The sequence below is a fragment of the Pseudomonas sp. G5001 genome, from assembly GCF_013385475.1.
Taxonomy (GTDB): Bacteria; Pseudomonadota; Gammaproteobacteria; order Pseudomonadales; family Pseudomonadaceae; genus Aquipseudomonas.
This window is the reverse complement of sequence record NZ_JACAPZ010000017.1, coordinates 103,062-210,626: the sequence shown is the minus strand read 5'-3', so window position 1 is coordinate 210,626 and position 107,565 is coordinate 103,062. Positions and strand designations below refer to the sequence as shown.

Genomic DNA, 107,565 nt, shown 5'->3' with positions numbered 1-107,565 from the left:
AAGCGGATCTTCGTCGGGCTGTTCCTGGCATTGCTGATTGGTGTACCGCTGGGCTTGCTGGTGGGCAGTTCGCGCAAGCTGGAGGCGGCGACCACGCCGGCGTTCCAGTTTCTGCGGATGATCTCGCCGCTGTCGTGGATGCCCATCGTGGTGATGTTGATGGGCGTGGGCGACCAGCCGATCTACTTCCTGCTGGCGTTCGCAGCGGTGTGGCCGATTCTGCTGAATACGGCGGCGGGTGTGCGTCAGCTCGATCCGCGCTGGTTGCAACTGAGCAAGAGCCTGAGCGCCACGCGCTGGGAAACCTTGCGCCGGGTGATTATTCCCGGGGTGATGGGGCACGTGCTGACCGGCGTGCGCCTGGCCATCGGGATCCTGTGGATCGTGCTGGTGCCGTGCGAGATGCTCGGGGTCAGTGCCGGGCTGGGTTATTACATCCTCGACACTCGCGACCGGCTGGCCTACTCGGAGCTGATGGCGATGGTGCTGCTGATCGGCTTGTTGGGGTTTGCCCTGGATGCGTTTGCGCGCTGGTTGCATCAGCGCTGGGTGCATGGAGGGTGAACACCTCATGCAAAGGCTCGGAGGCTTTCCGGGCCTTTGCGATGTGCTCAGGGTTTCACGTAGATGCGCAGGTCGCCTGGAATATCGTTGGGCTGTAATGGCCGGTTCGGGTCTGGCGCAGGGTTTTTTGCTTTAAGCCCGATGCTGCTGTGGGTCATGTTCCTGTTGTCAAAAACCCCGATGCCGATGCTTTCCGTCAGTTCCGCCAGGCCCGGAACACCTTCGGAGGTGTTCATGTGCGCGCTCCCCACTAACGCGACCCACTTTTCGGTGCCGGAGTTTGCCTGGATGGTTTCCGCAGCGTAGTAGTTGAACTCCTTGAGCCGCTTTTCAGAGTTGACGCCAGTGCGGGTGCGATCACGGGATTTGTCGTGTCTATGTCGCGTCAGATAATAGTGATCAAGGGGTAAAAGCTCTATTCCATTGTCTTCAAATTTTTTCTTGAGTTGCTCCAGTGTTGGATTCGTGCGGCGAGTGTTGCTGTTTCCGAGCATTCCGATTCCATCATCAACGGGGCCACCGATGTAGTCGATATACCCTTCGAAATAGACTTTTTTGACACCCTGGCTTTTTAGCGTATCGACGTTGTCGAACAGCATTTTAAAGCTGGCCATCTGCGAGTGAGACTCTCCAAACACCACGCCGTTTGATGCTTTCAATGCCTCCGTGATCAGATCGGCTGCGGGGATCGGTACGGGGATATCGGGGATTGTAGGGCGCGGCGGAAGGCCTCCATCCTTGATCGCCTCATAATAGTCCTCCATTTCCACCCGAAACTTATCCAGCGTTGCCTGGCGGGTGTCGAGCTTGAAATGGTCGACTTCGAGCCTTCCTTTCAAACTTTCCACGTATTGGCCCTCGGGTAACGGCTTCCTGATTCGAGGTGGGCGGTTGACGGTGTTTGTCGGGTTAAACCGGTGAGTGCTCTTGCTCGAAGCGGCATAGGCGTTGGGGGAGGGCTCCAGCGTATCAGCGCTACTGAACGCTTGCAGGGGGCTGCCGTACGGCTGGTGCGTTTGTGCGTCGAAAGCGTACCACTTGCCCTTGATCTGCACCGCGCTGCCCTCGACCGTCTGCTCGCCCATCTGGAATGAGCCGGTAGCGGCTGCGTCATATCGAGTGCCGGCGGCGGCAAGCTCGCTGTTGCTCGCTGTACCCTTGAGCGTTTTCAAGCCCTGGGTGGCTGCGTTTGCGCCGTCGATGGCGAGTTTTCCCGCGCCGACTACCAGGTCGCCAAGTCCGCTCAGCGGATTGAGTTCCGAGAGTGCGGTAACCCCGAAAATCTTGCTCAGCTTGAGGGCTTTGCTGGCCGCGCTGCTGGCAGTGCTCAGGGTTTTTCCGACCTTCGCGGCGACGCCTGCACCTGCCGTGAGAAAGCCGAACGCATCAAATGCCAGGTCGGAGAACCCATCTTTATAGTTGCCATTACTGAAGTTGACGATGGCCGACCTGAGCGGAACAAGGTCGAGAAAAAAGTTGCCGATGGTGCTGGCGACCGTCCTTCTATGCTCATCCGGCGTACTTCCGGCCGCTTGTTGCCTGACGGTTTCCAGATCGAGCCCCTCGACGATTGAATCCGCAAGGTACTCCGCCCGGAAATTCCTGAACAGGTTGGGATTGGATCCCTCGAGCGGGTTCTCTTGCTTTATATAGTCGCGCTTGGCATCGAAGGTGGAGAACTCTTCTATTCGGGTTACTTCGTTGGCGATCTTCTGGTCCTGGCGAGTGATAATTGCGTTGCTGACTTTCCTGATGCTGCCTTTTTCGGTATCGAACTCATAGGTGGACGGCTTGTTCTGGTGTTTTGTGGTGACCAGTATTTTTTTGCTTGTATGGAAGAGGGTTTCTCCCGCGAATGGTGTCCAGCTGACTCTGTAGGATTTTTCTTTGTAAAAGTTCAGCTTTCCTAACCGCAAGTTTTCTTTGTCCTCCGGTGGAAGGTTGGCGAGGGCATTCAAGATGGAATATTTCTTGACGGTTTTATAGTCGCTTATGGTCTGGCTAATGGCTTTGTCAAAGGTGTCGGGGACTTTAAAGCCGGGGCCATGGGTAAAGGCGGCGAAGGCATCAAGGTCGACGCCATGCGTTCCAGGTTTGAGCTCCCAGTCTGATGCCGTTATTTTCTCGCCTTGCATGGTCAGGTCCATCATGGAATAAGGGCCGCGAGTGGGGATCGTCTTGTTGGCGGTTTTGTTGGGCTTGAGCAACACCTTCTCTTCAAAGGGGACGCCTTCGCCAAATTTTTCCTTGAGCAGGTCCAGCGCCATCTGCTTGCGGCTGGGCATCGGGGTGTCAAGCAAGCCGGAGGCGTGTTTCAGCTTGCCCAATTGATAGTTGAACGCGTCCATGGCGGTATCAATGTCTGGTTTTTCGTAAAGCGTGTCGTCTTTCGCCTCAAGCACCCCATTGACCACGGCCCAGTCCAACAATGCCGCAGTTTGGGCAGCTTCGGGCGCGGGCCCACTTGAGTCGGCGGCGATCATCACTTCGGCAAAACTCATGTTCGCTACGCTGCCAGGGGACCTGGCTTCGATGGCGGCCGCCGCGATGCATAGGTTGGCCCAGGCCAGGCTGCCGTAGACCACGCTGTCGGGAATATCCTTGATCAGCAACTGCGGTGCCGCCCGCATCAACAGCAGATGCGTACCCAGCGAGGCGTTGGCAGGTGAGGTTTTGCCGGTATCACTCAAGTGCTCGCGCAGGCCGGCGACGATCGCCGAGGTGGGTTTGCCCCAATATTGTTTATGTGACAGGTCGAATCCGGCCACTTTGTTGCGATGCGGTTGGGTGATGGATTCCTGATCCAGATCGAGGTTGATGGCCGCCAGTACGTGATCATTCACGCTGCTATCAGTCGGAATGCTCTCCAGTTTGGTCTGCAAGGCCTCTCCCAGCGCCTGGCCTCGGGGGGAACGGATGAGGGCTTCCAGCGTTTTGGCCGGATCGCTCGAGGCGTCGCTGGAGAGCGGCAGGTTACCGTTCAGAAACTCCAGGAGCCCCCGCTGCTGGCTTGCTTGCTGAACATCCGGAGGGCCAGCGGCATGTTCTCTGGCGGCGGTGAGCAGTTCGTTCTGCTGAGGTGTGCTCAAGGGCAGGGGCCAGGACAAGGCGCCGCCCAGATTTCCCCATGGATGGGGGTGGGAACGTGTCAGCGATGTGCGCGCCAGGGTCATCAGCTCATCATGGGTGGTTGGCTCGGGCAGGCCCATAGCCTTGAGAAAGTTTGCAAGACTCACGGCGTTAGCACTATTTGGGGGGTAAGAAGAGTTGGGCGCGAGGTCCATCAGCGTGCTTCCCAGCGCAGATCGCACCACCAGAAACGGCGCGTTCGGTCCTGCCAACGTGGCGACATGAGTGAGCTGCTGCGCCAGTGCCTGCCAGTTTTTTCGGTCAGCCAGCGCGGTCTCCAAGGCTTTCGGGCCATTGGGGGGCGGTGTGTCAGCCGCGGGGTCCGGAATGTCCGTTGCGCTTTGCAATATTTCATCGGGGTATGACGGTATATCGGGGAGTGGTATCGGAGGAGGGGGCGGTGGTGGGTATGCAGTGGAGGAAGGAACCGAGTTGCTGACTATCATCGTGAACACCTTTAGGCACGCTCATTCAGGAATGCGCCTTTCAGGAAAACCTCCCTGCTTCCTGGACGCTCTTGCTGAGTGTCGGAAGCAGGGGCAATGGCTCCGCCTGTAAAGTGTTCAAGATGTCAGAAAATGTACGGATGACCGATCAGCGATGGTAATACCCCGGTCCGCCTTCGCTGTAGCGATGGTCATGCCAACCGCCGCCGCCGTGGGGGAAAATAATGCAGCCGCTCATGCTCAACATGATCAGCAAGGGAATCAGCAGTGTGATTCGACGAAGCATTTCAAAATCCTCTAGGGTGCTCTCAGGTTCAATCAGGCGTTGGGCAAGCCAAAGTTTTTCATCGCCTGTAACATGAGACCCCGCCGACCCCAATCCATCCCCGCTAACAGGTATGTGCTTGGTGTGGTAGTCGATACAAAGTGGACACAATTTTTCAGCTTCAGGAACCCGTCATGACCCAAAAGCAACGTTTGAAATACTCGATTCTGATCTCCCTGCTGGTGCTGGGGACGATGTTTGGCCTGTCCTACTTGCAGAACAACGGGGTCATCAGCGAAAAGACGTTCCAGTACATCGCGATTGCGGTAGCGGTAACCGTGGTGGTGATCAACGGTGTGATGCGTCGCAAGGTCAAGCCTAACCTTTGAGTCAGGCCCGGCCTTCCAGGACTTTGGCAGCCTGCTCGTGCAGGCTGTAGCTCTTGTCGGCGTTCAGGGTGATCACGCCTTCGGTGCACAGGCGCTTGAGCACCTCGCGCACGCTGAGAAACGACAACGGGATGCCCAGCTCCAGCAAATGGCTGTGCACGCCGCGCACGCCGAGTGTGCGCTGGTTGTCGGCGGCGGTCAGCAGGGCGTCGATGACCTTCAGCCGGATCAGGCTGGTGCGCAGGCCAAAGCATTTGAGCAAATGACGAATACGCTGGTTGCCATGTTCCGGCGCCTTGCCGAACGCCTGGTTGCCGGTGGCAAAACCTCCGTCATGCATGGGTGAGTGTCCTTCCGTGGGCAGTTGCGAGTTGTACATGCAGAAACTCCTTATCAGAGCCTGATCAGGAAAATGATGGCGCTCTTAGTTAATAAGACGTACGAGCTGCACAAATCATGAAGCGGGGGATGTAGAAATTTTGTCGGTAACATCCTGGAGACATACCGACCTGTCCGAATAAACGCCTGCGGCTGCTAAAATTATTCCCGGTATTTACGTCTTAACTGAGGTGTTGGCGAAGCTGTCCCTCGTCGCGGTGTTTAATTTGGCTGTGGAGTCTGCGTGATTATTTCCAACGGGTTGTTCAGGGTGTGTGTGGCAGGGGCGTTGCTGGGGCTGAGTCTTTCGGCCACGGCGCGGGTGCAGGAGCAACAGGCCACCGCCGAGATCCGTCGCACCAGCTTTGGTGTCCCGCATATCCGGGCCAACGATGAGCGTGGGCTGGGGTTCGGCATCGGTTATGCCTATGCCCAGGACAACCTGTGCCTGCTGGCCAATGAGGTGGTAACGGTCAATGGCGAGCGTGCCAGGTACTTTGGTCCCGAGCAGGCGACCCTGGAAGGGCGTAACAACCTTGCCAACGACGTGTTCTTCACCTGGCTGAACACTCCCCAGGCCGTTGCGGCATTCTGGAAGGCCCAGCCCCCGGCGATGCAGCAGCGCATTGAAGGGTATGTTGCCGGTTACAACCACTACCTCAAGGAGCGCACTGCCCAGGGTTTGCCGGCGCAGTGCCAGGCGGCCTGGGTACGGCCGATCACGGCCGAAGACCTGGTCAAGCTGACCCGCCGGCTGCTGGTGGAAGGTGGCGTCGGGCAATTTGCCGAGGCCCTGGTGGGGGCCACGCCGCCCAACACCGTCGCCCAGGTGGACAGCAAGGCGTTTGATGTCGCGGCGGCCAACCAGCAACGTTTCGCCCTGGACCGTGGTAGCAACGCGGTGGCGGTGGGGCGTGACCGTTCGTTCAACGGCCGCGGCATGCTGCTGGCCAACCCGCATTTTCCGTGGGTGGGCGGCATGCGTTTCTACGAGATGCACCTGACCATCCCCGGCCAGCTGGATGTGATGGGCGCTGCGTTGCCGGGCCTGCCGGTGATCAATATCGGCTTCAACCAGCACGTTGCGTGGACGCACACCGTTGATACGTCCAAGCACTTCACCCTGTATCGCCTGACTCTGGACCCCAAGGACTCGACTCGCTATTTGCTGGACGGCAAGTCCGTGCCCATGGATAAAACCACGATCAAGGTAGCGGTAAAAACTGCCGACGGCGGTACCCGGGAACAGTCCCGCACGGTCTACAGCTCGCAGTTCGGCCCCATCGTGCAATGGCCGGGCAAACTCGACTGGGACGCCAAATATGCCTTCAGCCTGCGGGATGCCAACCTGGGCAACGACCGTGTGCTGCAACAGTGGTACGCGATGAACCGCGCAGCGAACCTCAAGGAACTGCAAACCTCGGTACACACCCTGCAAGGTATCCCGTGGGTCAACACGGTGGCAGCGGATGACCAGGGTCAAAGCCTGTACATGAACCTGTCGGTGGTGCCGAACGTCAGCGCGAAAAAGCTCGCACAGTGCAGTGACCCACGGGTCGGGCTGCAATTCATCATGCTCGACGGCTCTCGCAGCGCCTGCGCCTGGGACGTGGACCCGCGTGCCGCCCAGGCCGGGATCTTCCCCGCCGAGCAACTGCCGCAACTGGAGCGCACCGACTACGTGCAGCACTCCAATGACTCGGCCTGGCTGGTCAACCCCAAGGCACCCTTGACCGGGTTCTCGCCCGTTATCAGCCAGGACAAGATCGGCTTGGGCCCGCGTGCGCGCTTTGCCTTGCAACGCTTGCAGGAGCTCGACAAGCAACCGATCAAGGTCGCCGACCTGCAGAATATGGTCATGGACAACCAGGTGTATCTTGCCAGCCAGGTGATGCCGGACTTGCTGAAGTTCTGCGCGGGTGCCGACGCCAGCGTGAAATCGGTGTGCGACAGCCTGAAAAACTGGGACCAGCGCGCCAACCTCGACAGCGGCCTGGGCCTGGTGCACTTCATCAACCTGGCGGAGCAACTGGCGCAAGCGCCGGACGCGTGGAAGGTGGGTTTCGATCCGGCACAACCCCTGACCACACCACGTGGGCTGGCGGTCGATCGGGCAAACGTGGCCAAGGCACTGCATGAAGCGATGCTCGCGTCAGCCGCCGACGTGGCCAAGCGCGGGCTGACGGCCGACAGCCGCTGGGGTGATATTCAGGTCTCGGGCCAGACACCGATCCACGGCGGCCCGCAAGAGCTAGGCGTTTATAACGCCATGCAAAGCGTGCCTCGGGCCGATGGCAAGCGAGAGGTAGTCAGCGGCAGCAGCTACTTGCAGATCGTGACGTTCGACGAGAAGGGGCCCAATGCCGAAGGTGTGCTGGCATTCTCCTTGTCCAGCGACCCCGCGTCGAAATACTTCAAGGACCAGACCCAGGCGTTTTCCGAGAAAAAACTCAGCCCGCTGCCGTTTACCGAGCAGCAGATCAAGGCGGACCCGCAGTATCAATTGCAGGTTATCCGTGACAAGGAAGAAGCCGGGCGGTAGGGTAGCCCACCAGGAATGCCTGCCCCTTGAGAGAATATTTTTTGAAATCAAGGGGTTGCAAGCCCTGGCAAATGAGTACATAATTGCGCCCATCGAACGCACTGAAGCATTAAAAACTTCAATGTTTTCAATGAGATAGAGTAGAGGCAAGCTTCACATAGCCCACTCAAGTTTGTATGCGGTGAATGTCGGTTGTAAGGCATTGATCGTTTGAGGCCGAGTAGCAAAATGGTTATGCAGCGGATTGCAAATCCGCCTACGCCGGTTCGATTCCGACCTCGGCCTCCACTCTTAAAAACCCCGTAGATTAACGTCTACGGGGTTTTTTATTGAGCTCGAAAAAAAGAACCGCCACCCGGATCTTTTCCATTTTGTCGTTTAGCGATAGCTCCAACGCAGGCATCAATCTTCTTTGCGGTCTTCGGCCGGAGTTCATGAATTGACCCCGGCGATTCCTTCCACGACTACGGTACTAGCGCCCTGGCTCCCCAGCCAATCTCAGTCAGACGCTGTTCCTGAACCTTCTTTCTGAGGCATGTGAATACCCTTGTGCCCATAAAAAGGAGTGTGCGGATGGGTTCTTACTGGAGTGAGGTTGCTGACAGGCCTTCGCGCTTCATCAGCTTCAGCTCCCGACGAATCTACTGGGTAGTACATGGCTCGATGTGGAGTCGGAGCCACTCGGTGCAGAATCAGTCGCCCTCATTCAATCTCGCGGCCTGAGCCGCGGCCGAAACCTCCTCAAGGGCGAATCTTCAGTGTTCCGCACCTCCTCATTTTGAAACGCCAAAATGTAGCCAAATGTACCCGACGGTAAATGTTTCGAAATGTGAAAAAAATGTCCGACATAACTTGGTAATTGAGTTAGATTCCTATTAGCATTCTCGAAATGTTAACGCGCTCGACCCACTCGTCGTAGGAATCCTCGTTTTGAAACATCACTTTTCTGCCAGTCTGTTGCTTGCTGGCGCTTGCAGCGCTGCGTCCCTCGTTCACGCCACCGAAGACTTGACGTTGCCGACTACCCAGATCGAAGCGAGTAGTGAACCTATTGACGGTCCAACCGTGGGCTACAAAAGCAACCCGTCGTCCAGCACTACCCGTCTGGGCTTGACGGACAAGGAAACCCCGCAGGCCGTGACCACCATCACTCGGCAAGCCCTGGATGACTTCAAGATTACGGGCATCAAGGATGCGCTGCGTGCTGCGCCCTCGGTGACCGTGGAGCAAACCGAAACCGATCGTACGGAATTCACCTCGCGCGGCTTCGATATCAACAACTTTGAATACGATGGCGTGGGCATGCCCTTCGTGGGAACCGTATTGGTCGGTGATCAGGACTTGGCCGAGTTCGAGCAGATCGACATCCTGCATGGCGCCAATGGTTTGATGAGCGGGGCTGGCAACCCGTCGGCCACGGTCAATTTCGTACGCAAACGTCCGACCGAGACCTTCCAGGCGCAAATCGATACCAGCGTCAGCTCATGGGATGGCCGTCGTGTGGACGTGGACGTTTCCGGGCCGTTGACGGATACCGGCAACGTACGCGGCCGCTTCATTTACTCCCACGACAAGGGCAACTCGTGGATGGATCGATACAGCCATGAGCGCAACGTCGCTGCCGGGTTGTTGGCGTTCGATGTGTCCGATGCCGACACCGTAACCGTGGGTTTCTCCCAGCACGACAGCAATTCAAACGGCAGCACCTGGGGTAACTTGCCGTTGGTGGATAACGATGGCAACGCCATTCACTATGGCAGCCGCAGCTCCAGCATCGGCCAGCCGTGGACCTATTGGAACCTGCGTACCCAGCGCACATTCGCTGAGCTCAAGCATGATTTTGGCAACGGCTGGAACGCTACGGTCACCGCTACGGGCATCACCGAAAAGCAAGACACCAACATGATGTATGTCGCCGGGGTCAGCGGTGATGACGCCTCAGTGTTTGCCGCCAATACCACCAGCGAGGCTCATCAGTTGCTGGGCGAGGCCAAGGTCTCCGGCCCGTTCAGCCTGTTTGGCCGAGAGCATGAGTTGACCCTCGGTGCCGCCTATGGCCGCACCCATCAGAAGGCCCGGGAATACGATGCGGCTGCAGATGGCTACTACGACGTTTCATTCTCGGATGTGCTGGCGGGCAATCTGGCGCATCCGTCGTTCCTGTTTACCAGCGACGCCAATACGCAGAATTTCACGGACACTCAGAAAAGCGTGTACGCCGGTGCCCGATTCAGTCTGGCCGATGATCTTCACTGGATCGCCGGCGCGCGGATGATCAGCCTGGACGCTTCCGGCGACAGCTATGGTTCCGACTACTACACCCGCGCACATGGCAAGGTGACGCCTTACACCGGCCTGGTCTACGACCTGGACAAGCAGTGGAGCGTGTATGGCAGCTGGACGAAAATCTACAGCGCTCAGTACAACCTGGGCAGGGACGGCAAACTGCTTGCTCCGCTTGAAGGCAAAAGCATGGAAGCCGGTGTGAAGGGCAGCTTGCTGGATGACCGCCTCAACGTCACCGCCGCGGCGTTCAAGACCGAACAGCAGAATGTCGCGGAGTATGTCGGCCTGGTGGGTGGCCGGTCCGTTTACGACCCCATGGATTACAAGAGTCACGGAGTAGAGCTGCAAGCCTCTGGCGAAGCGCTACCCGGCCTGGACGTGCTCGCCGGGTATACCTACGTGCGCATCGACAACGACGATGGCGACAAGGCCCGTAAGTATGTGCCAACTCATAGCGTGCGCGGCATGCTCACCTATCGCTTGCCAAGTTTGCCCCAAGCCAAGATCGGTACACGGGTAAGCTGGCAGAGTGCAGTGGAAAACGACACGAACAGTGCCATCCACCAGAACGCCTACGCGTTGCTCGATTTCATGGCCAGCTATGACATCGACAGCAACTGGAGCACGTCGCTGAACCTGAACAACGTCACCGATCGCAAATACCTGCTATCGCTGTACAACAGTGCCACGACCGCCAGCTACGGCGCCCCGCGTAACCTGGTAGCTTCCGTTACCTGGAAATACTGATACCGCCTGGGGGCTCGCTGTGCCCCGTGACGCGCGGCGAGCCTGGCGCTTTAAGGAAAAACACCGAGCATGACTGCACGCACCTTGCGTATCTGGTTTCTGGTCCACAAATGGACCAGCCTGATCGCTACCGTTTTCCTGTTGTTGCTGTGCCTGACGGGGCTGCCACTGATCTTTCATGAAGAGATTGAGCACTACTTCGAGCCGCCGCCGCCCCTGCGCCCGCTGACCGCCGATACACCACCAATCGACTACGACACCGTCATTGCCAGTGCATTGGTGGCGCAGCCGGGGGAGGTCGTGCGTTTTGTCGGTTTCGATCCGGAAAGTCCGCTCGGTACGGTGTACACGGCAACGAGCATTATGCCGCCACCGATCGAGGGGCATTCGCAGTCGTTCGATACACGCACTGGCGAGTTATTTCCTGCGGTGCCGCCAGACGAAGGGTTCATGAACCTGATGTTGCGCCTGCATACCGATTTATTCATGGGGTTGCCCGGTTATCTGTTCCTCGGTTTCATGGGGCTGCTGTTGGTCGCGGCGCTGGTGTCCGGCGTGGTGGTGTACACACCGTTCATGCGCAAGCTGGACTTCGCCACCGTGCGCAACGGGCGCAGTTCACGCTTGAAGTGGCTGGACCTGCATAACGTGCTCGGCATCGTCACCCTCGCCTGGGTGTTGGTGGTGGGGCTGACAGGCGTGATCAATACGCTGGCATTGCCCATTTTCGACTTTTGGCAGAGTGACCAGTTGGCGCAGATGACCGCGCCCTACAAGGATGCGCCGCCGCTGGAGCGCCTCGGGTCGTTGCAAAAAGCGCTGGATACCGCGCGTAAGGCGGCGCCAGGCATGGAGCCCAGCTTCATCGCCTTTCCCGGTACTCAGTTCAGCAGCCAGCACCATTACGCAGTGTTCATGCGCGGCACCACGCCGCTCACTGCGCGATTGCTCAAGCCGGCCCTGGTGGATGCGAGTACCGGCGAGCTGACCGACATGCGTGAGATGCCGTTGTACGTGAAAACCTTGCTGGTTTCGCAGCCGCTGCATTTTGGTGATTACGGTGGTGTGCCGCTGAAGATCATCTGGACGCTGCTCGATCTCATCAGCATCGTCATCCTCGGCAGTGGGCTCTACCTGTGGCTGAGCCGTCGCAAGGTACCGTTGCAAAAACGCTTGGATGAATTGCATGCCAGCGGGCCGGAAATGGGGGGCCGATCATGAGGCGCGGACTGTGGATGATCTTTCGCTGGCCGCTGTTGCTCTTTGTTCTAAGCCTGTTCGGATTGCTCTCGGCGCTGATCGGTGACGGCGTCTATGACCTGCTTTCATGGCTCAGCCTGGGGGTGCCGTTGGGGCTGGTCGGGGTGGTTTGGCTGCGTTTGCGTTCAGCCAAACGATGATTGGCGCGATCCTCCGCGCCGTCATCAACAGCGTCAGCTTCCACTCGGTTGCAGGTCGATTTTCTCCCAGCGGCAACTCACCCACGGAGTTCGCCAGGGCATTGGGCATGCTCAGCGCCGCGACGAAGTCGTGAATGCCGCTGTACTGGGAAAGTCTTCCGCACATGGCCAAGCCCTCAACCTGAAACCTGAGCTTAGACAATGGTTTTCGGGTGAGACATCAGTTCGTTCAGCACACTGCGCAGCCTCTCGGCCTCGCGCGTGCTGAGTCGATCTGAAGTGGTGAGGTTGGCGATCTGCTTCCTCATCGCTGCAGCTTCGGCACCGCGCAGCCTCAGGTATCCGGCAAACTCTTCGTTCTTTGCCTGTGCTTCTGTCAGCATCGCGACCAGGCCGAAGATATCCGCCCGGGCCTTGCGCAGTTGCAGGTTCAGTTCCTGGATCTCGTTCTCGAGCAGCCGGGCATGTTGTTTGTGCATTTCGAGAGGCGTGGGGATACCAAGCCACCCGCAGGTGTCTTCGTCGATATTCATAGGAGGTATTTCGAGTGCTGTATGTGTATACAGTATTCGAGATTGGGTGAAGTGGAATGCTTGAGGCGACGAACTGCAGGGTTACCCGACGATCAGTCGGGCGCGGGCCTCCCACTCTTTACTATTTACCGGCGGTGATACGCGCCATGAACTGACGCGTCAGGCTGGCAATCTGTTCGGTCTTTTCATCCAGTGCGAAATGCCCCGCGTCCATAATATGAACCTCGGCCCCCGGCACATCATCCTTGTAGCGCATGGCTCCCGGCACAATGAACGACGGGTCGTATTTTCCCCACATGACCAACATCGGCGGTTGGTTGTCTTTCAACCATTGCTGCCATTTAGGGTAAGAGGCGACGTTGTTTCGGTAGTCCAGCAACAACGCCGACTGTATCGCCCGCTGGCCCGGGCGGGATAAGGCGGCAAACTCGTCTTCCCAGGCATCAGGGTTGTAACGCTCGGGATGAGGGCTGGTGCCCAGGTGGCGCTGCTTCGTGCCTTCGTACCCCGTGAACCCATCGACTTGTTCGGGATGCTCGGCGGGAGCCTTCCAGTACTTGGCGATGTTCGCCCACTTGGCACCCAGGCCTTCGTCATAGGCATTGGCGTTCTGGATGATGATGCCGTGCAGTTTTTGCGGCGCGTTGAGGATCATCCGAAAGCCTACCGGGCCGCCGTAGTCCTGCATAAACAGGGTGTATTCATGGATCTGCAATTGCGTGAGCAGCTTGCTCATGGTGTCGGCCAGATGGTCAAACGTGTAGGTGTAGGTCGCGGGCGAGGGCGCGTCGCTTCTGCCGAACCCGGGGTAGTCGGGTGCGATCACGTGATACCGGTCAGCAAGCAGCGGGATCAGCGAATCCCACATGCGCGAGGACGAAGGGTAGCCATGGAGCAGCACCAGGGTCGGCGCGTCCCTGGGGCCGGCCTCGCGATAGAAAACCCTCACGCCGTCCACACTGGACCAATGATAGCCAGTGGACTCGGTGGTATAGGGGACGGACGGCACCGGTTCGCTGGCGTGTGCCGGTGCGGTCATCGAAAGAGTGGTCATAAGTGCTCCCAGCGTGCAAAAGGTGGCGATGTTCATTGAGGCCCTGAGCTCTGATTTGCGCATTTCCCGGTGAAATGCAGCTGCGATCAGAGTGAACGCATCCGGGAACTCACACCATTGGCCCAATGACCATTTTTCATTAGAATCGGGCCAATCTCGATCAGACCCGCCCTATGAAAAAAAGTGTGAAAGTTGCAGTCATCGCTTTTAACGGCATCAGCCCCTTTCACCTTTCTGTGCCGTGCCTCGTATTTGGTAAAGATCGCCGAGTGGGGGATTCGCCCTGGTTTGAATTGGTGGTCTGCGCGGGCGAAGAGGGGGCGCTGGTTACCAACGCCGGTTTCGCGATCCACTGTGACCATGGTTTGGACCAGGTTGCAGGAGCTGACATCGTCATCATTCCCAGCTGGCGGGACGTCACCGAAAGGCCGCCGAGCGCACTCCTCGAAACGCTTCAGGCAGCCCATGAACGGGGCGCGCTGGTGGTCGGCCTGTGCCTGGGGGCGTTCGTGCTTGCCCATGCGGGCCTGCTGTGCGACAAGCGGGCAACCACGCACTGGGCGTGGGCGGCGCATCTGGCGCGAGATTTCCCACGCATTGAAGTGGACCCCAAAGTGCTCTATGTCGAGGCGCAGCAAATCCTGACCTCTGCAGGCGTGGCCGCAGGGCTCGATTGCTGTATTCATATCGTCAGGCGGATCTACGGGCGGGGGGTTGCCAACGCGTTGGCGCGTCAACTGCTGGTTTCCCCCCATCGCGACGGAGGCCAGGCCCAGTTCATCAGCCAGCCTGTTCCTCAAGGCGCAAGCGACCAGCGTCTCGGCCAGTTGCTGGACTGGCTTCGGGCAAACCTGGAACAACCGTTGTCAATCGATCAGGTGGCGACGAGGCTGGCGATGAGTCGACGCAGTTTCACCCGGCACTTCAAGCAACTGACCGGCTCGACGTTTGGCAAGTGGCTCACGAATGAGCGAATCAAGGCCGTCCAACTGCAACTTGAAACAACCGACCATAGCGTCGAGTCGATCGCTGACGCTTGCGGGTTTGGTACAAGCCTGTCGTTACGTCAGCACTTTTTCTCGATCGTGGGCGTGAGCCCCACAACCTACCGGAAGGCTTATCATCGATAGGGAGGTACCTGTAATTTCCGGGTTCCGATACCCGTTCGCTGACGTGCAGCGACGGAGCGAAAACTGGCCAGTGACTCCTGCGGGTACAAGGCCGAAAAGCTCTCCAGGCAACCGCCTGCAAGTGAAAGCGATTTGGCCTCGGGCTGGCAGTTTCCTCCTGACTGACTAACCTTCTACGCAACGGCCATCCTTGTACAAGTGTCAAGGGTCTACCTCAGGGACCTGAACCGGCGCGCTGGGTTGGCAAGTCATAAGGAGAGCTTCATGAATGGACTTATCTCAAGAGTCTTACTGGCGTTGACGACACTGGCCTGGATGTCCGGCTCCCAGGCCGCGACCACTGTCACCGGTCAAATCAGTGCGTCGCTGATATTGATCAACAGTTGCCTGGTCAACGGCGTGGGAGGTACCACAGGCTTGAATTTCGGTGCGTTGAACTTTGGTACCGCCAACACCCTGTATACCGAGGCTGATGGGCAAGTGCTGGGCGGCGGCGGGGCGCCTTTGTCTATTCAATGCTCGGCGGGTACTTCGCCGGTATTGACCATCACGTCCGGCGCCAATGATGGCAAATCCACCGGTGGAACGCGTGCCCTGGCAGACGGTGCCGGCCACTTTGCGCCCTATGACATCTACACCGACGCCGCCCACACGCAAATTCTTGCCAACAACGGCACTATCAATCTCACGGCCAGCACCGGGGTTGCGCAAACCGTGAATATTTACGGTAAATCCCCAGGCAAGGTGGGTTTGCCGGCCGGCACTTATACCGACACGATTGCGGTCACGCTGACGTTTTGAATATGAGGTATATCGCTTGCGGCAATCTTCGGATGCCAAGGGAAATAATTTATTTGCTGTTCCATTTTGAACTCCGTCTTCCATTTTTGAGCGGGAGACGGCATAGATTTATTGATTTTTAAATTGATCTCTACCTGTATCGCATTCACACCCCTAAAGCCATCTACGGGATGACAGGAGTTGGATGATCAGGTGCATGCATCATGTTAATATCGCCACCCCTCGTGACCGAGGGGCCTCTGGCGGGCAGGCTGGTCGAGAGAAAATCCACTTGTTTCCTGAGATTTATAGCTTGATGTGCCATTTTTAACGTCCATGGCATGATTTCATGGGCGTTAATCAGCCGATATTCATTTTTCCATTTAAAGCTGCGCTTGCTATGGCAGCAGTTCAGAAACTATACGCCTCAAAAGGAAGAGTCATGGCCGTACCACGCATTATTTTCCCAATAGCCATTGCTGTTGTCGTGCTCGGAGCCGGCACGCTGATCTATCAGGGCCTCAACGGCACAAGCAGCTCGCTGAGCTGCGCAGATGATTTCTCGCAAGCCACGGTTATCGAGGGTGTTAAAGGTACAGTTGCCGGCGACACTACACTAGCCACCAGCCAGGCTGGTGAGTCTGGACATATTCCTTTTGCCAAGCCTTACCATTCGGTCTGGTGCAAATGGACTTCGCCAGAAGATGCAAGCTTCACATTTGATACCACAGGCTCAAAATTCGACACCGTGCTTGCCGTTTATAAAAGCACGAGCCTGAATTCGATGCCGGTGGCCGGCACGAACAATAACCAGTCGGAAAATGATGTAACCAGTGCTGTGACTTTTTCAGCCAAGAAGGGTGAAACCTATTCGATTGCCGTCGATGGGTTTGAAGGTGCTTACGGTAAGTACATCCTCAACTGGGCCAAGAAATAAGCGAACATGGCAGCTGTCGGCGGCCATTGGCTAAGGTGAAGGGGGACGACAATCCTCCACACCAGAAAACCCCGTAGATTAACGTCTACGGGGTTTTTTATTGTCTGCCGGTAAGTACGATGGGCGAAAAAACCGCAATCGCGGGCCTTCTCGCAGGGCAGCCCGACTTACTTGAACAAGCCGCCAATTGCGTTGATCGCATCCGCAGCCTTGTTCACGTTTTGCTGGCGCTGAGGGTTAGTGTCCACTTGTGCCTGGGTGTTGTAGGTGCTGTTGCTGCAGCTCTTGTTGGTTTGTGTCAGTGCTGCCTGGAACGCGGTCGCGCGCAAGGTATCGCCCTTGGCATTGGCCGCATTGATATTGGTCTGCAGGTCGCGGATCTGTTGCTGGCAGGAGGCACTGTTGGCGTTGACGGTGTTGTTGCTGTTGCCGGCACCCCCCAAGGCAGATGACAGGGCGCCGGTGAGGGCAGACAGGTCGGCGGCGTGGGCGGTCAAAGTGAACAGGCTGAACAGGGCGGCGGCTGGGGCGAGTTTGGAAAGACGCATGGCAAACCTCAATGTTTTATTGCCTGCGCATCTCCGGGGGCCCGAGCAGGCGCAGAACAATATCCGTATAGAGGTGAGCGCTCGGGTGGGGCGAAATATATTTGGTCAAATTTTGACCTTCAACCGTGAAACTCCATAAATGTGAGTTGTTTCACGTTGTTTGTCTGGCATTGACGACGTATCAAGGTGCGGGCACGAGCCCGAGTGATTCGCGATGCAAGCTGAAACGCCTGGGTGCTTCACTTGGCGCAACAAATACCCGATAGCTTCACCAGCAGTGTCAGCGCGACGATTGCCCAGCCAAAGTTGAGTGCGACAAACATCCATTCCGGCGGATTTGTACCCAGGGAAATCGTCGAGGTAACCGTCAAGAAAACCATCAAAAGACCAATTGGGAGCCAGAACCAGAGGTGTTTCTGGCGCTGGCACACCTCTATGTGCAGCGGGCTATCTTCATGGAGCGTCATGTGTTGTCGGCCTCGGTAACCTGCTGCTTCCCTGCCGATGTTCAGCTCAAGAGCGCTATCCTGAGCAATGAGTCCAGGTGATGCAAGGTGCATTCGCCGTTAGTGTCAATATGAATGGACTCCGGTCCTGCGTATAAGCGTATGGTGGATGTTAAACACGGTTTGAGGTACCCACCATGGACGACAAGCTCGGCGCCCGCCTGAAAGAAGAACGCAAGGTCCTTGGGCTTTCCCAGCAGGAGTTTGGTGCGATTGGCGGTGTCGCCGCCAATGCCCAGGTGCATTACGAAAGTGGAGTGCGGCTGCCCAAGTCCGATTACCTGATTGCCCTTCGGCGCAAGGGGGTAGACGTGATTTACGTGCTGACGGGGGAGAGGGCGGCGATCAACCAGGACGACCTGAGTGAAAAGGAGACATCGATTATCAACCAATACCGCACGCTGGACTGCCTGGATCAGGAGGCGATTGCGCAAATCACTTCGTCGCTGTCCGCTGATTAATGGCACAGGGCAAGGAACCGCTTGGTGTATAGCTGGCAGTGCATGTGCGCTATTACTGTTTGTTGAATGCCCGGGCCTGATGAAGTGTATGCCCGTATCTCCCGGTAGCTGTACGGGGCGAATACCGACGCAACGTTCTACTGTCTTGGCCACAGTACTTCGTTCGGATGTTGCCCATGTTCATGTCTTCAAGCCTGTTGTCAGCCTTTGCGCTGTTCGCCTTTGTCTCCTCGATTACGCCCGGCCCCAATAACACCATGTTGCTGGCGTCCGGGGTGAACTTCGGTTTTATTCGCTCGATCCCCCATGCACTGGGGATCAGCATTGGCTTCATGTTGTTGGTGATCGCCGTGGGCCTGGGCCTGGGCGAAGTGTTCAAGGCGTTGCCGTGGGCCTACACCGTATTGCGTTATGTGGGGGCGGCGTATTTGCTGTACCTCGCCTGGAAAATCGCAACGTCCAGCGCGATGTCCGATGACACCGATAACAAGCGCAAACCCATGACGTTTCTCGGCGCGGCGGCCTTCCAGTGGGTCAACCCCAAGGCCTGGGTCATGGCGCTGGGCGCGATCACCACCTACACGCCTGCCGAGGGTTATGTCACCAACGTGCTGTTGATTGCTGCGGTGTTTGCCTTGGTAAACCTGCCCAGCGTTTGCGTATGGGCCGGCTGCGGCAGCGGCTTGCGCAATGTACTGCGCGAGCCACGCTGGTTGCGGGTGTTCAACTGGTCGATGGCGGCGCTGTTAGTGCTGTCGTTGTATCCGATGTTTTTTGCCGGCTGACACGCCCTCTGACCTCCAGCGGGTTGCGTCAGCAGGCCATGGATCCTAGACCGGTGAGATGGTGGCCAGCAGACCAATTGCGATGGTCAGCGCAAGAAAACCGAACAGGAAAAATGCCATCTTAGCCATAAGGCCTCCGAAATGAACGGGCCGGCAGGACGGTTCCTGCCGGGCTCCACGGGCGTGTCGGGAGTGGGTGTATTGTCAGGGCAGGGCGGTTTTCGATACAGGGGCAGATGCAGAAGAAAAAAGCGTATCAGATGGGCCGGGGCGCCGCAGGAGCAGGAAAGCCGGGGATGATCATTTTGGGGTATCAGGGAATAAACCGCGGCTCAGTAACTTGTGGGCGGGACTGCTGAAGGAACTAACCTTTTGCGGGGAGTATCGTATCCACGATTTTCGTGGGAGGTTGAAGGCGAACTGCGTCGTGCGTGGCTATTCTCAAGCGGCGCTGGGAGGGTTCCTTGAAGTGATTTCATCGGGGCGAGTAGGCAAATGGGCAAGACATTGGCTGCGCTGTCGTTTTTGATGACCCTGGTTTGGGTTTCAGTGGTTATTGCGGTAATGACTTATTTTTCCTGATGCACGTGGGGCACGGGTGCGGCACCTGGTGAAGCGGTCGGTATCGCCATTGCCCACTCCCGCCTGCAAAATCTGTAGATGACTGATCTGGCGAGCTTTTTTGTTTGCCAGGGCGCCGCTTGATTGTTTGAAAAAGCCCGCACCCGACCTTGCATCGAGGGGGCTGGATCTATATATTCCCTAGCCTGCTGCAACGCTCAAGGGCTTTTAACGCTGCTTGGCCTGCTGCATAGCGCTACCGCCCGAATGGCGAAACTGGTAGACGCATGGGACTTAAAATCCCCCGCTCGTAAGGGCGTGCCGGTTCGATTCCGGCTTCGGGCACCATCATATTCAAGGGTTTGCTGGGTTTTAGGGCTTGGCTGGCTCTTAGTTTTTTTCCGCAATATTCTTCTCCTTTCCGCAATTCACTTCGTCGGCGTAACTTTTTTGCCGATGCGTTTGCGGATGTAGTTCTCTGTCATCACCACGGTTGTGTGCCCAAGCTGATCTCTGGCTTGCAGAATATCTCCGCTTGATTCCGCTTTATCGGTACCAGCTTTTGCGCGCAGGTCCCTCATTTGAAAGTCTGCCTTTTTTACGCCGGCAGCTTCTCTCGCAGCATCAAATCTCCCCCGTAACATACTGCTGGTCATGGGCTGCCCGTTGTCCATTACGATGAGTTTGCTGGACCGGATTTTATGACTGTCTTTCCTGGCCAGTATTCGGTCGATCACAACCTTCAACTCCCCAACGATCTCAATTCGTCGCTTGGCTTTGGTTTTTCCTTGCTGCACAGCCAGGCGATCTTCCCTGATATCGCGCTCATCCATTTTGAGGGTGTCAGCGATACGCTGACCTGTCAGGTAGAACAGATCGAGCGCGTCTTTTAGCGGCTGGTCTGCGTGCAAATACACCATCGCGAGCATTTCATCTTCGACGTAGATGTCACGTCCGCTTTCCTTATTGCCTTTAACACCGGCGCAGGGATTGGCCAAGGACGTGTAGCCGCTGGTCCTGGCGAAGTTCCAGATCGAGCTGAGCAACGCTTTCTCGCGATTTGCACGAACAGGTGCGGTCTTTCCTCGATGTCTCAAGTACTGGGCAACGTGCTGGGGCTCAATAGCTTCCAGCGGGGCAGGTGGGTCATTGAAAAAGGCAAGTAACTGCTTCAGCTCCCTGGCGTTGTCTTTCTGCGTCGCCGGCGCTTTTGTTGGAACAACTTCCAGCATGTATTTTTCAGCGACATAGGCGAAAGTCAGTACGTCCTGCGCCATGGCCTGGGATACGCGGCTCTTTTCAAGCTTTGCATACTCCAAAATTGCCAGCCCATAGTCCTTGCCCAATGGTATTTCTTTGCGTGGCGTCCCGCCTGTGTCGTAAAGGTAATACGTCGTGTCGCCGCGCTTCCTTTCGCGTAGCCGGGGAATACTCCCCGGCCGGGTTGGTTTGCGTCCCATTTACCCCACCAGCCGCGGTTGCCATTTCGGCTTTTCTATTACACCGGTAGCTTCACCAGTGAGTGCCGATGCGATGACGCAAGGCCACCCGCTGCGTTTGATGGTGTGGCGAATGCCGTTTCTTTTGAGAACTTGCACTTGGCCAGCTTTCGTTTTCGCGCCGGTGAGCGTGCAAACCTCTTCATGCGACAGGAAGTGAATTCCGTCCATAACTACCTCCCGCCGGCCGCCGTGGGCCGCGCTGTCTTGATGATGTGAATGACCAGGCTGAAGGTGATCAGCATCCAGCCGCAGGTGCCGGCGAAGGCGTAGAGGATGTCTGCTGTTTCGCCGTCCGCCAGAAGGCGTGGGGCGAGCCAAAAGAACCAGCAGCCGCTGCCGACCAGGTACAGCAAAGCGCCCAGCAGGATCAGGGTGAGTTTGATTGCGAACATGTGGTGTCCTTGCCGCGCTGGGCGGCAGAAGTCGGCGCACCGCTCTGCGATGGCCATAGGGGAATGGAGTAATGGCGTTTTGCTCGGGTTTCTCAACCCTTTGGATGGGTGTACAACAGGTGTTCGATTCGTTGCGCCTGTGGGAGGACGCGTGTCACATAATCTGGATGTGCCGATCGCTCATGAGTACCGAGGTCACACGGTATTCCTGAAGTTCGTCTGGGAAAGGCCGAACGACCCGGTGCCTGCATCAGCGACAATCATCGAACCCGTGGACATACACGGAATGGGTGAAGTCGCTGCTGAGCTTTCAGGGCCGTGGGCCGATTACCCAGCCGCATTGGACGAAGCAATGTCAGCTGCAGAGCGCTGGGTTGATAGTCAGCTTCCGTGATCCCGCCCGCCGGTAACCGGCAGGCATTAAGTGGGAAGGTGGTTAGAGCAGTGCGCCTTGTTTCGGCGCCGGGTCTGGGGTTTGGTAGGTCCAGCGGGGCGGCGAATTGTGCGACTCGATGCGGCTGCGCATTACAGATGCGCGGGCCTCCTTAGTTGGCGGGGAGTACGTGCCGCGCCAGGCTTGGTCGATTCCGATGTTACGGCCGATGTTCGTGCTGTCAGCGCTGGAAAGAGGCAGGTGGCCGAAGATTGCCGGGTCAAGCATGCGCAAGCCGTGAAGCTTGCACATCGGCCTGCCATCATCGTCGCAAACAACCCGCATTGCCTTTGCCATCTGCGTCCACCACGCAGCGCTGCCCGGCTGCGAATAATCGCCCGAACTGCCGATACACACCCTTGGCCAGCTGCTCGCCAGGCGCTCCAGTCGCTCAAGGCTTTCGTGCATGTGCCAGACCGGCGCACCGAACCACCGTGGCAGCGGCCATTCCTCGACAAGCGCGTCGTTTGCGGCTTCGTCCCCATCGATCACGTCGGGTATTACGGCGAAGTCGCACGCAGGTATCAGCTTCGCGTCGGCCGCCCAGCGATAGAACGGCTGCCAATCGGTAACCGGCTTGCCCTGCTTCCAAGCGGAAAACGCTCCGTTGTCGACGGCAAACGACTGGCAAACTTGCGCCGCCAGTGCGAGTTGCCGGGGATCGCTGAAGCTCACGAAGGCGTGACCACCACCAATCGCCGCAGCCGCGGCCGTCTCCGGTGTTATCGGCAAGCCGTGGTAATGGATCATCCGCTAAGCCTCACTGTTTCGATCTCAACGCCCTGGTGCGTGGCGATGATGGTTTGATCGCCGCCAAGGGACTCGGCCAGGCTGTCGGCAATCTGTTCATGCCAGCCTTTGGTGATCAGCGCTGTCGTCGCCTTGATGTGCTCGACGCGAATCATGGCGCTCGAGCGCAATTCCAGTCTGTAGAGGATCGTTTCGCCGTCGGAAGGGCAGACGGCTGCGAAGGTGTGTCGATAGGTATTCATGGCCTAGGCCCCTTGTAGATGAAGACGTCGGCGAACCAGAGGGTGGCGATCATGGCGTCACCCGCTTGAACTCGACCACCCAGACCCACGGGTTGGCGTCCCAGTCGCCGCCGACGGAGTTCCAGAGGTTGCGGAACGCGGATACGGCATCAACTCCAGAAATCCCGAACTGCTGATGAGCGCCAGGCGGATACTTCCTTTCAGCATGGGAGTAAAACGTCTTGCCGTTTTCCTGGCCCTGCCATATCAACCCCTCGGCCACGGCCTGCTCTTCGCTGATGTCCTGCAACCGCTCGACGCGCACGTCGGTGATCTCCAGCAGGATGCGGCTGGAGTGCCGTGGCATATGGATGCTTGGCTTCCACTTGACGGGGTACTCCTGGCCCTCTGCCGACTTGCAGTAAATGGCGTCAGGGTTGGTGGCGCGATAAACGATGTGTTCGCCGGCGCCGCCGCCGTATTGTCGGACCTGCAGACCGAACGTCTCACGCACCCACAGCCGGTCGCCGGGTTGGCCGAACGGGCAGAAGTCCGTGTAGTACCCAATGCTGTTCGGGTGCAGCGGGCCTTCGCTAGGCAGTTCGTGGCACTCGCCGAGCTGAACGCCATAGCCGATGTTTTTCAGCGCTTGCACGTTGAGTGCCCGCCGGGTGACAGTCTTCCGGCCTTCCAGGATGGCGCGCACCATCGGCGCCGAGAACAGGATGGGGCGTTCCTTTATTTCAGGCATGACTTCGTCCTTGCCGCTATAGCGGCTGACTTTGAAGGGGGAGGGGTTACAGGTTTTTTCCGATAACTAAAAAATCTAGTTACCTGCGTATTTACAGAGGTATTCTTGCCGGACAATTTTGGTCGTTTGGAACGTCGTAGATTGAGTAATCATTTTTCAGGAACAGTAGCCCGTTACGCGGTGACATTGATTTGGGCCCTTATATTTCTTAGCTCAAGCAGCTGGGTTCTTGTCGGCTCTGTTGCCTACTGGGTTAAGAATGGGTGGTTGCCGCCAGACAGTGCGGGATGGGCCCAGGCAATCGGTGGGTTGTTAGCGGTGATCGTGGCAATATCTGTGCCTGCTTATCAAGGCTACCAACAGCAGAAACAACTTCAAGATAAAGATTTGAAGGTCCGATCTGATGGGTTGCAAGCGACGAGGGCTCTCATGGAACATTTGCTGGGTGTTCAGAAGCGATTGCGTAAGGGACTTAAGGATTTTCAAGTTCGTAGAGGCTCATTTGCCCCACTCGACGGCGCTAGGGCTTCTGCTCACGATGCCAAGCAGGCTGCTGCAATGCTTAGAGAACTTTCAGTGGTGGCGCTAAGTGTTGAAATGGTTCATTTCGTCGTGGGGATGCGAGAAGTTGCCAATTATGGAGAGTTTTCAGCTGCAATAATGGACAGCACCCATTCGGTTCTCACGTCTGGCATGCTCCAACAGCTAGATGCAAACATAATTTCTTTGCAGAAATGGATTTTTGAGCTGGATGATTTAGAGCAGCATTAATTATCCACCGATTTTCTTTTTCGATAGTTACTTAATTACTTTCGGTATATAAGTTAGCGTGCTGTTAAGGATCACCATCCTTGATGGCTTCGAACTCCCAGGCGTAATACTGGGATTCCACGTAGACGCGCATCTCGCCGTAGTCGTGCTGCTTGCGGCGGATGAATGCCTCGGCCGCGTCTTTGGTGAAGTGACTGTTCACTATCTCCCAGCGCTTGTTCCAGCCAGTGACGGTGTGATCGTCAAGCTCTCCGAGCAGCTCCCGCTGATCGTCGACGCTGAGCTCCAGGAAGTCGCATTCGCTGTCTGCCTGGACCCTGGTGTTCAATTCGGCCTGATCTTCCTCGTCGCAGTCCTGCCATTATTCTTCAGGGCTGAACCACGAGCAGTCCTCACGGCATACCACTAGGCCTTCCGCGTAGTCCGGATCAAATCCGTAATCAATGCGTTTGGTCTGCACAGTGAACAGCGCTGCCGCGGTGTGGTGCCATTTAACGCCGGCGCCGTTGCAGTCATACCGAAGGCGGATCACGAAGTCAGCCCAGGTCGTGGCTGTGAGGTCGTGGCCGGTGGCCAGGCTCGGTGTGGGCTGGGCGATTTGGTTTTCTGTAGGCATTGGGAGTCCTTACCGGTATAAACTTTCGGCTTTCAGGGAGGATTGAATATGTCTTTAGAAATCGTACTAACTTGGCTTGAGGCGCATCCGGGCTTGGCAGCTTGGATGACGATCTTCGGAGGAGCGGTGGTATGGGTAGCCAGTTTGTTTTTTAGAGGTCTTTCTCGCGAAGTAGCTAAGCGAAAGGCGGCCAAGAGCAGCGCTGCCAAGGCCAAAGAGGAGGCTTTCAGCGGTGCTATAGCACTTGAAGATGCTGCCTCTGAATTCGTGCTGCTAGCAGAGGCCGCCAACAACGCAGGAAAAAAAGAGAGGCAAGATCTAGCGAGTAGAGTAAAAGGTCATTATGAGGTAGTTAAATCGATTGAGCAGCAGGCTACAACTTCAGAGATGAAAGGCGAGCTGGCGAGAGCGTGCCGCGACATCAAGGATTTTCAGCGCAACATCTCTAATTGGCACGGTGAAGATGATTGTGATACCTCTCAGCAAGAGGCAGGAAAGGGAGCGATAGACCGAATTCAGCGTTCCGCCGCGAAGCTAAAGCAATACGTTTGAGGCGGGGATATGTTTCGTCGCTCAAGCGGCCTCCATCAGCGCTTGAATGATGCGTTGACCGGCCAGCGGCGGCACCGCATTGCCCGTCATGTGCATGGTCAGCCGATGGTTGTCCGGGCGCTGCGTGTCTTTCGGGAAGGATTGCGCGGCCATGGCCTCATCGGCAGTGATCATGCGCATCCGGTCACCGTCGACCACGGCCCATCGGTCCAGGGTGGTGATGGTGCCGATCGGGCGGTCCAGGCTGCGGCCGGTGAGCCCTGACCCGGAACCGTAGTAGGGCATCACGAATCGTTCGCCGAACCGTTCCCGTCCATTCTTCACGCGGGTCAGCGTCGATTCGGCACGGCCTGGCTTGATGATCGGCGACCACTTGCCTGCGTTGAAGTCGATAATCTCGCTGGCCGGCACATGCTGGTGTTGCTGGAGCTGCAGGTGGAGCGGAGCCTTGCTGCGTGAGCAGACCATGAATAGCCGCACCCGGTGCTGAGGCACGCCGAGGTCTGCACAGTCCACGATGTGCGGTGCCAGCGAGTAACCCAGGCGCTGCATCGCGTCGGCCCAGGCTGGGTAGAGAATCCAGTCCATGAACTCCGGCACGTTCTCGATGATGGCGAAGTCGGGCCGGTTCACTTCAGCATTCGCCACCGGCGCCCAGGCCGTCGAGCGCGAGTTGTCGTGCTGCGGGTTGCCAGATGCCTTGCCGCGCGCCTTGGTGTGGCCCTGGCAGCACGGAGAGGCCAGCATCACTTCATGCTTTGGCACCTGAGACCAATCAGCCTGGTGCAGGTCCTGGCACACATGTTGGGTTTCTGGGTTGTTCTTGGTGTGCCACTCCACGGCGGCGGGCCAGTGGTTGGCGGCCCACAGGACGTTGAGCCCGGCGTCTTTCCCGCCACGGGTCCATCCGCCGAAGCCAGAAAACAAATCAATTGCTGTGAGCATGGGGAGTCCTTGCCGAGCCATGCCCGGGCGGTGGAGTGGGGGAGTTACGCAGCGTTGTGCTGTCTTACTGGAGGCGCGTATGGTGGCTATTTGAATGCAAATGAGGTATTTAGCTTGTCGCGCAAAAAAAACTTAATGGCGAATAGATGATGGAACATAATAATATTAGTTGGTTTGATTTAAGTACCGAAGGCCTTGGTTATACAAATATTTTGGGTGCTGCTCGAGCGGGTGAGGTAGTCTTAAACGGTTTTTATGCTAGTACGTTTTCAAGTTTAAGCTGGATGTGCTACGTTCTCGCATTAATAGGCGCATTAGTTTCTGGATGGGCTCTATTTAAGATTGTAAAGCGTTGGGGTTCTAATTTTGGTAGTTTCGCCAAGGTTGCTACTGTCTTATCTTTGGTGCTGTTTGCTTATTGCGCATTTTTTATCATTCTGCTTTGGGATGAGCCCTTTGGAGGTATTCCGGCCAAGCTTCGAGAAGGCACTTTTGGTGATAGCTTCGGAACTTTAAATGCTCTGTTCTCTGGACTGGCCTTTTCTGGTGTTTTAATTACCATGTTGTTGCAAAGGAAGGATTTGTTAGAGGCTCGAGCGCAAGTTTCTAATCAGCAAATTGAATCTCAATTTTATAATATGTTGGCGCTACAGCAGAATATTGTCGCTGGATTTGATTTTAAGGAAAAAGGTGTATTGCTTTCTTCTGGCCGAGACTGCTTCAAATCTTGGTATACGTTTTTCGATTCTGAATGCCGTGGACTCAAACCTGGTGGAAGCAGGACGGTTGATGATGTGTATGAGCTCATGTGGTTTACGTATCAGGGTTACTTAAGCTTATATTTTAGAAGCTTGTATTCTGTTTTTAAGTTTGTATCCGAATGCGGTCATCCGGAATCGAGCAAGTTTGGCGGCGTAGTCCGATCTTTTCTGTCGGATTTCGAGCTGGTTATTCTCTATTATAATTGCTTGAGTCCACAAGGGCATGGCTTCAAAAAATACATACAAGAGTTTAAGGTCTTTGATAATTTGGATGTCGATATGTTGGTTGACGTACGTAGGTTGGCGGAACTTCACGTTCAGTCTTATGGCGATAATCAGACGGCGCTAAATGTGTATGCAGTACTTTTCGGCAAATAATATTTCTTTCCAAATCACTGTTTTTTTCGCCGTGAACGGTTGTCAGTGGTGGTGATTCGGTTTGTGTTTGGGTATTACGGGTGACCGGCATGGAGCCGGATCAAGGAGAATTGATATGGCTTATTGGGACTCTTACGGCTACCCAGAGAATGAACCGAAAGTCTGGATCACGTTCGGCACGCAAAAGGACGGTCCGCCACAAGTAGCATTCCTCGGGCCGATTCGTCAGCCGGAGGGCGATAGCACGAAGTCTGTCGAGTACTATCAGGAAGTTGCAGGCCGCTGGACTGATGAGCGTGCCGCACATGACGATCTAAATAAAATCGCTCAAGATCTCATCGAGCATAAGCGTCTTTAGCGTAAGCTTCCTACAGTATCAGGCGGCGGCGCTGAGGTTTCTTTGATCGTCATGATGGCGTTTGCGGCGTGGCGCACGTAGTACAGGCGAGCCATCAGGCTTGGGCATGGCTTGCTGATCGTCGACTCCCAGAGGTCGCTGCCACCAATCAGTTCTTCGTGTTCGCGCAGGAAGTCATAGGCCAGCACCACCTCGCTGTCGCGGCCATCGGCGAAGGTCTCGACTTCCTCAACTACGTCGGCCAGGTCAGCGAAAGGAAGGCGCTCGTCTTCTACCTCATCGCGCTCTCGCAGCCATTCAACGAGTTGTTCAGCCTGCTCCAGGGTGGCGCCCTTATTCGGGATATCAGCGATCCATTCAGGCACTTCATCGCTCGGCAATTCGTAATCGATCCGGCCGGCGACGCACTCGCACACGGTGTCGCGTATCGCGTCGAAGTCGATCACCACACGCTTGATGTCACCATCCAACTTCTCATGCAGATAGCCATCGCTCTGATGACGCAAGAAGTTGATGCCGTAGCTGGCGCCGACGTGGAAAACGAGCGGGCCGATATCGCCCATCATGCTCATGCCGAAGCGGGTAACGCAGATGTCGAAACCGTAGCAGCTGCTACCTGGCCGTGCGCAGCGCCAAACCTCGACGCCGTTTTCATTCACCAGCTGGGTGTATTGGTGTTGGGCCAGATCTTCCTGGACGCGGGCGGTGAGTGCGGCGCTTTCATGTTCTCTCATGGATTATCTCCAGTCAGGCGCCGACCTCCGTTAACGGTGGTGGCAATTTGAGTGCGAGTGGTATTTGATGACAGCTTTAGTCAAAGAAGGATTAGCCGGTGAAGCCAAAGGAACGGGGAGCGCTATTTGCAGGATTGACGCTGCTGAGCGTTTGGATTGCATTGCTCGGAACGTCGCTGCTGTGGATGATCGTCGGCATCTGCAAGTATTACGGCATGGAACTCAAAGGAGGGGATTGGGTGCAAGCCGCCGCCTCCCTAACCGGAGTTGGTGCAGCTATCTTCATTGCCAACTCTCAAATGCGGCGTGATGGCTTGGAAGAAAAAAACAAGAAAAAAGTGGCATTGGCTGCCCTGGTAAAAATGGCAGAAGTTGCAGGCATAGAGGTAAATCAGCTTTATTTGAATGCATCTCCAAACAATAGAAGCTCGATGCATTTGGAGCGTGTTCGAAGCATGGAAAGATCCTTTATGGCAGTGGACATACTCAATCTTCCAGATGCCAAGATGGTTGAATACGTACTGCAAATTCGCAGCATGTTGGAGTATTCAGCTCAGCAGATGGAGCTCGCGCACGATCTCATTGATGCTAAAGCAGCCCATGCCGCACATGAGTCCCTAATCGCCACTCGCATTTTAATCAATGGAGCGGCATTGAATCTTCGGCGGCTGGCTGAATGATCTCGTCACCCAGATCTGCGGCGAGCTCTGACCTGCTGCTTTCGTAAAATGCTCGCGACACCTTTTCAGTAACTACAAAAGGTGTCGTGACACACTTAAGCATCTGCGCCGCCGTTTCAAAGTCGGCGGCGATCACATTGCGCAGCAGGTTCTGAAACACTTCCTGCTGATTGTTGAAGCCGTGCTGCCTCATCAGGCGCTTCAGGTCTTTATTGAATACCCCGGCGACCTCAACCGTAAATTTCTCGACGCCCAATGCAGCGTCCTTCGCTGCTGCCTTCTCGCGCTTGCGGCGCTGCTTCAAGGCTTCCGCCGTCGGCTGTTGCTCTTTCTCGGCCATGGCCTACCTCTTCTATTCCGCTGGCCGGCAGTGCGAGCCAGGTTTGTCGTTTGCGTTGCTGGGTGCGGGCTATGCGGCGCATCGAGTGGCCCTCCGGACCAGCTTTGGATAGTCGATCCCGTGCGCCGCGATGATCCGCTCGAATGCCTTGTTGTTGATCGCCAGCTTCCCGCAGCACTGTCGGCGGGAAATTCCCAACTCCTTGAAAGCCTTGATGCGCTCGGCGAACTTCGCGTCGCGCTCCTTATCGACCGTGTTGTGCACCAAGTTCCGGGCGCCACCTCTCGTTGGCGCCTTGAACGTGATGTCGTACCGGGCGGCGTAGTTGTAGATGAGACGACGGCTGACACCGAGTGCAGCTGCTACTTCGGTTTGGGTGTGCGTAACGCCGAGTTGACGTATTTGCTCGGCGAGCTTGAGTCGCTCCTGGGTGCGGATGTCGTCCTTGTCGAGGGGCAGGGGAGACGCTTCAGCCCGCCGCCGAACAAACGGCTTCGGTGCTGGCGGCTCCTGGGGCACATACACGACGGGCTTCGGTGGCGGCGGAGGCTCGGCCATTTCGATTTCGCCGCCGGCCGCCACAAACTGGGCGACCTGGGCCGCCAGTTCATCCGAGGCCGGGCGCAGTTCCTCGATCATGCTGAGGTGATTGCTGATCATGCTGCTTTACTCCTGAGCGCCGCCTCGTACCCGTCGACCAGCAGCTTGAATTCCCAGAGGTCTTCTTCAAGGCTTTCGATGTAGTCGTCGTCGCGCTGGAACTCTTTCCACCAGAGCTGGCGGCCAACTGGCTTCAGCAGTGGGCAGTACATCCCGATGTGCCACCACTTCCGGTCGGCGATCCACATGCAGCCCTGCACCTGGTCAATCACCTCGCTGGCATCGTTGTCGATGTGAAAGGAGCGAAGCTTGTCGGGGGCCAGGAAGCACTTGTACTCGGAGCCGCCATCCTCACCAATGAACCCGTCCGCGCTGGCGCCAAACACGCCGTCGTCGGTCTTGACCAAGCCAACCTGGGTAACGATGAGGCCGGTCTGGATTTCGTGCTCCATGCGCGCCTCGGGCTCCAGTTCATGCCCTCGACGCATCTGCCAGGTTTCGAACCCGCCATCCAGCGGCGCGCCGCCGATTCGCTCGACTGCCAGCTCAAATGCGTACGACAGGGCGGCATTCGACGGCTCACCAACCTTCTCGCCGTCCAGGGCGCGCTGAACAACTTCTGCCTTTGGTGCAGCCTTATAGCCGGCCAGGTCACGGGCGCGGCCTTCGCTGTGGCCGGCGAGCATTGCATCCACATACTTGCGTTGCTGCGCAGTCAGCCCGTTTACCTTGGAGCGTGCGGTGCTGAACATGCTTGCGGTGATGACCCCGGCGCGAGCCTGGAGCCACTCAGGTGAGCCTTGTGTGCAATTGACGATAATCATTGAGGCGCCTCCAGCTTGGCTTTGTGGACGGTGACCGCTGTCTTCACGGTGGAATACCCGTTGGTGTCTCCAGAGGCCTGAAGAACTTTCAGGCTGGCCTGCCAAACATCTTTCAGCTCGTCCGGCGTGGTGGTCTGCCCAACGCGCTCAAGGATGTCCGCGACGACCTGGGCGCGCATGTCCTCTGTTTCAGAGCCATCTGACGACTGTCCGTCGTCGTCGCGGATATCGCCGGTCGTGATGTTCAGCAGCGCACACATCACGTAGCGCTTGCCGTAGGTAGTCGATGAGCCAACGGCCTGTACATCGTTGCGGCCTTTCCCGATATCGATCGGTAGGCTCATGGTCGTTTGCTCGCGGTGGCCACCCCGATGCATCAAAATTCCAGTGACACTGATCGCCTTTTCAGCGTTTTCCACCTTGAAGGTGATGGCGAACCCGTGCTGCTGCATGATCGGCTTCAGGGTGTGCGTGATGTGGTCGAGCGTGGCGTAGGAGTTTCCCGTGTGCAGGTTCACGGCACCTTCGAACACAGTCGGGATGTTGCACTGCATTTCGGCCATTGCGGCGTTGAAAGCTTGCTCAGCCTCCTTGGCCTGCATGCGCTCGTGCATGGCCAGCAGGCGCTCCATCTTCTCGATGTCGCAGGTCGGATCGGCGGCAGCACGGCTGATGACGGCCATGATGCTGTTGTCCGTGGAGATCGGCGCCACAGCCTGGCGCCGCTGTTCGGGAACGATGATTTGGCCGCTCATGCTGGCTACCTCAGAAGTGGATGGTGATGTTTGGGACTTCGCGGCGTGCGATCTTCAGGACAATGGCCTTGGCCAGTTCCTCGGTGATGTTCATCGACATCAGCGCCTCTTTGGCGGCGCCCATGATCTTCACCTTGTGAGCCTGGTCCGCTTCGCGCGCCTTCTGCTGGCGCTGCGCCTCTTCAGCTTCTGCTGCCTGCCGGGCAATCTGTGCCAATCGCGCTTGCTCTACGGCCTCTTCCTGTCGGCGCACCGCGGCGATGCGTTCTTGTTCGGCGCGCTGCTCAGCGGCGATTCGGTTGGTTTCGGCCTGTGCCGCTGCTGCGCGGGACTGTTCGGCCTGCAGTTCCAGTTGTAGGCGCTGGCGTTCGGCGGCGGCCTCGGCCTCCAGCGCTGCTTGTGCGGCAGCGCGCTGAGTGGCTGCGGCCTGGTCCAGCAGTTCCTGCTCACGTCGTGCGGCAGCTTCGCGCTCGGCCTTGGCCTGCTGCTCGGCTTGGAGCCGGGCCTGTTCGGCTGCAACTCTGGCAATCTCTGCATCGTGGTCGCGCTGGGCCTGTGCTTCAGCTTCGGCGCGCAACCGGACCAGTTCGGCCTGCTCCGCTTCGTACTGGGTGCGCTCGGCCCGCAGGGCGCGCAGTTTTATGAGGGTCTGGTCTTTCACCTGGGCGGCTTCAGCCAGGAACTCTTCCCATGTTTCGCTGATTGCGACCAACTCAAGCTGGGCGATGAGGTCGGCGACATGAGCGGCGGTCGGTGTGGACTCGAAAACGGCCAAATCCTTGATCGCCTGGATACCGTCAACATGCTTGTCGGTGCGGGCCAGCTCTGCTGCCTCCCAGTCCGTCAGAGGCTGCCGAGTGGCATCGCGCAGGGCATCCATCTTGGTCACGAACTCGCGCAACTCAGCCTCGACCACCTTGGGCATTTCCTTGAGGCGCTTCAGGTAATCGCGGCCGGGTGTTTCGACTGCCTTTTTGGACTTGCTCACCGTTGCGGCCAGGGATGCAATTCGAGCGCGACCTTTCACGGTCGTCAGGTCCGGAACCTCGGCAGTGACTTCGGCCTTCACCGCGTCGAAGAACTGGCCCAGGCCACCGGCAACGTAAATCGCCGGCGCGTTGTCGGCGCTGATGTCGTCGATGGTGATCAGTTTCTGTTGTGCGGACACGGTGACTCCCTGCCGCGATGCTCGCAGCGATTGAGGGTGTTGGTTATTGAGTGATTCGATCAGCGAGGGCGCTGAGCAACATCAGAAAGGTGCAGACGGAGAGGGCAGAGAAGGAGCCGCGCCAGATGAGTAGGCGCCGGGTGCGCTGGCGGGCAGTCATGACCGCGACTCTCTGATTGCAGCGGCAGCCCTTACTATGGCCCTGCATATCGCAGACTCCGCACGCCCACCCGTCACGTCCTCGCAAGCCTGGCCATCGTCGTGATAAGCCTGAACCCACCCCGTCTGGAAGCCGCGCTCAGTCACCACGTTCATGTCGATGCTTATTCCCAAACGCGCCTGAAGAATCAAAGCGTGGCCAGTATTGAAATCGAGAGGGCTAAAGTAGCCAGACGAAAATGTATGGCTGCTCAAGCACACGTAACCATTCTTGTCTGGGTAATGGCCGTTGCAACGAAGGCCAGCAGCTTCGGCCGCCAAATAGAGCATTTCACGGTCATCCATGACGAACCCTCACCGCGATCCGCCCGCCTTTCATGGTCGGAGCCAAGCGCTGCGGCAGATCCCGCACCAAGTCTTCACGCTTGCGACCGATCAGTTCATTGAAGGGAATGCCGAAGCCGAGAATGGCGATGCGGCGCTCGATATCGTCGAGCTGCTCATCAGCCAGCGATTTCACGATAGGCGTGGTCATGCAGCCTCCTTGCGGTGCCTGGTGATTTTCAGCAGGCGCTGGCAGTAGTGGTTGAATTCTTCGACGGTGATCACATTGCCGGTGAGCATGTTCGTGATCATTCGTTGCACGACCACCTGGGCGCCGGGCTCGCTGGCGGGATGCTCCAGGGCCTCGAGCGCTTCATCGATCAGGATGTGCGGGCTCATACATCGGCATCCACGTCGTCTTCTCGCTCTTCCCGTTCCGCTGCTACAGCGTCTTCGGCGTAGGGCCTCAGCAGCGCTACAGCGATCTTCTCGACGGCTTCAATCGGGCGTTGCTGGCCCAGCAGGTCTGCGGCGTGGGACCGGGCATCGCTCTGGCTGCCGAGCATTGCCGACAGCAGCAGGCGGGCAAACGAATCACGCTGGTCCAGGCCGTCGATCTGGCGCTGGTTCAGGTGGCCTTGCAGGACGGTACAGAATCGGTCGAACGTCACCACCTGCGGCTGGCCGTAGCGGCGCTTCCACTTGATGTCGACGCCGCACACCAGGCGCTCCGCCGAATGCTCAAGCCAGTCCGTGACCTCGTCGCTATCGCTGACCTCTGGAGGCAACTGAGCGTCGTAACGCGCCTGGCATATCTTCAATGCTGCGTTCATGGTCGCCTCCAAGGTGGCGGGTTGTTCACCTGTATTCGTCAACACTCATGCCTCCCGCTGGTTGCCGATGGGCGCGGGGGAGGAGTGCTGACGTAATAGAGGTGGGGAAGGGGGCCCAGGCCCGCTACTGGCGACGGCCTGGGTTTGTTGCGTCAGCGGTGTGGCCCGTTTCCCGCTGCTGATTGCAGGGCTGGCCGGTCGTCTTCGTAGGTTGGCGGTGAGCTTCCTCCTCAGGGCGTCAATCAGCATCTGTTCGCCTTGGATCACAGGTCCCTACAACATGCACGCTGCAGCTCGTTTGCCCGGTTAGGTGGGCAGGGTGCATGAGGTCCGGCGGTCCCAGCCGAAGCTATCGGGCCCGCTAATTCAAATCTTGTGGAGCTGTCCGTGACCCGCTACTGGCGTCGGTCACCGGCTTGAATCAAATGTTCTTCCAGCCGCGGGCCTTTCGGCTTGTTCTCCCGCTGGATAACTGTTCTTGGCGCTTTACGCTGCACGCCCGGGTCAGTTGCCAACCCTCTGAACCGTTTAGGCCGGTTCATCGCTGCCTTTGAATCTGGGCCGGTGGTGATCCGGCAAGGGTGAAGCTGTGTGGCTAAAGAGCGGCGCAGGTTTAGCTGCTGGCGATTCGCTGTGGCGTCTCGATGGATACAAATATAGGCACTCCCATATTTATCGTCAATGGGTATTCCCATATATTTTATGGGAGGCACTAAAAAGCCCGCTCGGTGGCGGGCTCATTTAGGAATCGCAGTATTCGCGCCAGCCGATCCTGACGGCGCCGTCATCCAAATGCTCAATCCTGATCCCGGCGGTGTCGCCGATGTCTTGGATAACCTGGTGCCAAGCTTCAGGGCTTTCGTCGTCGCGTCTGGAAACCTCGACCAACTGAATTCTCTGAACCCGGGGAGATGCGATCAAGCGTTGCAAGCGGTGGCCCACAAGCTCGTAGGAATTTCTCGGTTTTGATGTGGGGTAGGGTGCCTGGTTCATGCTTCGCTCCTTGCGAATGCTGTATGTATACACAGTATTTGCACTGACATATCTTGGCAATAGGGCGACAAGAAGTTTCATGCATAAATGCATATTTTCTGATGAGTGCTTTCCGGCAGGCATGAAAAAGCCCCCGCTGGGGGGGGCTAGATGAGAAGGCGGGGCTCTATAGATCGGCAGTCAGAGCTTGTTTGCGTTGCTGCTTGCCTTTGCCTCGCGCTCAGCTGCTTTTCTTTGTGTGGCTGCAATATCGCTGATGGTTGCAGCAGAGGTGTTGATATCGCCTGCGAGCTTCTCGATCGTTATCTCGACCTTCTTGCCGGACCAGGTCAGCGTCTCATTTGTGAAGGATGCTCCAGCTTTGGTTTTTACGGGCTCATTCAAAATCTGAGTAGGTGTGCCGTACTTGTTGGTGAAGAGGGTCACCAGCTTGGAAAAGTTGTCGCTATTGGTGGTGAGGTAGAAGGACTCAACTCCAGAAGGGCTCGCGAAAACGGCGAGAGAGTAACCAAAGCCAATTTCTGGCCCGCCCCGAACCGTATAGAGATTCGTGTACGGTGGCTCATGGCACATCGTCTTGCTCAGGATCGTGCCGCGCGGACACGCTGGCACTGTCGCATCGACTTTTTGATCAAAGCGCAATCCCATAAAACTGTCGGGCTCTTGCGCCCAGAGTGTTGGAGTAGAGGGCTTTTTGGCCGCAATTGCAGAGCTAGTTAAGCATGCGGCGAATAAAAAAATGAGAATCTTGGCGTTCATAGGATCCCTCCGATAATTGAGCCCGCACTTTACCATTCGTGGCGTACAGCCACCATTGTCGGGAGGCGTGACGGGGGTGTGTCGTGTGCAAAATCAGCATAAAAGGTTTGATTGAGGGCCCGGCAATGTTGATCATGAAGCGCTTAATCAGAATGGAGCGGGTATGACACGGGTATGGAAGATTTCAGCATTTCTCTGGTTGGGGCTCCTCAGCTCCTGCACGATGACAGGGCCAAAATTCACGCCACTTGAAAACGTGGATTCTCAATACGGTGTTCTCTATGTCTACCGGCCCAGTAATTACGATATGGGCCTAATGACCGCCTTGATTTCTTTGGACGGAAAGCAGATAGCGTCTCTAGAGAACGGCGGGTACGTAGCGGTGACTGTTACGCCAGGTGAGCACACAATCACCCAGAAATGGAAGGCCGGAATCTTGGGCAATTCCGATCTTGAGGGCGGCACCACGACCACTGTCGTCGGTGTTAAACGCTCAGATACCTCCTACGTTAGCCTCACATCCAACAGCACGAGGGTGCAGGCAAAACAATTCAATGCTGTCGCAGTTGACCTGCAGTGGCAGCTCAATAAAGTGCCCCCGGATCAGGCATTGCCCGAGATTTCTCAATGTAGAAAGGTTGAGGCGATCTAGCCCTACGGCGGGCAATATCTAGAGCCAAATCGCAGGCAAAGAAAAGCCCGCGCAATGGCGGGCTTTCTGTAACACCTGGGGCGCCGATCCTTCAGCGCCCCCAGTGTGCAATCACGCGGATTGCCAGCTCAATGGTGGCACGATGAAGGGCAGAAAAAAGAAGCCCGGCGCTGGGCGAGGTTTGGAGTCAGGCGGCCACAGTTGCTCTAGGGATTTCCGCATCAGGCACCGAGATACCTTCTTTGAAGAACATGACCTCGTCGCCTACATATCGCGCCTGTGCGGTGTAGTGCAGCCCGTAAGTCAGTGCCTCGTTCTGGCTGTACATCTCGCAGATTTCTGGCGCGCTATCGTACGAAACTACCCACGATCTCTGGAAGTCAGGAGACTGCAGCAATTGAGCAATTTGCAGATGATCATCGTGTTTGTAGAAGTTTCGGTATAGACCACGGCCTTTAACATAGTAGGGAGGATCAAGGTAGATCAGCGACTGGTCAGGCAGAAACTCTGCCGCGCGGCCGAGTAAATGAAAAGCGTCCTCGCAATATACCGAAATCCGATCTGCATTCAGCGCGATTCTTTCCAGTCTGCCTGCGATCATCTCCTTGCTGAATCTAGCATCAAGTTTGTACGCGCCAGTCTGCGCCTTCCCCCCGATAACTCCGCCTTTGAGGATGCCGGATCGGTTCGTACGGTTCACAAAAAGCGTTGCAAAACCCCTTTCTGCAAGGGATAGATCAGGGTCTTGGCCAAGCATCACGGAACGCCAGTGATGCCATTGCTCCATATTGATTGGCGTGTCTCTGAGCAGCTTTAGTATTCCTTCAGGATCGGAAGTCGCGGCTGACCAGAAGGAGAATACGGCCGGATCGAGATCATTGACATGGATATGCGTCGCATGCCCGTCGAAAAGAAGCTCAAGGGCAACGCCGGCTCCACCAGCAAACGGTTCTAGATAGTGTCCACCCGCCAGGCCATTAGCCCGCATTACCTCGGCAATGAAAGGCGCAAAGCGAGCCTTACCGCCAGGGTAGCGCAAGGGGCTATATAGTTTGTTCGAGTACATTCAGTAGCTCATCTCGGGTGAAGAATTGGTGGTAGTCCAATTCTAGCATTTAATATATTTAATGTCTCGATGAACTGCTCTAAAAAGTTTGTTTTATCCAATTCATTGCTGCAGTAGTGAGTTACATACTTTTTAAAGTTTGGGAGGTTTGAATTAGCCCATGCCTTACAGCAGTTTATAGAGGTGATTTTTTCATCAAGGATTTCAGTAGCGGAAAGAGAGATTCCATGCGAGGAAAATTCCCCAAGGAACGCGTCTCTTTCTTTATTAAATTTATCAAAAAAATTGTCGTCATTATCAAGAGATATAATGAAGTAAATCATTCTGCGCTCTAGGGCGACTCCGTGCGAGTCTGGCAGCCTAATACAAAAATCTCTAACCTTTATATTTTCTAGAAAGGTATCAGATATATCAGCATCTAGGACTACTAAACTGCTCTCAAAAAGTATAGGGAATCGTGAGCAGGCTGCAGCTAGTGGTTTAACTTCTGTATAGGATATTCCTGGTTTAGAGTGATTATCGTCAAGCGACGAGTGAAATTCTAATGCATCCAATATTTCTTTTTTTCTGATGATGCGTTTTAAGAAGAAAATTCCAATATCATCTTCGCAGAATATTTTTAACTTGCGACTTTGAGCTATCTGTAATGGGCTTGTGAAGGTTAGCTCTTTGTATGCTAGCTCATAGGGCGGATTGTGGAGGATAGGGTAGTTTGAAGCTTTGGCTTTGGATTTGCTTACAAAATTAATAATAACTTGATCTTTTTCTAAAAGATTGGCGTGCTTTAAGTAAATGTCTGAAATCAAACCAAGTGAATGTGTGGTGATAATGACTTGGACCTTGAACTCTCCAGACCACCTAAGAAGGTATTCGAATAGGCGAATCTGGGCTACTGGGTGCAGAGTGGCTTCGAATTCATCAATGCAAAGAATGCCACCGCCAACTTTTTGTCCTGGTTTATATGCTCGTTGAAATCCTATAAGTCGGTTAAATATCGCACCAAGATTGTCTTCGCCTGAAGATATAGTTTGCCAATCATATCCCAGGTCACCACCACTCGGTGCCCATGTTGACTTTATCTTGGGTCGATAAACCCCTACAAAAGATCCATAGCTTGAGCTTGGAAATACTTGTTCGTAAAAACGCTTAAGTTGCTGTTTTTCCGTTTCTGATAGGACTGGGAGTGCTTCTTTTTTTCGATCTGCTGCAAGGTCGACTATCGGATATAGACGTCTAAGGTTTAGAAAAGAGGTGCTGTATACTAAATTGCCATCACCTTTCTCTGCCCCGGAAACAACTACACGGTGCCGATTTGTCTTTTCAGCAACGTAATATATCTCTACAGGCTCTCTGACGTATTTTTCAGGGCTTGTCTCTGCAATGATGTCATATTGATAGTCGTCTACATCATATTCGGGTGAGAGATTAAAAACCTCCGCCATAGTTGTCTTCAGTGGCCGGCCAAAACCGTCTTCTGATTCGCTTGCAAATGGATGTGCAATTAGGCCCATGAGTGAGGTTTTCATGGTGCCGTTACGCCCTGAAAGCACAGTGATTCTGGAGCCCAGAATAAGCTGTTGCTCATAGAGAGACCTGAATCGCTTAATATCAATGCCTTTGATTCTTAGGATAGGTATACTTTTGTTGTCTGGAATTCCAAGCTCTTTTTTACTTTGTCCCTGAGGGAGCAATTTCGGCATTATTTTATTCACTGGAGTTCCATCTTTCAGTTGTGATTACCAATCGGGATTAGCGGCACTGTATTTGATGTAAAGTTTTCTATTGTCGGAGGAGAGGACGTATAGGCACTCCCCTTTATTGCCAGGTCAACCCCGTGCACCATAGAAGTGGTTCAGAGCAATTAGCTCAATCACAGCCACTAAAACACAGAGTACAACGAATCCAGGGCTGAACACGCGCTTACGGCCGGATGAGCCTCCGCCCAGCCCAGCGACGTCGGAATAGCCGGGGAGCATCATAAGGAGAGTCAGGCAAGCAATGACTCCAACCTTGCTCCAGAAGCTCTGCTCTCGCCACGAGGTCGACGGCTTTCCAAGGGCGGAGGGCATCAGTAAAACTTCTGCAGCGCCTGCACAACCACGCCCACGATCCGGCAGTGCTCGTCGATGGCCTCGATCGGATAACTGGGATTCAGTGGTTTCAGGAACAGCCGGCCGCCGTCGCTGACAAGCTTCTTGAATGTGGCTTCGTTGCTGTCCGGCAGCTTGGCCACGACCAGCTTACCTGGCGCGACTTCAGCCTCAGTGTCCACCAGGATCAGCGTGCCCTCGGTAATGCTCTGCCCGGCGGGCGCCGTCATCGAGTCACCTTTGACTGTCAGCCAAAAGGCCGGGCCTTTGGAGTCGTACTCCGAAAACTCGTAGGTGTCCGAGATACCGGCCGGGTAGGGCTCCACTGCTTCCGCCCAGGCGCCGGCGGCAACCCAGCTCACTACCGGGTAGCGGAATGACTTGGTGGGCTGGGCGGCAGGGGAGACGTTCGATTCACCAGAGCCGGACGTTAATCCAGAAGCCAGCATTGGCCCGATCTCGTCTGAGAGCCATTTGGCGCTCACCCCACATGCGTCGGCGATCTTCACGACGTGTGCGGTGGCTTTCGATTTTCCACGCTCAAGGTCAGAAATCGACGTCTGCGTGATACCAGCTTTAGCGGCCAATTCGCCCTGATTGAGCTTGGCGTGCCGGCGCGCTGCCTTTAAACGATCTTTGAATTCCATCCAGCGAGTATTACGGGTGCTCCCATATCCTTGCAAATCGGTATTCCCATAACCTACTATATGGGTATTCCCGTATGGAGGGGCAGCATGAACACTATTTATAAGGACCTCGTTGCCTTCTTCGGCACTCAGGAGGTGACGGCTGAAAAGCTCAAGGTTGATCAAAGTACCGTTTCCGGTTGGGTTCGCGAGAAGCACGGCATGTCTCCAGTGGTTGCCAAGCGAGCGGAGGCGTTGACCGGAGGTGCTTTCAAAAAAGAATCCCTTTGTCCGTCGTTTCCATGGGCCGAGATGGCCGCCTAAGCGACATCCCTGTCCGCCGTTCCATTGAAGCCAGATTAGAAGAGAGCAGTCCCCATGCAAACGTCCAGTTCCAGACACACCGTACAGACCCGTGATCAGGTGCTGGTCGCCCACGCTGCAAACCAGATCGCACGCACCAGCCTGAGCCAGGACGACTTCGCCCAGGCGTTGAGCCGCGAGTTGCATCTGTCGTGCCCGGATAAGGCCATCGCTAAAGATGTGCCGGACTTTGCCGCGCTGACCTTGCAGAACGACGTAGCCGATTTCGTGAAGGCTACCGGCCGCTGGCTCAAACGTGTTCAGCGCTGGCTCTCCGGCGATCAGGAAATGCCGTCGTGGCTGGAAGAGTCGTGGGTCAACGCCCTTGAGCCTGAATTCCGCGACCACTGCGTAAACGAACTGGCGAGCCGTCACGGCCTGACCGGCGCCCGCCAGATGACCAGTGACCAATGCGCGAACAAAAGCTTCGGTGCGCTGATCCGCGCGCTGGGTGATGTGATCGACACCGGCAGCGAAGTCTTCGACGACCAGGTGATGTGCGAACTGGATCTGCCGCACCTACCGGCATTCGCCAAGCAGTGCCGCCAGGTTGAAGCGAAGGCGGGGGAACTGGGGCGCCGCGCGGAGCAGTTGCTCGGGGCGGCCCGGCCACTGAAATCCATAGCCTGAATCACAGGCACAAAAAAGCCGACGGTCGAGGTCGGCTTCTTTAACAGCTTTAAGCGAGAGAAATCATGCCAAACATTGTTCCGATACACAACCCTCGGGGGTTTACCCGAATGGACAACCAGATGATGGATGGCTTGATGGCCATCGATTTGTCAGCGCGCGAAATGAAGATCGTTCTGTACGTGGCCAAGGCCACCTTGAACTTCAGCACGGGCGCCCATCGCATCCCGGCGGTCGATATCGCGAAGGCAACCCATATCCACCCTGATACGGTATCGAAGGCTATCTCCGGCCTGTTGCGCCGTCGCGTGCTGTACCGAGAGGGTGGTGCACGCGGTGACATCGGCGTTTGCGACCCAAAAGAGTGGATCTTCGTAGTAGAGCCGAAACAGACCATATCGTCTGATTCGGCTCAAGTGGTCCGAATCGGCTCAGACACGAAACAGACCAAAACCGACGACTCCCTTCTTTATACAAAGAAAGAACCCCTATTAACTCTTTCTTCGAAAGAGATTAATCCGCCCCAAGAGCCAGTCGAATCTCCAAAGCCTGATCGCAAGACTCCGTTCGGCATGACCCAGTTGCTGGCCGACAACCCGCACCACGTCCCTGAGCAGCTGCTCGCCGACTGGCTGACTCAGCGCAAAGCCAAGCGTGCAGCAGTGACAGCCACTGTCTGGTCGACCGTGAACACCGAGTTGGCCAAGTGTGCCGAGGCCGGGATCACCGCAGACGACGCAATCACCGAAGCGCTAAATTCCGGCTGGCAGGGTTTCAAGGCTTCCTGGGTCATCAAGCGTCTGGCTGAATCCGCACCGGTGCCGGCCCCTCAGTCTCGCCACACCGGTTTTGCTGACCGCAACTACACCGATGGCCTGATTCAGCGTGAGGACGGTTCCTATGCGATCTGAGCCGGTCCAGCAAACCCCTGAACTGCCGCCGGGCACCCGCATTCAGCCCGCCGAGTGCGAGACCCACGGGCATTACGATCAGAAGATTTTCCCGGTACTGGGCAAGGAGCTGAAGAGCGGTTGCCCTGAGTGCGGCCGGATCATCCGCGAGAAGGCTGAAGCTGCGGAGTTGGCCAACAAGGCGATGGAGCTGCGCATGGCCATGGAACGCAAGCTCGGCGCCGCGCTGATTCCCAAGCGCTTCGCCAGCAAGACTCTGGATGGCTACGTCGCAACCACCACGGAACAGCGAAAGGCGCTGAACGCCTGCCGCCGGTATGTCGCTGAGTTCGCGCAGATCGCCGAGACTGGCCGCTGCCTATTGCTGCTGGGAAAACCCGGTACCGGCAAGACGCACCTGTCCGTGGCGATCGCCAACGAGATCATGGCCAAGTCATCTGCGACGGCGGTGTATCGCACCATCGGCGCCGTGCTGCAGGCCATCCGAGCGACCTACGACCATTCCAGCGACCAAAGCGAAAGCCAGATCCTGTCGAGCCTGATCAGCCCCTCGCTGCTCATCCTGGATGAGATTGGCGTCAGCAAGGAGAAGCCGAGCGACTTCGAGCTGACCACGCTGTTCGCAATCATCAACGGCCGGTACGAAGAGCTGCGCCCGACGGTGATCGTTTCCAACCTGGATGGGCAATCGCTGCCAGGAGCCATCGGCGAGCGCTGCATTGATCGGCTGCGGGAGGGCGGTGTGATCGTCATTCCGTTTGAGTGGGAGTCTCAGCGCGGTAAGGAGGGTTTCTGATGAGTATGGACAACGAGCAGCATCGCAAGACGGTAGCGCTTCAGAAGCTGATGCGTGACCCCGCGGCAGTCCTGGCCCTGATCGCCGAGAACGATCGGCTATCGGCCAATGTGAAATTGAATCTCTGTGATTACCCCGCGATTCATGAGGGGGATGTCGATCTTCTCATCGCCTTTGTAACCGGCACTTCGCAGATGGAACTGGCGAAAGTTCATGGATGCACGCCTCCCAACATCAGCAGGAAGATCCGCCGTGTAAAGCAGCGACTGGGCTGGCGTGAGGGGATGTCCCTGGTGGAGATCCGCGCCCGCGCCGAGCAGTTGCGTGCGCTGGCATCGCAAGGTGCGATTGTAACTGCCGACCTTATGGCCGAGCGCGACCAGCTCAAGGCCGAGAACGAGGCGCTTCGGAAATACGGGGAAGAGTTTGCAGTATTGGCCGAGCGCCGCCGCGAAGAAGTCGAGACGCTGCGCAAGGAGCGCGATGCTCGTCACCCGTTCAAGCCTTTTCATGAGCCGGCAATTGGCTTCACCGGTTGCGTGATATGCGGCGTGTACACGGATCACGGCGGCTTGCCATGCCCGAAAACGCGAGCAACTGCAGACGCCGCCATGGGCAACGGAGAGCAGTCATGACCAGCCTCCAGATCCGCACCGAATCAGACCGCAACAAGGCCATGGGCTACATCGCCGGCCTGGACCTGGCCAAGCCAAAGAAGCTAGCCATCACCGAAGTGGACCGCAGCGGCGAGCAGAACAAGGCCCTTCACGCGGCCCTGTCCGATATCGCCGCTCAGGTCGAGCACGCCGGGAAGAAGTGGGATGTCCTGATCTGGAAGCGCCTGCTGACGGCCGCCTGGCTGCGTGAGTCAGGCGACCAACCACAGATGATACCGGCGGTAGACGGCCACGGCTTCGACGTCATCTACGAGCGCACAAGCAAGCTCACCGTGAAGCAGTGCGGCGAGCTGATCGAGTGGGTGCATGCGTTCGGCGCCGAGCACCAGGTGCGCTGGACACAAAAGGATAATTGGGGAGGGCGCTACTGATGAACCATAACTTCAAGGCTGGCGACCTGGCGCTGATCGTTTCCTGCCCGCTTGTACCAACCCTGATCGGGCGCTGCGTGCAGCTGGTTGAGTGCGTTGGGCCTGGCTGCGATTCGTTCTCCGCGCACGGCCCATGGTTTAACCGTGGGGATGCAAACGCCTGGGTGGTGGAGGCAGATGGCTTGGTATCACTGACCATCGGCAAGGCCCTCGTCGAGCATCCGCGCTGCTGCATAGCTGAGAAATACCTGATGCCCCTGCGCGGCGACTTCACCCCAGAGCAGCAGAAAGCCAAGGAGGCTGTATGAAGCGCACCCCACTGCAACGCAAGACCCCGCTCACGTCCGGCGGACCGCGGCGCAAGCGCTGCCCAGAGTGCCGAGTAATGTTCACGCGCTCCAGAGAATCGCAGGCTGTGTGCGGCGAGATCGAGTGCGCGATCGCACACGGCAAGTCCGAGAAGGGTCGGGCAATCGCCGGGAAAGCCCTGGCAGAAGTAGGGCGCCGCGAAATCAAGGTCCGCAAGGAGAAGCTGAAGAGCAGGGCGGATCACCTCAAGGACACACAGCAGGCATTCAACGCTTGGGTGCGCGCCCGTGATGCTGCACTGCCTTGTGTCAGCTGCGGCCGCCACCACCAGGGTAAGTACGACGCCGGCCATTACCGAACCGTGGGGAGCAATCCAGCCTTGCGCTTCGAACCGATGAACTGCCACCGCCAGTGTTCGCCGTGCAACACCAGGCTCTCCGGGAACATCGTGAATTACCGCATTGAGCTGGTGAGGCGTATCGGCGCCGAGGCAGTTGAGTGGCTGGAAGGCCCTCATGAGGCCAAGAAGTACATCGTGGACGAGTTGAAGGCGATGACCGCCGACTACCGGGCAAAGACCAAAGAACTGAAAAAGGGGCAGGCAGCATGAAACTGATCAACGCAAGGCAGGTATGGACCGAAGCTCAGCATGAATCGAACGCGTCGATCAGCGCTGTAGCCATCGACAAGGCCCAATCAGCACCGATAAAGAAGGGGCAGCGTATGCGCCGCGCCGAGGCTGTGTTCGCTGCGCTTGGGGAAGACAAGGAGGAGCGTATTCAGGTTGTGCGCCAGAAGATCAGCATCAGCGAGACCCGCGGTACGCCGGCCGGCCGCTCCACCGCTCGCGCCGCGCACCTGGCCACCATCGGCAAAGTACTGCGCGCCATCGACACCTTGCCGTTCCAGGTGCAGCAGTTCGGGCACTACCTGTATCACCCGGCTATGAACATGAAGCATCTGTTGAACGCGGTGCTGCTGATCACCGCTAAAGCGGCGCTGCCTGACCTGACTTCGGCCAAGCGCGTGAAGGCGCAGTACCTGGTTACCCTTGCCCTGCAATCGTACAAGGGGGAGGTCGCCGGGTCGGCAGAGTGGGGGCCGGCGCGGGTAGCCGCCGAGATGAACACGTTCTTCGGCGTCACCATCGACCCGAAGAACTGGACGCGTGACTGGCTCGACCTGTGGGAATCCCTGAAAGAAGTGATTAAAGAAGTCGATATTCAGGCCCAGCAACCACTATGGCAGGTGATTCACTCGGAAAAAGATAAAGAAGCGGCATAATCATATTGACATGACGGGGTTTTGCGCGTACTTTTTCCATAGTGCACAAGTAACGCGAAACGCACACGAGACACTGACCCCGGCCAAGCGCCGGGTTTTTATTTGTCTATCTTTGGCAGACTCTTTTATTTATATTTTTAGTGCGGCTTGAACGGCAAGGCGATGCCTGCTTGGTGTTGGGTTATTTCTAAACTAGGAGGGTGAGGTGCCGAGAGTGAATGGATACGACATTGAAGAGCGCTGGTATGTACTTGATCATCCGCGCGGGCCCTTGCATACGTTTGCCTCGGAGCAGCAAGCAATCGATGAGGTCGCCAAGCTCAAAGAGACGTATGAAATCGGCGAAGGGGCTGAAATTCCCGACTTTGAAGCTATAAAGGACTGGTTTGTTGTTTGTTCCACTATCGTCAAAGCCGGCCCATTTTTACTAAAGACTTCCGCAGAAATAAAAGCAAGAACACTGAAGGAATGTAATCACGGACCTAAGCCTGAGCCTGATGATCCTTTTCAAGTTGAAGAAAAAGCGAAGATCGAAAAGAAAAATAGGTTAACCAAAACGCCGCCTGCCGTAAGCAAAACTTAACACAAGCGCACTTATGCTCAGCGTCTCTGGTTACAGATTTTGGATATCAGAGGCCGCCTCATGGATTGTTATATGCCCCGCCATCGTGCGGGGCTTTTTCGTTTCCGGCCTTGCCACACCCTTAGCGTTCAGCTGGGAGTGCTGCTGGGACTGACCTATTTCTGGCGATGGCCATTTTTTTATGGAGTGACGATGGATCCTACTGACCTCGGCCCAGGCACAGCTACCTGGCTGGGCGGTAGCGCCACCGTTGTACTGGGCGGCCTGCTTTGGCTGCGCCGTTTCCTTTCCAAGGACGCGACCGACCGGGCAATGGATAGCGCCGATATCGGCACGCTGAAGCGACTGAACGAACTGCTGAACCAAGAGCGCGCCGCCCGCAAAGAAGCCGAAGCACGCGCTGATCAATTTGCTAAAGAGCGGAATGACCTGGCCGCCGCTGTTGGGCGCATGGAAGGCAAGATCGAGGCCCTGACCAGCCAGGTCGCCCAACTCACTGACCGCGTGACGCAACAGAGCGACGAGATCACTCGCCTGCGCACCAAGCTGGGAGGAGTCGCCTGATGGACAGATGCGCATTGGAATTTATCGCACGCCGCTGGTGGCGCCGGGCCGAGGTCTGGGCCATTGCCGTCGTGCTGGTGGGTGGTGGCGCCGTTCTTGGTTACCAGGCCGCCTACTGGTCGCTCGCCGAGAGCCAGAGCAATCAGGTCAAGGGCATCCGCGAGGCGTACGACACCGCGATGACTGAGCGTGATAGACGCCTGGAAGAGCTGACCCGCAAGACCGGCACCGCCGCCGACAAAGCCACGAAGGCTGCAACGACTGCGGCTCAGGCTGCCGACAAAGCGGATGAAGCCCTAAACCGGGTATCGCAGTAATCCGCGCCACGTTTTCGAATGCGCCAAATCGTTGCGCAAAAAAGACGATCAATGAAATTGGCTCGTTAGCGCGCTTAGGGCGATACCTAGTGCTTGGCTCGACAATTCTCCCAGTACCGATTTCGTACCTGCTTTAGCGGCATCGGCGATCTTGGATCCGAGAGTATCTCCTCCTAGGTTTGAAGGCGTTGACTTCAGCGCTTCAAGTGCTTTGGCTGATAAGACACATTGGTACGTGTGAGGGTTACCCGGTGTTGATCCTTTATGAATGATGTAGCCAGAAACGGTAAGCCATTCGATAGATGAAAAGAAAAATTCGATGGACCTCTGCTTCAGTTCCCCGGACTCGGAAAAGTGCAGCCCTTCGATTTCCTCTTCGGGAAGGAGCAGATAACGAAACTCTTCATGAGTTAGTGGGACGTGTACGGGAAAAGCTGCATAAAGTTTCGCGAAAATCGCGCCGGTGAGCCGATCAAATTTCTGGATATTGTTATCTGACATGCTTTATTTCTCGGCTGTTGGTTTGTCGGGTCAGCAATACCGACAACGCGCCACGATTTCAAGCTCAAGGTGAACTATGGAAAGGCCATACCCTCCATCGTCACTTCTTGAACTGTCCGAGCTTTCCGACTTCGGTATCTGCCTGAGTCCCGCCCCTGAAGTGTGGGAATGGCTCCAGGCCGAGATCCTTGCCGACGCCGGCAGCATTCACAACGAAGACCATGCCCATCTTCTGGATGCAGACATCCGGGTCATGTGGGCGTCGTCGAGCTTCGCCAAGCAGGGTAGGACAGTACTGGGCCAGGCTGAGCAGGTAGCGTTCCGTGCTGGCGGTTGGCAGAAGGCCCGAATGGAGCAACAGATGCGTGATTGGTTCGGCGATGTGCCGGCTTTCATCATCACGCTGGCTGCCGACTACTGCGCCCAGTGCAGCGACCTTGAGTTCTGCGCGCTCCTGGAACACGAGCTGTATCACCTGGCTCACGCGACCGACAAGTACGGTCAACCAGCATTCACCCAAGACGGTGCACCAAAGATCAAGCTGCAGGGCCACGACGTAGAAGAGTTCGTCGGTGTCGTCCGCCGCTATGGTGCGAGCCCTGACGTTCAAGCGTTGGTGGATGCAGCAAACAGTCCTGCTGAGGTGGGGAAATTGAACATATCGAGGGCCTGCGGAACCTGTCTGCTCAAGTCGGCCTGATTCCATGACAGGTATTGACGGATGACAACCATATGGCAGTACTACGAAGCGAGGTCAAAGCCTTCATCGTTCAGGCTCTGGCCTGCTTCGATACGCCATCCCAGGTGGTAGCAGCGGTCAAGACAGAATTCGGGATTGAGATCACCCGCCAGCAATGTGAAACGCACGACCCGACAAAGTTTGCCGGGCAGAAGCTCGGCAAGACCTGGGTGGACCTGTTCCACGCTGCTCGCAAGCGATTCCGTGAAGAGACAACCGATATCCCCATCGCCAATCGTGCGTACCGACTTCGCGGCCTTGGGCGGCTGGCCGAGAAGGCCGAGAACATGCGCAACCTGGCGCTGACTGCCCAGCTTTACGAGCAAGCAGCCAAAGAGACGGGTGACGTCTATGTCAATCGCCGCGTTGAGCCGGACAAGTCGCTGGATGAAGAAATCAAACTGCTTGAGATCGAGAAGCGTAAGGCCGAGCTCAAGCTGATAGAGAAGGGCGGCGGCAACTCCAACGCCCAACTGCTGGCCGATCTAATCGCGAGGCTGCCGTCATGATCGCGAACACCGGCAACCTGATGCTTGATCGCCAGCTGTCCCGCTGGTACCCACTGAAGGATCACCCAGTGCAACTCGCCCTGGTGGCGGCGGTGTCGGAAGGAATTCGCTTTCCACTGGTGCCCGCAGGCCGTCGTAGCGGAAAGACTGAGCGGTTCAAGCGTTTCGTGGTGAAGCAGGCGTCGGCTTACACCGGCATGTATTTCGCGGCAGCGCCAACGCATGCCCAGGCGAAGAAAATCTTCTGGGATGACCTCAAGGCTTTCACGCTCTGCTGCATGCACAGTCGCCGGCCGTCCGAGTCCGACCTGATCATCTACCTGGACAACGGTAGCGAGATTCACGTCATCGGCCTGGACAAGCCGCAGCGGATTGAGGGTATCCCCTGGACCGGCGGTGGCATCGACGAATTCGCCGACATCAAGCCGGACGCCTGGGAGGCCAACATTCTCCCGGCGCTGAACACCGTCAACCCAACCATGCCGGATTACCGGGCCTGGTGCTGGTTGCTCGGGGTGCCGGACGGCCTGAACCACTATTACGACCTCTGCATGCAGGCTGAGTCGGGCAATGACCCGAACTTTCGCGTGTTCCACTGGAAGTCGGCCGAGATTCTGCCGGCTGACGTAATGGACGCAATGAAGCGGGCCATGTCGGCCAAGCAGTTCAAGCAGGAATTCGAAGCGTCGTTCGAAACAGCGTCTGGCCGGATCTACGAGGACTACAGCAAGGCGAACACCACGAATGCAGCCATTGAGCCTCATGAGCAGCTGATGTGGATGCACGACCAGAACTTCACGCCGCTCTCGTCCGCGATCGGTGTCCGGCGCAATGACGGCAAAGACCTTTATCTGCTGGATGAGATCGTGCTGATCAGCGCGGTATCGAAGCAGTCAGCCGCTGAGTTCGTGGACAAGTTCAAGGATCACAAGAACAAGCACGTTCTGATTTATGGCGACCCGGCGGGTAAGGCTGGTGAGAAACACGGCCACGCCTCTGACTACACCGACATCGAGGGCGTGCTGAAGGCCAATGGTTGGACGTACACGCGCAAGGTCAAGCCCACTCATCCGTCCATCAAGGATCGGCATAATGCAGTCCGGGCGAAGATCCTGACCGCTTCGGGCGAGACCAGCCTGTTCATCAACCCGGTCACCGCTCCCTGGTGCCACAAGGGCCTGAGTACGGTCCAGCTTCAAATGGGCTCGACCTTCCAGGAAGACCAGAAAAACGACTACCAGCACATCACCACGGCGATTGGCTATTGCATCGACGTTGAGTGGCCGTGCATCAAACGCACAGGCGGAACACGCCGAATTGGAGGCTTGGCCTGATGCCAGTGCAATCGACAAACCCCGACTACGACGCGCATATCGCTGAGTGGGAGATGATGGACGACGCGCTCGAGGGTGAGTGCGCCGTAAAGCGCAACGAGCGCAACCTGCCCAAGCCGAGCGGTATGGTTGAGGCTGAAAAGCTGGATGGCGCGGGTAACAAGTACCTGTACGAGAACTACACGAACCGGGCTCAGTACGAGCACTGGGTGCGCGACTCGCTGCGTTCGATGATGGGCCTGGTCTCGCGGCTTATCCCGGAGATTGAGCTACCCGCCGGGCTGAAGGGGCTGGAGGACAACGCCACAGCCGACGGCTTCGGCCTGAAGCAGTTGTTCTTCCGCCTAGTACGCCAGGCTATTTCCCACGGCCGGGTGCCGCTGGTGGTGAACATCGATGATAGTGGCGAGCCTTACTTCTCGACCTATGCAACGCGCAACGCGATCAATTGGGACACCGCTGATCAAGGCGGCCGGCAGGACCTGGTGCTTTCTGTGTTCCGCGAGTTCCGCAAAAAGGGCGGCGATCGCTACAGCCATGACAGCATCACGGTTTTCCGTGAGTTCTTCATGCTCAACGAGGTCTGCTACACCGCCGTGCGGAATGAAGGCGGTGAGCTGATCGAGGACGAAAAGCCGCTGGGCACAACAGGAACTGACAACCGCCTGGTTAAAGGCCTGTCGTACTTGCCGGTGATCTACTGCGGCTCGACCGACAACTCGCCAGACGTCGACGAGGTGCCGCTGCTCACCATGGCTCGCGCCGCATTGAAGTCCTACCAGATCAGCGCTGACTACTTCAGTTCTCTGCATCAGACCAGTCATCCGCAGCCGTGGGTGTCGGGTTTGGATGAGGCGGTGGAGTTGAGCGTAACCGGTCCATCCGCTGCCTGGGATCTTGGGCCGAACGGAAAGGCTGAATACCTTGAATTCAAGGGCACCGGCATTGAAGCCAACCGCAAAGCCATGGATGACCAGAAGAACGCGGCGCTTGAGGCCGGTGCCAAGGTCATGGATGTAGCCGGCACAGAGTCGGGTGAGGCGCGCAAGACGCGTCAGAACGACCAGCACGCGACACTGCACAGCATCGTTATCACGGTGGCCGAGGCGGTGGAGCAGGGCCTGCGATACGCCGCCGAGTGGAAGGGCTATGACCCCAAAAAGGTCAAGTTCAAGGTGAACCCTGAGTTCGTGACCCCGGTGGTCGACGCCCAGGTGCTCGCCGAACTTCTCAAGGGCGTGATGGCCGGCACACTCAGCGCCGACACCTACTGGCAGTACCTCACCACCGGCAAGCTGCCGGACCGCCCATACGAAGAAGAGGCCGACCTGATCAGCGATGAGCGCGAGTCGGCCGGCATCAACCTGGACAACGACGATGCCAACGACAAGCCTGGCGCAGGCGGACAGCCAACTGCTGGAGCAGACGACCCGCCACTCGGTAATGCTGGAGCGGCTTAAGGCCGGTGAGGTCAAGAAGTTCGAGAAGTACCTGCGCCAGATCGACAAGCTGGTGCGGGAGCAACTCACCCGCAAGGAGCTGACCACCTACAGCCGGGACCGCCTTGAGCAGTTCCTGGCCCGGGTGGACGGCAAACTGTTGGAGATATACAAGGCCTACGGCGACCTGGTGCAGGCCGATCTAGTCGACATCGCGCTGTATGAGTCGAGTTTTGAGGCTAAAAGCCTGAGCAATGCACTCTCCATCGACGCGGTGGTGCCGACCAACACGGTGATCCGTGCGGCGGTGTTCTCCTATCCGCTGCAGGTAAAGGGCATCGACGGCGGCAAGCTGCTGAAGAGCTTCGTCAGCGGCTGGACGCGGACCGAGACGATGCGCGTCACGAACACTATCCGGCTCGGCTTCGGCCAGGGCCAGACCAATGCCCAGATCATCCAGGCGATTCGCGGTACCGCGGCGCAGAACTTCACGGACGGCGTCCTGGCGGTGAGTAACCGCAATGCTGCCTCTGTGGTGCAGACGGCAATCCAGCACGTAGCCACCACGGCACGAATGGAGACGCTGAAGGCCAACAGTGACGTGGTGCTGGGCTATCGCTGGGTGTCGACGCTCGACCGCAAGACCTCGCAGCAATGCAAGGCCCTGGATGGGATGCGTTTCGACCTGGGCAAAGGTCCGCTGCCGCCGGCGCACATCAACTGCCGGTCAACTACGGTGCCGACCACCAGGCTTTCGGAGATGTTCGCCAAGGACGCCACGCGCGCCTCGGTGGGCGATAACGGCGGGGCCCAGGTCGACGCCGGCCTGAACTATTACGAGTGGCTGGCAACGCAGCCTGCGAGCTTCCAGGATCATGCCCTCGGGCCGGTCCGGGGTAAGTTGTTCCGTGATGGTGGCCTGACGCCGGAGAAGTTCGCCAAGTTGCAGCTCGACAAATCGTTCAAGCCGCTGACGCTGGCGCAGTTGAAGGAAGCAGAGCCTGACATGTTCACCCGAGCAGGCGTTACACTCGGCGTTCAACCAGATTGAGATGGCGCATGCAGATCATCGTTGAGGACGGGAAGGGCAGGCCAGACGCAAATAGCTTCGTGCCCCTGGAGAAGCTGACCTTCTACCGCGACTACTACGGGTTCCGTATACCTGAAGCTGAGGCTGAACAGGTCGAACTGCTGCTGCGCGCTGCGGCCGACATCAACGGTCGCCAGTGGAAAGGGCGCAAGGCCAAGCCTGAACAGGCAATGGCCTGGCCTCGGCGTGACTGCAAGATCGAATACCAAACGCTTTCCGAGACATTCGTCCCCTTTGAGCTGGAATGGGGTCAGGTACGGCTGGCGGTCGAGCTATACGCTGTCGAGCAGGGCTTCCAGATCGAGGAGCCGACGCATTGCACTGAGCCGAATGGCCGGCGCACGCGGCTCAACCGAGATACGCCTGGCCTGCGAATGCGGCCGCCGCCATACGCACCGAGCAGGACGCAATTCGCTGATTACCTGATAATGCGGGGATTGCATTTAGTCGCTAAGGAGTAGCTGATGTTCAAACTGCTGCGATGGGCATTTCTGCTCGTAGTATTCACCACCGTTATTGGCTTCGTTTTTTTGCTTGGGCTATCTTTTGGCCTTAGCAACAACCACGACAAGTTCATTACAGAGGCCGTGCCCGTCCTATCAATGCTTGGCGGATGGGTTGCCGGCATTGGTGCGCTGGCAGCAGTCCTCACTACCCTTTGGCTGGCTGATAAGCAGCGTAGAGAGGACGTTGAGAACCTACGTGTTTCTGTTCGCTCGGCCATCGCGGATACTGGGGAGGGAGGTTGGTTTATTGCACTCGGGATCACGTCTGATGGCAAGCGCCCAGTCAAAGTGACAAGTCTCTCCGTGCAGTCGCCGCATGCGAGAAATTACCTTCACGTCAGCCAGTTCTGGTGGGGTAGTGATCCATTGCCAGCGTCGATGACATACGGCGACAGCATTTCCTTGCATTTAGCGCCTGGTTTTGACCGGCAGATTAGCAGTTACGTGCACCAACACTGCCGCGGTAAAACTGCGGGCTTGCAGTTTGTTGTAAGCACGACACTCCATGAATTCAAAGCTTCCATAGACAAGAATCTGCTCACCTTGAGCGACTGAACCTAAAACCTGATTCATACCAACCTCGGCCATGCCGGGGTTTTTTTATGCCTGCAAAGCGGGCCGACCAAACCCAAGGGGTGCACCAAGTGGCAGACGAAACCCAGATTGATCTTGAAGACCCGGCAGTTCAGACCGCCATTGCTGCAGCTGTAGAGGCGGCGACCCTGGGCCTCAAGAACAAAAATACCGAGCTGCTTGGCTCGCTCCGGACCACCAAAACCGAGCTGGACGGCTTCAAGTCCCAGTTTGAAGGCCTGGACATCTCCGCCGTGAAGGGGCTGCTGACCAAGGTTGGCCAGGATGAGGAAACCAAGCTGATTGCCGAGGGCAAGCTGGACGAGGTCATCACCCGCCGTACCGAGCGCCTGCGCACCGACTACGACACCAAGCTGGCCGCCGAGAAGGCTCGCGCCGACAAGGCCGAGCAATTCGCCGCTAAGTACAGCGACAAGGTGTTGGCCGATTCCATCCGCGCTGCTGCCATCAAGGCCGGCGCGCTCCCTGAGGCTGCCGAGGACATCATCCTGCGCGCCCGGGGCACTTTCAAACTCAGTGAAGACGGCGAGGCGATTGCCACCGATCGTGACGGCGAGGTCGTTTACGGGAAGGACGGGAAAACCCCGCTGTCGCCGCTCGAATGGGCGGAATCTCTGCGTGAAACAGCAACACACCTGTGGCCAAGGGCTCAGGGTGCCGGGCAGACCGGCGACAACGGTGGCAAGGCCACGAAAAAGTGGGGTGAGTACACGGAAACCGAACGCGCTGCGATCGCCCGTGACAACCCTGAGCTCTTCAAGAAAATCCAGGCCACCAAAGGAACCTAATCCATGGCAACTACCCAACTGACCGACATCTTCGTCGGCGACTACTACGCCTCCCTGGCACCGGTTAACAGCCCGGAAAAGACCGCTGTGTACGAGTCGGGCATTGTGACCCGCTCGCCTGTGCTGGATGCGATCGCTTCCGGCAGCCAGGGCACCGCCGAGATCAGCTACTGGCAGGATCTCAACGCTGATGAAGCTCCGAACATCAGCAACGATGACCCGAACGACCAGGGTGAAGTCGGCAAAGTCACCCAGGACAGCATGCGTGCCCGGGTTCTGTACCTCAACAAAGGCTACGGCGTCACCGACCTGACCGCTGAGCTGGCGAACACTGAACCTCAGCAGCAGATCCGCAACCGCTTCGGCACCTACTGGACCCGTCAGTGGCAGCGTTACACCCTGGGCGCGGCCCGCGGCATCATCGCCTCGAACATCGCGAACAACGGCGGTGACATGGTCATCGACGCGGGCGCGACCATCAGTGCCAACGCCTTCCAGGATGCTGCGTTCACCGCCGGCGATGCCGCTGACCAGTTCGGTGCGATCGGCGTGCACTCCGTGGTGATGAACCAGATGGTCAAGCAGGACCTCATCGAGTACCTGCGCGACTCCGACGGCAAGATCATCCTGGCCACCTACCTCGGCAAGCCAGTCTTCATGGACGACGCGCTGGTATATGGCGCGGGCAAGTACCTGTCCGTGTTCTTCGGCCAGGGCGCTTTCGGCTACGGCGAAGGAACTCCCAAGGTGCCGGTAGAGCTGGAGCGTAAGCCAGGCGGCGGCAATGGCGGCGGCGCCGAAGTGTTGTGGGAGCGGAAGACCTACATCCTCCAGCCGGCTGGCTTCAGTTGGAAGGGTTCCGAGGCTCAGAACCTCAGCCCGACCGCCACTCAATACGCCGCTGCTGCGAACTGGCAGCGCGTGTTTAGCCGCAAGCAGGTTCCGTTCGCCGCGGTCATCAGCGGTACCACCACGCCGTAATCCGGCCCACACAACCTGGCGCTTTTATGGGCGCTGGGATGCTTTTGAGGTGACTTATGAAAGTGATCTACACGGACAAGCCGGGCAAAGAGCGCGGCGTGTGCTACCGCCTACTGAGCGAATTCTTCGGTGTCATCGGTACCGCCACTGAGGTGGTCGTCGATGGCGATGCGCCGGATATTTTCGATGCTTACCAGGCCGCCGGCATCAAGGTTTCCGACGGCAAGGAGCAGGAAACCCCTGAAACCGACCCTCTCAAAATGAAGGTCCCCGAGCTGAAAGAGTGGCTGACCGCGAAGGGCATTACCTTCGACGCGACCGCCAAGAAAGAAGACCTGCAGGCCTTGGTGCCAGCGGAATAAGGACAAGCACATGACCGACTTCATCACCGTTGCCGATGTTGATGCCTCGCTGGGTCCTGACTGGGCTGGCACCGGTGATCCGGTCCTTGCTGTGACCATGGCCAATGCCTGGCTCACGGCCAAGATTAAGCGGGCTGTTTCCGATCCGGTCCCGGCCGAGATCAAAACAGCCGGCGCCCAGGTTGCCAAAGAGGCGGCGGCGGGCAAGTTGTACACGGCCACGCAGAAGGAAGTGCAAAACAAGACGGTCTCGGCTCAGTCCGGCACATCGGTGAGCAAGACCTACGTGGCGGGCTCTACCGATCAGTCGGCGGGCGTGAACTTCGCCCTGGCCTTGCTGGAGCCGTGGATCAAGCGCTCCGGCGTTATGATGCTGAAAAGGATCTGATCATGGGCATGCGCGAAGAAATTCAGGCCGATCTGGCCGAGGCGTTTGACGATCCCGATGGCCTGGCCGATGCGGTCAAGCTAGTGACAGGCGTGCGCAAGGTCGCTGGCGAGTATGACCCCGATCTGGGCGGAGAAACGCCGGAGACCACGGTGGCGTACACGGGGCGCGGTGTTCTGGGCAGCTACTTGTCCAAAGAAATAGACGGCTCCCTCATCCAGACCAGCGACAAGAAGCTGCTGGTGCTGCAAAACGAGCTGTTCGTATCGGAGGCCGGCGTTCCGACGGCGGTACCGGCAGCGCCGGCCATTGGCGATATCGTCAACGGGTTGCGGGTGATGAACGTGTCTGCGGACCCTGCTGACGCGACGTGGACGGCGCAACTGAGGAAATGATATGGCGACCCAATCCGGCAGCTTCGCCCTGAGCCTGGCCGAGTTCGCCGCTCAGACGGGTGAAGCCATCGATGCCAGCGTGCGTGAAATCATCATCGAGGTTGGCAGCAGCCTGATCCGCATGTCTCCCGTGGGTAACCCGGAGATCTGGGCGCAGAACGCAGTGGCCACCCAGTACAACAAGGCCGTCGACGATCACAATAGCGCGCTGCGTAGTGACCCGGCCAACCTCACGAAGGGTGGCAGGCTCAAGAAAGGCCGCAAGCTCAACGACGGCATGGACATCACGGCGCCTGAAGGCTACGTCGGCGGCCGGTTCCGTGCGAACTGGCACATATCGCTCGGCGTGGTCGAGAACGTAACCTTTGACGAGGTAGACCCGAGCGGCTCCGAAACCACTGCCGCGCTGGTGGCCGCGATGAGCGATTTCACCGCCGGCCAGATGGCCTACATCATCAATAACTTGACCTATGCCATCCCGCTGGAGTTCGGCCATTCAACCCAGGCCCCCGGCGGCATGGTCCGGGTAACTGTGGCTCGCTTCCAGCAGATCGTGCTGGAGGCCATCAGGAACAACCAGGTATGAGTCACGCAATCATCGCCTCGATCTACGAGGCCAAGCTCATCGCCTGGAACGCTGCCAGGCCGGAAAAGCTGAAGATCGTTTTCGAGAACACGGCCTACACGCCGGCAGCAGGCGAGACCTACCTTCGGGCCTTCACTATCCCGGGCGACACCGCGAGCAACACGCTCGGCGGTGATCACCGGCTGTTCACCGGCGTGTTCCAGGCCAGCATCATCGCGCCGGCGGGCACGGGTAAGATCAAGACGAACCCTATAGCGGCTGAGCTGACCGATCTGTTTCCGCTATATGCCAGGGACACGAAGGGCTCCGTCACCGTGGTGACGATGTCGCCGGTCGACCAGGGCCCCGGCATCACCGGTGACTCCACGTACACCGTCCCGGTCTCGTTCTTGTACCGAGCCGACACGAACTGATCCCGCCCACTGGGCAAACCCACGAACCCGCCATTGAGCGGGTTTTTTCATATCTGCAAAGAGGAAATACCCATGGGCTACAAAATTCCGGACGGCGGCACCTTCCAGCACGGTGCCACCTATGGCCCGGACATCCCGTTTTCGGCACTGAGCAACGCGGCTGAGGCCGTGGCCACTGTGACTGGCGGCACACTGTCGGCTGGCGACATCGTGATTGTCACATCCGGCTGGACTCGCCTGGGCAATCGGGTTGTGCGTGTGAAAGCCGCCACTGCCACCGCCATCACCCTCGAAGGCATCGATACCACCGACGTGCAGGTCTACCCGGCCGGCTCCGGCATCGGTTCGCTGAAGAAGGTGCTGACCTGGGTACAGATTCCGCAAATCACTGACGTGGCTTTCGCCGGCGGCACCCAGAACTATCTGGACGTGGTGTTCCTGGAAGACAAGCAGGGCCGCCAGATGCCAACCGACAAAGCGGCGGCCAGCTTGGCGCTGACCATTGCGGATGACCCGGGCCAGGCATTCAACGCCATCCTGCGTGCAGCGGATGCCAGCCAGGCCATTCAGGCTGCGCGCCTAAACCTACCGGGCAACGACACGCTGTTCTACGGCGCCTTCACCTCCTTCTCCAATCAGCCGACCGTGTCCCGCAGCAACTTGCTGACCCGCACCGTCAACCTGGCGCTGCAGGGCGAACCGACCCGTTACCTGACTGCGGTGGCGTAACCCATGGCAAAGATCAGAATTGCCCAAAACCCGACGTTCAAGGCCTTCGTGTCGATCCCTATCGTTGGGGGGGAACCCGAGAAGATCGAGTTCACCTTTAAGTATCGGGATCGCCCGGGGCTTGCCGCTCTGTTTGATGAGTGGAACCTGAAGCGCGATGAAGCTCGGACCTCCCTGGGTGAAAGCCCAACGCTTTCCGAAATCGTTGCCGCTGACACTGAGCAGCAGTCGCAGCAGATCAAGGACTTGGTGGTCGGCTGGGGCTTCGATGACAAGTTCGACGACAAGAGCATTCGAGCGCTGGTGACGTCCTGCCAGGGCGCCGCTGAGGCGGTCGTGAATGCCTACCAGAGCGCATTCAATCAGGCCCGCTTGGGAAACTGACGGACGCTGCCCGCGCACTCTACGCGCCGGCGGCACCGGCTGAACTGATGGGCCTGTTCGGGCTTTCCCCGGGCGACCTCGAAGAGGTAACCGAGGTATGGCCCTGCAACTGGCCGGCGTTCTACCTTTTCAACAGGATGTCGACTCAGTGGCGGGCCGGCGCCGGTGGCGCGATCGGTCTCGACTACACCTGCATCCGCGACGTGGCCGGGTTCCTCGGCATCAAGAAAAAGAAACTCGCTGAAATCTTCCCTGACCTTCAGGTGCTGGAAGGCGAAGCCCTGCGCGTCATGGCGGAGGAAAGGGAAAACAGCCCGTAACCACGGGCACTTATTCAAGGTGAGTCGATGAACATTGCAGAACTCGGCGTCAAGATCGACTCGGCCGATGCAATCCAGGCGAAAACGAGTCTGGATGAAATGGCGAAGGCCGGCGGCCGGGCCGAGCAGTCCGCCGTTTCGCTGATGAACGAAATGCAGGCGCTGGAGAAATCGCTTTCCACCAGCGCCAAGACCACGCAGGACCTGGCAAAGCAGCGAGACGCCCTGGCGAAGCTGACCAAGACCGGCGCCTATGGCGACGCCGAGGCAGCGAAGATCTCGGCGCAGCTCGATAAGCAGCAAATCGCCCTGGCTAAGTCTGCGATGGATGAGCAGAAAGCGCTGAACAGCCTGCTGGGGGCGATTGATCCGGCCCGCGGCGCGTTGGCCAAGCTGGACACACAGGTCGAGCAACTGGGCAAACACCTGGACGCCGGCCGCATCAGCCAGGATCAATACAACGCTGCCCTGAGCAAGATCGATAAGGACTACGCTAAGCTCGAAAAGACCACCACCGGTTTCGACAAGCTGCGCCTCGGTACCCGCCAGGCCCAGGAAAACGTCGTGCAGCTGGGTAATGCTCTTTCCTCGGGTGACTGGGGCAGCGGCGTGCGTGCTGTTGCTCAGTTGGGCGCCGGGGCTGGCGCAGGCGCTGCCGGGTTGCTCGCCATCCTGGGGCCACTGGCTCTAGCCACCGCAGCCGTGGGCGGCTTGGCAGTTGCCTACTACAAGGGCAGCGAAGAGCAGGACAAATACAACAAGTCGCTGATCCTCACCGGCAACTACGCGGGAGTGAGCGCTGGCCAACTGGGGGATATGGCGCGCCAGGTGAGCGCAACGGTCGGTACCACCGGCCAAGCCGCCGCCGTGCTGGCGCTGCTGGCTGACAACGGCAAGATCGCCGGGGACAGCTTCACCGGCATCACCCAGGCTGCCGTGTCGATGCAGGAAGCCACCGGCAAGGCCGTGAGCGAGACTGTCGCCGAGTTCTCCAAGCTGGCAGACGACCCGGTAAAGGCCTCTGCTGCGCTGAACGAGCAGTACCACTACCTGACGGCCTCGGTTTACTCGCAGATTGCCGCGCTGGAAGCGCAGGGCGATCATGCGGGCGCCGTGAAGCTGGCGACCGAATCCTATGCCGATGCAATCAACGAGCGCACGCCGAAGATTCTGGAAAACCTGAGCTTCTGGGAGCGAGGCTACAACGCCGTTGCGCGTGCTGCTGACAACCTCAAAAACATCGGCCGACCGGACATTGGTGCAGACATTGAGCAGGCTCGCCGCGACCTGACCGATGCGCAGAAAGGCAATATCGGCCTGTTCCAAAACCAGAAGGAAATGATCGAGTTCCGGCAGAACCGCCTGAACATGCTTGAGTACGAAAAGGCTGCCCGGGCCGATATCGCCAAGTGGGAAGGCGAGCAGGCGAAGGCGCAGGGCGATGCCGTTTCGTCGATGGCCAAGATCGATGCCCTGACCAAGTCGTCGTGGACGAACGAGCAAAAGCGCACTGAGGCGATCAAGGAATATAGGCGGCAACTCGACGATATCCGCAAGGTTGACCCGAAGGACTCGCGGCTCGATCAGTCGGCGATCGACAAGAATATTTCCAATATCAACGATAAGTTCAAGGACCCGAAAACAGCCGGCACTCAGGTTGACCTGACGGGCTTCAATGATGCCAAGAACAACCTTGCAGCGATCGTTGATGAGTACAAAAACACCCAGAAGCGACTGGACGCCGCGGATAAGGCAGGGCTCATTTCTCAGGCCGATTACGCGCTGAAGCGTGAAGCCCTGATCGGCAACCAGCGCGACGAGGTGACCGCAGCCTATGAGGCCGAGATTGCCGCGCTGGAGGCTGTCAAAGGCAAGAAGGCGACAACGGCCGCGCAAAGCATCCAGCTGGACCAGAAGATCGCTGACGCGCGCGCAGGGATGGTCAAGGCGCAGAAGGAGGCCGACAGCCAACTTGAGGTGTTGGCCACCAACGAGACCGGGCGTCTGGCCAAGCAGGAGCGGTCAATCACCACCTACGTACAGGCCCTGGCTCAGCAGCAACGAGCCTTGGAGCTTGCCGGCCAACGTGCAGTACTCGGCGTTGGCCAGGGGGACCGCCAGAACGCACTCAACGGCGAACTGAACAGCCAGCAAGACCGGTTTGCTCAGCAGTCGCTGGAGTTGGCCAACCAGAAGTCTGACCCGTCGCGCAACATGTCGGAGGAGGAGTTCAAGCGAAAATCGCAGGCGCTCGCAGACGCGAACAAGGCGGCCACCGACCAAATCCGGCAGAACTACGCGGATGTGGAGGCCGCCCAGGGCGATTGGACGAAGGGCGCGACATCGGCCTGGGACAACTATCTGGATTCGGCGAAGAACATTGCCAGCCAGACCAAAAGCCTGTTCGGCAATGCCTTCAGCAGCATGGAGGACGCGGCCGTCAACTTCGCCATGACCGGCAAGGCATCGTTTTCGGACTTCGCCAAGTCGGTCCTTGCGGACATGGCGCGGATTGCCACCCGGCAAGCGAGCTCGGCATTGCTGAGCAGCTTGGTGGGCGCAACGGCCAGCTATTTCGGTGGCGGCGGTGGTTCTGGCGGGGCAAGTCAGGCCGGCTACACCGGCACCGACCTATCCAACTTCACCCCCGGCAGCATTCAGGCCAAGGGTGGCGCCTGGTCGGGCGGTGTGCAGATGTTCGCCGACGGCGGCGCCTTCACCAACTCAATCGTCAGCAAGCCCACGGCGTTCGGCATGGCCAACGGCAAAACCGGGGTCATGGGCGAGGCGGGCGACGAGGCAATCATGCCGCTCACCCGCACAGTCAACGGCAAGCTGGGTGTTTCTGCGGTCGGAGGCGGCGGTGGCGGGGTAAACCTCAGCCTCAGCATGCCGATCATCCTGACTGACCAGGAGGCCGGCCGCCCGGATGGCGCCGAGTTCGACGCCGAAATGTTCCAGCGCAACATGGAATCGCGCACCCGGCAAATTGCAACAGAAGAGATCGCCAAGTCTTGGCGCCAGGGCGGCCAGAGTTTCCGCCAAGTGAAAGGATGATTTATGGCAATCGAGCGATTTACCTGGGCCACTGAAAAGGGCGTCGAGGGTGATATCAAACAGCGCGTGCGCACGAAGCAGTTTGCCGATGGCTACGCGCAGTCCACCGAGGACGGGATCAACAACAAATCCCAGTCCTGGCCAGTCACCTTCACCGGCATGAAGGGCCGGATCAAGGAAATCATGGACTTCATCGACCGGCACAAGGGTGCAAAGGGCTTCCTCTGGCAGCCGCCCCTGGGAGATCTGGGCCTCTACAAGTGCAACGGCTACAAGCCAGTGCACCGCGGCGGCCAGGTCTACGCGATCACCGCGACCTTTGAACAAACCTTTCACCCCTGAGATAACAACCCATGGCACTGATCACGGACATCCAGAAACTGGAGCCCGGCGCCGAAATTCGCCTGTTTGAAATTGACGGGACCGAATACGGTGCGGATTACCTGCGCTTCCACGGTCACGCCATCCCGCACACGCCTGAGGAGCTGCTGGCCTATGAGCATTCGGAGGAGGACCTGCCGGCCAAGTCGATTTGGTGGCAGGGCGCTGAGTACGCGGCATGGCCAGTGCAGATTGAGGGTATCGGGTCCAATAGCGACGGCACGGCCACCAGGCCGACGTTCGCCGCCGGCAACATCAATGGGCGCGTCACTGCGTTGTGCCTGGCCTTCGAGGACATGCTGAAGTTCAAGCTGACCGTTCGCGAGACCCTGGCCCAGTACCTGGACGCGGCCAACTTTCCCGAAGGCAATCCAACTGCTGACCCGACTCAGGAAGGGCTGGAGATCTGGTACATCGACCAGAAAACCAGTGAGGACGGCGAGGCCGTGGTCTGGGAGCTTTCTTCCCCTGGCGAGATCGATAACCACGGATTGCCAGGGCGCCAGATGACGACCTTCTGCCACTGGGCCATGACCAATGGCTACCGCGGGCCTGATTGCGGCTACACCGGCGCTGCCATGTTCGATGACGAGGATAGACCCACGGACGACCCAGCGAAGGATCAGTGCAAGGGCTGCCTGCCGTCCTGCAAGTTGCGCTTCGGCGAGAACAACGAACTTTCCTTCGGCGGGTTCCCCGCCGTCTCCCTGATTGCCCGGAGCTGACCATGCGCAAGCACATCATCGCAGCCATCCAGGCGCACGCGGCGGCCGAGTACCCGAAAGAGTGCTGCGGCCTGCTGCTCGCTGTAGGGCGGGCGCAGAAGTACTTCCCATGCCGGAACATCGCCACGGAGCCGAACGAAGAGTTTCGACTTGATCCTGAGGACTACGCTGCAGCGGAGGACCTGGGCGAAGTGATCGGCATCGTTCATTCACACCCAGACGCAACCAGCCGGCCCTCACCTCATGACCTGGCCATGTGCGAGGCCACGGCGCTGCCCTGGCACATTCTGTCGTGGCCCGAGGGGGATTTGCGCACGATCACGCCGACGGGCAGCACACCGCTACTCAAGCGTCCGTTTGTTCACGGCGCCTGGGACTGCTGGCAGGTCTGTGCTGATTGGTATCAGCGGGAATGGGGGATTGAGTTTGAGGCCTTCCAGCGTGCTGATGGCTGGTGGGAGAGTGCAGAAAGCGCCAGCTTGTACGAGCAGCACTACGAAGCCGCGGGCTTTGTGCGAGTCGACCGACCTCAACGCGGCGACCTTGTCGTCATGCACGTCGGGCGGACGGTTCATCCGAACCACGCCGGGATTTACCTGGGTACCGATCCGGAACTGCCCGGCGAAGAGTCAGGCACATTCGGCCCCGGGCCATTCCTGTTGCACCACCTGTACGGCAGGCCGTCCGAGATCATCGTCTACGGCGGCCCCTGGCATGACAGAACACGCCTGATCCTCAGGCACAAAGACGCAAAACAACCTACATGACGCGGCGTGGCCGCAGGAGCGAGGTATGCAAACAGATAGGCCGGCTCCGTCGCATTTGCCCTTGCGAGCAGAAGACATCCCGGTTTCACCCTCGATGGTTGAAGCCGGGCTGGCGGTCCTTGAGGAGACCGATGATCGGCCGCTCTCACGATTTACGGTCGAAAGAGCTTTTCAGGCGATGTACCTGTGCGGATTTCTAGAATCTGTGCGCGCGTCGTAATGCCTCTAAGGATCTCACCATTCAACGAAATCGCCTGCAAGATTCTCATGAGCTTATGACACTGATCCCTTAGCTCGCTTATTTTGAGAATCGCGTTTGATTTATTGGCGTTCTTTGGCTTGATCAGATCGGTTAATGAGGCTGTTGCTCCTTCATTTAGGCCCCATTGCCAATGTACGATTTTATGCCTGAGGCTGCTTACAGCGTCGAAAGCCTTTAGCGTGTATAGCAGATCGTCTGTTGCCTGCTGATCGTGGGTTTTTGAATCGGATATTCGCCCCTGGACGTACCTGATCATCCCCGCCATTGAGATGTTGGCTTCAACTGAAAGCTTTTGAGCGTCAGCCACCGGCATTTTTAGGAAAAAAGCAAAGAGGTTAGAAATTTGCCATTCGACCGCTGAGTAATTAACGATGAACTGCCCCATCGCATGCAGATGCTCGTCTGAAGGGCCCACGTTGTATTGTCGTTCCCAATCGATGCTAAAGGGCTCTCTTGGCTTGAAACCACCGTCACTCACATTAACCTCCATATCTTTATTCGCGCCATAATTGGCGCAACCCCAGTCCTTGGGCTTGCAGGCGTAGGACTGGGAAATCCTTGCGTGAAGGCAGGAGGCTACTATGGAGGGTGATGGGATGTTAGTGGGGATTCGTACAGTATCCGATGGATACAACTTCCCTTCGGAAAGGAGCATGCTGTTCTAGGTCGTGAATTTTTTTGGGGGGGAAGGCTGAGTGAATCGGAAGCAATTCATAAAGTCGCATGGAGCTACTTGTGACAACTGGACGTGGAGTTGGTCGTTCGTTAATCACATGGATCGAATTGTAATATTTGGGGCTTGGGAGGACTGGGCAATCGGCAATGAGGTATTGATCCTGGATGAGGGGTGGGAGCGAAGTCATGCCGGCAGAAAGCAATCGGGCTATCCTCAGGCCAGGGAGCACATTCGCTTAGTTGAAGATGAAGGATATGCTTTAAAAACATTCAAAATGGTCAACTCCGACGCACGCAAAGATGATAGAGGGCGCGGGCCATCGAAAATTGCAAAAATTGATGAGAATCTAACATCGAGAAATCTCAAAAGGATCGGCAATCAGTGGTTCGGCATAAGCCAGAGTTCGCATGGTGATGCGATCTTAGTCGATGATACGTTTGATGATTTGCCGGGAGTAGACAGCACAGAGATTGGTAGCGACGGCGGGTTACGCCAGTTGGTGATGAGGTCTCTTGTAAAGCGCGATCCTAGAGTACGCAGGAAAGTCATTGAGCGCGCGATAGACGGTTGCGAACGTGAATCATGTGTGGACACCCGGCGGTACAGAGGGTTTCTGGACGTTCATCACATCCTGGGTGTAGAAACTAGCGACAGAGTCTGGAACTGTGTCGCCCTTTGCCCGAACTGTCATCGTGAAGCGCATTACTCTCCTGACAATGACAAAATTAATGCTGAACTACAGGCATTCGCGGCGAAGTATGCCACTTAGGCCAGTCAGAGTTGGGGATGGTGTTTGTTCGTGCGGACAATGCCGCGCGCGAGGCTTTTTGCGTCCACTCCCTCAGTGCTACAGTCCCGCCAAACCTAAGAGGGAACGACATGCGGATTTTGATAGCGGCGGTAGCGGTGGCGATGCTGGCAGGGTGCGCCTCATCGGCGATCTCGGTGCGGGATGCGAAGCCGGTCCCGTCAGATGAGGTCTATGCCTTCCAGACTAAACCAGCTGGCGAGAGCGGAAAAATCACCGTGGTGCGCGACTCCGGCGCGGTCGGTTCTGGGTGCGACATCGTTGTTTATGTCGACGGCCGCAGGGCTGCAAAGATCGGAACTGGTCAGCGGGCCACATTCTACCTTCCGCCGGGGTCGCCCAATCTCGGCGCAGGCCTGGCTGGCTCGGGCTTGTGCGCGGGCGCTGCAATTCGAACCATCGCAGCAACGGTGCAGCCAGGCAAGGAAAGCCTGTACCGTATCAGCGGCGACATGGCTGGGTTCTACATAGGGCCTTATGTCGATTACAACTGAATCAAGAAAACCTTGAAGCCGCCTCCGGGCGGTTTTTTATTGCCCGGAGAAAGTGATGCAGGCATCAGCGATCAACTACCAACCCATGACGACCATTCGCCTGCACGGGCAGCTCCGACAGTTCGGAAAGTCCTTCAGGCTCGCGGTGAAATCGCCGGCGGAGGCGATCAAAGCACTTTGCGTGCAGATCCCTGGATTCGAGCGGTTTCTTTCGAATGCCAAGTCGCGCGGCCTTGAGTTCGCGGTGTTTCGCGATAAGCGCAATATCGGGGAGAAGGAGCTGAGCTACAACGGCGCCGGAGATATCCGCATTGCCCCTGTGGTCGTAGGCAGCAAGCGCGGCGGTATTCTTCAAACCATAGTCGGCGCGATCTTGATTGTTGTGGGTGTTATTTTCTCTGCAACGCCTTTCGGTACCCCGCTCATAGGCGCGGGCATCGGCCTTGTCGCCGGCGGCGTTATCCAGATGCTCAGCCCTCAGGCTGGCGGCCTCAAGACCAGCGCTGCGCCAGAGAACACGCCCGGCTACGCCTTCGGCAGCGCCAAGAACACCACGGCATCCGGTAACCCGGTACCGCTCTGCATTGGCGAGCGACGCTGGGGCGGCGCAATCATCAGTGCCGCGATTTACGCAGAAGACCAGATGTAGCCAATACCTGAAACACAGCAGCCGCCCATGAGGCGGTTTTTTATTGCCTGGAGAAAAGCATGGGCGCAGCACTCAAGATTGATATCCACGGCGCCAAGGGCGGCGAAGACAAACCAAAAACGCCAACGGAAGCCCCGGACAGTCTGCGCTCGGTCGCTATTGCCAAGATGCTCATCGCTATCGGTGAGGGTGAATTCGAAGGCACGCCTACGGCGCGCGACATCTACCTCGACAACACCCCGCTGCAAGACCCTCAGGGCAACATGAACTTCCCGAACGTGAAGTGGGAATGGCGCACCGGTGCGGTGGACCAGACCTATATCCAGGGCATCCCGTCGATTGAGAACGAAACCACGATTGGCACTGAGTTGCGCAGCGGCACGCCATGGGTTAAGTCCATCAGCAACACCCAGCTTTCCGCCGTGCGCGTGCGCTTCGCCTGGCCGGCGCTCCAGTCTGTAGATGCCGGCGGCAACATCAACGGGTACCGGATTGAATACAAGGTCGAACTGGCAACCGACGGCGGCGCTTACCAGCAGGTGCTGAGCGAAGCTGTCGACGGTAAGACCACCAGCGTGTACGAGCGCACCCGCCGAATCGATTTGCCGAAGGCTACTTCTGGCTGGCTGATGCGCATCACGCGCCTGACGATCAACCAGAACAACAACAAAATCTCCGACACGATGCAGATCGCCGGCTTTACGGAGGTGATCGACGCCAAGTTGCGGTACCCAAACACCGCGCTGCTCTACATCGAGTTTTCGGCCGAGCAGTTCCGCAGCATTCCTGCGGTAACAGTCGCCTGCAAGGCTCGTAAATGGCAGGTCCCCAGTAACTACGACCCCGTTTCGCGGACATACAGCGGTATCTGGGATGGGACGCTGAAAGAGGCTTACACCAACAATCCAGTCTGGGCGACCTACGGAATCACTACCGTCGACCGCTTTGGCTTGGGCCGTCGCATCAAGCCTTGGATGGTCGACAAGTGGGAGCTTTATCGCATCTCGCAGTACTGCGACCAGTTGGTGCCGGACGGCAAGGGCGGCCAGGAGCCGCGCTTCATCTGCAACCTGAACCTACAGAGCAAGGCTGATGCCTGGTCGTTGCTGCGTGACATCTCGGCGATCTACCGGGGGATGACCTACTGGGCCCAAGGCCAGGTGTTCACCCTGTCGGATATGCCGCGCGCCACTGACTTCGACTTCGCCTACACCAGGGCGAACGTCATCGATGGCAAGTTCACCTACTCGAGCGCATCGGAGCGTACCCGCTACAGCCGGGCTCTGGTCAGCTACGACAACCCGTTGAATAACTACGACACCGACGTCACTTCTGTCACTGACCAGAAGCTGCAGCGTCGGTACGGTGACAACCCGCTGGAAATCAGTGCGATTGGCTGTGACCGTGAATCGGAGGCGCAGCGCCGCGGCAAGTGGGCGTTGCTCACCAACTCCAAGGACCGGGCGGTAACGTTTCGTGTCGGCCTGGACGGACGTATCCCTCTGCCTGGCTACGTCGTTCCGATCGCTGACGAACTGCTGGCCGGTCGGCCCGTGGGCGGGCGCATCTCAGCCGTAAATGGCAAAGTCATCACCCTGGACCGCGACACCCAGGCCAAGCCCGGTGACCGGCTGATCCTCAACCTGCCCGACGGCAAGTGCGAGGGGCGCACCGTGCAACTGGTCAGCGGCCGCCAGGTCACGGTCACCACGGCGTACTCCGTGCCGCCTGAGCGCGAACTGGTGTGGGCGCTCGACGCTGACGACCTGGCCATCCCACTGTACCGGGTGACCAGCGTTTCCCGGCCAGAGCCTGGCGTGTTCGAAATCTCGGCTGTGCAGTACGACCCGAGCAAGTTTGCGCACATCGACACCGGCGCCCGGCTGGAAGAACGGCCGATCAGCGTCATCCCGATCACCGTAGTTCCAGCACCGGCCAGCGTCACGCTGACGTCGAGCTACGCCGTGAATCAGGGCATTGCCATCAGCACCATGAACATCTCGTGGCCTGCGGTGAGCGGTGCGGTCGCCTATGACGTGGAGTGGCGCAAGGAAAGCGGCAACTGGATCAAGGTGCAGCGGACAGGTTCGACCAGTGTTGACGTCACCGGAATCTACTCGGGCGCCTATTTGGCCCGGGTCCGCTCGGTGAGCGCCTTCGAGATATCGTCGATCTGGAAAAGCTCCAACCTGACCAACCTGAAAGGGAAGGTCGGCCTGCCGCCGGCAGTGTCGTCCCTGACCACCACCAGCGAACTGTTCGGCATCGGCATCAAGTTGGGCTTCCCACCAGGCGCCGAGGATACCCAGCGCACCGAGTTGTGGTATGGCCCTGCAAACAATCTTGGAGCCGCTACCAAGCTGGCCGACCTGGCGTATCCGCAGGCCGACTACCGCATGCAATCACTGTTGGCGGGCGCTCGGTTCTTCTTCTGGGCGCGCCTGGTGGACCGGACCGGAAACATTGGGCCGTTCTATCCGGTGGTGAACGGTGTGATTGGCCAGGCCAGTTCGCAGGCCGGCCCTATCCTGGACTTGATTGCCGGCCAGATTGGTAAAACCGAACTGGCTCAGGAGTTGGTCAAGGAGATCGAGTTGATCTCCGGCGACGGTCCGGGGTCTGTGAACGATCGCTTGGAGCAGGCCAAGCAGGAACTGGAAGACCTGATCGATCAGATCACGGACGCTCTGGTCTACGTTCCGACCAAAACCTATGCCGCCGGCGACGTAGTGCGGCAGGGCCAGCATCTGTACCAAGCCATCGCGCCGGTACCGAAAAACACTAAGCCTCCCAATGCCCAGTACTGGTTCGATATCGGCACCATTGCCGAGACAACCCAGGCCATGGCGCTGCAGATCCAGCAGAACAAGGCGTCCATCGACACCGTGGACGGCAAGGTCACGGCACAGGCCTCCGCCCTGCAATCGCTCCAGGCGAGCTGGAGGGAGGACAGCGGGGAGGGCGACCTGGCGGACGCCCTGAAAGGCTGGGATGCCACCGCCAAGTTCGCTGAGCAGGTCAAGGTTCAGGCCTCGGACAACCGAGCGCTGGTTGAGCGCACCACGTCGCTGGATGCGGCGGTAGGGCAGAACAGGGCCGGGCTTACCTCGCTCGAGCAGGTGGTGGCCACTGAAACCCTTGCTTCGGCGACACGACTGGATCAGTTGAAAAGCAGTGTCGACGGCAACACTGCTGCGATTGGCGGTGAGGCATCGACAAGGGCTGATGCCGATAGCGCTCTTGGGACTCGCATCGATCAGGTGGGGGTCACCGTCGGCAATAACGGCGCGGCGATCAGCGAGGAGGCAACCGCCCGGGCGAATGCGGACACCGCGCTCGGCCAAAGAATCGATACGACACAGGCCAAGGTTGCAGAGAACTCGGCAGCCGTTCAAACGGTTACCGATTCCCTGGCTGACACCAACAAGGCCGTCGCCTCACAGTCCACCACGCTTCAAGCTGTTGTTGGCGGCGGGCGGGACGGTACCGACGAGGGAGACCTGGCCAGCGCTATCAGCGAGGTGAAGAACAAGGCCGCGATCCAGGTCACGGCCAGGGCCCAGGCTGACACCGCCGGCAAGCTGTCTACGATGTGGGCAGTCAAAATGCAGGTCAATGCCAACGGTCAGTATGTCGCCGCCGGTATCGGCCTGGGTATCGAGCAGAACGCCGATGGCTTGTTGCAGAGCCAGTTCCTGGTGAGCGCTGACAGGTTTGCCGTGGTGAACACCCTGGCCGGTGGCGGGTTCGTGACTCCGTTTGTGGTGCAGGACGGGCAGGTGGTTATCGACACCGCGCTGATCAGTAGGGCGTTTATTCAGGAAATTGTGCTGGGCATGACGCTGCGTTCTGAGACTGTCGATTCCAAGGGCCGGCCACTGCTGGAGATCAACGTGAAGGCAGGGACATTCACGCTCCGTGGTGAAGGTGCTGGCGGTTCAACTCTGCTTGATAGCACTGGGCTGGCTGTGTACGACGGAAACGAGAGGCGTCGCGGGAAATTCGGGAGACTGTCTTAATGGACGAATATGGCCTGGGAACGTGGGACGAAAACGAGGTCCAGCTGCTTGGGCCTGCGTCATTCACGATGAGGGTGGTGCTATCCACCCTTGTTACCTTCGCCAGCGGCGGGGGAGCTTCGACTCAGTCATTTAGTGTTCCTGGCTGCACGCCGGCAAACAGTTTTGCGGTAATCGTGCCTGTCGCTGCGTACAACGCAGGCAATCAATTGCACCAAGTTCAATTTGAGCCAGAGATGTTGGATGGCTCAGTGCGAGTTTGGCGGGGTCACCGAACGGCTGTTAATGGCCTTTATGCATTCGGAACTCAACGACTTATCGTCTCGAGGTTTAGGTGATGTCCTACGGGTTTGAGTTCATCAATAATTCGGATGTAGTAACGGTTGATTCGGAGTTTGCTCGTATTGTGGTTCTGTCGAAAGGGCGCTTTGTTCCAACCCAAGAGTCTGGAATGGGGTCGATGACATATTTCGATAAACCAGTAACCACTCAGGAGCCGCCTTTGGTTTTCGTAAAGCCCGATCGTGTTGCGGCCGTCGCTGGCCTTTGCAGGGTCCTGATTACGGGGTCACCTGGTAACTGGACGGGCTTCTACGTGAGGGCCTACAACAATGCTACCGCACAGCCAAATGGCAACTACTTTGTGGCCGCATTTAAGGTGAGCCCCAGTTCTGGATATGGAGCCCAGCTGTTTGATGGGAATGAAAGTCTGATTTTTGACGCGGGTAGCCCCGTCGCCGTATTCACGAAATCCTATCAGTCTTGGTCATACGTAACGTCTGGCACCGACTCTCAGGGATTGCCGATGGTTTATTTCAGCGTCCCGTTTGATTTTTCTTCGCCCGACTACATGCTGATTAACAACCTCGGCATGGATATGGCTGGAGCACAAACACGAGATGTCAGCCTTTATTGTTGGTGGGATTTCCCTGGTAACCGGTTATGGGCGATCACCATTGGCGCAACAGCAATGAGCACCCTGTACTTGCCTGCCGTTTTTGCACGTAGCCAAGCGTAGGTCTTACTTCATATAGAGCCCGCCTCGTGCGGGCATTTTTTTGCCCGGAGAAAAACATGCCTTGGTATAGAGCCGGCACAGTTGCAGTTACATTGAATTCAAATACGGTCACTGGCACAGGCACGTCGTTCAGTGCCAACGGGCGCGTAGGTGATGCATGGACTGGGCCCGATGGGCGCTGGTATGAGGTGACCAACATCGCCAGCAACACCGTGCTGACTATCTCGCCGAACTACCTGGGGGCGACAGTCTCCGCGGGTACGTACGCCCTGGCTCCGATGCAGGGCTACGTGAAGGACTCCGCCGATCAACTCCGGCAGATCGTCAACCAATGGGGCGCCACCCTGGCCGGCCTGGGCGCGGTCTCGACGGAAAACATTGTGCCGGTGGCGAAGGGCGGTACAGGGGCGACAACAGCCCCTGCTGCCCGGGCGATTCTCGGCGCATTGGCGGCTGGCGACTACGGGCTGGGTGGTTCAAGCCTCACGGAGGCGGGCAGCCTGAGCACCCTGAACGTGACCAAGTTTTTTAACACGACAGCAGCCACGACTGGAGTTCCGATAGGCCAGGGCACCTCAGATGGACAGGGGCATGGCATTCACAACCAGCACCCTAACGGGGCTTACGCAAATCAGATGTGGACGGCGCTTACGGCGAACAGGATGTTTTTCAGGATCCGGGCCGCCAGCAACTGGACGGCCTGGGCAGAGCTGTACCACACCCAAAACACGACCCGCGCCGCCGACGGCACACTGAAGGCTATCTAAATGACCACTCGTGCAGCAGTAAACATTTTAGGCGCCGACGGCGCCGTCATTGATGTCACGTCTTTGGGCGTCAACACCATTACGACCGAGCACCCGGGCCCGGGACAGTACCTGGTGCACGGCACGCTTGGAATGGTCCCGCCGCCAGAAGGCTGGGGCTACGTGCTGAACCAGGTCGACGCGGCTTGTTCGGTAGACATCGGTTACAACGAGGGCGTGCTGGCTGTCAGCGTGGCCAAGGATGGTGAGCCCGCCGACTTGGTGCACAGCATCACTTTGCATGTGGCCGTGGAGTCACTCCCGACCGCGGCGTTACTTGAACCAACTACACCTGGTGATGCGCTGTGGGAAAGTGCCCTGGCAGAGATCGCGCGGTTGCGTGCCGTCGCTGACTATGCGATCGCGCCACTTCAGGACGCCGTGGATGTTGACGAAGCCACGGACGCAGACCTCGCGACGCTCAAGTCCTGGAAGAAATACCGAGTAGCGCTGAGTCGGGTTATTGAGCAACCGCAGTGCCCAGATGCCATTGAGTGGCCTGTCGCGCCTGCGTAACTACCGACGTTCTACACCGCCCGCCCTGAGCGGGTTTTTTATTGCCTGGAGAAAAGCATGCCGATCACAGAGCAGCAGTTGCTACAGATCCTCCCGAACGCCGGCCGACAAGCCGGCGTTTTTGTTCCTGTGCTGAATACGGCCATGGCCAAGTACGGAATTGTCACGTGCCTGCGCATCGCTGCCTTCATCGCCCAGATCGGGCATGAGTCGGGGCAGTTCCGCTGGCTGAAAGAGTTGTGGGGCCCCACGCCGCAGCAGGCCGGCTACGAAGGGCGCTCCGATCTGGGCAACAAGGTCAATGGCGATGGCTTCAAATACCGTGGCCGCGGCCTGATCCAGATCACCGGTCGGGCGAACTATGCGGCGTGCGGCGATGCGTTGAGCCTGGACCTGATCAATAAGCCGGAACTGCTCGAGCAGCCGCAGTACGCGGCAATGTCGGCAGCCTGGTTCTGGTCCTCCCGCGGGCTGAACACTCTGGCGGACCAGAGCGATTTCCTGAAGATCACCCGTCGTATCAATGGCGGCATCAACGGCCTGGAGGATCGCCAGGCTTTGTACAAAGTGGCGCTGAAGGTGCTGGCATGACGCCGGTGCAGAAGTTGGCCAGCCTGGCGGCGCTGATCCTGCTGGCTATGGCCGTGAGCTTCGGCGCTGCCTGGCAGGTGCAGGAATGGCGGTATGACGGGAAGCTGGCAAAGCAGGCGGGACAGTTCCAGACGGACCTTGACGCGATCGGCAATGCCGCTACCGCCCAGGCCCGCGCCGAGCAGGACAAGCGCCTTGCCACCGAGCAGCAACTGGCCGCTGCCGATCAACAACACACCAAGGAATTATCCGATGCCCAGCGCAACCAGGCTCTGCTGCGTGACCGCCTTGCTACTGCTGATGTGCGGCTGTCAGTCCTTCTCGACGCCACGGATTCAGCCGGTGGCTGCGACGTGCCTGCCGCCCCCGGCGCCGTCGGCGTGGTTCATGCAGCCCGTCGAGCCCAACTTGACCCAGCGCATGCTCAAAGAATTATCGCCATCACCGATGCCGGAGACCAAGGATTGATCGCCCTGCGAGCCTGTCAGGCCTACCTAAAAGAGGTTTCTACACCGAAGTAAAAGGAGCGGCCGGGCAGGATGCGTCAACATCCACCCGGCCACCTTCCCCGCAGAACGTCCCTGCAAGTCCAGCCAAGACTCCTGTTTCGTGCACAAAGCGGAGCGAGCCTTGCACTGTTTATCCATTCAGTTTTATTGAGGTAAGTGTTTTTTTACCAAGAGACTGATATTCGTTGACATTGCTCTCAGTCATATTAAATGTTGCAATTATCAAATTATTATCTGATAGCATATATAGCTGCATATTCAATATGTCAGCATCGAGCCCCTTCGATGTAAATGTTATAAGCCATGCCTTATTGCCCCCAGCCTCGATCTGTGAAGCTTGAGGTGCTAAGTTTTTCATGGCGATTAAAATATTATCTTTGATTTCATCAATTCCAACTAGTTCCGGTTTTTTTAACTTTGATATGCCAAAAGATACAGAGCCGCTTTCATTGCTGTAAATAACCTGAGGTCTCCTTTTTGATGGATATTTAATTTCAGCTAGCTTTTCAGATAATGGTGTGAATTGCGTTGGTATTTCAACACTTAAGCCTAAAGATTTGATGTTCTCTAATCTCATGTTTGCGTCTAGCGCTGAAGCACTTGCCGAAAACATTAATAATAAGATAAATGCGGCTATATTTTTCCGTAGTTCAATCACGTAGTTAATCCTCAATCTTACCATTACATCTCTGCTTCGGTTTCAATCGTGACTGCTACCGGGGTGGAGGAGTCGCGAGTGCTTTCCTACGGTATTCGGTAATGAATTTTACTCGGTCGTCCTGGAAAAAGAGCAGGATTGAACCAGAGCGTGGATGGGGAACGTGGTGCTAGAAACTGCTTAACCAGTAGCTCTTTTAAGCCCCGTTGAAACGTTTTTTCGCTCATATCCATGGATATCCCAGACAGTCCGTCGTTAAACCAAGCTAGCTCGATGCTTTCTGCAAAAACCTGACGCATATACGCTACCTATAGCAAGTCCTATTGACTGAGCGGTTGTCGTTGGTGTGTTAAATCCGGCAACCGCTCCTGTCATTATTGCGGATGCAGCACCTCTAAGGGTCGCCGGCTGTCCTGCGCCAGCGTAGGCTCCTACGCAAGCTAACCCAGCTTAACCCAACGCATGTTCAAAGAGTTATCGGCATCACCGACGCCGGGGATAATGCCGTGATCGCGCTGCGGGCGTGCCAGGCGTACGTCAGGGCGATTGCGCACTGAGGATGATGAGCTACGCTTTTGGCTTGGATGCTCAGGACGGCAATTCTCCATTAAAACTGACAGGCACTTATGGACAAGCAGCTGGCAGGGCTCTCTTTTCTTTTGACGCTGGGGTGGGTCGTTGCTGTGGTGGGCGTCATGTGGTTTTTCGGTAGATGAAGAAAACTGTAGGCGGGAACTTGCTCTGTATTCAATGGCTCCCATGAGTACACCCATTTGGATATACAGGCATGAGCATCGGTGCAAGATTGAAATCTGAACGCCTTAGACTTGGATTGTCCCAATCTGCCATTGGTGCGATTGGTGGAGTGGAAGTGAATGCTCAGGGAAGGTACGAGAGTGGGATTCGTTTTCCGCGGGCGGATTACCTCGCGTCGGTCGCGAAATCCGGCGTCGATATCCTGTTCGTGATTACTGGAAAGCGCACAGAGAACGGTAGTGCGGATTCGGCCAAGGCTGCTGAGGCGCTGGATAGCGCGACGGAGTGTCTTGAAAAGGCAAAAGAGCTCATTCACTGATTCATTATTTTATGTATCAACGCCGGCCCTTTGTTTCGCACATTGCCCACGGCAGTATCGACCTTGAACCACTCGAAAACCTCGGCCGGTTCGCCCTGGTGTAGCACCATCTGTTCTGCTCGCTCCTTGGGCGTGGCCGGGTCCAGCCATTCCCTAGCCAGGTCCGGCGTCAGCACCACGGGCCGCCGGTCGTGGATGTCCACCATTCCGCCGGCGCTGTCGGCGGTGATGATCACGAAGCCGTCATGCTCGCCAGGGCCTTCGTCGCTGTCGGGCAGTTGGCCAATGGCGGCGCACAGCACGGGTGCACCGTCCCGCCGGCGGATCAGGTAGGGCTGCTTCTTCGGTCCGCCTTCGTCCACCCACTCAAACCAGTTGTCGATGGGCGTGATTGCCCGGTGCGGCCAGATTGTGCGGAAGAACGGGCCGTGGGCCACCTTCTCGACGCGGGCATTGATCGGCGCGGCGCGGTCCTTGGCCCAGTGCGGGCGCCATCCCCATCGCACCAGGTCGGCGTGCAGCTGGTCACCCTGCAGGTGGAGCAGGGCGACTTGGGTTGTCGGGGCGACGTTGTACCGCTCCAGGGGTAACTCACCCACGGAGTTCGCCAGTGCATTTGGCATGCTCAGCGCTGCAACGAAGTCATGAATGCCGCTGTACTGGGAAAGTCTTCCGCACATGGCCAAGCCCTCAATCTGAAACCTGAGCTTAGACGATGGTTTTCGGGCGGGACATCAGGTCGTTCAGCATCCCGCGCAGCCTCTCCACTTCGCGCACGTTGACTCTTTCTGATGTTGTGAGGGTGTCGATCTGCTTACGCATGACCGCTGCTTCGGCGCCGCGCTGCCTTAGATATCCTGAGAATTCGTCTTTCTTTGCCTGCGCTTCAGCCAGCATCGCGACCAGGCCGAAGATGTCCGCCCTCGCTTTACGCAGTTGGAGGTTCAGTTCCTGGACCTCGTTCTCCAGTAGGCGGGCATGCTGTTTATGCATTTCGAGAGGCGTGGGGATGCCAAGCCACTCGCAGGTGTCTTCATCGATGTTCATGGGGCGTACTTCCGAATGCTGTATGCGCGTACAGTATTCGAGATTTGGACAAGCGAAAGGCCTGAGGCGACGAACTGCAGGTTTACCCGACGATCAGTCGGGCGCCATGAGGACGGCCAGGGTCAGCTTGATGAACTCTTCATTCTCGTCGATGGTGTGCAGGGCACCGCGGATGTTCTCCGCTACATCGGCTGAGCCGCGCTGCTCAACCCAGTTCGATAGCTCCATGATGGAGGCTTCGAGGGCCAACTGGTTTTCGTACAACTTGGAGAGCAGGGAAGGGAGCAGGTCTGAGTTGGGCATCGGCGTTCCTCTGGTGAAGTGAACAGCTTAGCAGTCGGCGTTCTTTGGGTGGTTTGTGTTCGGTCGGCAGGACGCCGGGGAGGGGTTAATTCCTTTCCGCAAAAAAATGCCGGCCCTTGAATTTGCTGGGCTGTAGAGGGTCATTTTTATCTCTGATGCGGAAAGGAATTGCTTCTATGTCTATGTATTTAAAGGATTAGTTTTCGGACTTAAAATCCCCCGCTCGTAAGGGCGTGCCGGTTCGATTCCGGCTTCGGGCACCATCTAAAACCAAGGGTTTGCGGGCGAAAGCTGATGCAAGCCCTTGTTTGTTTCCGGTCGGCAATTGTTCAACAGGTCCGCAATCCACTTCGTTTGCGAGGCTTCCTTGCCTTCTGCGTTGCAGATGCACCGCCCGGTCATCGCAACAGTACTGCGCTACCTCAACCTCAGTTCTTCGCGCGGCTCAATAGAAATTCGTACCGGCGCTTATCGATAAAGATCGAATAACGTAATCCTCCGTCGCCGCTCGGCTGAAGAATGCTGTGGGTCTTGGATTTATGGAAAGGGTGGCTGTAAAGAGAGGGAAGGTCTGAATAGGCATAGCTTTCAAAATGCAGTTCGTCGCCTACCCAATGCACCTCGTTGTACAGGAAGTGCCAGTTTTTGCTGGAAGCCATGTAGAGGTAGGCACTGCCGTTGGGACCCATGATGACTTCTACCTCCAGCTCGCCTTTGTCATTTGCCCACTTGCCAATATATCGCTCCATACCGGAGTGGGCAGGTATCCCGGGATCCGCTACAAAATCACTGGCCTTGAAAGGGGTTTTGCGCGCAGCTTCAGCGGCGGCGTTTGGATAAAGGGCACACAGCGGTGCGACGTTACTGACTTTTACGTAGTTGAAGGTCAGGCTCGTATCCGAAACATCCATGCTCAGCGTCATGGTCTGCGGGTCGAATGCCAGGACCTTCAGGTCGAAGTTGTCTGAAGGTGATTTGAGATGGATGACCTTTCCATCGTCGGACACCTTGAAGTCGCTCACTTCTTTTTCCTGGTGCTTCCCGGGTTCAGCGCAGTTGAATGGATGCAAGGTGGCCTTGGCATCTGCGCTGTATTCGACCACGTTGGCAATTCCGTTGCGCAGAGGAACCATGGCCCAGATGCCAACTACGTTATCTTGAGTCGCCAGCGCGTGCGTCGAAGGCTTGGCGCCATGGTTGGCACACCCGGTCATCATCAAGGTGGCCAGGGAAATTGTCAGAACGTTGATCCGCATCGGGCTTATCCATAAGAGTGTTCGCATTGATCCATCTGTCGCGGTTGGCGACCTTCTGGCAGGCAAGCATCATAAGGGATCGTTACGCTACGGTGCAGACCCAGAGGTGATTCTGCCGATAGGGCGCGCGGGTGAAGTGAACATCTGAAACCAGATGCATGCCTCGCTCTTGCAGGGCTTCGGTCAGTTGTACGAGTGTCTCTGCCTGGATAGTCATTGCTGTTACCTCGTCAGATTTACTGCGTTCATAATTCTTGACCGGCCGGGCAACTGGCTAATTCAAATTTTCTACAACGTTGATTGACGTGTGGTTGCTTCAGTTCTTTTGCTCCCGATCCCAGGATAAGCGCGACCTGAAAATACGCGGGCAGTGGTGCTCACGCACTCGAGGTGACCTACAGTGAAACATCGCGCCGGTATGACATGAGGAGATCCTATGTCCACTTTCAAGCTGACTTCGCGCGTCTTCAGTACGCCCCGTCACACAACGCATTATCTGGAGTCGGGACCTGCCGATGGGGCATTGATGATGTTCCTGCATGGTTGGCCCGAACTCGGTTTGATCTGGCGTGCACAGATGGAAGCGTTCGCTGCCCAAGGCTGGCACTGCGTCGCACCCGATATGCGCGGCTATGGCGGCTCTTCGGCGCCGGCCGCGATCAATGCGTACACGATTGAAAACATCGTTGCAGACATGACAGAGCTGCATGACCATCTCGGTGGAACGCCCGCCATCTGGGTGGGCCACGATTGGGGCAGCGTCGTGGCCGGTGAACTGGTCGCCCATGAACCTTGGCGCAGCCGCGGCGTTGTGCTGGTTTCGGTTCCGTACTTTCCTTCCACGAACGCGCTGGCGACGCTCATACCGCTGGTTGACCGAGGGATTTACCCGGTCGACCAGTATCCAGACGGCCAATGGGACTATTACCGCTACTACAACACGCATTTTGCGTCCGCCGTGGCTGATCTTGACGCGGACAAAGCAGCATCGCTGGCGTCGATTTATCGAAGAGGCGACCCTGCAAGCATCGCCAGGGTCGCCTCCAATGCCGAAGTGACCCGCAAAGGCGGGCGGTTTGGCGAAGCGCACCGGGCTCCCCCGACCCCACCAGACTCGGCGCTCTGGCCCGAGACGGACTTCGCGGCACTGGTGCGCACGTTCGAGGAGCATGGTTTCCGCACGCCCTGCGCGTGGTATCTGAACGACGATGCCAACATCGAATACGCCCATCGCGCACCCAATGGCGGCCGCCTGTCCATGCCCGTCCTGTTTGTGAACGGTGATTACGACCCGATGAATACCATCAACGGCAATCAGTTGGGCGATCCAATGCGCGCGGCCTGCGCAGACCTCACAGTGGCGAGCCTGCCTGGTGGGCATTGGCTGCCAGTGGAGTGCAAGACCGAACTCGTTGAGGCCATAAGTCGCTGGCTGATGCTCGCGAAATTCGTGCCCCATCAGTAAGCCCGGATCACACCTTGGGATGGGTGAGTCGGGGACCGGCACGCGTGCCGATAGTCTGCGTCGTGGCTTGTGATCAACTGCGTTTTGGCTTCTTTCTTGACCGGGTTTGCCGTGATGAGATCTCAATCCACGTCGGCGCATGATCACTGGCATGCTCTTCACCCCGTACCCATGCATCTACGCCGACGTTTTTCAGGTACGGCGCGAGTACCGGGTTGAGCAGCAGATGGTCGATGCGCAGCCCGGAATTCTTCTGCCAATGCTGACGGAAATAATCCCAAAACGTGTACACCCGCTCTTCCGGGTACAGCTGCCTCAGCGAGTCGATCCAGCCCTGGGAAAGCAGCCTTTGAAAGCACTCACGGCTTTCTGGCTGGAGGAGGGCATCCTTGAGCCATGAGCGGGTGTTGTAGATGTCCAGGTCGGTGGGCACCACGTTGTAGTCACCGGCCAGGACCACCGGATGTTCGCTGGCCTGCAGTGTTGCAGCGTGGGAGATCAGGTGCTCGAACCACGCGAGCTTGTAATCAAATTTTGGCCCGGGTTGAGGGTTGCCGTTGGGCAGGTACAGGCATCCGACAATCACGCCATGGACAGCCGCTTCCAGGTATCGAGACTGCGAGTCGTCCTTGGCTCCCGGCAGGCCCTTATGGATCAAAAGAGGTTCGGAATCCCGCGCGAGGATTGCCACTCCGTTCCAGGATGCCTGGCCATGGTGCAATGAGCCATAGCCCGCCGCCTCAAGTTCTCCAGCGGGGAACGCGTTGTCTTGCGCCTTCAGTTCCTGCAGGCAGACGATGTCCGGGCGCTCCTTTTCCAGCCACTGCAGAAGGTTGGGCAGTCGCGTCTTTATGCCGTTGACATTGAATGTCGCGATCTTGAGGTTCTGCATGGCGTCGGTCCTTCAATGTGCCGGGTGCGCCGGGTGTTCGGCCACCGTGGGGGTAGGGGGCCTACCCTTGCTCATTTGGCGATGTCCCCTATACCGGTTTAGTCGCAAAGCCTCTTTTCGACTACACCAAACCTGCGTTGCTCCATAAATAACAGGAACCGGTCTTTGAACGACCATTGGTGTCATTCGTGAACCGCCTGGGCAAATCCCGCAGCAATCACCTGCCTGTGTGAAACGCCCGGCGGTCGACTTTACCCGACCTTGATGACCACTTTGCCAAAGGCGCCCCTGGCCAAGTGTTCGTATGCCTGGCGCGCTTGATCGAAGGCGTACACACGGTCGATTACCGGGCGAATCCTGTGCTCGCTCAGGAACGCGTTCATGCGGTCGAACGATGAGCGCGGCGCTACGGCAATGCCGCGAATGGTTGTTTGCCGGAATATCATCGGCATCAGGTTCAATGCAGACGTCTGGCCCGTCAGGAATCCGATCTGGGCGATACGTCCACCGACCCTGGTCGCGGCGATCGATTGATTGATGCCATCTCCGCCTGCGACGTCCAGGAGCAGGTCCACGCCCTTGCCATCGGTGAGTTTCAGGACTTCCTCTGCCCAGCCAGGATGCGTGCGATAGTTCACACTGGCGACCGCCCCCAGTTTTTTCATAGCCTCCAGATTTTCATCCCGACTGGAGGTGACAATAACCTTGGCGCCGAGGGCGGTTGCGATTTGCGCAGCGAAAACCGAAACCCCACCGGTACCTTGAACCAGCACCGTTTGGCCCGCCTCGACCTGGCCGAAATCAACCAGCGCGTACCAGGCCGTCAATGCGGCAATCGGAAGAGTCGCGGCTTCCTCATCCGACAGGTTGTCGGGGACACGTACTGCGCTGTCCTCATGGATGATCATGTATTGCGCCAGGCCGCCGGGCAAAGGCGAGCCGAAGCAGTAGTCGGGTTCATCCGGCCCAGGCATGCCGTCCAGCCAGCGGGAGTAGAGATGCGAGTTGACCCGGTCGCCAATAGCGAAACGGCTGACACCGTCACCTGTTGCTACGACAACGCCTGCCGCGTCGCTGACGGGAATCAATGGCTTGGGCACCTTGTGGGGCTCGTAGATGCCATCGACGATGGCCTTGTCCCGGAAGTTCAGCGAAACGGCCCCCACCTTTACCAGCAGCTCTCCCGCCTTGGGGACGGGGGTCTCGGCGTCCCCTTGTACCAGGTTGTCCAAACCGAAATCTTTCAGAAGCCACGCTTTCATTTTCTGTCTCCAGCAACGGTGAATGGGCAGGGGAGGCAAGTGCCTCCTTGTTGTTGGGGCCATTGTTGAGGTTTCGCAGCGCGGCATAAATGGGCAGAATCCAACAGCATTGTTATTCTGGAGAGTAACAATCAACCCTTCACCGGCTTCCCGGGGACAGACGTATGGCGCTTCTACAGTCGATGCAGGTATTTGCCAAGCTGGCGGAGTTGGGCAGCTTCACAAAAGTCGCGGAGGCGACGCAGACCGGCCGTCCCTATGTCACGCGCACTATTCAGGAACTGGAGGCGTCCCTGGGTGTGCGCCTGTTCCAGCGCACGACGCGTAAAGTCAAGCTGACGGCTGAGGGCGAACGATTTTACGAGCGTGTCAAAGAGATTCTGGCCACCATCGCAGAAACCACTTCCATGTTCGACCGCAGTGGCTCGACGCTGAGTGGGCGGCTTCGGATTGATATTCCCACAGCGTTTTCCCAGCACGGGTTCATGGAAAGCCTCAGGCAATTTACCGAGGCATTTCCCGAGATCGAACTGGCACTCGGCGTGACCGACCGCAGGGTAGACCTGGTGGCGGAAGGCATCGATTGCGTATTGCGAATCGGTGATCTCCCGGATTCCAGCCTGGTAGCCAGGGAAATAGGCAGCGCAATCATGGTGACCTGTGCATCTGCAAGTTATCTCCAGGCCTACGGGGTACCGGAAACCCTGGCGGACCTTGCCGGCCACCGGTGCGTCGGCTTTCTTTCGGGTCAAAACAACAGGCCGCTGCCTTGGCACTTCTCGATGGCGGGCGAGGACCATCCACACACTCCACGCGGCGGTATCACCGTGAACGAGTCCAACGCATACGTTCAATGCGGCGTTGCAGGCTTCGGCATTATTCAAGCACCGGGGATTACCGTCGGGGCGTACCTCGCCAGTGGAGAACTGGTTGAAGTACTCGGCGCACTTCGTCCGACACCGCGCCTGGTTTCCGTGCTTTACCCCAGCCGATCCCATCTTGCACCCCAGGTGAATGCATTTGTGGATTGGCTGAAAAAGCACTTTCCGGTTGTGCACCCCGACTGGTTCAACGCTCACTGATCCTGCAGAAGCACTTCGCGGCAGACCGAGAGGGGGCAGGTTGTTCAGGCGGGCTGTCGGAACGTATGATCGCAGCGAGCGCCCTTTTCCGGGCGCTGAGACTCACCCTTTGAAGGACATGAGCATGGAAAAGCACTTCGGTAATTCAGGCCTGTTCAAGGCTGCTTCGTATCACTGCAACACGCTCCTTGGCAGCGGCATTGCTCGCTGGGAGCTGAAAAATATTGCGTTGAATACGAAGGAGTTTTTGATATGTCCAAAGAACTACTCGGAGTTTCTGCTCTAGGGTTGATGGTGGTGGGGGAGTTTTGTGCAATCTACAGCGAGGTGGTAACCGCCAGGCTTGCCCAGACAGGGCATGGTTCATGGGAGGCGTTCGTCCTTCCCGTTGTGCTGATGTGTTTTGCCGGGCTTTGCCTGTTGGGTGCGTATTGGCTGGGGTACGTGGCGGTCGGTGATATCTGGGTCGTCACCGTGGTCTCAGTCACCTCCCTGTTGCTGCTTGAGCCCGTGGTGGTCTGGGCGCTGTTCCATGAAGCACCAGGGCGTGGCGCACTCATCGGGTTTGTCCTCGGCGCCTTGGGCATGCTTGCTACTGTATTGCTTTGACTCCGCCCTCTGGCCCGGCAATCAAACGCCGGGCAATGGTCACAGCTTCATCTTGAAGCCTGTGTGGGTTGGCAAGAACCCCAGGGACTCATAAAACCTATGAGCATCTGGCCGCGTACGATCACAGGTAAGCTGGATCAGTTGGCAGTGGCGCTGACGTGCTTGCTCAAACGACCATTCGAAGAATTGCCGGCCCAATCCGCTCCCACGCATTCGCTCGTGCACGCGGACGGCTTCGATTTGAGCTCGCCATGCGCCCCGATGAGAAATATTCGGAATGAAAGAAAGTTGGAGAGTACCGATCACCTCTTCATCAGCCACAGCGACGGCAAGAAACTGGTTCGGGTCTGCGTCGATGGCCTCAAACGCTCGTGTGTAGGAACTCTGAAGCGGAAGACTGCTATCTTCTCGAACAGCCCCCAGGGAGTCATTTGCCAGCAGCAAAACAATGAAAGGCAAGTCGTCGATACTGGCGCGTCGTATGGTCAGATTCGTCACAACGGTTTCCTGAGGTGCGGTGGTATAGAGGAACCCAGCCGATGGGGGCATTCGCATCCAAACATAACATTCATCCACGGAGCAACGAGCCCATGTCAAATACGGCTGGCATGTTCATCCGTCAGTTCTTTCACGGCACCCGGGCCGACCTGGAGCCCGGCGATCTGATCCGCGTCGGCTACCCGTCCAACTTTACAGAAGGTAAAGCACTGTCCTGGGTTTACTTTGCGGGCACGCTGGATGCCGCCATCTGGGGGGCTGAGCTGGCGCTCGGCAGTGGGCGGGAACGGATTTATGTTGTGGAGCCAACGGGGGCAATCATGGATGACCCCAACGTGACGGATAAGAAGTTTCCCGGCAATCCCACGCTTTCCTATCGCTCCACTGACCCTTTGCGCGTCGTGGCGGAGGTCACGAAATGGCACGGGCATCCGCCTGAACGGTTGCAGCAGATGAAGGACAATCTCGCGCGCTTGAAGGCCGAGGGTCGCGACGTGATCATTGACTGATATCATCGGGCACAAGCCGGCGTCACCCGATCGCCAAGTGGCTTTCCTTAACTGTTCCAGCAGGTGCTCCCATGCAGAATTCCCCTCCTGAAGGCCTACCTACCTATCGGATCCTGACAGGCAAGGACGATGCCTCCTTCTGTCACCGGGTCTCTGAAGCGCTTGCGCTGGGTTACCAGCTTTACGGCTCGCCAGCGGCAACCTTCAATGGCGAGTACGTGGTGGTGGCACAGGCTGTCGTTTGGAACGCCGATAACAACACTACTGTCAGGAACTGACGCGGGCTTGAATTAAGGTGAGTTCTCTCACTCCTGTCAGGTCAAATGATGAAATTCTCTTCTGTTCGTCTCGTTACCAACCACTTTAAACGGCTCGTTCAGTTCTATCACAACCTCTCGACTGTCGAGCCAAGGCACCTGGCTGACGGGTTCGCTGAAATTCACCTCGACGGCGTCGTCCTGGCCATAGCCGATGAGCGCCTGGTCCGCCTTCACAACGATGGACTGGCAGTCGCCGCCAGCAACCGTTCGGCGATCCTGGAGTTTCAAGTGGACGATGTGGAGGCCGTCCTGCTGCGTATCGGTCGGGCTGACGTGGTGATGCCGGTGACGGTCATGCCATGGGGCAACACTTCGGTATTGCTGCGTGATCCGGATGGAAGCCTGGTCAACGTCTTTTCGAGACCTTGCCGCTGAATTGGTCCGCTGTTGTCGCCAGGTTCGGTAGGGTCGATAACGGGTTAAAGTAATCAGCTTAAGCGCCGATCAATTAACATCGATACCGGAATTGGATATTTGACATGATCACGAACGTCAGCAGTCTCGCTTCAGTACCCGCCAACCCAAGTCCGGCCAGCGTCAGCGATAGCTCCAAGACCGAAGACTCTGGAACCTTGAGTCTCAACCCGGACACGGGTGCCAAAAGTGCGCCCGCTGCAGGTGGCGGCCAGGCGGCATCCACGTCGCAGGAGTCCGACACCGTCAAGGCGCTGAAAAAGCAGATTGCGGAGTTGCAAAAGCAGCTTCAAGAGCAGCAGCAAAACATGCAAAAGGCCCAGGCCAGCAATCAAAGCGCAGACGCCAAAGCGGCCGCCGTGGCTGCCGCCCAGGCGCAGATTGCCGCAACGGCAGCTGCATTGCAGTCTGCGTCTTCGGCGTTGTTGCAGGCACTGACTTCCGACGGTGGAAGCGGTACCGGTTCCATCGTCAGTACCACCGCCTGAGAGGCAGATTTGGTTTTCCACAAGAAGCATTCGTGTGCCCACGGGCCATTCTGTTCGACCTGGATAACACGCTGACGCACCGAGCCTTGATTAGCCTCACCTTGCACACCAAACGTCAACGGAACTGCGTTTATGAAATACAGCTGGATCGCACTTGTCTTACTGCTTTGTGCCTGCACGAGCGGCCCCACCCGGGAACAACTGGCAGAACAACGCTTATGGGAATACCAGTTGCTCACTCACCTCAATCACTTCAAGTCGTACCCCGAAGAAGCTCGCCTGCAAGGATTGACCGGCCTGGTCAGGGTTGAATTCGTGGTCGACGCCAAAGGCAACCTGATACGCCACAAAGTCATCAGCCATACAGGTTCGGATCTGTTCGTCAGCGCCGTGGAGCGATTCGTTCCGGCGGCGTCGCCAGTGCCTGCGCCTCCACCCTCAATGCTGCTCAAAGGCGAAATTCAAGTGGTAGCCCCGTTTGTATTCTGCCTGGAGGGCGTGGCCTGCGCCGGCTCACCGCCACGCCGGCTGTAGCTGACCTGCGGATAAATTCCGGGCAAAGAAAAGCCCGCGATGGGGAGCGCGGGCTTAAAGGTTTTCACCAGGAGCTGAGGTGACCATAGGCGCCCGACTGTGAAAGGGGTGTGAAAGGGCGCCAACGCTGCACTCAACTCAGTAGGCGCCCGCGGCCGCCTTTGCGCCGCTGACGATGGCGATCCCGGAGCTGCTGCCCAGGCGCGTAGCACCGGCTTCGATCATCGCCTGGGCCGTCGCCAGGTCGCGCACGCCGCCCGACGCCTTCACGCCTATCTGCGCCCCCACCACGCCGCGCATCAGGCGCACATCCGCCAATGTCGCGCCGCCATGGCCGAAACCGGTGGAGGTCTTGACGAACGCCACGTTCAGCTCGCGGCACAGGCTGCAGGCATGGGTTTTCTGCTGGTCATCCAGCAACCCGGTCTCGAGGATGACTTTCAGCGGCACCGCGCCGCAGGCCGCCAGCACCTGGGCAATATCGTCGCGTACCTGGTCCAGCAGGCCATCCTTCAGCCAGCCGATGTTCAGCACCATGTCGATCTCGCCTGCACCGGCCTCGATCGCAAGCTTTGCCTCATAAGCCTTGGCCGCACTCAAGCCCGCACCCAGGGGGAAGCCGACGACGGCACAGACCAACGGCGCGGAGTCGCGCAGGCATTCGGCGGCCAGCGGCACGTTGGCGCTGTTGACGCACACGGACTTGAAGCCATGCTCGCGGGCCTCGGCGCACAGTTGGCGAATGCTCGCCTGGGAAGCATCGGCGGCCAGCAGGGTGTGGTCGATATAGGCCGCGAGCGGCAACGGGTCAGTCGGCATGGCAAGTGTCCTGTAAGGATGAGGTGCTGGGAAAAGGCGGTTTGTGTTAAGTTGGATGCATTAAATGTGAAATAAATAACATTGTAAATGGAATTTGTGACTGTCCTGATCAAGGGCACGCATTCAACGAGGGTTGGAACGCAGTGGATTCAAAGAAAAGCGAAAGATTTCGGGCCATGCACAAGGCCTTGCAGGGCGAGTCGGCGATTCACTTGCGTGACATGGCCGCATTGCTGGGCGTATCGGAAATGACCCTGCGCCGCGACCTGGCAGACAGCCCCCAGGGCCTGCGCCTGTTGGGCGGGCACGTAACCCGCAGCGGGCCGCCGGAGCCCGATTACCAGGTCGCCGAACAGGACCAGCGCCACGTCGCCGAGAAGCGTCAGATCGGCGTGCTGGCCGCCAGCCTGGTGCGCCCCGGCGACACGGTGTTTATCGATTGCGGCACCACCACGCCGTTCATAATCGAGGCGTTGCCGGATGACCTGGAGTTCACCGCGCTGTGCAATTCCCTCAACGTATTGCTCAAGCTCCAGCAAAAGCCCCACTGCACCATCATCCTCTGCGGTGGCACCTTTCATCGGCGCAACATGGTCTTCGAGAGCCATGCCGAGGCGGGCATCCTGGATGGCATCCGTGTGGCGTGGGCGTTCATTTCCGCGGCCGGCGTCAGCGCCGCCCACGGTGTGACCTGCTACAACCTCAACGAAGTGGAGGTCAAGCGCCGGGTCATGGCGCGGGCGCAGACCTGCGTGCTGGTGGCCGACCACAGCAAGTTCGACGAAGTACGTGCGGCACACTTTGCCGAGCTGTCGGACTTCCAGCGGGTGATCAGCGACCCCGGGCTCGAGGCGGCACAGCAGCAGGTGATCAGGGACAGCGGGGCGATCCTGCTGATCTGACTCAAACAGTATTGTGATTTTTATTTCATTTGTTCGGAATTTAACAAATTGGCCTTGACACTCTCGGGAGCAAGGCATAGTTTTTCAAATGTGATCGCGGTTCACATTTGTGAGCACGGCCTCCCTGAAGGCCGTGCCCGAATCCTGACAACAATAAAAATAGGAATCACCATGCTCCAGATAGCCCGTAAACCTGTTCATGTGCTGGCCCTTGCACTGGCTGTCGCGGCCTCGGCGCTGGCGCTGAACGCCCAGGCCAAGGATCTGAAGATCGGTTTCAGCCAGGTCACCCTGCAATCTCCCTTCTACGTACAACTGCGCGACGGCGCCAAGGCTGCAGCGGCCAAGGGCGGCGACGAGCTGATCTTCCTCGACGCCAACGGCGATATCAGCAAGCAGAACAACGATATCCAGGACCTGCTGACCCGCAAGGTCGACATCCTCATCATCAATGCCGTGAACCCCGACGCCGTGGGCGCGGCCCTCGACGCCGCCAAACGCGCCAAGGTGCCGGTGATTGCCGTCGACCGCGCAATCAATGCCCCGGTCGCCACCACCATTGGCCGTAACAATGCCGAGATGGGCGAGCTGTCCGGCAAGGCGCTGCTCGCCGCGCTCAAGCAGCGCGGTGTGACCAAGGGCAAGATCATCGAGATTCAGGGCGACGCCGGCGGTACGGTGATGAAAGAACGCCGCAAGGGCTTCCACACCGCTTTGGCCGGCACCGACTTCAAGATCATCGACGGCCCCTACAGCGAGTACATGCGCGCCAACGCAGTCACGGCAATGCAGGATTTGCTGCAAGCGCACCCGGACCTCAAGGCGGTGATCGCGCATAACGACGACATGGCCATGGGCGCGCTGCAAGTGCTCACCGAAAGCGGCAAGAAAGACGTCCTCGTGGCCGGGATCGACGGCTTGTCCGAGGCCTTGAATGCCATCCAGAGCGGCGATCAATACGTGGCCACCGCCCTCAACGACCCACGCTACCTGGGCGAGGTCGCCATCGAGGCGGCGCGGGCCCTGGCGGCCGGCAAGTCGGTGCCGAACTTTGTCGACGCCGGCACCCAGGTGGTGACCAAGGCCAACGTGGCCGAGGTCAAGCATGACTCTACCTTCGGCGAATACCGCCCCGGCGCGCTCTGACGGATCTGCGCCGCCACGCTATGGATTTTTGCGGGCACCTCTTGCGGGAGGTGCCTGGTCGAACGCACTCGTCACTCAACAGAGGAATTCACTGTGAAAGCTGCCGTCATGTACCAACCGGGCGATATCCGGGTCGAAGATGTTCCAAAACCTGCGGTCAAGGCCGGCCACGCGCTGGTTCGGGTCGCCGCCTGCGGCGTGTGCGGCTCGGATATCCCGCGCATGCTGAGCAAGGGCGCCCATGTGATGCCGCTGATTTGCGGCCATGAATTCGCAGGCTTTATCGAAGAGATCGGCAGCGGTGTCGAAGGCTATGCCATCGGCGAATTGGTGACAGTGCCGCCGATGATCCCGGACGTCAGCAGCGACCAATATGCCCGAGGCTTTCCGTCCCGCTCGGAGCGCTACGATTACTTCGGCAGCCGCCGCGACGGCGCGTATGCCGAGTACGTCAATGTGCCCCTGAGCAACCTGATCAAGGTGCCCCAAGGCATGGACCCGATTGCCGCGTCCCTGGTGGACCCGGCGGCGATTGCCCTGCATGCGATCTGGAAAGCCGACTTCAAGGCCGGGCAGAGCGGGGCAGTGGTAGGCTGCGGGCCGATCGGCCTGTTTGCGATCCAGTGGCTGCGGATCATGGGGGCCAAGGACATCGTCGCCATCGACATCGCCGAAGAGAAACTCGCCATGGCCCGCGAAGCCGGCGCCACCCACACCCTGCTCAGCGGCGCGGCGGATGCCGAGTTACCCCGTTGCCAACTGGTGATTGAAGCGGCAGGCCATCCCAGCTCGATCAACCAGGCCGTGCAACTGACCAAGGCTGGCGGGCATGTGGTGTTTATCGGCATTCCCACCAGTGACGTGGCCCTCAGCACCGCAACCTTCTCGCACTTCCTGCGCCAGGAAATCTCCCTGCACGGCGCCTGGAACTCGTTCTCGGCACCGTTCCCGGGCGATGAGTGGACGGCCTCCATCGACAAGCTGGCTTCCGGTGAATTGCAGTGGCAGTTCATGATTACCCACGACTTGCCGCTGGATGAATTGCCGGCGATGTTCAAGCGCTATGCCGATCGCAGCGAAGTCGCGGCCAAGGTAATTTTCCGTCCCTGAGCCGCGTCAGCTGTGTGTCGCCAAGCCCGACGACGCTGTGCGTTGCCGGGCTTAAAACAAAAAGCGTTGTTACAAGACGCAGGAGAACTACCGATGACCTTGTTGTTGGGACTGGATTTCGGAACAGGTGGGGTGCGGGCTGGTTTGTATGACCTGCACAGCCACAAACTGGTACACGTCGCCGAGGCGCCGTATGCCACGCAATACCCGCAGTTGGGTTGGGCCGAGCAGGCGCCGGCGGACTGGTGGTCGGCGCTGGGCAAGGCCTGCCGGCAGTTGATGGCCCAGGCCGGGCACCCGCAGGTGGCGGCGGTGTGCGTCGCCACCACAGCCTCCACCGTGGTGGTTGCCCAGGCGGACGGCCAACCCCTGGCCCCGGCGTTGTTATGGATGGATTGCCGCGCCGCTGCCGAGTCGGCTCGCACGGCCCACGTCAGCCACCCGATGATGAACCAGGGCGGTGACGCGGTGGAATGGCTGGTGCCCAAGGCCATGTGGCTGGCCGAGCACGAGCCTCAGGTTTACCAGCGCGCCGAGCGTATTTGCGAGGCCGTGGACTGGATCAACTTTCAATTGACCGGGCGCTGGGTCGCCTCCCAATTGAATGCCAGTTGCAAGTGGAATTACGACACCCTGCAGCAGCGTTTTCCGGTGGAATTGTACGCCGAACTGGGCGTGCCTGAACTGGCGCAAAAACTCCCTCAGGAAGTGATCAAGGTCGGCGGGCGGATCGGCCCTTTGAGCGCCGATGCCGCCAATCATCTGGGCCTGAGCCGCGACACGCTGGTGGCCCAGGGCGGAATCGACGCCCACATGGCAATGCTCAGTGCCGGCACCACTGGCGCCGGCGAGCTGTTGTTTATCGGCGGTACCTCGGTGGTGCAACTGATGCACACCCCGCAACGCATCGACGTACCGGGCATCTGGGGCCCGTACCCCGGCGCCTTGCTCGACGGCCAATGGTTGATGGAAGGCGGGCAAGTCTCCGCCGGTTCGATCCTCAACTGGCTGGCGCAAAAGATGTTCGGCCTCGACGATGCCGGGCACCAGCGCCTGATCCGCCAGGCCGCAGAACTGCAGCCCGGCTCCACCGGCTTGCTGGTGCTCGATTACTGGATGGGCAACCGTACACCGTACCGCTCACCGGACATGCGCGGCGCGATCATGGGCCTGTCGCTGAACCATGACCGGCATGACCTGTACCGCGCCTCGGTGGAAGCGATTGCCCTGGGCTCGGCGAACATCTTTCACACCTGGCGCTCCGAGGGCATCGAGATCACCCGTGTGGTCGCCACCGGTGGTTTCCAGAAGAACCCGTTGTGGTTGCAGGCCACGGTTGATGCCACCGGTGTGCCGTTCGAAATGGTGCCCCACGATAACCTCACCCTGATCGGCACCGCCGCCGCTGCCGCCTGCGCCCTCGGCGAGTTCGGCACCTTGCAGGAAGCGGCCACCGACTTCACCACCATCGGCCGGCTGATCGAGCCCGACCCTTACGCCCACGAGCAATACATCGAGCTGTTGGGCCGCTACCGCGCCGCCACCGACAGCGTCGCGCCCATCAGTTGCAAGCCACCGGCGAACCGCACGCTCGGCGTAAGGCCGGCAGCATGAGCGCCCATCCTGAAGAAACGTTTGCCACGCGGTTGTCGGCCGATTCCCAGCGCGATGACTTGATGGTCCAGGTGGCCAAGCTGTATTACGACCTGGAAAAGACCCAAAGCGATATCTCCCGGGAGACCGGCCTGACCCGCTGGCAAGTCAGCCGCTTGCTGCGCGAGGCGCGGGATTGCGGGGTGGTGCGCATCGATATCGTCGCTCGCTCGGCGCGCTTGCCGCAGCTGGAAGTGGCCTTGCAACGGCGTTTCGGCCTGCGTGAAGCATTGGTGCTGGATGTGGAAGATGCCGACACCGCGCTGAACGTGGTGACCCAGGCCGCCGCCCGTTACCTGTGCAACTTGCAGCCGATGCCGGCGCTGATCGGCGTGTCGTGGGGCCGCACCCTGACCAAAATGGCCCAGTGGCTGGTGCCGCGCTGGAACGAGGGGGTCAACGTGGTGCTGCTGAACGGCGCGATCAATACCCGTTCGATGGGCGAGTCCAGCCATAACGTCGCCGAGCGCTTCGCCCAGGCTGCCCGTGGCCAGGCCACGTTGCTGCCGGTGCCGGCGATTCTCGGGCATGTGCATACCCGCGAGGCGCTGGAGCAGGACCCGGTGATCGCCCAGGTATTGCGCCTCGGGCAACAGGCGCCGGTGGCGTGTTTCAGCCTGGGGGAGTTGTCTGATCATTCGGTGTTGATGGAGTCGGGTTACATCGACCGGCCATTGCTCGAAGAGCTGGAACGCCTGGGCGCCGTCGGCGACATCATGGGCCGCTTTATCGGCATGGACGGTGAACCGGTGATGCCCGAACTCGACGCCCGCACCCTGGGCCTGCCGTTGGCCGCCTTGCGCGACAAGGCCTGGTCCATTGCCGTGTGCGTTGGCGCGCAAAAGCACCGCATCGTCCACGCCAGCGTCAAGGCCGGCTATGTCAATGTGCTGGCCACCGACGCGGCCACCGCCCGCTATTTGCTGGAGCAGGATCATGAGTGAGTTGGCCCTGGATATCCGTCATGTCAGCAAGCGTTTTCCGCCCAATGTGGTGGCGCTGACCGATGCCTCCCTCGACGTTCGGCCCGGTGAGGTGCATTGCCTGCTGGGTGCCAATGGCGCGGGCAAAAGTACCCTGTTGAAAATCGTCGCTGGCGCCCATCGCCCGGATGGCGGCGAGATGTCGGTGGCGGGCCGGCGGGTGGAACTGAAGAATCCGCAACAGGCGCGCCAGGCCGGGATCGCGATGATCTATCAGGAGCTCGACCTGATCCCGCAGATGACCGTCGAAGAGAACCTGATGCTCGGCTATGCGCCCCAGCGCTTCGGGATTATTTCCCGGGGCAAGCGCAGTGCGTTGGCCAAGGCCGCACTGTTGCGGGTCGGGGCCAACTTCTCGAGTTCCGACCGGGTGGGCAGCCTGTCGATTGCCAACCAGCAATTGGCGGCCATCGCCCGGGCACTGACCTGTGAGGCCCGGCTGGTGGTGATGGATGAGCCTTCGGCGGCGCTGAACGAGACCGAACTCAAGCGGGTGTTCCAGGTGATTCGCGAGATCACTGCGGCGGGTGTGGCGGTGCTGTATGTCAGCCACCGCTTGAATGAAATTCGCGAGATCGGCGACCGGGTCACGGTGCTGCGTGCCGGGCGAACCCTGCAAACCCACGAGCTGGCGCAGATCGACGACCAGGCGCTGATCGCCGCCGTGGTCGGCGAGCACCGCGACCTGCTGGAACGCAGCCCGCGTCAGGCGCCGCGGGACAACCTGGCGCTGAATATTCGCCGCCTTCAAGGCGAGCAGGGCCTGGACGTGCAGGGGCTGGAAGTGCGCCAGGGCGAAATTGTCGGGCTTGCCGGGCTTAACGGGGCAGGGCGCAGCACGTTGCTCAAAGCCTTGTTTGGCGTGGGGCGCAACGACAGCGATGTTGAACTGTTTGGCCAGCCTTATCAGCCGCAAACTTCGCGCCAGGCGATCCGCCAGGGCGTCGGGTTGGTGCCGGAAAACCGCAAGACCGAAGGCCTGCTGCTGGATGCGCCGATCTACCGCAATGCCTGCCTGGTGCACACCCGGCACTTGAACTGGTTTTCCCATCGCCAGGCCAAGGACCGCGCCGGCCCGGTGCTGCAGCGCTTGCAGACCAAGCTCGACAACCTTGAGCAACCGGTACGCCAGCTCTCCGGCGGCAATCAACAGAAGGTGGTCATGGCCAAGTGGGTGATCGACGGCGCGCGCCTGTTGCTGCTGGACGAGCCCAGTCGTGGCCTGGATGTCGGCGCCAAGGCCGACCTCTATGCCCTGGCCCGCAGCCTGGCGCAGGAAGGGGCGGCGGTGCTGGTCGCCAGCAGCGAGCTGGACGAGTTGTACGTCAATTGCGACCGCATCTGGGTGATGCATGAGGGGCGCAACGCGCTGTGTTTCGACCCCTTGACTGCCAGTCGCGACCAGATCGACCAGGCCATCCTTATCGGTAGAACGAGTGTAGAACCATGACTATTGCAAGCAACCCAAGCCCGGTTTTCGATAAGCCCGTCACCCTCACCAGCCGCCGTCGCAGTGCGGTGCTGGAGTGGGTGATGCGCTACAACTTTGTGTTCATTTTCCTGTTTGCGGTGGTGGTGGCGACGTTCCTGTCGGACGACTTCCTGACCTTCGGCAACATCGCCAACCTGTTCCAGCAGGGGGCGATTGTCGGGATCATCGCCATCGGCATGACCTTCGTTATCCTTACGGCCAATATCGACCTGTCGGTGGGCAGCCTGTGTGCCTTCGGCGGGATCCTGGTGGCGGTGCTCCTGCAGCAGCAGGTCAGCGGCTGGCTGGCGGTGCCGGCCACGTTGCTGGTGGGACTGGCCATCGGCACCTTGATGGGCAGCCTCACGGTCTTTGGCAAGGTGCCGAGTTTTATCATCACCCTGGCCGGGCTGGTGTCGCTGCGCGGGGCCACCTTCCTGGCATCCGACGGTGCGCCGATTGGCGGATTGCCGGCCAGCTTCACCTCGTTCGGCTCGGCCATGATCGACATCTGGCCCAGCGCTGGCATTGCGTTTCCGGTGCTGGGGCTGATCTTTATCCTGATCACCGTCATCGCCTGGCTGGTGCTGCGCTACACGGTGTTTGGCGAGTATGTGCTGGCCACCGGCGGCAACCTGGAGGCTGCGCGGCTGTCCGGCGTGCCGGTGCGGGCGGTGACGATTGCGGTGTTCGCCATCTGCGGCGGCCTGGCAGCATTCGCCGGCTTGTTGATGACCTCACGCCTGCACGTCGGCCAACCGACCGCAGCCCAGGGGCTGGAACTGGATGCAATTGCCGCCGTGGTGCTGGGTGGCACCAGCCTGTTCGGCGGGCGCGGCAGCGTGGTAGGCACGGCGGTGGCGGTGATGCTGCTGCAGGTGTTGCGCAATATCTTCAACCTGCTGGGGCTGGGCTCGTTCTACCAGATGGCGATCACCGGGGTGATCATCGTGCTGGCGATTTTGCTCAACCGCTTGATCGACCATTACGCCGGGCGCACCTGAGGACACCGTGATGAATGCACCGCTACCCGCGCCGATCAAGGCCGTGATCTTCGACATGGACGGCCTGCTGCTCGACACCGAAGGCATCTACACCGAAGTCACCCAACTGATTGCCGACCGCTACGGCCGCACCTTTGACTGGAGCATGAAGCAGAACACCATCGGCCTGGGGGCTTATGAACTGGCCAGCTATATCGTGCAGGCCGTGGGCTTGCCGATGAGCCCCGAGGCGTTCTTGCAGGAACGCACACCATTGATGAATGCGCGGTTTCCCCAGGCGGCGGCCATGGCCGGGGCCCAGGCGCTGGTGCGGCATTTGTCGGCCCACGGTGTGCCGATTGCGGTGGGTACCAGTTCGTCGCGGCACTATTTCGAACTGAAAACCACCTTGCACCGCGACTGGTTCTGCTTGTTCGATGCCATCGTCACCGCCGATGACCCCCAGGTAGGCGCTGCCAAGCCGGCGCCGGATATCTTCCTGGTGGCTGCCGAGCGACTGGGAGTGACGCCCGCTGAATGCCTGGTGTTCGAGGATTCGCCATTTGGCATCACTGCGGCCAAGGCGGCCGGGATGTACGCCGTGGCCATCCCGGACCCGGCGATGCCGCAGGAGAAGTTCCTGCATGCGGATGGAAGACTGCTGAGCCTGGAGGCGTTTGACCTCGCGCGATGGGGGTTGCCAGCCTACCGCTGACTCGACGTCCGGTAGGCTGCCTCGTCGTCAGCGGGTGTATGGTAGACCGGGCAAACACCTGGATTATCTCTGGAGAGAGAGGTGACTATGAGCACTCCCATGCTGAACAAGCTGCATCTCAACGGTTATGACATCGTGCAGGTCAACAGCGGCCCGTGGCGCGTCTGTACCAAGGCTGATCGCCTGGCATCCTTCGGTTCCCGTGAGCAGGCGCTGGCGTATGCCGCGGCGCTACCGGGTTACAAGGCACGGTCGAGGCCGGTCGCCAATGATGCATGAGCCCTCAACAGCCTCGGTCAATCCGGGGCTTTTTATTGGGTCTCGCTTGAGCAATACATAAACGGTGGCGAGGGAGCTTGCTCACGCTGGAGTGCGAAGCGCTCCCAGGATTTTGGGGCCGCTACGCAACCCAACGGGAGCAAGCTCCCTCGCCACACAGTGGATATGGTGGGATGATTCGCAGCTGATCAGCCCGTAGGAACCTGTCATGTCCCTGGCAACCTTATTTCTGTTCGTCATGATGAGCGCCGCGATTATCGCGATACCTGGCCCGACGGTTCTGTTGGCCCTGCAAAATGGTTCGCGCCATGGTTTGCAGGCGGCGTTCTGGGGCATGGCCGGGGCGGTGTTGGCCGACGCGTTGCTGGTGACGGCGGTGGCGTGTGGCCTGGGATTGCTGCTGGCGGCCAGCGAAGGGTTGTTTCAGGCGCTGAAATGGATCGGTTCGGCGTACCTCATCTGGATCGGCTGGCAGATGTTGCGATCACCCCAGGCGGCGTTGCCATCGGTGGGCGAAGGTGAGGATGGCGGCACCCGCTCGGCGAGTATTTTCACCCGCAGTTTCCTGGTGGCGATTTCCAATCCCAAGGCGTTGTTGTTCATGTCGGCATTCCTGCCGCAATTTGTCGACAGCACCCAGGCGCAACTGCCGCAGTACGCGTGCCTGTTGCTGGCGCTGTGCGTGCTCAATGTCAGCATCATGATGTTCTACGCGGTATGCGGGGCACGCTTGCTCAGTCGCATGCGGCCCGCACATTTGCAGCATTTCAACCGTGGGGCGGGTGGGTTGTTGATGACGATGGGCGTGCTGTTGGCCGCTTACCGTCGTGCCCCGGCTGCGTAACTTAAACGAATGGCTGGCCGTGGAACCCGCGTGGCAGGCGCTGACGGCCTGGCAGGTCGGTCAGGCGCTGGGTCCAGGCACTGCGCCAGTCACCGGCGGCATGGGCGGTTTTGGACTTGCGCGCGGCACGCCGAGCGGCGTTGCGTTGGGTGCGGCGGGCTTCCTTGAAGACTTCGGTGTTACGGCAGGTACGGCACTTGACCCGATTCAGCTCGGTGCTGGAAGGGAGGTTGTTGCCGTGATGACCGCAGGCAAGATGCCCGGCGACCTTGAAGTGAATGACCATGTAAGCGTCTCCTTCTTGGGGGATGCGTCGCATCGGTAATCTGCTGATGCGCGCGGGCAGGGCGGGGCAGCCATTGGCTGATGTTCACCGCTCTGTCTTTTATGACAGTTCGCTGCTCCATGCGTTCGTTTGAGGGTATTGCGCCTCCGTCGACACCCGTAGCGCCTGCTGGTAATGCAACGGCGAGCGCCCGATCTCACGTTTGAAGGCATGGCTGAATGCGCTCTGGGAGTTGTAGCCCAGCGAGAGCGCGAGCTCGATCAACGAGCGTTTGCCCTCAGCCAGCGCCCGCGCTGCCAGACGCATGCGCCACTGGGTGAGGTAGGCCATCGGCGAGACCCCGGCGACGTCCTTGAAGTAGGCCGCAAAGCTGGCTCGCGACATTGCACACGCCTTGGCCAGTACCTCCAACGGCCTGGTTTCGCCCGGCTCGCCATGGATAAGGCGCAGCGCCGGCGCCAGGCGTTTGTCGGTCATGGCGCGCAGCCAACTGCCGGACAGCGGCGGTGCGGTTTCGAAATGCAAACGCAGAATTTCGATGAACATCAGGTGCGCCAGTTGCGATGAGGCCACTGCTGCACCCGGACGATCATGCTCCCGTTCACGCACCAGTTGATTGAGCAACCAATGCAGTGTTTCGAGCGCATGGGTCCTGGCATTCAAATGGATGAAGGGCGCCAGTGCTGCACGTAGCAGGTGTTCGGAGTCAGGGCTGAGTTCCACCTTGCCGCCAATCATGAAGAACTCATCCCCATCGCCGTGATACGCCAGGGCACCCACTCGCTTGTCGAGGATCTGTTGCAAATCCACCGGTGTTGCACTCAGGTCGCTGGCCATGACATGGGGCCTTTCGGCCGACAGTAGAAACACATCGCCTTCGTTTACCGCAATGGGCGTGCTTTCGCCTTTGATCTTCAGCCAGCACGTCCCTCGCAACACGCCCCAGAACTTCAATTGGGTAGCCGGTGGAAAGGCGATCGCCCAGCGTCCGCCCGCCACCAGGCCGCCGGACATCACGGAGCGGGCTTGCATGAAGGTGAGCAACTCGGAAAATGGATCAGTCATGATTTAGACGATTGCTTATAAAAATTGGAGTCTAGCGCATTCATCGTCTAGGTCGGATGGATATGCTGGGGTCTCCAACGTCACTACAGAGGGTTTGATCATGACATCACGCACTTGGTTGATCACCGGAGCCAACAGTGGCTTTGGACGCGAGATGACCGAGCAATTATTGGCACGGGGGGAGCGCGTTGCGGGCACTGTCCGGGATTTGGCGAGCATGGCGGACCTGCGAGCGCTTCATGGCGAAAGGCTGTGGCTGGCCGAGTTGGATCTGACTGATACCCCGGCGATTCGCCGGGTGGTCGATCAGGCATTCAAGGCGCTGGGGTCCATTGAGGTGGTGGTCAGTAACGCAGGCTACGGCCTTTTCGGCGCCGCAGAAGAGATGACCGATCGGCAGATCGAGCATCAATTGGGTACCAACCTGCTGGGTTCCATTCAACTGTTGCGCGCCGCGCTGCCCCACCTCAGGGCCCAGGGTGGCGGGCGGATCCTGCAACTGTCCACCATGGGCGGGCAGGCCGTTTTCCCGGGTGGTTCGCTGTACCATGCGAGCAAGTGGGGAATTGAAGGCTTTGTCGACGCCTTGGGCGAGGAAGTGGCTTGTTTCAACATCGGCTGCACCCTCATCGAACCCGGTAGCGCCCGCACCGGTTTTCGCTATCGCAGCGCGCAACTGGCGCCACGCCTGGAAGACTACGACCGTTCTCCTTCCAGCCACGCACGGCGGATGATCGAAGGCGGCACGACGGTGTCGTCGGGTGACCCGGCCAAGATGGTTGCGATCATGCTTGCCAGCGTCGACCAGCACCCTGCGCCCAAGCGCATTGCCTTGGGGCCAGACGCCTACACCGTGATGCACAAGCAGCTCAGCGACCGTCTGGCAGCACTGGAAGCGCAAAAGGACCTGGCATTTTCGACGGACTTCTTTGTGCCGTAACGAAACCGGCATCGCTGTTCGCGACGCACCCGCTCGTTTATCCTCCGGTCACACACACAATGTGACTGGAGTGGAAGATGAGCAATCAAGAGTCCCAGGAAGGCGGCTGCCGTTGTGACCGGGTGCGTTTTACCGTAACCGAAAAACCATTGATCACCATGGCGTGCCACTGCACCGGGTGCCAGAAGATGTCATCCAGCGCGTTCTCGCTGAGCGCGCTGATCCCCAGCCACGGATTCACCATCACCCAGGGCAACCCGGTGATCGGCGGGTTGCATGGCGTAGACCGCCACTACTGCTGCCCCCACTGCATGAGTTGGATGTTTTCCCGCCCCAATGGCGTGGAAGATCTGATCAACCTGCGTCCCACCATGCTGGATGACGCCAGCGGCTATGTGCCATTCATTGAAACCTGGACCAGTGAAAAGCTGCCGTGGGCGACTACCCCGGCGCAGCACAGCTTTGCGCAGCTCCCGGAGAGGGAGAATTTCCCCGCGCTGATACAGGCGTACGCCGAGTACAGCGGCGGTTGAACTAGTCCATCAGCGCCAGCAGGTCGGTGTCGCCCACGTCGCGCCCGGCCTGGGTCAGCAGCGTTGTCACCTGGCCTCGGTGGTGGGTCTGGTGATTGAAGAAGTGCACGAGCAGTGCATGAAAATTCTTGTTCATGGGCGTGCCCGCCATGTTGTGGTACTGCAGGGGCTGATCCAGGTCCGACTCACTGATCGACTGCACCCAGTCGATGATGAGCTGGTCGAGCCAGGCGCGGTGGGCCGACAGTTCACGGATATCGGCGAAGGCCAGTTGATTCAGACGTGGCGGCAACCCCAACGCGTCTAACGGTACCAGCGCGGCAAAGCCTGCCGGATGCTCGGCGAAACGCTTGAGCCAGACGCGATCACCCAGGGCGAGGTGGTTCAGCGTGCCAAGGATCGACCCGAAGAACGCGCCACGGTCGGCAATCAAGTCTTCGTCGCTCAGGCCGTGGGCCGCTTCATACACCTTGCGGTTCATCCACTGGTTATAGGTCGCCATCAAGGCAATCTGCTCGGTACGGGTCACGTGAGGTTCCTCGATGGGGGGGCGTCGCCATGATAATGCGAGCCTGCCGGGCGGTCATGGTGTTCTCGCGCAGCGCAGCTATTGTTGTTGATCTGGAACTCTGCGCCCTGGGAGGGTGACACCATGAATACCGGCGATCTACTGGAACAATTGCTGCGGGCGGGCCAGGCCTCGTCCAGCCAGCAGGGCGGCGCTGCACCCGGGTCTCAGGGCGGGCTCAGTGGTTTGGGCGGCTTGCTTGGCGGTTTGCTGGGCGGCAGCGCTGCTTCGGCTTCAGGCGGTGGCGGCCTTGGTGGCTTGCTCGGTGGCCTGGGCGGCATGCTTGGCGGAACCCGTGCGGCGCCTCAGGGGCGCACCGGCGGCACCAACTACGCGGCGCTGGCGTCGTTGGGGATGATGGCGTTCCAGGCGTATCAGGCCTGGCAGCGGCAACAGGCGTCGGCGCCGCAGCAGGCGTTGCAGACGGTTGACCAGTTGTCTGGCGCGCAGGTCGAAGAACACAGCCACGCCGTGCTGCGTGCATTGATCGCGGCAGCCAAGGCGGATGGCGAGATTGATGAGCGGGAGCAGCAGATGATCTCGGCCGAGATCGGCAAGCACACCGATGACCCGCAATTGCAGGCGTGGCTGGATGCCGAGGTGGCCAAACCGTTGAATGCGGCGGATTTTGCCGAGTTTGCCGGCGACCCGGCGGTGGCGTCGGAGGTGTACCTGGTCAGTGTGCTGCTGGTGGATGACCAGCGGGACGCGGAGCGCAATTATCTGGATGAGCTGGCGGCGCAGTTGAAGATTGATCCTGCGTTGCAGGTGCATCTGGAGCAGCAGGCCAAGGGGCAGGTTTAAATCGCTATTTACGGTCATACCAAGCCTGTGGCGAGGGAGCTTGCTGTGGCGAGGGAGCTTGCTCCCGCTGGAGTGCGAAGCGCTCCCAAAGATTCCGGGGCCGCTACGCAGCCCAGCGGGAGCAAGCTCCCTCGCCACAGCAAGCTCCCTCGCCACAGGGATCATCGTCTGTGGGTTAGAACCGCAGTGTGGCCCCCGTCGTGAGCCATTGATGCTGATCCCCGATCAAACTGCGTCCTACCACCAGGTCCACGTCCACATTCTTGCCGATATGCATCCTCGGCCCGGCTTGCCAGGCCTGGTCGCCGCCTTGCTGGCCGTAGCGTTCGGCGATCAGTGTCAATGAGTCCATCAGGCTGTATTCAAACCCGGTGCCCCAGGTCGGCCGATGGGTCTGGTCGCCGTCGTTATAGGCGTGGCTCCAGCCGGCGTTGAAGTTAAGCCGCAGGGCCTCCATGGGCTGCCAGGTAAACGGCACATTCAAGTCCGCGCCATCAAACGAGTGCTGGCGGTTCAGCGCGTAATGCACGCCGGCAGACGCGGCCAGTTCCAGGCCCAGGTCTTCCCGGGCCCACAACTGCGCCTTGAGCTGCGGATTCACTTGGGTTTCGCCGTCGCCATCATGGTTGGCCCGGGACACGGCGGCAGTCCACTGCAACCAAGGAATGGCAGCGGAGGTGCAGGCCGGCGCCAGGGTTTCACTGTGGGTTGAGCCCGCGTGCCGGTTGGCGGTGAACCAGGCGTCGACATTGCATTCGCCCGGGGCGTTGATTGCGCCGTCGTCGACCACGTAGGAGCCGCCTGCCGCATGGGCATTCGACATCAGGCTGAGCACCAGCATGATGCCCGCGGTCACGCCGACGAAAATCAGGTTGCGCCGCACTGCCCGAAGCTTGGAGGCGGGCAGGGGATGGAAGGTAACGTGGGTGGTGCGGTTGCGGTATTTGGCGAAACCGTCAGGGGTGTGTTTCTTGTACATGGTGAACCTCGATCAACAGCCGGTGGCGCGCCCCGACCGGACTTGGCAGGGACGCGCCGTGTTTCAAATAGAAAAAAGTGTGCAACGGGGTACCGCTACAACGGGGTTCTTCGTTCATGCCTGGATACTCCAATAAGGGTTGATTCAGCTGTCTACAGTCAGCACATGGATGCCACTGGCCCTGGCCTGGCTCACCAGTTCCGAGGTGTCGTCGCCACCGGGCAGCGCGATGATCACGTCGGGCCGGCTGTCGGTGAGCATGAACTGGTTGCGATGGCGTTCGGCCTGCTTGCCATGGCGTTGCCAGTTGGGTGGGTAACGCACCACATTCACTCCGGTTTCCCGGGCCCAGTCTTCCACGTCGCTGCCCAGGAACTGGCTGCCACCGTGGATCAACACCTGCACCGGGCGCAGGCGGTGGTAGGCGTCCAGCACCTGGCGGGACATTTTTGTATCGGCGTAATGACGACCTGCACAGATCAAGACGCGCATGGTGATCTTTCCTTGTAGTGCGTATTGCCATTTATCGACGCGGGCGCAGCAAGCGGATGCACGTACTGTTCAAGCTGCTGGAAAAACCCAGCATGAAGCGCATTTCCACGGCGCTGAGCACGTTGCGCGCGTACAGCCGTACGCCCAGCACCATCACCGCCTTGGCCGCCTGGGCGAGGCCGAACACCAGCAGCGCGCGAGCAGCGTTGTCGAGGTAGCTCATAAGTGTGTTCATTGTCTGTCTCCGCGTGCACTGGCTATCTACCGATAGCCAGCGCTTTCAGGGGCGGTTGATCAGTACCACTGCTTGAAGCGGCGGATGTAGAGGGTTTTCATCAGTTGTGCCACGCAGCAGTAGGCGACCAGGGTGCCCACCAGCCATGGGAAGTACGCCAGTGGCAGCGGCTCCAGGCCGACCATCGCGCCCAGCGGCGAGAACGGTACGTAGATGCCCAGCCCGATCACGATGCAGGTCATCATCATCACCGGCCATGCGGCGTTGCTCTGGAAGAACGGGATCTTGCGGGTGCGCAGCATGTGCACCACCAGGGTTTGCGAGAGCAGCCCCTCGATGAACCAGCCGGACTGGAACAGGGTCTGCATTTCCACGCTGTTGGCCGAGAACACGTACCACATCAGGGCAAAGGTGGTCATGTCGAAGATCGACGAGGTCGGCCCGATCCAGATCATGAAGCGGCCAATGTTTTTCGCGTCCCACTTGCGTGGCTTGGCCAGGTATTCCTTGTCCATCTTGTCCCACGGCAAGGCCAGCTGGGAGATGTCGTACATCAGGTTCTGCAGCAGCAGGTGGATCGACAGCATCGGCAGGAACGGGATGAACGCACTGGCCACCAGCACCGAGAACACGTTGCCGAAGTTGGAACTGGCGGTCATGTTCAGGTACTTCATGATATTGCCGAAGGTCTCGCGGCCTTTCAGCACGCCTTCTTCCAGCACCATCAGGCTCTTTTCCAGCAGGATGATGTCGGCGGATTCCTTGGCAATGTCCGTCGCGCTGTCCACCGAGATGCCCACGTCGGCATCCCGCAAGGCCGGAGCGTCGTTGATGCCGTCGCCGAGGAAGCCCACGGTGTGGCCGTTGGACTGCAAGGTCTTGAGCACCCGCGACTTTTGCAGCGGCGTCAGCTTGGCGAACACCGTGCGCTCCTCGACCCGCAGCTTGAGGGTGGCGTCGTCCATCGCTTCGATTTCCGTCCCCAGCAACGGTACGCCTGGCTCCAGGCCGACCTGGCGGCAGATCTTGCTGGTGACGATGGCGTTGTCGCCGGTGAGCACTTTGACCGCCACGCCAATTTCGCGCAGGGCAGCGATCGCCGGGCCAGCGGTTTCCTTTGGTGGATCAAGGAAGGTCAGGAAACCACGGATCACCAGGTTGCGCTCATCGGCCGTGGTGTACTGCTTGCGGGCGAGTGCCTGGGGAATGTTGCGGGTGGCCAGCACCAGCACCCGGAAGCCGTCTTCGTTGTAGTCCTGGGCAATCGCCAGCAACTCGTTGCGACGCCGATCATCCAGCTCGACGGCCACGTCGCCTTCCATCACGTGGGTGGAAATGCTCAGCATCTCCTCGACCGCACCCTTGCACACCAGCAGGTGATCGTTTTGCGCGTCCTTGACCACGATCGACAGGCGACGGCGAATAAAGTCGAACGGCAACTCATCCACCTTGCTATAGGCAAACGGCACCTGGAACTTCGGATTCTGCTCGGAGAACTGTACGACCGCCTGGTCCATCAGGTTCTTCATGCCGCTCTGGTGATGGCTGTTGAGCCAGGCGAGGGTCAGCACTGAATCATCACGGTTGCCAAAGGCGTTGACGTGGTGCTCGAGGATGATCTTGTCCTGGGTCAGGGTGCCGGTCTTGTCGGTGCACAGCACGTCCATCGAACCGAAGTTCTGGATCGCGTTGAGGCGCTTGACCACCACCTTGCGCTTGGCCATGGCGGTTGCACCCTTGGCCAGGTTGGCGCTGACGATCATCGGCAGCATTTCCGGGGTGAGGCCTACCGCCACTGCCAGGGCGAACAGCAACGCGTCGCTCCAGTCACCCTTGGAGAAGCCGTTGAGGAAGAACACGATCGGCGTCATTACCAGCATGAAGCGGATCAACAGCCAGCTGACGCTGTTCACCCCGCGGTCAAATGCGGTTTGCACCCGGGAGCCGACAATCGCCTTGGCCAACGAGCCAAAGTAGGTGCGCGGGCCGGTGGCAACCACCACGGCTTTCGCCCGGCCGCTGACCACGTTGGTGCCCATGAAACAGATGTTCGGCAGGTCCAGCAGGTTGCCCTGGTCGGCCGCCGTGGACGTGGCGGATTTTTGCGTCACATCCCCGAGGGTGTCGTACTTCTCTACCGGCAAGGCTTCGCCGGTCAGCACGGCCTGGCTGATGAACAGGTCACGGGACTCGATCAGGCGGATGTCGGCCGGGATCATGTCGCCGGCAGACAGTTGCACGATATCGCCGGCCACCAGGTCGCGCATCGGCACTTCCCGCAGGGTCGGCTTGGAGCCCACTTGCTCGCGACGCAACACCGTGGCGGTGGTGCGCACCATGGCCTTCAAGGCCTCGGCGGACTTGGCCGAACGATGCTCCTGCCAGAAGCGCAGCAGGCTGCTGAGCATGACCATGGTCATGATAATGATGACCTTGGTCAGGTCGGCTTCTTCACCGGCCTGCAGTGGCAGCCAGTAGTCAGTGAAGAAACTGATGGCGCCGAGGGTCAGCAGCACATAGATGAACGGGTTGTTCAGGGCCTGGAGGAATTGCACGATGGCGTGAGGCGGCTTGTCGTGGGCCACCTCGTTGTAGCCTTCACGTTGCAGGCGAGCAGAGGCATCCAGTTCGGTCAGGCCATCCTTGGTTGCCCGGACATTGGCGAGGGTTGCCGAGAGGCCGTTCTGGGCTTCGCGGGCGGCACGCATCGACAGCTTGGTGTCGGTATCCGTGCCGTTTTTCTTGTGCAGTTTCGGGTTTTTTACTGCGCTCATTGTGTGTACTCCTGTCGCCAATTTTTCGACAAAACATACCCGGTACTTACCTGATGACAGGCGAGCGAAAGCATGCCGAGTCGCTGACTTCGCGATCGGTTTAAATAAAGTGTTGGGTAACTTTCTACAGGCCCGCTAACAGCGCGTTAGTTAACTAACGCGCAGCGGGCTACTACTGGCTTCGTCCATAGAGAACTCCAGCTAATCAAGTAACGGATAATCAGGAAGTTGCTGTTTCCAGCTGGCTTATGCCGCGCGAGCGTCCACGTAGAGGCTCAGCATCAGGCTCGCTTGCGCGACCAGGCTGGAAACGTCCCGTCTCTGTGGGTCTTGAGGGTCGGCGTGATCCCATTGCTGGACCAGGTGGCCGGTGGTGGGGCAGATACGCCAGTGTGCCCGGGGAGTCGGGCACACGCGGGGGGATGAGGTCACAAAGGTGCTGCGGGTAGGGGAAAAGCCTACGGGCTCGCGGCACAATTTGGCGCGCAGGGCGTTAGCCAGCGTACGCAGATCAGGCAAAACAATCAGTTGAAAGGTCATAACACACCTCGGGACCGGACTGGCATCCGGTGAGGCAGTTACGTTGGAGCGTCAGGCTCTAGCGCAGCTTACTCGGCCGGAAAGGCGAGTCCCGTCATTTTTTCTGGGTTTGGCGCCCGATTCGCCGCATTCACGGTGATCGGACAACGACTAGATACTGTGTCCATTGGCTTCTTTTGTGAGGTTGAAAAATGGCCCTGAGTTGCAGGCACGGGGAATTTACTCAGGCAGTTGCCGGATGTCAACGTTTAATGACTTAAATTGTTACTGGTTCAGAGTTTGTTCAGATAGAAGGTTGGGGGAAGTTGCAATATCAAGTGTGCTTATTGATAAGTGGCCGGTGTGTGGCGGGCAGGTGAAGTAACAATAGCCGGATAACTTATTGCGGGGTTCCGAAGCCTGCGTTCGGCCAGCGTG

The 107,565-nt window shown here is 58.5% G+C and carries 133 protein-coding genes, 2 tRNA genes and 2 pseudogenes (1 of these 137 cut by a window edge); 85 read left to right on the top strand and 52 right to left on the bottom strand.

Going from position 1 to position 107,565, the window contains the following annotated elements; translation table 11 throughout:
* Positions 1 to 564, top strand: partial view of an ABC transporter permease gene (locus HX805_RS16070; protein ID WP_172834573.1) — the 3' portion only. The gene continues 189 nt to the left of window position 1, outside the view; the window shows 564 of its 753 coding nt (coding positions 190-753); its start codon lies off the left edge, out of view; its stop codon occupies positions 562 to 564.
* Positions 565 to 611: 47 nt separating this feature from the next.
* Here the strand turns inward: HX805_RS16070 and HX805_RS16065 are convergent, their stop codons facing one another.
* A complete protein-coding gene (locus HX805_RS16065; protein WP_256348173.1) occupies positions 612 to 3,974 on the bottom strand; it encodes a membrane-targeted effector domain-containing toxin in 3,363 nt (1,120 codons plus the stop codon).
* Positions 3,975 to 4,287: 313 nt separating this feature from the next.
* Positions 4,288 to 4,425, bottom strand: a complete 138-nt coding sequence (locus HX805_RS16060; protein WP_003207572.1) for a hypothetical protein — start codon at positions 4,423 to 4,425, stop codon at positions 4,288 to 4,290.
* Positions 4,426 to 4,598: 173 nt separating this feature from the next.
* Here HX805_RS16060 and HX805_RS16055 point away from each other — a divergent pair, with 173 nt between their 5' ends.
* Positions 4,599 to 4,793 carry a hypothetical protein gene (locus HX805_RS16055; RefSeq protein WP_003207574.1) on the top strand — a complete coding sequence of 65 codons (195 nt, stop codon included), beginning with the start codon at positions 4,599 to 4,601 and terminating at the stop codon, positions 4,791 to 4,793.
* A gap of 1 nt (position 4,794) precedes the next feature.
* Here the strand turns inward: HX805_RS16055 and HX805_RS16050 are convergent, their stop codons facing one another.
* A complete protein-coding gene (locus HX805_RS16050; protein WP_032899365.1) occupies positions 4,795 to 5,172 on the bottom strand; it encodes a hypothetical protein in 378 nt (125 codons plus the stop codon).
* A 243-nt stretch (positions 5,173 to 5,415) separates the two neighbouring features.
* Between HX805_RS16050 and HX805_RS16045 the strand changes: the two genes are divergently transcribed.
* The 5 genes from HX805_RS16045 (at position 5,416) to HX805_RS16025 (ending at position 12,146) form a co-directional block, all read left to right on the top strand.
* Positions 5,416 to 7,713, top strand: coding sequence for an acylase (locus HX805_RS16045; protein WP_177081494.1), 2,298 nt, complete (start codon positions 5,416 to 5,418; stop codon positions 7,711 to 7,713).
* A gap of 214 nt (positions 7,714 to 7,927) precedes the next feature.
* Positions 7,928 to 8,001: transfer RNA gene (locus HX805_RS16040), tRNA-Cys, on the top strand.
* 642 nt (positions 8,002 to 8,643) lie between these two features.
* Positions 8,644 to 10,746 carry a TonB-dependent siderophore receptor gene (locus tag HX805_RS16035; RefSeq protein ID WP_003207678.1) on the top strand — a complete coding sequence of 701 codons (2,103 nt, stop codon included), beginning with the start codon at positions 8,644 to 8,646 and terminating at the stop codon, positions 10,744 to 10,746.
* 69 nt (positions 10,747 to 10,815) lie between these two features.
* Positions 10,816 to 11,967 (top strand): PepSY domain-containing protein, encoded by a 1,152-nt coding sequence (locus tag HX805_RS16030; RefSeq protein ID WP_003207680.1) that lies wholly within the window; start codon positions 10,816 to 10,818, stop codon positions 11,965 to 11,967.
* Positions 11,964 to 12,146, top strand: coding sequence for a hypothetical protein (locus HX805_RS16025; protein WP_023658797.1), 183 nt, complete (start codon positions 11,964 to 11,966; stop codon positions 12,144 to 12,146). The genes HX805_RS16030 and HX805_RS16025 overlap by 4 nt, the downstream gene beginning before the upstream one ends.
* Before the next feature lie 25 nt (positions 12,147 to 12,171).
* Here HX805_RS16025 and HX805_RS32390 read toward each other — a convergent pair.
* From HX805_RS32390 to HX805_RS16015, 3 genes and pseudogenes are all read right to left on the bottom strand, one after another.
* A pseudogene (locus tag HX805_RS32390) lies at positions 12,172 to 12,312 on the bottom strand (DUF159 family protein); the annotation flags it as partial.
* 28 nt (positions 12,313 to 12,340) lie between these two features.
* A complete protein-coding gene (locus tag HX805_RS16020) occupies positions 12,341 to 12,679 on the bottom strand; it encodes a hypothetical protein (protein WP_008435088.1) in 339 nt (112 codons plus the stop codon).
* Between the two features lie 121 nt (positions 12,680 to 12,800).
* Positions 12,801 to 13,733: an alpha/beta fold hydrolase gene (locus tag HX805_RS16015; protein WP_256347597.1), complete on the bottom strand. Its 933-nt coding sequence runs from the start codon at positions 13,731 to 13,733 to the stop codon at positions 12,801 to 12,803.
* Between the two features lie 173 nt (positions 13,734 to 13,906).
* On the opposite strand from HX805_RS16015, the gene HX805_RS16010 reads away from it, so the two are divergent.
* From HX805_RS16010 to HX805_RS16000, 3 genes are all read left to right on the top strand, one after another.
* Complete coding sequence (locus HX805_RS16010) at positions 13,907 to 14,863, top strand: GlxA family transcriptional regulator (protein ID WP_177021945.1); 957 nt, start codon at positions 13,907 to 13,909, stop codon at positions 14,861 to 14,863.
* Between the two features lie 264 nt (positions 14,864 to 15,127).
* Entirely contained in the window at positions 15,128 to 15,664 is a 537-nt protein-coding gene (locus HX805_RS16005; protein WP_177020015.1) for a spore coat protein U domain-containing protein, read from the top strand.
* Positions 15,665 to 15,992: 328 nt separating this feature from the next.
* Positions 15,993 to 16,580: a hypothetical protein gene (locus HX805_RS16000; protein ID WP_177020016.1), complete on the top strand. Its 588-nt coding sequence runs from the start codon at positions 15,993 to 15,995 to the stop codon at positions 16,578 to 16,580.
* Between the two features lie 167 nt (positions 16,581 to 16,747).
* On the opposite strand, the gene HX805_RS15995 is transcribed toward HX805_RS16000, so the two are convergent.
* The gene (locus HX805_RS15995; protein WP_177021944.1) at positions 16,748 to 17,128 is read right to left on the bottom strand and encodes a DUF1090 family protein; all 381 of its coding nucleotides are present in this window, start codon (positions 17,126 to 17,128) and stop codon (positions 16,748 to 16,750) included.
* A gap of 239 nt (positions 17,129 to 17,367) precedes the next feature.
* Positions 17,368 to 17,595 carry a hypothetical protein gene (locus HX805_RS15990; RefSeq protein WP_256348171.1) on the bottom strand — a complete coding sequence of 76 codons (228 nt, stop codon included), beginning with the start codon at positions 17,593 to 17,595 and terminating at the stop codon, positions 17,368 to 17,370.
* 176 nt (positions 17,596 to 17,771) lie between these two features.
* On the opposite strand from HX805_RS15990, the gene HX805_RS15985 reads away from it, so the two are divergent.
* From HX805_RS15985 to HX805_RS15975, 3 genes are all read left to right on the top strand, one after another.
* Positions 17,772 to 18,095, top strand: coding sequence for a helix-turn-helix domain-containing protein (locus HX805_RS15985; protein ID WP_177028201.1), 324 nt, complete (start codon positions 17,772 to 17,774; stop codon positions 18,093 to 18,095).
* Between the two features lie 176 nt (positions 18,096 to 18,271).
* Positions 18,272 to 18,880: a LysE family translocator gene (locus tag HX805_RS15980; protein ID WP_177028202.1), complete on the top strand. Its 609-nt coding sequence runs from the start codon at positions 18,272 to 18,274 to the stop codon at positions 18,878 to 18,880.
* Between the two features lie 822 nt (positions 18,881 to 19,702).
* A tRNA-Leu gene (locus HX805_RS15975) sits at positions 19,703 to 19,789 on the top strand.
* Between the two features lie 80 nt (positions 19,790 to 19,869).
* On the opposite strand, the gene xerC is transcribed toward HX805_RS15975, so the two are convergent.
* From xerC to HX805_RS15945, 6 genes are all read right to left on the bottom strand, one after another.
* Positions 19,870 to 20,901, bottom strand: coding sequence for a tyrosine recombinase XerC (xerC, locus tag HX805_RS15970; RefSeq protein ID WP_102368912.1), 1,032 nt, complete (start codon positions 20,899 to 20,901; stop codon positions 19,870 to 19,872).
* Entirely contained in the window at positions 20,902 to 21,111 is a 210-nt protein-coding gene (locus HX805_RS15965; protein ID WP_177117075.1) for a DUF4224 domain-containing protein, read from the bottom strand.
* Positions 21,112 to 21,113: 2 nt separating this feature from the next.
* The gene (locus HX805_RS15960) at positions 21,114 to 21,335 is read right to left on the bottom strand and encodes a hypothetical protein (RefSeq protein WP_177117074.1); all 222 of its coding nucleotides are present in this window, start codon (positions 21,333 to 21,335) and stop codon (positions 21,114 to 21,116) included.
* Positions 21,336 to 21,771: 436 nt separating this feature from the next.
* Complete coding sequence (locus tag HX805_RS15955; RefSeq protein ID WP_177117073.1) at positions 21,772 to 22,518, bottom strand: hypothetical protein; 747 nt, start codon at positions 22,516 to 22,518, stop codon at positions 21,772 to 21,774.
* Positions 22,515 to 22,760 (bottom strand): hypothetical protein, encoded by a 246-nt coding sequence (locus HX805_RS15950; protein WP_169918285.1) that lies wholly within the window; start codon positions 22,758 to 22,760, stop codon positions 22,515 to 22,517. The genes HX805_RS15955 and HX805_RS15950 overlap by 4 nt, the downstream gene beginning before the upstream one ends.
* A gap of 49 nt (positions 22,761 to 22,809) precedes the next feature.
* Entirely contained in the window at positions 22,810 to 23,490 is a 681-nt protein-coding gene (locus HX805_RS15945) for a hypothetical protein (protein ID WP_177117072.1), read from the bottom strand.
* A gap of 105 nt (positions 23,491 to 23,595) precedes the next feature.
* On the opposite strand from HX805_RS15945, the gene HX805_RS15940 reads away from it, so the two are divergent.
* Positions 23,596 to 24,261, top strand: coding sequence for a hypothetical protein (locus HX805_RS15940; RefSeq protein WP_177117071.1), 666 nt, complete (start codon positions 23,596 to 23,598; stop codon positions 24,259 to 24,261).
* Positions 24,262 to 24,325: 64 nt separating this feature from the next.
* On the opposite strand, the gene HX805_RS32385 is transcribed toward HX805_RS15940, so the two are convergent.
* Together HX805_RS32385 and HX805_RS32380 are read right to left on the bottom strand one after the other, a co-directional pair.
* Positions 24,326 to 24,589: a hypothetical protein gene (locus HX805_RS32385; RefSeq protein ID WP_256345529.1), complete on the bottom strand. Its 264-nt coding sequence runs from the start codon at positions 24,587 to 24,589 to the stop codon at positions 24,326 to 24,328.
* 33 nt (positions 24,590 to 24,622) lie between these two features.
* Positions 24,623 to 24,877, bottom strand: coding sequence for a hypothetical protein (locus HX805_RS32380; RefSeq protein WP_256345530.1), 255 nt, complete (start codon positions 24,875 to 24,877; stop codon positions 24,623 to 24,625).
* Between the two features lie 48 nt (positions 24,878 to 24,925).
* On the opposite strand from HX805_RS32380, the gene HX805_RS15930 reads away from it, so the two are divergent.
* Complete coding sequence (locus HX805_RS15930; RefSeq protein ID WP_177117070.1) at positions 24,926 to 25,429, top strand: hypothetical protein; 504 nt, start codon at positions 24,926 to 24,928, stop codon at positions 25,427 to 25,429.
* A 21-nt stretch (positions 25,430 to 25,450) separates the two neighbouring features.
* On the opposite strand, the gene HX805_RS15925 is transcribed toward HX805_RS15930, so the two are convergent.
* Positions 25,451 to 26,374: a DNA cytosine methyltransferase gene (locus tag HX805_RS15925; protein WP_177117069.1), complete on the bottom strand. Its 924-nt coding sequence runs from the start codon at positions 26,372 to 26,374 to the stop codon at positions 25,451 to 25,453.
* A 146-nt stretch (positions 26,375 to 26,520) separates the two neighbouring features.
* Here HX805_RS15925 and HX805_RS15920 point away from each other — a divergent pair, with 146 nt between their 5' ends.
* Positions 26,521 to 27,513, top strand: a complete 993-nt coding sequence (locus tag HX805_RS15920; protein ID WP_177117068.1) for a putative phage abortive infection protein — start codon at positions 26,521 to 26,523, stop codon at positions 27,511 to 27,513.
* Between the two features lie 115 nt (positions 27,514 to 27,628).
* Positions 27,629 to 27,871: a hypothetical protein gene (locus HX805_RS15915; RefSeq protein ID WP_177117067.1), complete on the top strand. Its 243-nt coding sequence runs from the start codon at positions 27,629 to 27,631 to the stop codon at positions 27,869 to 27,871.
* On the opposite strand, the gene HX805_RS15910 is transcribed toward HX805_RS15915, so the two are convergent.
* On the bottom strand, positions 27,868 to 28,605 hold the full coding sequence (locus HX805_RS15910) for a hypothetical protein (RefSeq protein ID WP_177117066.1): 738 nt from the start codon (positions 28,603 to 28,605) through the stop codon (positions 27,868 to 27,870). The genes HX805_RS15915 and HX805_RS15910 overlap by 4 nt on opposite strands.
* A gap of 98 nt (positions 28,606 to 28,703) precedes the next feature.
* On the opposite strand from HX805_RS15910, the gene HX805_RS15905 reads away from it, so the two are divergent.
* Positions 28,704 to 29,285: a hypothetical protein gene (locus HX805_RS15905; RefSeq protein WP_177117065.1), complete on the top strand. Its 582-nt coding sequence runs from the start codon at positions 28,704 to 28,706 to the stop codon at positions 29,283 to 29,285.
* Here HX805_RS15905 and HX805_RS15900 read toward each other — a convergent pair.
* The 10 genes from HX805_RS15900 to HX805_RS15855 all read right to left on the bottom strand — a co-directional run bounded on the left by HX805_RS15900 (position 29,245) and on the right by HX805_RS15855 (position 36,040).
* A complete protein-coding gene (locus HX805_RS15900) occupies positions 29,245 to 29,625 on the bottom strand; it encodes a hypothetical protein (RefSeq protein WP_177117064.1) in 381 nt (126 codons plus the stop codon). The two genes, HX805_RS15905 and HX805_RS15900, sit on opposite strands and share 41 nt — an antisense overlap.
* 69 nt (positions 29,626 to 29,694) lie before the next feature.
* Positions 29,695 to 30,285 carry a hypothetical protein gene (locus tag HX805_RS15895; RefSeq protein WP_177117063.1) on the bottom strand — a complete coding sequence of 197 codons (591 nt, stop codon included), beginning with the start codon at positions 30,283 to 30,285 and terminating at the stop codon, positions 29,695 to 29,697.
* A complete protein-coding gene (locus HX805_RS15890; RefSeq protein WP_177117062.1) occupies positions 30,282 to 31,049 on the bottom strand; it encodes a lambda exonuclease family protein in 768 nt (255 codons plus the stop codon). Before HX805_RS15890 ends, HX805_RS15895 begins: the two co-directional genes overlap by 4 nt.
* Positions 31,046 to 31,804, bottom strand: coding sequence for an ERF family protein (locus tag HX805_RS15885; protein ID WP_177117061.1), 759 nt, complete (start codon positions 31,802 to 31,804; stop codon positions 31,046 to 31,048). The genes HX805_RS15890 and HX805_RS15885 overlap by 4 nt, the downstream gene beginning before the upstream one ends.
* A 10-nt stretch (positions 31,805 to 31,814) precedes the next feature.
* Entirely contained in the window at positions 31,815 to 32,972 is a 1,158-nt protein-coding gene (locus HX805_RS15880) for a hypothetical protein (RefSeq protein WP_177117060.1), read from the bottom strand.
* Positions 32,973 to 33,468: 496 nt separating this feature from the next.
* Positions 33,469 to 33,666, bottom strand: coding sequence for a hypothetical protein (locus HX805_RS15875; RefSeq protein ID WP_177023440.1), 198 nt, complete (start codon positions 33,664 to 33,666; stop codon positions 33,469 to 33,471).
* Positions 33,663 to 33,854, bottom strand: coding sequence for a hypothetical protein (locus HX805_RS15870; protein WP_177023439.1), 192 nt, complete (start codon positions 33,852 to 33,854; stop codon positions 33,663 to 33,665). Before HX805_RS15870 ends, HX805_RS15875 begins: the two co-directional genes overlap by 4 nt.
* Entirely contained in the window at positions 33,851 to 34,288 is a 438-nt protein-coding gene (locus tag HX805_RS15865) for a hypothetical protein (protein ID WP_177117059.1), read from the bottom strand. Before HX805_RS15865 ends, HX805_RS15870 begins: the two co-directional genes overlap by 4 nt.
* 741 nt (positions 34,289 to 35,029) lie before the next feature.
* A complete protein-coding gene (locus HX805_RS15860) occupies positions 35,030 to 35,281 on the bottom strand; it encodes a DUF1654 domain-containing protein (RefSeq protein WP_177117058.1) in 252 nt (83 codons plus the stop codon).
* Positions 35,282 to 35,461: 180 nt separating this feature from the next.
* Positions 35,462 to 36,040: a hypothetical protein gene (locus HX805_RS15855; protein WP_177117057.1), complete on the bottom strand. Its 579-nt coding sequence runs from the start codon at positions 36,038 to 36,040 to the stop codon at positions 35,462 to 35,464.
* A 163-nt stretch (positions 36,041 to 36,203) separates the two neighbouring features.
* On the opposite strand from HX805_RS15855, the gene HX805_RS15850 reads away from it, so the two are divergent.
* The gene (locus HX805_RS15850; protein WP_177117056.1) at positions 36,204 to 36,692 is read left to right on the top strand and encodes a DUF2846 domain-containing protein; all 489 of its coding nucleotides are present in this window, start codon (positions 36,204 to 36,206) and stop codon (positions 36,690 to 36,692) included.
* Positions 36,693 to 36,879: 187 nt separating this feature from the next.
* On the opposite strand, the gene HX805_RS15845 is transcribed toward HX805_RS15850, so the two are convergent.
* The 4 genes from HX805_RS15845 to HX805_RS15835 form a co-directional block, all read right to left on the bottom strand.
* On the bottom strand, positions 36,880 to 37,758 hold the full coding sequence (locus tag HX805_RS15845) for a DNA adenine methylase (protein WP_177117055.1): 879 nt from the start codon (positions 37,756 to 37,758) through the stop codon (positions 36,880 to 36,882).
* Between the two features lie 8 nt (positions 37,759 to 37,766).
* A complete protein-coding gene (locus HX805_RS15840; protein ID WP_177117054.1) occupies positions 37,767 to 39,458 on the bottom strand; it encodes an AAA family ATPase in 1,692 nt (563 codons plus the stop codon).
* Between the two features lie 126 nt (positions 39,459 to 39,584).
* A complete protein-coding gene (locus HX805_RS32375; protein WP_256348169.1) occupies positions 39,585 to 39,827 on the bottom strand; it encodes a hypothetical protein in 243 nt (80 codons plus the stop codon).
* Entirely contained in the window at positions 39,827 to 40,495 is a 669-nt protein-coding gene (locus HX805_RS15835) for a LexA family transcriptional regulator (RefSeq protein WP_177117053.1), read from the bottom strand. Before HX805_RS15835 ends, HX805_RS32375 begins: the two co-directional genes overlap by 1 nt.
* An 87-nt stretch (positions 40,496 to 40,582) precedes the next feature.
* On the opposite strand from HX805_RS15835, the gene HX805_RS15830 reads away from it, so the two are divergent.
* The 12 genes from HX805_RS15830 (at position 40,583) to HX805_RS15775 (ending at position 47,279) form a co-directional block, all read left to right on the top strand.
* Positions 40,583 to 40,798 (top strand): YdaS family helix-turn-helix protein, encoded by a 216-nt coding sequence (locus tag HX805_RS15830; RefSeq protein WP_003218319.1) that lies wholly within the window; start codon positions 40,583 to 40,585, stop codon positions 40,796 to 40,798.
* 54 nt (positions 40,799 to 40,852) lie between these two features.
* Positions 40,853 to 41,467: a hypothetical protein gene (locus HX805_RS15825; RefSeq protein WP_177117052.1), complete on the top strand. Its 615-nt coding sequence runs from the start codon at positions 40,853 to 40,855 to the stop codon at positions 41,465 to 41,467.
* Between the two features lie 65 nt (positions 41,468 to 41,532).
* Positions 41,533 to 42,378, top strand: coding sequence for a replication protein (locus HX805_RS15820; protein WP_177117051.1), 846 nt, complete (start codon positions 41,533 to 41,535; stop codon positions 42,376 to 42,378).
* Positions 42,368 to 43,174 (top strand): ATP-binding protein, encoded by an 807-nt coding sequence (locus HX805_RS15815; RefSeq protein WP_177117050.1) that lies wholly within the window; start codon positions 42,368 to 42,370, stop codon positions 43,172 to 43,174. The genes HX805_RS15820 and HX805_RS15815 overlap by 11 nt, the downstream gene beginning before the upstream one ends.
* On the top strand, positions 43,174 to 43,809 hold the full coding sequence (locus HX805_RS32370; RefSeq protein ID WP_256348167.1) for a hypothetical protein: 636 nt from the start codon (positions 43,174 to 43,176) through the stop codon (positions 43,807 to 43,809). Before HX805_RS15815 ends, HX805_RS32370 begins: the two co-directional genes overlap by 1 nt.
* Positions 43,806 to 44,222 (top strand): recombination protein NinB, encoded by a 417-nt coding sequence (locus HX805_RS15805; RefSeq protein ID WP_177117049.1) that lies wholly within the window; start codon positions 43,806 to 43,808, stop codon positions 44,220 to 44,222. Before HX805_RS32370 ends, HX805_RS15805 begins: the two co-directional genes overlap by 4 nt.
* Positions 44,222 to 44,530 (top strand): hypothetical protein, encoded by a 309-nt coding sequence (locus tag HX805_RS15800; RefSeq protein ID WP_048365768.1) that lies wholly within the window; start codon positions 44,222 to 44,224, stop codon positions 44,528 to 44,530. The genes HX805_RS15805 and HX805_RS15800 overlap by 1 nt, the downstream gene beginning before the upstream one ends.
* Entirely contained in the window at positions 44,527 to 45,141 is a 615-nt protein-coding gene (locus HX805_RS15795; RefSeq protein ID WP_177117048.1) for a recombination protein NinG, read from the top strand. Before HX805_RS15800 ends, HX805_RS15795 begins: the two co-directional genes overlap by 4 nt.
* Positions 45,138 to 45,815, top strand: a complete 678-nt coding sequence (locus HX805_RS15790; protein WP_177117047.1) for a hypothetical protein — start codon at positions 45,138 to 45,140, stop codon at positions 45,813 to 45,815. Before HX805_RS15795 ends, HX805_RS15790 begins: the two co-directional genes overlap by 4 nt.
* Positions 45,816 to 46,029: 214 nt before the next feature.
* Positions 46,030 to 46,398, top strand: a complete 369-nt coding sequence (locus tag HX805_RS15785; RefSeq protein WP_134326521.1) for a hypothetical protein — start codon at positions 46,030 to 46,032, stop codon at positions 46,396 to 46,398.
* Between the two features lie 192 nt (positions 46,399 to 46,590).
* A complete protein-coding gene (locus HX805_RS15780) occupies positions 46,591 to 46,962 on the top strand; it encodes a chemotaxis protein (RefSeq protein ID WP_065905511.1) in 372 nt (123 codons plus the stop codon).
* Positions 46,962 to 47,279 carry a hypothetical protein gene (locus HX805_RS15775; protein ID WP_177117046.1) on the top strand — a complete coding sequence of 106 codons (318 nt, stop codon included), beginning with the start codon at positions 46,962 to 46,964 and terminating at the stop codon, positions 47,277 to 47,279. Before HX805_RS15780 ends, HX805_RS15775 begins: the two co-directional genes overlap by 1 nt.
* Before the next feature lie 48 nt (positions 47,280 to 47,327).
* Here HX805_RS15775 and HX805_RS15770 read toward each other — a convergent pair whose 3' ends face one another.
* A complete protein-coding gene (locus HX805_RS15770) occupies positions 47,328 to 47,780 on the bottom strand; it encodes a hypothetical protein (RefSeq protein ID WP_177117045.1) in 453 nt (150 codons plus the stop codon).
* A 76-nt stretch (positions 47,781 to 47,856) separates the two neighbouring features.
* On the opposite strand from HX805_RS15770, the gene HX805_RS15765 reads away from it, so the two are divergent.
* From HX805_RS15765 to HX805_RS15665, 21 genes are all read left to right on the top strand, one after another.
* The gene (locus HX805_RS15765; RefSeq protein ID WP_177117044.1) at positions 47,857 to 48,480 is read left to right on the top strand and encodes a putative metallopeptidase; all 624 of its coding nucleotides are present in this window, start codon (positions 47,857 to 47,859) and stop codon (positions 48,478 to 48,480) included.
* 32 nt (positions 48,481 to 48,512) lie between these two features.
* A complete protein-coding gene (locus tag HX805_RS15760) occupies positions 48,513 to 49,028 on the top strand; it encodes a DUF2280 domain-containing protein (protein WP_256346308.1) in 516 nt (171 codons plus the stop codon).
* Positions 49,025 to 50,362: a hypothetical protein gene (locus HX805_RS15755; protein ID WP_177117043.1), complete on the top strand. Its 1,338-nt coding sequence runs from the start codon at positions 49,025 to 49,027 to the stop codon at positions 50,360 to 50,362. Before HX805_RS15760 ends, HX805_RS15755 begins: the two co-directional genes overlap by 4 nt.
* Positions 50,362 to 51,822, top strand: coding sequence for a DUF4055 domain-containing protein (locus HX805_RS15750; RefSeq protein WP_177117042.1), 1,461 nt, complete (start codon positions 50,362 to 50,364; stop codon positions 51,820 to 51,822). Before HX805_RS15755 ends, HX805_RS15750 begins: the two co-directional genes overlap by 1 nt.
* Positions 51,740 to 52,852, top strand: a complete 1,113-nt coding sequence (locus HX805_RS15745; RefSeq protein WP_177117041.1) for a minor capsid protein — start codon at positions 51,740 to 51,742, stop codon at positions 52,850 to 52,852. Before HX805_RS15750 ends, HX805_RS15745 begins: the two co-directional genes overlap by 83 nt.
* 8 nt (positions 52,853 to 52,860) lie before the next feature.
* Positions 52,861 to 53,352, top strand: a complete 492-nt coding sequence (locus tag HX805_RS15740; RefSeq protein WP_177117040.1) for a DnaT-like ssDNA-binding protein — start codon at positions 52,861 to 52,863, stop codon at positions 53,350 to 53,352.
* A gap of 3 nt (positions 53,353 to 53,355) precedes the next feature.
* Positions 53,356 to 53,952 (top strand): hypothetical protein, encoded by a 597-nt coding sequence (locus HX805_RS15735; protein ID WP_177117039.1) that lies wholly within the window; start codon positions 53,356 to 53,358, stop codon positions 53,950 to 53,952.
* Between the two features lie 89 nt (positions 53,953 to 54,041).
* A complete protein-coding gene (locus HX805_RS15730; RefSeq protein WP_177117038.1) occupies positions 54,042 to 54,779 on the top strand; it encodes a hypothetical protein in 738 nt (245 codons plus the stop codon).
* A 3-nt stretch (positions 54,780 to 54,782) separates the two neighbouring features.
* On the top strand, positions 54,783 to 55,760 hold the full coding sequence (locus HX805_RS15725; protein ID WP_003218352.1) for a major capsid protein: 978 nt from the start codon (positions 54,783 to 54,785) through the stop codon (positions 55,758 to 55,760).
* 56 nt (positions 55,761 to 55,816) lie between these two features.
* Positions 55,817 to 56,122, top strand: a complete 306-nt coding sequence (locus HX805_RS15720) for a HeH/LEM domain-containing protein (RefSeq protein WP_177117037.1) — start codon at positions 55,817 to 55,819, stop codon at positions 56,120 to 56,122.
* A gap of 10 nt (positions 56,123 to 56,132) precedes the next feature.
* Positions 56,133 to 56,510, top strand: coding sequence for a hypothetical protein (locus tag HX805_RS15715; protein WP_177117036.1), 378 nt, complete (start codon positions 56,133 to 56,135; stop codon positions 56,508 to 56,510).
* A 2-nt stretch (positions 56,511 to 56,512) separates the two neighbouring features.
* A complete protein-coding gene (locus HX805_RS15710; protein WP_177117035.1) occupies positions 56,513 to 56,905 on the top strand; it encodes a hypothetical protein in 393 nt (130 codons plus the stop codon).
* Between the two features lies 1 nt (position 56,906).
* Entirely contained in the window at positions 56,907 to 57,491 is a 585-nt protein-coding gene (locus HX805_RS15705; protein ID WP_177117034.1) for a hypothetical protein, read from the top strand.
* Positions 57,488 to 57,904: a phage tail terminator-like protein gene (locus HX805_RS15700; protein WP_177117033.1), complete on the top strand. Its 417-nt coding sequence runs from the start codon at positions 57,488 to 57,490 to the stop codon at positions 57,902 to 57,904. Before HX805_RS15705 ends, HX805_RS15700 begins: the two co-directional genes overlap by 4 nt.
* A gap of 72 nt (positions 57,905 to 57,976) precedes the next feature.
* Positions 57,977 to 58,633, top strand: a complete 657-nt coding sequence (locus HX805_RS15695) for a phage tail protein (protein WP_177117032.1) — start codon at positions 57,977 to 57,979, stop codon at positions 58,631 to 58,633.
* A 3-nt stretch (positions 58,634 to 58,636) separates the two neighbouring features.
* Complete coding sequence (locus tag HX805_RS15690) at positions 58,637 to 59,017, top strand: phage tail assembly chaperone (RefSeq protein WP_058419808.1); 381 nt, start codon at positions 58,637 to 58,639, stop codon at positions 59,015 to 59,017.
* A 47-nt stretch (positions 59,018 to 59,064) separates the two neighbouring features.
* Entirely contained in the window at positions 59,065 to 59,337 is a 273-nt protein-coding gene (locus HX805_RS15685) for a DUF1799 domain-containing protein (protein ID WP_177117031.1), read from the top strand.
* Between the two features lie 27 nt (positions 59,338 to 59,364).
* Positions 59,365 to 62,394 carry a phage tail tape measure protein gene (locus HX805_RS15680; protein WP_177117030.1) on the top strand — a complete coding sequence of 1,010 codons (3,030 nt, stop codon included), beginning with the start codon at positions 59,365 to 59,367 and terminating at the stop codon, positions 62,392 to 62,394.
* 3 nt (positions 62,395 to 62,397) lie between these two features.
* Positions 62,398 to 62,736, top strand: a complete 339-nt coding sequence (locus HX805_RS15675) for a phage tail protein (RefSeq protein ID WP_177117029.1) — start codon at positions 62,398 to 62,400, stop codon at positions 62,734 to 62,736.
* Between the two features lie 11 nt (positions 62,737 to 62,747).
* Entirely contained in the window at positions 62,748 to 63,500 is a 753-nt protein-coding gene (locus HX805_RS15670) for a phage minor tail protein L (RefSeq protein WP_177117028.1), read from the top strand.
* A 2-nt stretch (positions 63,501 to 63,502) separates the two neighbouring features.
* Positions 63,503 to 64,267 (top strand): C40 family peptidase, encoded by a 765-nt coding sequence (locus HX805_RS15665; protein ID WP_177117027.1) that lies wholly within the window; start codon positions 63,503 to 63,505, stop codon positions 64,265 to 64,267.
* 152 nt (positions 64,268 to 64,419) lie between these two features.
* Here HX805_RS15665 and HX805_RS15660 read toward each other — a convergent pair whose 3' ends face one another.
* Complete coding sequence (locus HX805_RS15660; protein WP_158660295.1) at positions 64,420 to 65,007, bottom strand: hypothetical protein; 588 nt, start codon at positions 65,005 to 65,007, stop codon at positions 64,420 to 64,422.
* A 295-nt stretch (positions 65,008 to 65,302) separates the two neighbouring features.
* Between HX805_RS15660 and HX805_RS32520 the strand changes: the two genes are divergently transcribed.
* The 9 genes from HX805_RS32520 to HX805_RS15615 all read left to right on the top strand — a co-directional run bounded on the left by HX805_RS32520 (position 65,303) and on the right by HX805_RS15615 (position 74,627).
* Positions 65,303 to 65,974 (top strand): HNH endonuclease, encoded by a 672-nt coding sequence (locus tag HX805_RS32520; RefSeq protein ID WP_177117026.1) that lies wholly within the window; start codon positions 65,303 to 65,305, stop codon positions 65,972 to 65,974.
* A gap of 110 nt (positions 65,975 to 66,084) precedes the next feature.
* Entirely contained in the window at positions 66,085 to 66,507 is a 423-nt protein-coding gene (locus HX805_RS15650) for a hypothetical protein (protein ID WP_122560937.1), read from the top strand.
* Between the two features lie 55 nt (positions 66,508 to 66,562).
* Complete coding sequence (locus HX805_RS15645; protein ID WP_177117025.1) at positions 66,563 to 67,156, top strand: tail assembly protein; 594 nt, start codon at positions 66,563 to 66,565, stop codon at positions 67,154 to 67,156.
* Positions 67,157 to 67,215: 59 nt separating this feature from the next.
* Positions 67,216 to 71,175, top strand: coding sequence for a phage tail protein (locus HX805_RS15640; RefSeq protein WP_177117024.1), 3,960 nt, complete (start codon positions 67,216 to 67,218; stop codon positions 71,173 to 71,175).
* Positions 71,176 to 71,512: 337 nt separating this feature from the next.
* The gene (locus tag HX805_RS15635) at positions 71,513 to 72,193 is read left to right on the top strand and encodes a hypothetical protein (RefSeq protein WP_177117023.1); all 681 of its coding nucleotides are present in this window, start codon (positions 71,513 to 71,515) and stop codon (positions 72,191 to 72,193) included.
* 188 nt (positions 72,194 to 72,381) lie between these two features.
* On the top strand, positions 72,382 to 72,960 hold the full coding sequence (locus tag HX805_RS15630; RefSeq protein ID WP_177117022.1) for a pyocin knob domain-containing protein: 579 nt from the start codon (positions 72,382 to 72,384) through the stop codon (positions 72,958 to 72,960).
* The gene (locus HX805_RS15625; protein WP_177117021.1) at positions 72,961 to 73,515 is read left to right on the top strand and encodes a tail fiber assembly protein; all 555 of its coding nucleotides are present in this window, start codon (positions 72,961 to 72,963) and stop codon (positions 73,513 to 73,515) included.
* A gap of 57 nt (positions 73,516 to 73,572) precedes the next feature.
* Positions 73,573 to 74,106, top strand: a complete 534-nt coding sequence (locus HX805_RS15620) for a glycoside hydrolase family 19 protein (protein WP_177117020.1) — start codon at positions 73,573 to 73,575, stop codon at positions 74,104 to 74,106.
* Positions 74,103 to 74,627: a lysis system i-spanin subunit Rz gene (locus HX805_RS15615; RefSeq protein WP_177040405.1), complete on the top strand. Its 525-nt coding sequence runs from the start codon at positions 74,103 to 74,105 to the stop codon at positions 74,625 to 74,627. Before HX805_RS15620 ends, HX805_RS15615 begins: the two co-directional genes overlap by 4 nt.
* A gap of 118 nt (positions 74,628 to 74,745) precedes the next feature.
* On the opposite strand, the gene HX805_RS15610 is transcribed toward HX805_RS15615, so the two are convergent.
* The gene (locus HX805_RS15610; protein WP_177023111.1) at positions 74,746 to 75,273 is read right to left on the bottom strand and encodes a hypothetical protein; all 528 of its coding nucleotides are present in this window, start codon (positions 75,271 to 75,273) and stop codon (positions 74,746 to 74,748) included.
* A 446-nt stretch (positions 75,274 to 75,719) separates the two neighbouring features.
* Here HX805_RS15610 and HX805_RS32360 point away from each other — a divergent pair.
* Together HX805_RS32360 and HX805_RS15605 are read left to right on the top strand one after the other, a co-directional pair.
* Positions 75,720 to 75,830: pseudogene (locus HX805_RS32360) on the top strand (lysis protein); the annotation flags it as partial.
* A 230-nt stretch (positions 75,831 to 76,060) separates the two neighbouring features.
* The gene (locus HX805_RS15605; protein WP_008431807.1) at positions 76,061 to 76,348 is read left to right on the top strand and encodes a helix-turn-helix domain-containing protein; all 288 of its coding nucleotides are present in this window, start codon (positions 76,061 to 76,063) and stop codon (positions 76,346 to 76,348) included.
* Here the strand turns inward: HX805_RS15605 and HX805_RS15600 are convergent.
* From HX805_RS15600 to HX805_RS32355, 5 genes are all read right to left on the bottom strand, one after another.
* Positions 76,342 to 77,028, bottom strand: coding sequence for an SOS response-associated peptidase (locus HX805_RS15600; protein WP_177117019.1), 687 nt, complete (start codon positions 77,026 to 77,028; stop codon positions 76,342 to 76,344). The two genes, HX805_RS15605 and HX805_RS15600, sit on opposite strands and share 7 nt — an antisense overlap.
* 28 nt (positions 77,029 to 77,056) lie before the next feature.
* A complete protein-coding gene (locus tag HX805_RS15595) occupies positions 77,057 to 77,395 on the bottom strand; it encodes a hypothetical protein (protein WP_177028272.1) in 339 nt (112 codons plus the stop codon).
* Positions 77,396 to 77,488: 93 nt separating this feature from the next.
* Positions 77,489 to 77,698 carry a hypothetical protein gene (locus tag HX805_RS15590; protein WP_134326553.1) on the bottom strand — a complete coding sequence of 70 codons (210 nt, stop codon included), beginning with the start codon at positions 77,696 to 77,698 and terminating at the stop codon, positions 77,489 to 77,491.
* A 428-nt stretch (positions 77,699 to 78,126) separates the two neighbouring features.
* Positions 78,127 to 78,954 (bottom strand): hypothetical protein, encoded by an 828-nt coding sequence (locus tag HX805_RS15585; RefSeq protein WP_087693924.1) that lies wholly within the window; start codon positions 78,952 to 78,954, stop codon positions 78,127 to 78,129.
* 82 nt (positions 78,955 to 79,036) lie between these two features.
* A complete protein-coding gene (locus HX805_RS32355) occupies positions 79,037 to 79,171 on the bottom strand; it encodes a hypothetical protein (RefSeq protein ID WP_023658805.1) in 135 nt (44 codons plus the stop codon).
* Between the two features lie 219 nt (positions 79,172 to 79,390).
* Between HX805_RS32355 and HX805_RS15580 the strand changes: the two genes are divergently transcribed.
* Positions 79,391 to 80,419, top strand: coding sequence for an alpha/beta fold hydrolase (locus tag HX805_RS15580; RefSeq protein WP_177117018.1), 1,029 nt, complete (start codon positions 79,391 to 79,393; stop codon positions 80,417 to 80,419).
* 73 nt (positions 80,420 to 80,492) lie between these two features.
* Here the strand turns inward: HX805_RS15580 and xth are convergent, their stop codons facing one another.
* Both xth and HX805_RS15570 read right to left on the bottom strand, forming a co-directional pair.
* The gene (gene xth / locus HX805_RS15575) at positions 80,493 to 81,311 is read right to left on the bottom strand and encodes an exodeoxyribonuclease III (protein ID WP_003207724.1); all 819 of its coding nucleotides are present in this window, start codon (positions 81,309 to 81,311) and stop codon (positions 80,493 to 80,495) included.
* Positions 81,312 to 81,562: 251 nt separating this feature from the next.
* Positions 81,563 to 82,573, bottom strand: coding sequence for an NAD(P)-dependent alcohol dehydrogenase (locus HX805_RS15570; protein WP_102368990.1), 1,011 nt, complete (start codon positions 82,571 to 82,573; stop codon positions 81,563 to 81,565).
* Between the two features lie 182 nt (positions 82,574 to 82,755).
* On the opposite strand from HX805_RS15570, the gene HX805_RS15565 reads away from it, so the two are divergent.
* From HX805_RS15565 to HX805_RS15555, 3 genes are all read left to right on the top strand, one after another.
* The gene (locus HX805_RS15565; RefSeq protein WP_102370266.1) at positions 82,756 to 83,655 is read left to right on the top strand and encodes a LysR family transcriptional regulator; all 900 of its coding nucleotides are present in this window, start codon (positions 82,756 to 82,758) and stop codon (positions 83,653 to 83,655) included.
* Between the two features lie 124 nt (positions 83,656 to 83,779).
* On the top strand, positions 83,780 to 83,941 hold the full coding sequence (locus HX805_RS15560; protein WP_166742167.1) for a hypothetical protein: 162 nt from the start codon (positions 83,780 to 83,782) through the stop codon (positions 83,939 to 83,941).
* A 5-nt stretch (positions 83,942 to 83,946) separates the two neighbouring features.
* A complete protein-coding gene (locus HX805_RS15555) occupies positions 83,947 to 84,264 on the top strand; it encodes a hypothetical protein (RefSeq protein ID WP_032899360.1) in 318 nt (105 codons plus the stop codon).
* A 39-nt stretch (positions 84,265 to 84,303) separates the two neighbouring features.
* Here the strand turns inward: HX805_RS15555 and HX805_RS15550 are convergent, their stop codons facing one another.
* On the bottom strand, positions 84,304 to 84,762 hold the full coding sequence (locus tag HX805_RS15550) for a GNAT family N-acetyltransferase (RefSeq protein WP_177035504.1): 459 nt from the start codon (positions 84,760 to 84,762) through the stop codon (positions 84,304 to 84,306).
* A gap of 92 nt (positions 84,763 to 84,854) precedes the next feature.
* On the opposite strand from HX805_RS15550, the gene arr reads away from it, so the two are divergent.
* From arr to HX805_RS15525, 5 genes are all read left to right on the top strand, one after another.
* Positions 84,855 to 85,271 carry an NAD(+)--rifampin ADP-ribosyltransferase gene (gene arr / locus HX805_RS15545; RefSeq protein ID WP_023658807.1) on the top strand — a complete coding sequence of 139 codons (417 nt, stop codon included), beginning with the start codon at positions 84,855 to 84,857 and terminating at the stop codon, positions 85,269 to 85,271.
* Positions 85,272 to 85,342: 71 nt separating this feature from the next.
* Positions 85,343 to 85,549: a DUF1737 domain-containing protein gene (locus HX805_RS15540; protein ID WP_008435062.1), complete on the top strand. Its 207-nt coding sequence runs from the start codon at positions 85,343 to 85,345 to the stop codon at positions 85,547 to 85,549.
* A gap of 48 nt (positions 85,550 to 85,597) precedes the next feature.
* Entirely contained in the window at positions 85,598 to 85,966 is a 369-nt protein-coding gene (locus HX805_RS15535; protein ID WP_177039932.1) for a VOC family protein, read from the top strand.
* Between the two features lie 104 nt (positions 85,967 to 86,070).
* Complete coding sequence (locus HX805_RS15530) at positions 86,071 to 86,493, top strand: hypothetical protein (protein WP_003207738.1); 423 nt, start codon at positions 86,071 to 86,073, stop codon at positions 86,491 to 86,493.
* A 132-nt stretch (positions 86,494 to 86,625) separates the two neighbouring features.
* Positions 86,626 to 87,027, top strand: a complete 402-nt coding sequence (locus HX805_RS15525) for a TonB family protein (protein WP_003207740.1) — start codon at positions 86,626 to 86,628, stop codon at positions 87,025 to 87,027.
* Positions 87,028 to 87,165: 138 nt separating this feature from the next.
* On the opposite strand, the gene deoC is transcribed toward HX805_RS15525, so the two are convergent.
* Positions 87,166 to 87,846, bottom strand: a complete 681-nt coding sequence (deoC, locus tag HX805_RS15520; protein WP_177117017.1) for a deoxyribose-phosphate aldolase — start codon at positions 87,844 to 87,846, stop codon at positions 87,166 to 87,168.
* Positions 87,847 to 87,989: 143 nt separating this feature from the next.
* Between deoC and deoR the strand changes: the two genes are divergently transcribed.
* The 10 genes from deoR to HX805_RS15470 all read left to right on the top strand — a co-directional run bounded on the left by deoR (position 87,990) and on the right by HX805_RS15470 (position 97,932).
* A complete protein-coding gene (gene deoR / locus HX805_RS15515) occupies positions 87,990 to 88,748 on the top strand; it encodes a DNA-binding transcriptional repressor DeoR (protein WP_008435058.1) in 759 nt (252 codons plus the stop codon).
* A 171-nt stretch (positions 88,749 to 88,919) separates the two neighbouring features.
* Positions 88,920 to 89,894: a substrate-binding domain-containing protein gene (locus HX805_RS15510; protein ID WP_003207745.1), complete on the top strand. Its 975-nt coding sequence runs from the start codon at positions 88,920 to 88,922 to the stop codon at positions 89,892 to 89,894.
* Between the two features lie 93 nt (positions 89,895 to 89,987).
* Positions 89,988 to 91,004 carry a galactitol-1-phosphate 5-dehydrogenase gene (locus HX805_RS15505; protein ID WP_023658808.1) on the top strand — a complete coding sequence of 339 codons (1,017 nt, stop codon included), beginning with the start codon at positions 89,988 to 89,990 and terminating at the stop codon, positions 91,002 to 91,004.
* Between the two features lie 93 nt (positions 91,005 to 91,097).
* Positions 91,098 to 92,618, top strand: a complete 1,521-nt coding sequence (locus HX805_RS15500; protein WP_177117016.1) for a ribulokinase — start codon at positions 91,098 to 91,100, stop codon at positions 92,616 to 92,618.
* Positions 92,615 to 93,601, top strand: a complete 987-nt coding sequence (locus HX805_RS15495) for a sugar-binding transcriptional regulator (RefSeq protein WP_102606040.1) — start codon at positions 92,615 to 92,617, stop codon at positions 93,599 to 93,601. Before HX805_RS15500 ends, HX805_RS15495 begins: the two co-directional genes overlap by 4 nt.
* Positions 93,594 to 95,090, top strand: coding sequence for a sugar ABC transporter ATP-binding protein (locus tag HX805_RS15490; protein ID WP_003207752.1), 1,497 nt, complete (start codon positions 93,594 to 93,596; stop codon positions 95,088 to 95,090). Before HX805_RS15495 ends, HX805_RS15490 begins: the two co-directional genes overlap by 8 nt.
* A complete protein-coding gene (locus HX805_RS15485) occupies positions 95,087 to 96,115 on the top strand; it encodes an ABC transporter permease (protein WP_003207754.1) in 1,029 nt (342 codons plus the stop codon). Before HX805_RS15490 ends, HX805_RS15485 begins: the two co-directional genes overlap by 4 nt.
* A 10-nt stretch (positions 96,116 to 96,125) precedes the next feature.
* The gene (locus tag HX805_RS15480; RefSeq protein ID WP_177028280.1) at positions 96,126 to 96,809 is read left to right on the top strand and encodes an HAD-IA family hydrolase; all 684 of its coding nucleotides are present in this window, start codon (positions 96,126 to 96,128) and stop codon (positions 96,807 to 96,809) included.
* Positions 96,810 to 96,896: 87 nt separating this feature from the next.
* Positions 96,897 to 97,088 carry a hypothetical protein gene (locus HX805_RS15475; protein WP_023658809.1) on the top strand — a complete coding sequence of 64 codons (192 nt, stop codon included), beginning with the start codon at positions 96,897 to 96,899 and terminating at the stop codon, positions 97,086 to 97,088.
* Positions 97,089 to 97,296: 208 nt separating this feature from the next.
* The gene (locus tag HX805_RS15470; protein WP_177117015.1) at positions 97,297 to 97,932 is read left to right on the top strand and encodes a LysE family translocator; all 636 of its coding nucleotides are present in this window, start codon (positions 97,297 to 97,299) and stop codon (positions 97,930 to 97,932) included.
* Position 97,933: 1 nt separating this feature from the next.
* Here HX805_RS15470 and HX805_RS15465 read toward each other — a convergent pair whose 3' ends face one another.
* Both HX805_RS15465 and HX805_RS15460 read right to left on the bottom strand, forming a co-directional pair.
* Entirely contained in the window at positions 97,934 to 98,218 is a 285-nt protein-coding gene (locus HX805_RS15465; protein ID WP_003207761.1) for a hypothetical protein, read from the bottom strand.
* Between the two features lie 99 nt (positions 98,219 to 98,317).
* Positions 98,318 to 99,283: an AraC family transcriptional regulator gene (locus HX805_RS15460; RefSeq protein ID WP_102368998.1), complete on the bottom strand. Its 966-nt coding sequence runs from the start codon at positions 99,281 to 99,283 to the stop codon at positions 98,318 to 98,320.
* A gap of 100 nt (positions 99,284 to 99,383) precedes the next feature.
* Between HX805_RS15460 and HX805_RS15455 the strand changes: the two genes are divergently transcribed.
* Both HX805_RS15455 and HX805_RS15450 read left to right on the top strand, forming a co-directional pair.
* On the top strand, positions 99,384 to 100,223 hold the full coding sequence (locus HX805_RS15455) for an SDR family oxidoreductase (protein WP_177049027.1): 840 nt from the start codon (positions 99,384 to 99,386) through the stop codon (positions 100,221 to 100,223).
* Positions 100,224 to 100,300: 77 nt separating this feature from the next.
* Positions 100,301 to 100,756: a GFA family protein gene (locus HX805_RS15450; RefSeq protein ID WP_003207766.1), complete on the top strand. Its 456-nt coding sequence runs from the start codon at positions 100,301 to 100,303 to the stop codon at positions 100,754 to 100,756.
* 1 nt (position 100,757) lies between these two features.
* On the opposite strand, the gene HX805_RS15445 is transcribed toward HX805_RS15450, so the two are convergent.
* Positions 100,758 to 101,285, bottom strand: a complete 528-nt coding sequence (locus HX805_RS15445) for a DinB family protein (RefSeq protein ID WP_134326561.1) — start codon at positions 101,283 to 101,285, stop codon at positions 100,758 to 100,760.
* A 123-nt stretch (positions 101,286 to 101,408) separates the two neighbouring features.
* Between HX805_RS15445 and HX805_RS15440 the strand changes: the two genes are divergently transcribed.
* Complete coding sequence (locus HX805_RS15440) at positions 101,409 to 102,128, top strand: tellurite resistance TerB family protein (protein WP_177035509.1); 720 nt, start codon at positions 101,409 to 101,411, stop codon at positions 102,126 to 102,128.
* A gap of 175 nt (positions 102,129 to 102,303) precedes the next feature.
* Here the strand turns inward: HX805_RS15440 and HX805_RS15435 are convergent, their stop codons facing one another.
* The 5 genes from HX805_RS15435 to HX805_RS15415 all read right to left on the bottom strand — a co-directional run bounded on the left by HX805_RS15435 (position 102,304) and on the right by HX805_RS15415 (position 107,148).
* Positions 102,304 to 103,107: a hypothetical protein gene (locus tag HX805_RS15435; RefSeq protein ID WP_087693912.1), complete on the bottom strand. Its 804-nt coding sequence runs from the start codon at positions 103,105 to 103,107 to the stop codon at positions 102,304 to 102,306.
* Positions 103,108 to 103,251: 144 nt separating this feature from the next.
* Complete coding sequence (locus HX805_RS15430; protein ID WP_177028285.1) at positions 103,252 to 103,599, bottom strand: DUF2493 domain-containing protein; 348 nt, start codon at positions 103,597 to 103,599, stop codon at positions 103,252 to 103,254.
* A 31-nt stretch (positions 103,600 to 103,630) separates the two neighbouring features.
* Positions 103,631 to 103,834: a hypothetical protein gene (locus HX805_RS15425; RefSeq protein ID WP_256343952.1), complete on the bottom strand. Its 204-nt coding sequence runs from the start codon at positions 103,832 to 103,834 to the stop codon at positions 103,631 to 103,633.
* 59 nt (positions 103,835 to 103,893) lie between these two features.
* A complete protein-coding gene (mgtA, locus tag HX805_RS15420; protein ID WP_023658814.1) occupies positions 103,894 to 106,608 on the bottom strand; it encodes a magnesium-translocating P-type ATPase in 2,715 nt (904 codons plus the stop codon).
* Positions 106,609 to 106,854: 246 nt separating this feature from the next.
* Positions 106,855 to 107,148, bottom strand: a complete 294-nt coding sequence (locus tag HX805_RS15415; RefSeq protein WP_003219143.1) for a hypothetical protein — start codon at positions 107,146 to 107,148, stop codon at positions 106,855 to 106,857.
* Between the last annotated feature and the right edge of the window lie 417 nt (positions 107,149 to 107,565).

Bases quoted from the DNA above. Each gene is read 5' to 3' on its own strand.
- HX805_RS15855 (WP_177117057.1), bottom strand. From the start codon at position 36,040: ATGAACGCCAAGATTCTCATTTTTTTATTCGCCGCATGCTTAACTAGC.
- HX805_RS32380 (WP_256345530.1), bottom strand. From the start codon at position 24,877: ATGCCTACAGAAAACCAAATCGCCCAGCCCACACCGAGCCTGGCCACC.
- HX805_RS15485 (WP_003207754.1), top strand. From the start codon at position 95,087: ATGACTATTGCAAGCAACCCAAGCCCGGTTTTCGATAAGCCCGTCACC.
- arr (WP_023658807.1), top strand. From the start codon at position 84,855: ATGTCAAATACGGCTGGCATGTTCATCCGTCAGTTCTTTCACGGCACC.
- HX805_RS15845 (WP_177117055.1), bottom strand. From the start codon at position 37,758: ATGTACTCGAACAAACTATATAGCCCCTTGCGCTACCCTGGCGGTAAG.
- HX805_RS15450 (WP_003207766.1), top strand. From the start codon at position 100,301: ATGAGCAATCAAGAGTCCCAGGAAGGCGGCTGCCGTTGTGACCGGGTG.
- HX805_RS15560 (WP_166742167.1), top strand. From the start codon at position 83,780: ATGGAAAAGCACTTCGGTAATTCAGGCCTGTTCAAGGCTGCTTCGTAT.
- HX805_RS15825 (WP_177117052.1), top strand. From the start codon at position 40,853: ATGCAAACGTCCAGTTCCAGACACACCGTACAGACCCGTGATCAGGTG.
- HX805_RS15695 (WP_177117032.1), top strand. From the start codon at position 57,977: ATGGGCTACAAAATTCCGGACGGCGGCACCTTCCAGCACGGTGCCACC.
- HX805_RS15925 (WP_177117069.1), bottom strand. From the start codon at position 26,374: ATGCTCACAGCAATTGATTTGTTTTCTGGCTTCGGCGGATGGACCCGT.
- HX805_RS16015 (WP_256347597.1), bottom strand. From the start codon at position 13,733: ATGACCACTCTTTCGATGACCGCACCGGCACACGCCAGCGAACCGGTG.
- HX805_RS15755 (WP_177117043.1), top strand. From the start codon at position 49,025: ATGATCGCGAACACCGGCAACCTGATGCTTGATCGCCAGCTGTCCCGC.
- HX805_RS15890 (WP_177117062.1), bottom strand. From the start codon at position 31,049: ATGATTATCGTCAATTGCACACAAGGCTCACCTGAGTGGCTCCAGGCT.
- HX805_RS15955 (WP_177117073.1), bottom strand. From the start codon at position 22,518: ATGATCCATTACCACGGCTTGCCGATAACACCGGAGACGGCCGCGGCT.
- HX805_RS15565 (WP_102370266.1), top strand. From the start codon at position 82,756: ATGCAGGTATTTGCCAAGCTGGCGGAGTTGGGCAGCTTCACAAAAGTC.
- HX805_RS15495 (WP_102606040.1), top strand. From the start codon at position 92,615: ATGAGCGCCCATCCTGAAGAAACGTTTGCCACGCGGTTGTCGGCCGAT.
- HX805_RS15775 (WP_177117046.1), top strand. From the start codon at position 46,962: ATGGACAGATGCGCATTGGAATTTATCGCACGCCGCTGGTGGCGCCGG.
- HX805_RS15830 (WP_003218319.1), top strand. From the start codon at position 40,583: ATGAACACTATTTATAAGGACCTCGTTGCCTTCTTCGGCACTCAGGAG.
- HX805_RS15475 (WP_023658809.1), top strand. From the start codon at position 96,897: ATGAGCACTCCCATGCTGAACAAGCTGCATCTCAACGGTTATGACATC.
- HX805_RS15555 (WP_032899360.1), top strand. From the start codon at position 83,947: ATGGTGGTGGGGGAGTTTTGTGCAATCTACAGCGAGGTGGTAACCGCC.
- HX805_RS15465 (WP_003207761.1), bottom strand. From the start codon at position 98,218: ATGGTCATTCACTTCAAGGTCGCCGGGCATCTTGCCTGCGGTCATCAC.
- HX805_RS15455 (WP_177049027.1), top strand. From the start codon at position 99,384: ATGACATCACGCACTTGGTTGATCACCGGAGCCAACAGTGGCTTTGGA.
- HX805_RS32375 (WP_256348169.1), bottom strand. From the start codon at position 39,827: ATGCCCTCCGCCCTTGGAAAGCCGTCGACCTCGTGGCGAGAGCAGAGC.
- HX805_RS32370 (WP_256348167.1), top strand. From the start codon at position 43,174: ATGAGTATGGACAACGAGCAGCATCGCAAGACGGTAGCGCTTCAGAAG.
- HX805_RS15870 (WP_177023439.1), bottom strand. From the start codon at position 33,854: ATGAGCCCGCACATCCTGATCGATGAAGCGCTCGAGGCCCTGGAGCAT.
- HX805_RS15510 (WP_003207745.1), top strand. From the start codon at position 88,920: ATGCTCCAGATAGCCCGTAAACCTGTTCATGTGCTGGCCCTTGCACTG.
- HX805_RS15700 (WP_177117033.1), top strand. From the start codon at position 57,488: ATGAGTCACGCAATCATCGCCTCGATCTACGAGGCCAAGCTCATCGCC.
- HX805_RS15490 (WP_003207752.1), top strand. From the start codon at position 93,594: ATGAGTGAGTTGGCCCTGGATATCCGTCATGTCAGCAAGCGTTTTCCG.
- HX805_RS15865 (WP_177117059.1), bottom strand. From the start codon at position 34,288: ATGAACGCAGCATTGAAGATATGCCAGGCGCGTTACGACGCTCAGTTG.
- HX805_RS16055 (WP_003207574.1), top strand. From the start codon at position 4,599: ATGACCCAAAAGCAACGTTTGAAATACTCGATTCTGATCTCCCTGCTG.
- HX805_RS15720 (WP_177117037.1), top strand. From the start codon at position 55,817: ATGAAAGTGATCTACACGGACAAGCCGGGCAAAGAGCGCGGCGTGTGC.
- HX805_RS15650 (WP_122560937.1), top strand. From the start codon at position 66,085: ATGCGGATTTTGATAGCGGCGGTAGCGGTGGCGATGCTGGCAGGGTGC.
- HX805_RS15835 (WP_177117053.1), bottom strand. From the start codon at position 40,495: ATGGAATTCAAAGATCGTTTAAAGGCAGCGCGCCGGCACGCCAAGCTC.
- HX805_RS15600 (WP_177117019.1), bottom strand. From the start codon at position 77,028: ATGTGCGGAAGACTTTCCCAGTACAGCGGCATTCATGACTTCGTTGCA.
- HX805_RS15480 (WP_177028280.1), top strand. From the start codon at position 96,126: ATGAATGCACCGCTACCCGCGCCGATCAAGGCCGTGATCTTCGACATG.
- HX805_RS15770 (WP_177117045.1), bottom strand. From the start codon at position 47,780: ATGTCAGATAACAATATCCAGAAATTTGATCGGCTCACCGGCGCGATT.
- HX805_RS15815 (WP_177117050.1), top strand. From the start codon at position 42,368: ATGCGATCTGAGCCGGTCCAGCAAACCCCTGAACTGCCGCCGGGCACC.
- HX805_RS16030 (WP_003207680.1), top strand. From the start codon at position 10,816: ATGACTGCACGCACCTTGCGTATCTGGTTTCTGGTCCACAAATGGACC.
- HX805_RS15980 (WP_177028202.1), top strand. From the start codon at position 18,272: ATGTTCATGTCTTCAAGCCTGTTGTCAGCCTTTGCGCTGTTCGCCTTT.
- xth (WP_003207724.1), bottom strand. From the start codon at position 81,311: ATGCAGAACCTCAAGATCGCGACATTCAATGTCAACGGCATAAAGACG.
- HX805_RS15615 (WP_177040405.1), top strand. From the start codon at position 74,103: ATGACGCCGGTGCAGAAGTTGGCCAGCCTGGCGGCGCTGATCCTGCTG.
- HX805_RS15425 (WP_256343952.1), bottom strand. From the start codon at position 103,834: ATGAACACACTTATGAGCTACCTCGACAACGCTGCTCGCGCGCTGCTG.
- HX805_RS15800 (WP_048365768.1), top strand. From the start codon at position 44,222: ATGAACCATAACTTCAAGGCTGGCGACCTGGCGCTGATCGTTTCCTGC.
- HX805_RS16050 (WP_032899365.1), bottom strand. From the start codon at position 5,172: ATGTACAACTCGCAACTGCCCACGGAAGGACACTCACCCATGCATGAC.
- HX805_RS15805 (WP_177117049.1), top strand. From the start codon at position 43,806: ATGACCAGCCTCCAGATCCGCACCGAATCAGACCGCAACAAGGCCATG.
- HX805_RS15740 (WP_177117040.1), top strand. From the start codon at position 52,861: ATGCAGATCATCGTTGAGGACGGGAAGGGCAGGCCAGACGCAAATAGC.
- HX805_RS15595 (WP_177028272.1), bottom strand. From the start codon at position 77,395: ATGAACATCGATGAAGACACCTGCGAGTGGCTTGGCATCCCCACGCCT.
- HX805_RS15645 (WP_177117025.1), top strand. From the start codon at position 66,563: ATGCAGGCATCAGCGATCAACTACCAACCCATGACGACCATTCGCCTG.
- HX805_RS15725 (WP_003218352.1), top strand. From the start codon at position 54,783: ATGGCAACTACCCAACTGACCGACATCTTCGTCGGCGACTACTACGCC.
- HX805_RS15620 (WP_177117020.1), top strand. From the start codon at position 73,573: ATGCCGATCACAGAGCAGCAGTTGCTACAGATCCTCCCGAACGCCGGC.
- HX805_RS15780 (WP_065905511.1), top strand. From the start codon at position 46,591: ATGGATCCTACTGACCTCGGCCCAGGCACAGCTACCTGGCTGGGCGGT.
- HX805_RS15470 (WP_177117015.1), top strand. From the start codon at position 97,297: ATGTCCCTGGCAACCTTATTTCTGTTCGTCATGATGAGCGCCGCGATT.
- HX805_RS15960 (WP_177117074.1), bottom strand. From the start codon at position 21,335: ATGTTCGCAATCAAACTCACCCTGATCCTGCTGGGCGCTTTGCTGTAC.
- HX805_RS15765 (WP_177117044.1), top strand. From the start codon at position 47,857: ATGGAAAGGCCATACCCTCCATCGTCACTTCTTGAACTGTCCGAGCTT.
- HX805_RS15705 (WP_177117034.1), top strand. From the start codon at position 56,907: ATGGCGACCCAATCCGGCAGCTTCGCCCTGAGCCTGGCCGAGTTCGCC.
- HX805_RS15640 (WP_177117024.1), top strand. From the start codon at position 67,216: ATGGGCGCAGCACTCAAGATTGATATCCACGGCGCCAAGGGCGGCGAA.
- HX805_RS15985 (WP_177028201.1), top strand. From the start codon at position 17,772: ATGGACGACAAGCTCGGCGCCCGCCTGAAAGAAGAACGCAAGGTCCTT.
- HX805_RS15885 (WP_177117061.1), bottom strand. From the start codon at position 31,804: ATGAGCGGCCAAATCATCGTTCCCGAACAGCGGCGCCAGGCTGTGGCG.
- HX805_RS15930 (WP_177117070.1), top strand. From the start codon at position 24,926: ATGTCTTTAGAAATCGTACTAACTTGGCTTGAGGCGCATCCGGGCTTG.
- HX805_RS15540 (WP_008435062.1), top strand. From the start codon at position 85,343: ATGCAGAATTCCCCTCCTGAAGGCCTACCTACCTATCGGATCCTGACA.
- HX805_RS16005 (WP_177020015.1), top strand. From the start codon at position 15,128: ATGAATGGACTTATCTCAAGAGTCTTACTGGCGTTGACGACACTGGCC.
- HX805_RS15460 (WP_102368998.1), bottom strand. From the start codon at position 99,283: ATGACTGATCCATTTTCCGAGTTGCTCACCTTCATGCAAGCCCGCTCC.
- HX805_RS15585 (WP_087693924.1), bottom strand. From the start codon at position 78,954: ATGCGGATCAACGTTCTGACAATTTCCCTGGCCACCTTGATGATGACC.
- HX805_RS16020 (WP_008435088.1), bottom strand. From the start codon at position 12,679: ATGAATATCGACGAAGACACCTGCGGGTGGCTTGGTATCCCCACGCCT.
- HX805_RS15665 (WP_177117027.1), top strand. From the start codon at position 63,503: ATGCGCAAGCACATCATCGCAGCCATCCAGGCGCACGCGGCGGCCGAG.
- HX805_RS15430 (WP_177028285.1), bottom strand. From the start codon at position 103,599: ATGCGCGTCTTGATCTGTGCAGGTCGTCATTACGCCGATACAAAAATG.
- HX805_RS15530 (WP_003207738.1), top strand. From the start codon at position 86,071: ATGATCACGAACGTCAGCAGTCTCGCTTCAGTACCCGCCAACCCAAGT.
- HX805_RS15965 (WP_177117075.1), bottom strand. From the start codon at position 21,111: ATGGACGGAATTCACTTCCTGTCGCATGAAGAGGTTTGCACGCTCACC.
- HX805_RS15860 (WP_177117058.1), bottom strand. From the start codon at position 35,281: ATGAACCAGGCACCCTACCCCACATCAAAACCGAGAAATTCCTACGAG.
- HX805_RS15760 (WP_256346308.1), top strand. From the start codon at position 48,513: ATGGCAGTACTACGAAGCGAGGTCAAAGCCTTCATCGTTCAGGCTCTG.
- HX805_RS15680 (WP_177117030.1), top strand. From the start codon at position 59,365: ATGAACATTGCAGAACTCGGCGTCAAGATCGACTCGGCCGATGCAATC.
- HX805_RS15675 (WP_177117029.1), top strand. From the start codon at position 62,398: ATGGCAATCGAGCGATTTACCTGGGCCACTGAAAAGGGCGTCGAGGGT.
- HX805_RS15875 (WP_177023440.1), bottom strand. From the start codon at position 33,666: ATGACCACGCCTATCGTGAAATCGCTGGCTGATGAGCAGCTCGACGAT.
- HX805_RS16000 (WP_177020016.1), top strand. From the start codon at position 15,993: ATGGGCGTTAATCAGCCGATATTCATTTTTCCATTTAAAGCTGCGCTT.
- HX805_RS15435 (WP_087693912.1), bottom strand. From the start codon at position 103,107: ATGTACAAGAAACACACCCCTGACGGTTTCGCCAAATACCGCAACCGC.
- HX805_RS15915 (WP_177117067.1), top strand. From the start codon at position 27,629: ATGGCTTATTGGGACTCTTACGGCTACCCAGAGAATGAACCGAAAGTC.
- HX805_RS15570 (WP_102368990.1), bottom strand. From the start codon at position 82,573: ATGAAAGCGTGGCTTCTGAAAGATTTCGGTTTGGACAACCTGGTACAA.
- HX805_RS15895 (WP_177117063.1), bottom strand. From the start codon at position 30,285: ATGATCAGCAATCACCTCAGCATGATCGAGGAACTGCGCCCGGCCTCG.
- HX805_RS15440 (WP_177035509.1), top strand. From the start codon at position 101,409: ATGAATACCGGCGATCTACTGGAACAATTGCTGCGGGCGGGCCAGGCC.
- mgtA (WP_023658814.1), bottom strand. From the start codon at position 106,608: ATGAGCGCAGTAAAAAACCCGAAACTGCACAAGAAAAACGGCACGGAT.
- HX805_RS15745 (WP_177117041.1), top strand. From the start codon at position 51,740: ATGCCAACGACAAGCCTGGCGCAGGCGGACAGCCAACTGCTGGAGCAG.
- deoC (WP_177117017.1), bottom strand. From the start codon at position 87,846: ATGCCGACTGACCCGTTGCCGCTCGCGGCCTATATCGACCACACCCTG.
- HX805_RS15850 (WP_177117056.1), top strand. From the start codon at position 36,204: ATGACACGGGTATGGAAGATTTCAGCATTTCTCTGGTTGGGGCTCCTC.
- HX805_RS15790 (WP_177117047.1), top strand. From the start codon at position 45,138: ATGAAACTGATCAACGCAAGGCAGGTATGGACCGAAGCTCAGCATGAA.
- HX805_RS15735 (WP_177117039.1), top strand. From the start codon at position 53,356: ATGTTCAAACTGCTGCGATGGGCATTTCTGCTCGTAGTATTCACCACC.
- HX805_RS15535 (WP_177039932.1), top strand. From the start codon at position 85,598: ATGAAATTCTCTTCTGTTCGTCTCGTTACCAACCACTTTAAACGGCTC.
- xerC (WP_102368912.1), bottom strand. From the start codon at position 20,901: ATGGGACGCAAACCAACCCGGCCGGGGAGTATTCCCCGGCTACGCGAA.
- HX805_RS15605 (WP_008431807.1), top strand. From the start codon at position 76,061: ATGAGCATCGGTGCAAGATTGAAATCTGAACGCCTTAGACTTGGATTG.
- HX805_RS15945 (WP_177117072.1), bottom strand. From the start codon at position 23,490: ATGCCTGAAATAAAGGAACGCCCCATCCTGTTCTCGGCGCCGATGGTG.
- HX805_RS15580 (WP_177117018.1), top strand. From the start codon at position 79,391: ATGTCCACTTTCAAGCTGACTTCGCGCGTCTTCAGTACGCCCCGTCAC.
- HX805_RS16010 (WP_177021945.1), top strand. From the start codon at position 13,907: ATGAAAAAAAGTGTGAAAGTTGCAGTCATCGCTTTTAACGGCATCAGC.
- HX805_RS15685 (WP_177117031.1), top strand. From the start codon at position 59,065: ATGGGCCTGTTCGGGCTTTCCCCGGGCGACCTCGAAGAGGTAACCGAG.
- HX805_RS15525 (WP_003207740.1), top strand. From the start codon at position 86,626: ATGAAATACAGCTGGATCGCACTTGTCTTACTGCTTTGTGCCTGCACG.
- HX805_RS32520 (WP_177117026.1), top strand. From the start codon at position 65,303: ATGGATCGAATTGTAATATTTGGGGCTTGGGAGGACTGGGCAATCGGC.
- HX805_RS15920 (WP_177117068.1), top strand. From the start codon at position 26,521: ATGATGGAACATAATAATATTAGTTGGTTTGATTTAAGTACCGAAGGC.
- HX805_RS15995 (WP_177021944.1), bottom strand. From the start codon at position 17,128: ATGCGTCTTTCCAAACTCGCCCCAGCCGCCGCCCTGTTCAGCCTGTTC.
- HX805_RS15715 (WP_177117036.1), top strand. From the start codon at position 56,133: ATGACCGACTTCATCACCGTTGCCGATGTTGATGCCTCGCTGGGTCCT.
- HX805_RS15635 (WP_177117023.1), top strand. From the start codon at position 71,513: ATGTCCTACGGGTTTGAGTTCATCAATAATTCGGATGTAGTAACGGTT.
- HX805_RS15820 (WP_177117051.1), top strand. From the start codon at position 41,533: ATGCCAAACATTGTTCCGATACACAACCCTCGGGGGTTTACCCGAATG.
- HX805_RS15670 (WP_177117028.1), top strand. From the start codon at position 62,748: ATGGCACTGATCACGGACATCCAGAAACTGGAGCCCGGCGCCGAAATT.
- HX805_RS15840 (WP_177117054.1), bottom strand. From the start codon at position 39,458: ATGCCGAAATTGCTCCCTCAGGGACAAAGTAAAAAAGAGCTTGGAATT.
- HX805_RS15910 (WP_177117066.1), bottom strand. From the start codon at position 28,605: ATGAGAGAACATGAAAGCGCCGCACTCACCGCCCGCGTCCAGGAAGAT.
- HX805_RS16025 (WP_023658797.1), top strand. From the start codon at position 11,964: ATGAGGCGCGGACTGTGGATGATCTTTCGCTGGCCGCTGTTGCTCTTT.
- HX805_RS32355 (WP_023658805.1), bottom strand. From the start codon at position 79,171: ATGACTATCCAGGCAGAGACACTCGTACAACTGACCGAAGCCCTGCAA.
- HX805_RS15625 (WP_177117021.1), top strand. From the start codon at position 72,961: ATGACCACTCGTGCAGCAGTAAACATTTTAGGCGCCGACGGCGCCGTC.
- HX805_RS15750 (WP_177117042.1), top strand. From the start codon at position 50,362: ATGCCAGTGCAATCGACAAACCCCGACTACGACGCGCATATCGCTGAG.
- HX805_RS15795 (WP_177117048.1), top strand. From the start codon at position 44,527: ATGAAGCGCACCCCACTGCAACGCAAGACCCCGCTCACGTCCGGCGGA.
- HX805_RS15500 (WP_177117016.1), top strand. From the start codon at position 91,098: ATGACCTTGTTGTTGGGACTGGATTTCGGAACAGGTGGGGTGCGGGCT.
- HX805_RS16060 (WP_003207572.1), bottom strand. From the start codon at position 4,425: ATGCTTCGTCGAATCACACTGCTGATTCCCTTGCTGATCATGTTGAGC.
- HX805_RS15900 (WP_177117064.1), bottom strand. From the start codon at position 29,625: ATGGCCGAGAAAGAGCAACAGCCGACGGCGGAAGCCTTGAAGCAGCGC.
- HX805_RS15690 (WP_058419808.1), top strand. From the start codon at position 58,637: ATGGCAAAGATCAGAATTGCCCAAAACCCGACGTTCAAGGCCTTCGTG.
- HX805_RS15950 (WP_169918285.1), bottom strand. From the start codon at position 22,760: ATGAATACCTATCGACACACCTTCGCAGCCGTCTGCCCTTCCGACGGC.
- HX805_RS15590 (WP_134326553.1), bottom strand. From the start codon at position 77,698: ATGCCCAACTCAGACCTGCTCCCTTCCCTGCTCTCCAAGTTGTACGAA.
- HX805_RS15415 (WP_003219143.1), bottom strand. From the start codon at position 107,148: ATGACCTTTCAACTGATTGTTTTGCCTGATCTGCGTACGCTGGCTAAC.
- HX805_RS15990 (WP_256348171.1), bottom strand. From the start codon at position 17,595: ATGACGCTCCATGAAGATAGCCCGCTGCACATAGAGGTGTGCCAGCGC.
- HX805_RS15710 (WP_177117035.1), top strand. From the start codon at position 56,513: ATGGGCATGCGCGAAGAAATTCAGGCCGATCTGGCCGAGGCGTTTGAC.